Source organism: Winogradskyella costae, assembly GCF_013403865.1.
GTDB classification, from domain to species: Bacteria; Bacteroidota; Bacteroidia; order Flavobacteriales; family Flavobacteriaceae; genus Winogradskyella; species Winogradskyella costae.
Genome location: NZ_JABFDK010000002.1, coordinates 115,344 through 230,686, shown reverse-complemented (window position 1 = coordinate 230,686; position 115,343 = coordinate 115,344). Strand labels below are relative to the sequence as shown.

At 34.4% G+C, this 115,343-nt stretch carries 104 protein-coding genes and 1 tRNA gene (2 of these 105 cut by a window edge); 56 read left to right on the top strand and 49 right to left on the bottom strand.

Going from position 1 to position 115,343, the window contains the following annotated elements:
* Both HM986_RS08245 and HM986_RS08240 read left to right on the top strand, forming a co-directional pair.
* Nucleotides 1-647 carry the 3' end of a sodium:solute symporter gene (locus tag HM986_RS08245; RefSeq protein WP_179334606.1) on the top strand. It extends 1,162 nt beyond the left edge of the window, so 647 of the gene's 1,809 nt are visible here — the last part of the coding sequence; its start codon lies off the left edge, out of view; its stop codon occupies nucleotides 645-647.
* A complete protein-coding gene (locus HM986_RS08240; protein WP_179334605.1) occupies nucleotides 647-1,624 on the top strand; it encodes a Gfo/Idh/MocA family protein in 978 nt (325 codons plus the stop codon). The genes HM986_RS08245 and HM986_RS08240 overlap by 1 nt, the downstream gene beginning before the upstream one ends.
* A gap of 122 nt (nucleotides 1,625-1,746) precedes the next feature.
* On the opposite strand, the gene HM986_RS08235 is transcribed toward HM986_RS08240, so the two are convergent.
* Complete coding sequence (locus tag HM986_RS08235) at nucleotides 1,747-2,592, bottom strand: DUF2911 domain-containing protein (protein ID WP_179334604.1); 846 nt, start codon at nucleotides 2,590-2,592, stop codon at nucleotides 1,747-1,749.
* 182 nt (nucleotides 2,593-2,774) lie between these two features.
* On the opposite strand from HM986_RS08235, the gene HM986_RS08230 reads away from it, so the two are divergent.
* The 22 genes from HM986_RS08230 to HM986_RS08125 all read left to right on the top strand — a co-directional run bounded on the left by HM986_RS08230 (nucleotide 2,775) and on the right by HM986_RS08125 (nucleotide 18,702).
* The gene (locus tag HM986_RS08230) at nucleotides 2,775-3,107 is read left to right on the top strand and encodes an ArsR/SmtB family transcription factor (RefSeq protein WP_179334603.1); all 333 of its coding nucleotides are present in this window, start codon (nucleotides 2,775-2,777) and stop codon (nucleotides 3,105-3,107) included.
* Nucleotides 3,108-3,128: 21 nt separating this feature from the next.
* Nucleotides 3,129-3,599: a DUF6428 family protein gene (locus HM986_RS08225; RefSeq protein ID WP_179334602.1), complete on the top strand. Its 471-nt coding sequence runs from the start codon at nucleotides 3,129-3,131 to the stop codon at nucleotides 3,597-3,599.
* A gap of 21 nt (nucleotides 3,600-3,620) precedes the next feature.
* Nucleotides 3,621-4,235, top strand: a complete 615-nt coding sequence (locus tag HM986_RS08220) for an arsenate-mycothiol transferase ArsC (protein WP_179334601.1) — start codon at nucleotides 3,621-3,623, stop codon at nucleotides 4,233-4,235.
* 5 nt (nucleotides 4,236-4,240) lie between these two features.
* The gene (arsB, locus tag HM986_RS08215) at nucleotides 4,241-5,293 is read left to right on the top strand and encodes an ACR3 family arsenite efflux transporter (RefSeq protein WP_179334600.1); all 1,053 of its coding nucleotides are present in this window, start codon (nucleotides 4,241-4,243) and stop codon (nucleotides 5,291-5,293) included.
* A gap of 96 nt (nucleotides 5,294-5,389) precedes the next feature.
* Nucleotides 5,390-6,046: a TetR family transcriptional regulator C-terminal domain-containing protein gene (locus HM986_RS08210; RefSeq protein WP_179334599.1), complete on the top strand. Its 657-nt coding sequence runs from the start codon at nucleotides 5,390-5,392 to the stop codon at nucleotides 6,044-6,046.
* The gene (locus HM986_RS08205) at nucleotides 6,047-7,357 is read left to right on the top strand and encodes an ABC1 kinase family protein (protein ID WP_179334598.1); all 1,311 of its coding nucleotides are present in this window, start codon (nucleotides 6,047-6,049) and stop codon (nucleotides 7,355-7,357) included.
* A complete protein-coding gene (locus tag HM986_RS08200) occupies nucleotides 7,358-7,981 on the top strand; it encodes a flavin reductase family protein (RefSeq protein ID WP_179334597.1) in 624 nt (207 codons plus the stop codon).
* Nucleotides 7,982-7,995: 14 nt separating this feature from the next.
* Nucleotides 7,996-9,414, top strand: coding sequence for an SDR family oxidoreductase (locus tag HM986_RS08195; protein WP_179334596.1), 1,419 nt, complete (start codon nucleotides 7,996-7,998; stop codon nucleotides 9,412-9,414).
* Entirely contained in the window at nucleotides 9,411-9,545 is a 135-nt protein-coding gene (locus HM986_RS08190) for a DUF2256 domain-containing protein (protein ID WP_179334595.1), read from the top strand. Before HM986_RS08195 ends, HM986_RS08190 begins: the two co-directional genes overlap by 4 nt.
* Complete coding sequence (locus HM986_RS08185; RefSeq protein WP_179334594.1) at nucleotides 9,530-11,065, top strand: cryptochrome/photolyase family protein; 1,536 nt, start codon at nucleotides 9,530-9,532, stop codon at nucleotides 11,063-11,065. Before HM986_RS08190 ends, HM986_RS08185 begins: the two co-directional genes overlap by 16 nt.
* Nucleotides 11,055-12,548 carry a cryptochrome/deoxyribodipyrimidine photo-lyase family protein gene (locus HM986_RS08180; protein WP_179334593.1) on the top strand — a complete coding sequence of 498 codons (1,494 nt, stop codon included), beginning with the start codon at nucleotides 11,055-11,057 and terminating at the stop codon, nucleotides 12,546-12,548. The genes HM986_RS08185 and HM986_RS08180 overlap by 11 nt, the downstream gene beginning before the upstream one ends.
* A 99-nt stretch (nucleotides 12,549-12,647) precedes the next feature.
* Nucleotides 12,648-13,079 carry a hypothetical protein gene (locus HM986_RS08175; RefSeq protein WP_179334592.1) on the top strand — a complete coding sequence of 144 codons (432 nt, stop codon included), beginning with the start codon at nucleotides 12,648-12,650 and terminating at the stop codon, nucleotides 13,077-13,079.
* Complete coding sequence (locus tag HM986_RS08170; RefSeq protein ID WP_179334591.1) at nucleotides 13,076-13,348, top strand: TIGR03643 family protein; 273 nt, start codon at nucleotides 13,076-13,078, stop codon at nucleotides 13,346-13,348. Before HM986_RS08175 ends, HM986_RS08170 begins: the two co-directional genes overlap by 4 nt.
* A 55-nt stretch (nucleotides 13,349-13,403) precedes the next feature.
* Nucleotides 13,404-14,087: a GTP cyclohydrolase I FolE gene (gene folE / locus HM986_RS08165; protein ID WP_179334590.1), complete on the top strand. Its 684-nt coding sequence runs from the start codon at nucleotides 13,404-13,406 to the stop codon at nucleotides 14,085-14,087.
* Nucleotides 14,088-14,090: 3 nt separating this feature from the next.
* Complete coding sequence (locus HM986_RS08160; RefSeq protein ID WP_179334589.1) at nucleotides 14,091-14,321, top strand: hypothetical protein; 231 nt, start codon at nucleotides 14,091-14,093, stop codon at nucleotides 14,319-14,321.
* A 6-nt stretch (nucleotides 14,322-14,327) separates the two neighbouring features.
* The gene (locus HM986_RS08155) at nucleotides 14,328-15,014 is read left to right on the top strand and encodes an SDR family NAD(P)-dependent oxidoreductase (protein ID WP_179334588.1); all 687 of its coding nucleotides are present in this window, start codon (nucleotides 14,328-14,330) and stop codon (nucleotides 15,012-15,014) included.
* 49 nt (nucleotides 15,015-15,063) lie between these two features.
* On the top strand, nucleotides 15,064-15,552 hold the full coding sequence (locus HM986_RS08150; protein WP_179334587.1) for a glutathione peroxidase: 489 nt from the start codon (nucleotides 15,064-15,066) through the stop codon (nucleotides 15,550-15,552).
* A 6-nt stretch (nucleotides 15,553-15,558) separates the two neighbouring features.
* A complete protein-coding gene (locus HM986_RS08145) occupies nucleotides 15,559-15,723 on the top strand; it encodes a Lacal_2735 family protein (RefSeq protein ID WP_179334586.1) in 165 nt (54 codons plus the stop codon).
* 7 nt (nucleotides 15,724-15,730) lie between these two features.
* On the top strand, nucleotides 15,731-16,195 hold the full coding sequence (locus tag HM986_RS08140) for a TspO/MBR family protein (RefSeq protein WP_179334585.1): 465 nt from the start codon (nucleotides 15,731-15,733) through the stop codon (nucleotides 16,193-16,195).
* Between the two features lie 99 nt (nucleotides 16,196-16,294).
* Complete coding sequence (locus HM986_RS08135; RefSeq protein WP_179334584.1) at nucleotides 16,295-16,762, top strand: SRPBCC family protein; 468 nt, start codon at nucleotides 16,295-16,297, stop codon at nucleotides 16,760-16,762.
* Between the two features lie 49 nt (nucleotides 16,763-16,811).
* Nucleotides 16,812-18,116 (top strand): cryptochrome/photolyase family protein, encoded by a 1,305-nt coding sequence (locus HM986_RS08130; RefSeq protein WP_179334583.1) that lies wholly within the window; start codon nucleotides 16,812-16,814, stop codon nucleotides 18,114-18,116.
* Between the two features lie 232 nt (nucleotides 18,117-18,348).
* Nucleotides 18,349-18,702: a nuclear transport factor 2 family protein gene (locus HM986_RS08125; protein ID WP_179334582.1), complete on the top strand. Its 354-nt coding sequence runs from the start codon at nucleotides 18,349-18,351 to the stop codon at nucleotides 18,700-18,702.
* 123 nt (nucleotides 18,703-18,825) lie between these two features.
* Here the strand turns inward: HM986_RS08125 and murA are convergent, their stop codons facing one another.
* From murA to HM986_RS08110, 3 genes are all read right to left on the bottom strand, one after another.
* Nucleotides 18,826-20,142, bottom strand: coding sequence for a UDP-N-acetylglucosamine 1-carboxyvinyltransferase (murA, locus tag HM986_RS08120; RefSeq protein ID WP_179334581.1), 1,317 nt, complete (start codon nucleotides 20,140-20,142; stop codon nucleotides 18,826-18,828).
* 6 nt (nucleotides 20,143-20,148) lie between these two features.
* On the bottom strand, nucleotides 20,149-20,808 hold the full coding sequence (locus HM986_RS08115) for a DUF4290 domain-containing protein (protein ID WP_179334580.1): 660 nt from the start codon (nucleotides 20,806-20,808) through the stop codon (nucleotides 20,149-20,151).
* A gap of 90 nt (nucleotides 20,809-20,898) precedes the next feature.
* Nucleotides 20,899-21,192 (bottom strand): DUF493 family protein, encoded by a 294-nt coding sequence (locus HM986_RS08110; protein WP_179334579.1) that lies wholly within the window; start codon nucleotides 21,190-21,192, stop codon nucleotides 20,899-20,901.
* A gap of 78 nt (nucleotides 21,193-21,270) precedes the next feature.
* Here HM986_RS08110 and HM986_RS08105 point away from each other — a divergent pair, with 78 nt between their 5' ends.
* The 5 genes from HM986_RS08105 to HM986_RS08085 all read left to right on the top strand — a co-directional run bounded on the left by HM986_RS08105 (nucleotide 21,271) and on the right by HM986_RS08085 (nucleotide 26,250).
* The gene (locus HM986_RS08105; protein ID WP_179334578.1) at nucleotides 21,271-21,813 is read left to right on the top strand and encodes an AAA family ATPase; all 543 of its coding nucleotides are present in this window, start codon (nucleotides 21,271-21,273) and stop codon (nucleotides 21,811-21,813) included.
* Nucleotides 21,814-22,077: 264 nt separating this feature from the next.
* On the top strand, nucleotides 22,078-23,973 hold the full coding sequence (locus tag HM986_RS08100) for a RecQ family ATP-dependent DNA helicase (RefSeq protein ID WP_179334577.1): 1,896 nt from the start codon (nucleotides 22,078-22,080) through the stop codon (nucleotides 23,971-23,973).
* Nucleotides 23,970-24,929 carry a methionyl-tRNA formyltransferase gene (gene fmt, locus HM986_RS08095; RefSeq protein ID WP_179334576.1) on the top strand — a complete coding sequence of 320 codons (960 nt, stop codon included), beginning with the start codon at nucleotides 23,970-23,972 and terminating at the stop codon, nucleotides 24,927-24,929. Before HM986_RS08100 ends, fmt begins: the two co-directional genes overlap by 4 nt.
* A 196-nt stretch (nucleotides 24,930-25,125) precedes the next feature.
* Nucleotides 25,126-25,398: an HU family DNA-binding protein gene (locus HM986_RS08090; protein WP_179334575.1), complete on the top strand. Its 273-nt coding sequence runs from the start codon at nucleotides 25,126-25,128 to the stop codon at nucleotides 25,396-25,398.
* Nucleotides 25,399-25,695: 297 nt separating this feature from the next.
* A complete protein-coding gene (locus tag HM986_RS08085; protein ID WP_179334574.1) occupies nucleotides 25,696-26,250 on the top strand; it encodes a YqgE/AlgH family protein in 555 nt (184 codons plus the stop codon).
* A gap of 283 nt (nucleotides 26,251-26,533) precedes the next feature.
* Here the strand turns inward: HM986_RS08085 and HM986_RS08080 are convergent, their stop codons facing one another.
* Nucleotides 26,534-27,388 (bottom strand): aminotransferase class IV, encoded by an 855-nt coding sequence (locus HM986_RS08080; RefSeq protein ID WP_179334573.1) that lies wholly within the window; start codon nucleotides 27,386-27,388, stop codon nucleotides 26,534-26,536.
* A gap of 67 nt (nucleotides 27,389-27,455) precedes the next feature.
* A complete protein-coding gene (locus HM986_RS08075) occupies nucleotides 27,456-27,848 on the bottom strand; it encodes an START-like domain-containing protein (RefSeq protein ID WP_179334572.1) in 393 nt (130 codons plus the stop codon).
* Nucleotides 27,849-28,028: 180 nt separating this feature from the next.
* Here HM986_RS08075 and HM986_RS08070 point away from each other — a divergent pair.
* Nucleotides 28,029-28,102, top strand: a tRNA-Met gene (locus tag HM986_RS08070).
* Nucleotides 28,103-28,668: 566 nt separating this feature from the next.
* Here HM986_RS08070 and HM986_RS08065 read toward each other — a convergent pair.
* From HM986_RS08065 to HM986_RS08045, 5 genes are all read right to left on the bottom strand, one after another.
* Nucleotides 28,669-30,972 (bottom strand): T9SS type A sorting domain-containing protein, encoded by a 2,304-nt coding sequence (locus tag HM986_RS08065; protein WP_179334571.1) that lies wholly within the window; start codon nucleotides 30,970-30,972, stop codon nucleotides 28,669-28,671.
* A gap of 106 nt (nucleotides 30,973-31,078) precedes the next feature.
* The gene (locus tag HM986_RS08060) at nucleotides 31,079-32,716 is read right to left on the bottom strand and encodes a tetratricopeptide repeat protein (protein WP_179334570.1); all 1,638 of its coding nucleotides are present in this window, start codon (nucleotides 32,714-32,716) and stop codon (nucleotides 31,079-31,081) included.
* A 281-nt stretch (nucleotides 32,717-32,997) separates the two neighbouring features.
* Nucleotides 32,998-33,360: a hypothetical protein gene (locus HM986_RS08055; protein ID WP_179334569.1), complete on the bottom strand. Its 363-nt coding sequence runs from the start codon at nucleotides 33,358-33,360 to the stop codon at nucleotides 32,998-33,000.
* 185 nt (nucleotides 33,361-33,545) lie between these two features.
* A complete protein-coding gene (locus HM986_RS08050) occupies nucleotides 33,546-35,354 on the bottom strand; it encodes a cytochrome-c peroxidase (protein ID WP_246288480.1) in 1,809 nt (602 codons plus the stop codon).
* Nucleotides 35,355-35,366: 12 nt separating this feature from the next.
* A complete protein-coding gene (locus HM986_RS08045) occupies nucleotides 35,367-36,896 on the bottom strand; it encodes a PhoX family protein (RefSeq protein ID WP_246288479.1) in 1,530 nt (509 codons plus the stop codon).
* Between the two features lie 417 nt (nucleotides 36,897-37,313).
* On the opposite strand from HM986_RS08045, the gene HM986_RS08040 reads away from it, so the two are divergent.
* On the top strand, nucleotides 37,314-37,757 hold the full coding sequence (locus HM986_RS08040) for a hypothetical protein (protein WP_179334568.1): 444 nt from the start codon (nucleotides 37,314-37,316) through the stop codon (nucleotides 37,755-37,757).
* An 82-nt stretch (nucleotides 37,758-37,839) separates the two neighbouring features.
* Here the strand turns inward: HM986_RS08040 and HM986_RS08035 are convergent, their stop codons facing one another.
* The 13 genes from HM986_RS08035 to HM986_RS07975 form a co-directional block, all read right to left on the bottom strand.
* On the bottom strand, nucleotides 37,840-39,090 hold the full coding sequence (locus HM986_RS08035; protein ID WP_179334567.1) for an McrC family protein: 1,251 nt from the start codon (nucleotides 39,088-39,090) through the stop codon (nucleotides 37,840-37,842).
* A 3-nt stretch (nucleotides 39,091-39,093) separates the two neighbouring features.
* A complete protein-coding gene (locus HM986_RS17645) occupies nucleotides 39,094-41,529 on the bottom strand; it encodes an AAA family ATPase (protein WP_218841417.1) in 2,436 nt (811 codons plus the stop codon).
* Nucleotides 41,530-41,580: 51 nt separating this feature from the next.
* Nucleotides 41,581-42,498: a phospholipase D family protein gene (locus tag HM986_RS08025; RefSeq protein ID WP_179334566.1), complete on the bottom strand. Its 918-nt coding sequence runs from the start codon at nucleotides 42,496-42,498 to the stop codon at nucleotides 41,581-41,583.
* Between the two features lie 242 nt (nucleotides 42,499-42,740).
* Nucleotides 42,741-43,448 carry a hypothetical protein gene (locus tag HM986_RS08020; RefSeq protein WP_179334565.1) on the bottom strand — a complete coding sequence of 236 codons (708 nt, stop codon included), beginning with the start codon at nucleotides 43,446-43,448 and terminating at the stop codon, nucleotides 42,741-42,743.
* On the bottom strand, nucleotides 43,424-44,419 hold the full coding sequence (locus tag HM986_RS08015) for a hypothetical protein (RefSeq protein WP_179334564.1): 996 nt from the start codon (nucleotides 44,417-44,419) through the stop codon (nucleotides 43,424-43,426). The genes HM986_RS08020 and HM986_RS08015 overlap by 25 nt, the downstream gene beginning before the upstream one ends.
* A gap of 22 nt (nucleotides 44,420-44,441) precedes the next feature.
* A complete protein-coding gene (locus HM986_RS08010) occupies nucleotides 44,442-46,313 on the bottom strand; it encodes an AAA family ATPase (protein ID WP_179334563.1) in 1,872 nt (623 codons plus the stop codon).
* A 2-nt stretch (nucleotides 46,314-46,315) separates the two neighbouring features.
* Nucleotides 46,316-48,595, bottom strand: coding sequence for an N-6 DNA methylase (locus tag HM986_RS08005; RefSeq protein WP_179334562.1), 2,280 nt, complete (start codon nucleotides 48,593-48,595; stop codon nucleotides 46,316-46,318).
* Complete coding sequence (hsdR, locus tag HM986_RS08000) at nucleotides 48,595-50,961, bottom strand: EcoAI/FtnUII family type I restriction enzme subunit R (RefSeq protein WP_179334561.1); 2,367 nt, start codon at nucleotides 50,959-50,961, stop codon at nucleotides 48,595-48,597. The genes HM986_RS08005 and hsdR overlap by 1 nt, the downstream gene beginning before the upstream one ends.
* Before the next feature lie 422 nt (nucleotides 50,962-51,383).
* Nucleotides 51,384-53,135 (bottom strand): hypothetical protein, encoded by a 1,752-nt coding sequence (locus tag HM986_RS07995; protein WP_179334560.1) that lies wholly within the window; start codon nucleotides 53,133-53,135, stop codon nucleotides 51,384-51,386.
* Between the two features lie 67 nt (nucleotides 53,136-53,202).
* Nucleotides 53,203-54,258, bottom strand: a complete 1,056-nt coding sequence (locus tag HM986_RS07990) for an endonuclease/exonuclease/phosphatase family protein (RefSeq protein ID WP_179334559.1) — start codon at nucleotides 54,256-54,258, stop codon at nucleotides 53,203-53,205.
* A 360-nt stretch (nucleotides 54,259-54,618) separates the two neighbouring features.
* Nucleotides 54,619-55,419 (bottom strand): hypothetical protein, encoded by an 801-nt coding sequence (locus HM986_RS07985; protein ID WP_179334558.1) that lies wholly within the window; start codon nucleotides 55,417-55,419, stop codon nucleotides 54,619-54,621.
* An 810-nt stretch (nucleotides 55,420-56,229) separates the two neighbouring features.
* On the bottom strand, nucleotides 56,230-56,895 hold the full coding sequence (locus HM986_RS07980; protein ID WP_179334557.1) for a DNA-binding response regulator: 666 nt from the start codon (nucleotides 56,893-56,895) through the stop codon (nucleotides 56,230-56,232).
* 2 nt (nucleotides 56,896-56,897) lie between these two features.
* Nucleotides 56,898-58,553 carry a tetratricopeptide repeat-containing sensor histidine kinase gene (locus HM986_RS07975; protein WP_179334556.1) on the bottom strand — a complete coding sequence of 552 codons (1,656 nt, stop codon included), beginning with the start codon at nucleotides 58,551-58,553 and terminating at the stop codon, nucleotides 56,898-56,900.
* A 310-nt stretch (nucleotides 58,554-58,863) separates the two neighbouring features.
* On the opposite strand from HM986_RS07975, the gene HM986_RS07970 reads away from it, so the two are divergent.
* The 9 genes from HM986_RS07970 (at nucleotide 58,864) to HM986_RS07930 (ending at nucleotide 70,078) form a co-directional block, all read left to right on the top strand.
* Nucleotides 58,864-59,220 carry a hypothetical protein gene (locus HM986_RS07970; RefSeq protein WP_179334555.1) on the top strand — a complete coding sequence of 119 codons (357 nt, stop codon included), beginning with the start codon at nucleotides 58,864-58,866 and terminating at the stop codon, nucleotides 59,218-59,220.
* Between the two features lie 325 nt (nucleotides 59,221-59,545).
* Entirely contained in the window at nucleotides 59,546-60,001 is a 456-nt protein-coding gene (locus HM986_RS07965; RefSeq protein WP_179334554.1) for a ferritin-like domain-containing protein, read from the top strand.
* 116 nt (nucleotides 60,002-60,117) lie between these two features.
* Nucleotides 60,118-60,966, top strand: a complete 849-nt coding sequence (locus HM986_RS07960) for an SDR family oxidoreductase (RefSeq protein ID WP_179334553.1) — start codon at nucleotides 60,118-60,120, stop codon at nucleotides 60,964-60,966.
* Nucleotides 60,967-61,049: 83 nt separating this feature from the next.
* Nucleotides 61,050-62,852, top strand: coding sequence for an FAD/NAD(P)-binding protein (locus tag HM986_RS07955; protein ID WP_179334552.1), 1,803 nt, complete (start codon nucleotides 61,050-61,052; stop codon nucleotides 62,850-62,852).
* Between the two features lie 220 nt (nucleotides 62,853-63,072).
* Entirely contained in the window at nucleotides 63,073-63,513 is a 441-nt protein-coding gene (locus HM986_RS07950) for a response regulator (protein ID WP_179334551.1), read from the top strand.
* A complete protein-coding gene (locus HM986_RS07945; protein WP_179334550.1) occupies nucleotides 63,482-65,995 on the top strand; it encodes a PAS domain-containing sensor histidine kinase in 2,514 nt (837 codons plus the stop codon). The genes HM986_RS07950 and HM986_RS07945 overlap by 32 nt, the downstream gene beginning before the upstream one ends.
* A gap of 264 nt (nucleotides 65,996-66,259) precedes the next feature.
* Nucleotides 66,260-68,392, top strand: coding sequence for a catalase (locus tag HM986_RS07940; RefSeq protein ID WP_179334549.1), 2,133 nt, complete (start codon nucleotides 66,260-66,262; stop codon nucleotides 68,390-68,392).
* A 16-nt stretch (nucleotides 68,393-68,408) separates the two neighbouring features.
* Nucleotides 68,409-69,656, top strand: coding sequence for a cation:proton antiporter (locus HM986_RS07935; protein ID WP_179334548.1), 1,248 nt, complete (start codon nucleotides 68,409-68,411; stop codon nucleotides 69,654-69,656).
* Nucleotides 69,657-69,784: 128 nt separating this feature from the next.
* The gene (locus HM986_RS07930; RefSeq protein WP_179334547.1) at nucleotides 69,785-70,078 is read left to right on the top strand and encodes a SemiSWEET family sugar transporter; all 294 of its coding nucleotides are present in this window, start codon (nucleotides 69,785-69,787) and stop codon (nucleotides 70,076-70,078) included.
* A 2-nt stretch (nucleotides 70,079-70,080) separates the two neighbouring features.
* Here HM986_RS07930 and HM986_RS07925 read toward each other — a convergent pair whose 3' ends face one another.
* Nucleotides 70,081-70,644, bottom strand: coding sequence for a hypothetical protein (locus HM986_RS07925; protein ID WP_179334546.1), 564 nt, complete (start codon nucleotides 70,642-70,644; stop codon nucleotides 70,081-70,083).
* Nucleotides 70,637-71,155: a DUF421 domain-containing protein gene (locus tag HM986_RS07920; RefSeq protein WP_179334545.1), complete on the bottom strand. Its 519-nt coding sequence runs from the start codon at nucleotides 71,153-71,155 to the stop codon at nucleotides 70,637-70,639. Before HM986_RS07920 ends, HM986_RS07925 begins: the two co-directional genes overlap by 8 nt.
* A 214-nt stretch (nucleotides 71,156-71,369) precedes the next feature.
* On the opposite strand from HM986_RS07920, the gene gntA reads away from it, so the two are divergent.
* From gntA to HM986_RS07900, 4 genes are all read left to right on the top strand, one after another.
* Entirely contained in the window at nucleotides 71,370-72,053 is a 684-nt protein-coding gene (gene gntA, locus HM986_RS07915; protein ID WP_179334544.1) for a guanitoxin biosynthesis heme-dependent pre-guanitoxin N-hydroxylase GntA, read from the top strand.
* The gene (locus HM986_RS07910; protein WP_179334543.1) at nucleotides 72,050-72,670 is read left to right on the top strand and encodes a DUF1989 domain-containing protein; all 621 of its coding nucleotides are present in this window, start codon (nucleotides 72,050-72,052) and stop codon (nucleotides 72,668-72,670) included. Before gntA ends, HM986_RS07910 begins: the two co-directional genes overlap by 4 nt.
* 66 nt (nucleotides 72,671-72,736) lie before the next feature.
* The gene (locus HM986_RS07905) at nucleotides 72,737-72,898 is read left to right on the top strand and encodes a hypothetical protein (RefSeq protein ID WP_179334542.1); all 162 of its coding nucleotides are present in this window, start codon (nucleotides 72,737-72,739) and stop codon (nucleotides 72,896-72,898) included.
* A gap of 733 nt (nucleotides 72,899-73,631) precedes the next feature.
* Nucleotides 73,632-75,074 (top strand): SLC13 family permease, encoded by a 1,443-nt coding sequence (locus tag HM986_RS07900; protein WP_179334541.1) that lies wholly within the window; start codon nucleotides 73,632-73,634, stop codon nucleotides 75,072-75,074.
* A gap of 4 nt (nucleotides 75,075-75,078) precedes the next feature.
* On the opposite strand, the gene HM986_RS07895 is transcribed toward HM986_RS07900, so the two are convergent.
* The 5 genes from HM986_RS07895 to HM986_RS07875 form a co-directional block, all read right to left on the bottom strand.
* The gene (locus tag HM986_RS07895) at nucleotides 75,079-75,807 is read right to left on the bottom strand and encodes a LytR/AlgR family response regulator transcription factor (RefSeq protein WP_179334540.1); all 729 of its coding nucleotides are present in this window, start codon (nucleotides 75,805-75,807) and stop codon (nucleotides 75,079-75,081) included.
* Nucleotides 75,788-76,840, bottom strand: coding sequence for a sensor histidine kinase (locus tag HM986_RS07890; protein ID WP_179334539.1), 1,053 nt, complete (start codon nucleotides 76,838-76,840; stop codon nucleotides 75,788-75,790). Before HM986_RS07890 ends, HM986_RS07895 begins: the two co-directional genes overlap by 20 nt.
* 20 nt (nucleotides 76,841-76,860) lie before the next feature.
* Nucleotides 76,861-77,211: a DUF4907 domain-containing protein gene (locus HM986_RS07885; RefSeq protein ID WP_179334538.1), complete on the bottom strand. Its 351-nt coding sequence runs from the start codon at nucleotides 77,209-77,211 to the stop codon at nucleotides 76,861-76,863.
* A gap of 127 nt (nucleotides 77,212-77,338) precedes the next feature.
* On the bottom strand, nucleotides 77,339-78,337 hold the full coding sequence (locus HM986_RS07880; protein WP_246288478.1) for a Kelch repeat-containing protein: 999 nt from the start codon (nucleotides 78,335-78,337) through the stop codon (nucleotides 77,339-77,341).
* Nucleotides 78,338-78,347: 10 nt separating this feature from the next.
* Entirely contained in the window at nucleotides 78,348-79,247 is a 900-nt protein-coding gene (locus HM986_RS07875) for a hypothetical protein (RefSeq protein WP_179334536.1), read from the bottom strand.
* 214 nt (nucleotides 79,248-79,461) lie between these two features.
* Here HM986_RS07875 and HM986_RS07870 point away from each other — a divergent pair, with 214 nt between their 5' ends.
* On the top strand, nucleotides 79,462-80,760 hold the full coding sequence (locus tag HM986_RS07870) for a DUF4270 family protein (protein ID WP_179334535.1): 1,299 nt from the start codon (nucleotides 79,462-79,464) through the stop codon (nucleotides 80,758-80,760).
* A complete protein-coding gene (locus HM986_RS07865; RefSeq protein ID WP_179334534.1) occupies nucleotides 80,753-81,988 on the top strand; it encodes a hypothetical protein in 1,236 nt (411 codons plus the stop codon). Before HM986_RS07870 ends, HM986_RS07865 begins: the two co-directional genes overlap by 8 nt.
* Before the next feature lie 12 nt (nucleotides 81,989-82,000).
* Here HM986_RS07865 and HM986_RS07860 read toward each other — a convergent pair whose 3' ends face one another.
* Nucleotides 82,001-83,002 (bottom strand): PorP/SprF family type IX secretion system membrane protein, encoded by a 1,002-nt coding sequence (locus HM986_RS07860; protein WP_179334533.1) that lies wholly within the window; start codon nucleotides 83,000-83,002, stop codon nucleotides 82,001-82,003.
* Nucleotides 83,003-83,009: 7 nt separating this feature from the next.
* On the bottom strand, nucleotides 83,010-89,075 hold the full coding sequence (locus tag HM986_RS07855; protein ID WP_179334532.1) for a PKD domain-containing protein: 6,066 nt from the start codon (nucleotides 89,073-89,075) through the stop codon (nucleotides 83,010-83,012).
* Nucleotides 89,076-89,519: 444 nt separating this feature from the next.
* Between HM986_RS07855 and HM986_RS07850 the strand changes: the two genes are divergently transcribed.
* Nucleotides 89,520-92,789 (top strand): LamG-like jellyroll fold domain-containing protein, encoded by a 3,270-nt coding sequence (locus HM986_RS07850; RefSeq protein ID WP_179334531.1) that lies wholly within the window; start codon nucleotides 89,520-89,522, stop codon nucleotides 92,787-92,789.
* 48 nt (nucleotides 92,790-92,837) lie between these two features.
* Here HM986_RS07850 and hisS read toward each other — a convergent pair whose 3' ends face one another.
* Complete coding sequence (gene hisS / locus HM986_RS07845; protein ID WP_179334530.1) at nucleotides 92,838-94,220, bottom strand: histidine--tRNA ligase; 1,383 nt, start codon at nucleotides 94,218-94,220, stop codon at nucleotides 92,838-92,840.
* A 177-nt stretch (nucleotides 94,221-94,397) separates the two neighbouring features.
* On the opposite strand from hisS, the gene HM986_RS07840 reads away from it, so the two are divergent.
* Nucleotides 94,398-95,639 (top strand): ABC transporter permease, encoded by a 1,242-nt coding sequence (locus tag HM986_RS07840; RefSeq protein WP_179334529.1) that lies wholly within the window; start codon nucleotides 94,398-94,400, stop codon nucleotides 95,637-95,639.
* Nucleotides 95,640-95,855: 216 nt separating this feature from the next.
* On the opposite strand, the gene HM986_RS07835 is transcribed toward HM986_RS07840, so the two are convergent.
* From HM986_RS07835 to rpsF, 5 genes are all read right to left on the bottom strand, one after another.
* Nucleotides 95,856-96,329 carry a DUF6495 family protein gene (locus tag HM986_RS07835; RefSeq protein WP_179334528.1) on the bottom strand — a complete coding sequence of 158 codons (474 nt, stop codon included), beginning with the start codon at nucleotides 96,327-96,329 and terminating at the stop codon, nucleotides 95,856-95,858.
* A gap of 104 nt (nucleotides 96,330-96,433) precedes the next feature.
* Complete coding sequence (locus HM986_RS07830; RefSeq protein WP_179334527.1) at nucleotides 96,434-97,303, bottom strand: glycerophosphodiester phosphodiesterase family protein; 870 nt, start codon at nucleotides 97,301-97,303, stop codon at nucleotides 96,434-96,436.
* Between the two features lie 113 nt (nucleotides 97,304-97,416).
* Nucleotides 97,417-97,878, bottom strand: a complete 462-nt coding sequence (gene rplI / locus HM986_RS07825) for a 50S ribosomal protein L9 (protein ID WP_179334526.1) — start codon at nucleotides 97,876-97,878, stop codon at nucleotides 97,417-97,419.
* Nucleotides 97,879-97,892: 14 nt separating this feature from the next.
* Nucleotides 97,893-98,192, bottom strand: coding sequence for a 30S ribosomal protein S18 (gene rpsR / locus HM986_RS07820; protein ID WP_172837628.1), 300 nt, complete (start codon nucleotides 98,190-98,192; stop codon nucleotides 97,893-97,895).
* Nucleotides 98,192-98,542, bottom strand: a complete 351-nt coding sequence (rpsF, locus tag HM986_RS07815) for a 30S ribosomal protein S6 (RefSeq protein WP_178984070.1) — start codon at nucleotides 98,540-98,542, stop codon at nucleotides 98,192-98,194. Before rpsF ends, rpsR begins: the two co-directional genes overlap by 1 nt.
* 201 nt (nucleotides 98,543-98,743) lie before the next feature.
* Between rpsF and HM986_RS07810 the strand changes: the two genes are divergently transcribed.
* Nucleotides 98,744-99,439: a LytR/AlgR family response regulator transcription factor gene (locus HM986_RS07810; RefSeq protein WP_020894444.1), complete on the top strand. Its 696-nt coding sequence runs from the start codon at nucleotides 98,744-98,746 to the stop codon at nucleotides 99,437-99,439.
* 300 nt (nucleotides 99,440-99,739) lie between these two features.
* On the opposite strand, the gene priA is transcribed toward HM986_RS07810, so the two are convergent.
* The 4 genes from priA to nadC all read right to left on the bottom strand — a co-directional run bounded on the left by priA (nucleotide 99,740) and on the right by nadC (nucleotide 104,659).
* Complete coding sequence (gene priA / locus HM986_RS07805; RefSeq protein ID WP_179334525.1) at nucleotides 99,740-102,193, bottom strand: replication restart helicase PriA; 2,454 nt, start codon at nucleotides 102,191-102,193, stop codon at nucleotides 99,740-99,742.
* Entirely contained in the window at nucleotides 102,193-102,618 is a 426-nt protein-coding gene (locus HM986_RS07800; RefSeq protein WP_115809374.1) for a DUF2147 domain-containing protein, read from the bottom strand. The genes priA and HM986_RS07800 overlap by 1 nt, the downstream gene beginning before the upstream one ends.
* Before the next feature lie 127 nt (nucleotides 102,619-102,745).
* Nucleotides 102,746-103,735 (bottom strand): YihY/virulence factor BrkB family protein, encoded by a 990-nt coding sequence (locus HM986_RS07795; protein ID WP_179334524.1) that lies wholly within the window; start codon nucleotides 103,733-103,735, stop codon nucleotides 102,746-102,748.
* Nucleotides 103,736-103,801: 66 nt separating this feature from the next.
* On the bottom strand, nucleotides 103,802-104,659 hold the full coding sequence (gene nadC / locus HM986_RS07790; protein ID WP_179334523.1) for a carboxylating nicotinate-nucleotide diphosphorylase: 858 nt from the start codon (nucleotides 104,657-104,659) through the stop codon (nucleotides 103,802-103,804).
* A gap of 174 nt (nucleotides 104,660-104,833) precedes the next feature.
* Here nadC and rlmH point away from each other — a divergent pair, with 174 nt between their 5' ends.
* Nucleotides 104,834-105,307 carry a 23S rRNA (pseudouridine(1915)-N(3))-methyltransferase RlmH gene (gene rlmH, locus HM986_RS07785; RefSeq protein WP_179334522.1) on the top strand — a complete coding sequence of 158 codons (474 nt, stop codon included), beginning with the start codon at nucleotides 104,834-104,836 and terminating at the stop codon, nucleotides 105,305-105,307.
* 131 nt (nucleotides 105,308-105,438) lie between these two features.
* On the opposite strand, the gene hpf is transcribed toward rlmH, so the two are convergent.
* A complete protein-coding gene (gene hpf / locus HM986_RS07780; RefSeq protein ID WP_179334521.1) occupies nucleotides 105,439-105,738 on the bottom strand; it encodes a ribosome hibernation-promoting factor, HPF/YfiA family in 300 nt (99 codons plus the stop codon).
* 155 nt (nucleotides 105,739-105,893) lie between these two features.
* Nucleotides 105,894-106,856, bottom strand: coding sequence for a DUF4421 family protein (locus tag HM986_RS07775; RefSeq protein WP_179334520.1), 963 nt, complete (start codon nucleotides 106,854-106,856; stop codon nucleotides 105,894-105,896).
* A gap of 92 nt (nucleotides 106,857-106,948) precedes the next feature.
* Between HM986_RS07775 and HM986_RS07770 the strand changes: the two genes are divergently transcribed.
* The 3 genes from HM986_RS07770 to HM986_RS07760 all read left to right on the top strand — a co-directional run bounded on the left by HM986_RS07770 (nucleotide 106,949) and on the right by HM986_RS07760 (nucleotide 110,708).
* Nucleotides 106,949-107,521: a non-canonical purine NTP diphosphatase gene (locus tag HM986_RS07770; RefSeq protein WP_179334519.1), complete on the top strand. Its 573-nt coding sequence runs from the start codon at nucleotides 106,949-106,951 to the stop codon at nucleotides 107,519-107,521.
* A 295-nt stretch (nucleotides 107,522-107,816) separates the two neighbouring features.
* The gene (locus HM986_RS07765) at nucleotides 107,817-109,709 is read left to right on the top strand and encodes a DEAD/DEAH box helicase (RefSeq protein ID WP_179334518.1); all 1,893 of its coding nucleotides are present in this window, start codon (nucleotides 107,817-107,819) and stop codon (nucleotides 109,707-109,709) included.
* 198 nt (nucleotides 109,710-109,907) lie between these two features.
* Nucleotides 109,908-110,708 (top strand): carboxypeptidase-like regulatory domain-containing protein, encoded by an 801-nt coding sequence (locus HM986_RS07760; protein WP_394354222.1) that lies wholly within the window; start codon nucleotides 109,908-109,910, stop codon nucleotides 110,706-110,708.
* A 10-nt stretch (nucleotides 110,709-110,718) separates the two neighbouring features.
* On the opposite strand, the gene HM986_RS07755 is transcribed toward HM986_RS07760, so the two are convergent.
* The gene (locus tag HM986_RS07755; RefSeq protein ID WP_179334516.1) at nucleotides 110,719-111,081 is read right to left on the bottom strand and encodes a VOC family protein; all 363 of its coding nucleotides are present in this window, start codon (nucleotides 111,079-111,081) and stop codon (nucleotides 110,719-110,721) included.
* 34 nt (nucleotides 111,082-111,115) lie between these two features.
* A complete protein-coding gene (locus HM986_RS07750) occupies nucleotides 111,116-111,772 on the bottom strand; it encodes a TrmH family RNA methyltransferase (protein WP_179334515.1) in 657 nt (218 codons plus the stop codon).
* A gap of 92 nt (nucleotides 111,773-111,864) precedes the next feature.
* Between HM986_RS07750 and HM986_RS07745 the strand changes: the two genes are divergently transcribed.
* The 3 genes from HM986_RS07745 to HM986_RS07735 all read left to right on the top strand — a co-directional run bounded on the left by HM986_RS07745 (nucleotide 111,865) and on the right by HM986_RS07735 (nucleotide 113,689).
* Nucleotides 111,865-112,539 carry an SIR2 family NAD-dependent protein deacylase gene (locus HM986_RS07745; protein ID WP_179334514.1) on the top strand — a complete coding sequence of 225 codons (675 nt, stop codon included), beginning with the start codon at nucleotides 111,865-111,867 and terminating at the stop codon, nucleotides 112,537-112,539.
* Between the two features lie 77 nt (nucleotides 112,540-112,616).
* Nucleotides 112,617-112,802: a hypothetical protein gene (locus HM986_RS07740; RefSeq protein ID WP_179334513.1), complete on the top strand. Its 186-nt coding sequence runs from the start codon at nucleotides 112,617-112,619 to the stop codon at nucleotides 112,800-112,802.
* A gap of 92 nt (nucleotides 112,803-112,894) precedes the next feature.
* Complete coding sequence (locus tag HM986_RS07735; protein WP_317167344.1) at nucleotides 112,895-113,689, top strand: RluA family pseudouridine synthase; 795 nt, start codon at nucleotides 112,895-112,897, stop codon at nucleotides 113,687-113,689.
* 39 nt (nucleotides 113,690-113,728) lie between these two features.
* On the opposite strand, the gene HM986_RS07730 is transcribed toward HM986_RS07735, so the two are convergent.
* Both HM986_RS07730 and HM986_RS07725 read right to left on the bottom strand, forming a co-directional pair.
* Entirely contained in the window at nucleotides 113,729-114,958 is a 1,230-nt protein-coding gene (locus HM986_RS07730; RefSeq protein WP_179334512.1) for a glycosyltransferase, read from the bottom strand.
* Nucleotides 114,959-115,009: 51 nt separating this feature from the next.
* Nucleotides 115,010-115,343, bottom strand: partial view of a heme-binding domain-containing protein gene (locus HM986_RS07725; RefSeq protein ID WP_179334511.1) — the 3' portion only. 140 nt of this gene lie beyond the right edge of the window; only the last 334 of its 474 coding nucleotides appear in the window; its start codon lies beyond the right edge, outside the window — the gene reads right to left on this strand; its stop codon occupies nucleotides 115,010-115,012.

The window sequence follows — 115,343 nt, the reverse complement described above, 5'->3', positions numbered from 1 at the left end:
CATATAATACGCTTAATAATGAAGTTGAAGCCTTAAAGTCTAAACCTGAAAGTGAAGCGTATCTCACAAAATCAGCAGCACTGACCTCTCTCTATAAAGATGCCGCTAAAGACACACAAACCAATGACAGAGATTATATGTTCATTCGGTTTATTTTAAATAATCTACCGACAGGTTTAATTGGCTTATTATTGGCTGTTATTCTATCTGCAGCGATGTCATCAACAGCATCAGAAATTAATGCACTCGCAACGATTACTTCTATTGATTTATATGGAAGAAACCAAAAAGAAGATAAGGGTGAAGAACACATGGTAAAAATGACTAAATGGTTTACGTTTGGTTGGGGAATTGTGGCCATAATTATTGCTTGTTTTGCAGATCTTGCTGAAAATTTAATTCAACTCGTAAATATTATTGGTTCTATTTTTTATGGAAATGTGCTTGGCATTTTCTTACTCGCTTTCTTCTTTAAATACATTAAAGGAAATGCCGTATTTATTGGCGCCTTAATTACCCAAGCCATAGTTGTCATTGGCTGGTGGTTTGATTGGATGCCGTATTTATGGCTCAATTTATTTGGTTGTTTAGTGGTCATCTCAATTGCTAATTTATTGCAGGTCCTATTACCTAAAAAAGCAGCATAATGGATAATAAAACCATTAATTGGGGAATTATTGGTGCAGGAAAAATAGCTTCTAAATTTGCAACCGACTTAAGTACTGTACCAAATACAACACTTTATGCTATTGCATCTAGAAACCTAGAAAAATCCAAATTATTTGGACAAAAATATACGTCTACAACAGCCTACGGAAGTTATGATGAGTTGGTATTAGACCCTAATATCGATGCGATTTACATTGCCACACCTCATAGTTTTCATAAAGCACATACTATTTTATGCCTCAATCATAATAAAGCCGTTTTATGTGAGAAGCCGTTTGCCATGAATTTGGAAGAAGTTGAAGAAATGATTCAGCTTTCAAAGGAGAAAAATACGCTTTTAATGGAAGCGCTATGGACTATTTTTCTTCCACATTATCAATATACTTTAGACCTGCTAAAAAACAAGCATTTTGGAAATATTATAAAGCTTGAAGCTGATTTTGGTTTTTATCCAAAATATGATGAAACGTCTAGAGTTTTCGATAAATCTGTTGGCGGTGGAAGTTTATTGGATATAGGAATTTATCCTGTATTTGCTGCGCTTTCCATATTAGGAAAACCAAATACTATTGAGGCTAAAGCCCAATTTTTCGATTCTGGAGCAGATTCGGAATGTGATATTACTTTTCTGTATGACGAGACCAAAGCTTATTTAAAAAGTACACTACTTGAAAAAACAAATACAGAAGCCTTAATTCATTGCGAAAACGGTACTATAAAAATAAATGGTCGCTTTCATGAACCATCATCTGTTGCACTGATCGATAATGAAGGACGTTCTATTTTAAAAGAATTCAACACTAAAACAATTGGATACAGCCATGAGATTTCACATTTTAATCAACTCATCAGAGATGGTAAAACCGAAAGTGATATTATGACTTTTGAAAAAAGTAAACTATTGATTAGCACTTTAGATAAAATTAGAACCTTAATTGGTTTAGAATATTCCTAAAGGAGCAATTGAAACAAAATGAGAAACGCAACTCCTTTGATTACGTTAGGTAAACAATAGAATTGCGTTTTTTTATTTTTAATTAGCTAAGCGATAAAATCCAGTAGCCAAAAGCTAAAAAATTACTTAGCTCCCCATTCTTTTAAAGAATCTTTATTCATTTTTACATAATCAGCATTACCTGCTTGTTCCGATTTTACTAAAGATTTCTTAGCCGTTGCAATAGCATTCTTTTTATCACCTAATGCAGCATATAATAAAGACTGTTTTCTTAATTGGTAGAACATTGGATCATCAGTCATAGACATTGCTTTATCCATCCACTCCTTAGCTTGTTCTAGATCTTTTCCTTCAGATAAGTTATAAACCGCAGCAGCATAATAGTCATTAGCAGATGGTCCTGCCATTACTTTATCTATAGAAGCTACAACCGTTTTAGCTGTTGGCACTTCAAATTTGATATTAGCCATTGTATTTTCCCAAATGAAACCTAATTCTGCAGAACCACTAGTTAAGTTATCAAACGTAATTGTAAAAGTCTCTACATTCATAGGTAATGTCATCGTTTCTACTTTTACTTTCGCCGCAACTTTCTCAGCGTCAATACTTTTTGGTGTTCCCCAATTAGTAGTATCATTATATAAAATAACTTCCCAAGACGTCTCAGAAGGTGTAATGAAAATAGCATAAGATCCTGCCTTCAATTCATTCCCAGAAATAACGACATCATCACTAAACGTAATCATCGTATTTTTATTAGCGCCTACTCTCCAAACTTTTCCATAAGGCACCAAATCTCCAAAAATAGTCCTCCCATTCATGCTTGGTCGAGAATATTCTAAAGTGACATCCGTTAAACCAACAACTTGTTCAACTTTTGTAAACGGACTTGGCTGTGGTGTTTCAATTTGTGCATTTACCGAAAACATTAAAGTTAACGCAAATGTAATAAGTACTAATTTCTTCATTCTTTATGGTGTTTTAGTGTTATTTATAATAAATGTAAAATTACAACTTAACAAAAGCTGTATATGTTAAGAAATCCTTAAAATGAATTAAAAAACACTTGACAACTCAAATATAATTCGGCGAAAAATTTGTATTTCAAATATTTAATCGTAATATTGCAATATAATAATACAACAGAATAATGGGACTAACTAAAACCGAAATTTTCACATTAGAGCAAAACCAAATCTCTAGCATTGCTAAAGTTTTTGGACACCCAGCTAGAGTCGCCATTCTGCAACATTTATTTAAAATAGACTCTTGTATTTGTGGTGATTTAGTGGATGAAATTGGTTTAGCACAACCTACTATCTCTCAGCATCTAAAAGAATTAAAAAAAATAGGTCTTATAAAAGGGAACATTACGGGTACTAGCATTTGCTATTGTATCGATAAAGAGAATTGGTCTAAAATGAAAACAATCTTGACTGTTTTTTTAGATCAAGACATAATAGACTCTAATAATTGTTGTTAAACAACATTAAAGCATACACTTATGAAACTATCAGAAATTAAATCAAAATTAAAAGTATTAAATACTATTGCGTTTCAATTACCAAACGGCACTTTAGTACCAAACCACTTCCATGTTACTGAAGTTGGTAAAATATCGAAACATTTTATTGACTGTGGTGGCACCGTAAGAACTGAGAATGTGGCCAACTTTCAACTTTGGGAAGCTGATGATTACGATCACAGATTGCACCCTGAAAAACTACTTAATATCATTGAGTTGTCTGAAAAAGTCTTAGAAATTGAAGACTTAGAAATTGAAGTCGAATACCAAGGAGACACTATTGGTAAATATGGATTAGATTTTGACGGCACACATTTTTTATTGACTTCAAAATTGACCGATTGTTTAGCGAAAGACAAATGTGGTATTCCAGAAAAGAAACCAAAACTTAAGTTTTCAGATTTACAAAATGAAGGTCCATCTTGTGCTCCAGGTTCTGGATGCTGCTAAACATTAAAATTTTAATATATCATGCTGTACCAACCAATTAGCAACCAAATAGAACAACTACAAATTGAAGTTATTTCAGAAGAACGTAAAGCGATTTTACAACCACTCATTAATTACATTCAACTTAAGACAACGGAAAACAATGGTGTTAACTTAAATTTTATTTGTACGCACAATTCACGTCGTAGCCATTTGTCTCAAGTTTGGGCACAAGCCATGGCATCTTATTTTGAAATAAAAAATGTGTTTTGTTATTCAGGTGGAACAGAAGCCACAGCCTTATTTCCTGTTGTAGCTAAAACGCTCGAAAATGCAGGGTTTCAAATTGAAACACTTTCTAATGGGAACAATCCAGTATACAGCATTAAATATTCAAAAAACGCGCATCCTGTGATTGGCTTTTCAAAAACATTTGATGATGAATTCAATCCGACGTCAATATTTGCGGCCATAATGACCTGCTCTAGTGCAGATAAAGGCTGTCCTTTTATTGGGGGTGCTGAAAAACGCCTCCCAATTACTTATGAGGATCCTAAAGCCTTTGATGACACTCCACAACAATTAGATAAGTATAAGGAACGGAGTCTTCAAATTGCTACAGAACTAAAATATGTGTTTTCTAACATCACAAAATAATAACCATGTCTGCAATCAAGAAAAAATTAAGCTTTTTAGATAACTATCTTACGTTATGGATTTTTATCGCCATGGCAATTGGCGTTGGTATTGGCTTTTTTGTACCATCATTTCCAGAGCTCGTTGAATCTTATAGTAGCGGAACGACTAATATTCCAATCGCAATTGGACTCATATTAATGATGTATCCTCCGCTGGCAAAAGTTAATTATGCCTTACTCCCTAAAGTATTTAAGGATGTAAAAGTCTTATCTATTTCATTAGTTTTAAACTGGATTATTGGTCCTGTTTTAATGTTTGTTTTAGCAATTACATTTCTACGCGATTATCCCGAATACATGGTCGGCTTAATTTTAATTGGCTTGGCGCGCTGCATTGCTATGGTTTTAGTTTGGAACGACTTAGCAGAAGGTAGCAGCGAATACGGAGCTGGTTTAGTGGCTTTAAATAGTGTTTTTCAAGTCTTTGCCTATAGTTTTTATGCGTATCTATTTATTACAGTACTTCCACCCTATTTTGGTTTTGAAGGTGCCATTGTAGATATTTCTATTGCCACCATTGCAGAAAGTGTGGCGATCTATTTAGGTATTCCATTTTTATTAGGCATCCTTTCTCGTTTAATATTAGTAAAATTGAAAGGAGAAGAATGGTATGCAAAGAAATTTATACCAACAATATCTCCAATGACATTGATCGCATTATTATTCACTATCGTAGTTATGTTTTCATTAAAAGGAGAACTTATCGTAGAGATACCAATGGATGTATTAATCATTGCAGTGCCTTTATTAATCTATTTTGCTCTGATGTTTCTTATTGGCTTTTTTATGAGTAAAGCCATGGGAGCCACTTATGATAAAAACGCAGCGATTGCTTTTACGGCTGCCGGTAACAACTTTGAATTAGCTATTGCGGTAGCTATTGCGGTCTTTGGATTAAATTCAGGACAAGCATTTGCAGGAGTCGTTGGCCCGTTAGTAGAAGTACCTGCCCTAATTCTTTTGGTTCGGGTGGCATTTTGGCTACGTAAAAAATACTATTTACCGAAAAAAGCATAATTCAGTACCGTTTTTCCCTAAGTCTTGTTAAATTTTGTTTAACATTAACTTAAAATAGTTAAACATTACGTATTTTTACATTGTAAATCAATTACAATGGCAAAAAAGAAAAACATAAAACAAGACGATCTTATAACGTATTACATGGATTATGTGCTTACACATAACCATAAGCCCAATTCCGTCTATGCTTTCGCTAAAGATAATAATTTTGAAGAACAAAAATTCTATGAATTTTTCAGCTCTTTTGAAACTTTAGAACAATCTATATTTAAAATATTTTTTGATCACACTGTTGCAATCTTAGAGAAAAGCGAAGATTATCACTCTTTTGATGCGCGCAACAAACTACTCAGTTTCTACTATACCTTCTTTGAGATACTAACGGCTAATAGAAGTTATGTTGTTAATGCTTTAAATAGAGATAAAAATCATTTAAAATCCTTAAAAACATTAGCCCATTTAAAGAAGAGTTTTACAATTTACATAGATCATTTAGACATCAAAACAATTGATCTTAAAGAGGAAAAATTCGAAAAAATTAAAAATAAAGCAGTTAAAGAATCCGCTTGGTTTCAATTATTAGTTACCATTAAATTCTGGTTAGATGACACATCGTTATCATTTGAAAAAACTGATTTATTCATCGAAAAGTCTGTTCAGGCGAGCTTCGATTTAATAGACACCACTCCTTTAAAGAGTTTGATTGACTTTGGTAAATTCTTATATAAAGAAAAAATGCACTCCAATTAGATGAAAACAATAGACAGCATTCCGATTACTAAAATATCTAGAGCTTCCAAATTAGTTTCAACCGGAGCAAAAGTAGGCGTTAATTATTTGAAATATTACGGCGATAAAATGGTAAACTCTAAAGAGGATGCTAAAGAACGCCTCAATCAAAATAACGCAGAAGACATATACGATAGTCTTAAAACACTTAAAGGCAGTGCGCTTAAAGTCGCACAAATGCTGAGTATGGAAAAAAGCATATTGCCCCAGGCTTATGTTGAGAAATTTTCATTATCTCAATTTTCTGTACCACCTTTATCGCCCCCGTTAGTGATAAAAACATTCAAAAAGTACTTTGGTAAACACCCCGAAGATATCTTTGACACTTTCAATGCAACTTCAGTAAATGCTGCGAGTATAGGACAAGTCCATATTGCAGAAAAAAATGGGAAAACATTTGCTGTGAAAATCCAATACCCTGGAGTTGCGGAAAGTATTGCCTCAGATTTAGCTTTGGTAAAACCCATTGCTATTAAAATGTTTAATATTAAAGGAAAAGATTCTGATAAATATTTTAAAGAAGTTGAAAATAAACTTACGGAAGAAACCAATTATATTCTAGAAATCGCGCAAAGCAAAGAAATTGCTGAGGCTTGTAGACACATTCCAAATCTAAAATTCCCAAATTATTATGAGGAGTTTTCCTCAGAGCGTATCATAACAATGGATTATATGAAAGGTGAACATCTTTCGGAGTTTGTAGCGCATAATACTGACCAAGCCAAATCTAATAAATTGGGACAGGCTTTATGGGATTTTTATATGTATCAAATTCACAAGTTACGAAAAGTACATGCCGATCCGCATCCGGGTAATTTCTTAATTTCTGAAGTAAGCAATCTGATTGCCTTAGATTTTGGGTGTATGAAAATAATCCCTGAAGATTTCTATATTCCTTATTTTGAACTAGCAGATAAATCCTGTATTGAAAACCCAAAACGTTTTACCGAAAAACTTTATGAACTCGAAATATTAAAGAAAGAGGATTCGGAAGAAGAAATTAAATTCTTTAGCGCAATGTTTCACGAGTTGTTAAGTCTTTTTACAAAACCTTTCCATGTTGAAGAATTTGATTTCTCTAATCCTGAATTTTTCAATCAAATCTCTGATATGGGTCAACGGTATTCTAAAAGCACAGAACTCAGAAATATGAATGGCAATAGAGGATCTAAGCACTTTATTTATATAAATAGAACATTTTTTGGATTGTACAATTTAATGTTCGACCTTAAAGCTGAAAACGTACAAATCAATAATTTCAAAAACCTTTAAATGTTAGAATTTAGCAGTGAAGACATAGACCAAATGGAGCATCTCTATAGAATTAACTTAATTAATAGTTGTTCTGGTTATAAATCTGCAAATTTAATTGGTACGAAAAGTAAAGACGGCATAAGTAACGTTGCGATATTTAGTTCCGTTACACACTTAGGTTCTAATCCTGCCTTGGTAGGTTTCTTTATAAGACCAACCACCGTAATGCGTAACACGTACGCCAATATTAAAGCAACCGAGAAATATACTATTAATCATGTGTATTCTGAAATTATAGAAGACGCGCATCATACCTCTGCGAAATACGATTCTCACATTTCTGAATTTGATACCACCAACTTAATAGAAGATTACAAAGGTAATTTTCTAGCCCCATTTGTAAAAAACTCACCCGTACAAATGGCGATGCAATTTGTTGAAGAATATCCTATTGCTGCAAATGATACCATCCTTGTGATAGGAAAAATTGAAAAGCTGTTCATTGAAAACACGTTGATTGACCACGATGGATTTGTTAATCTTTCTAAAGGAAATATTGCTACAATAAATGGACTAGATGGCTATAGCGTTCCTAAATTACAAAAGCGTTTAGAATATCAGAGACCAAAATTAGAATTTTAAATAACAACTATTTAATGCGTATATTAATCTCAGGCACCACAGGCTATATCGCTAGACGATTAGCATTACAACTTCTCGAAGACAAACACGAGCTGGTGTGCTGTGTGCGTGATTTAAACCGTATCCCAGATGAAATTGAAGATAATCCTTTATGCTCATTTATAAAAGTCGATTTTCTAAATCCCGAATCTGCTGAGATTCCAAAAGATATAGATGCGGCGTATTATTTAATACATTCTATGTCTACAGATTCAGAAAATTTTGAAGATTTAGAGCGCCAATGTGCACAAAATTTTAAAAGCCTTGTAGAATTAACAAATTGTAAACAGGTAATTTACCTTAGTGGAATCGTAAACGACTCCTCGCTTTCTAAGCACTTAAAATCACGATTACAAGTAGAAAACACCTTAAAATCTAACCGTTACGCGACTACAACGTTTAGAGCCGGAATTATTGTAGGCAGCGGAAGTGCTTCCTTCGAAATTATAAGAGACATCGTAGAAAAGTTGCCATTTATGATTACACCCAAATGGCTAAACACAAAAACACAGCCTTTAGCCATACGCGATGTACTCAACTTTTTAGCCAGTGGATTAGGTAAAGAAGAATTATATAACGGCGCCTTTGATATTTTTGGACCCGAGATATTGACTTATAAAGAAATGCTCCTTCAATTTGCTGAAGTCAGAGGATTAAAACGGTATATCGTAACACTTCCTGTATTAACACCAAAACTTTCATCCTATTGGTTATACTTTGTAACCTCTACATCGTTTCAATTGGCTGCTGCTTTAGTCGACAGTATGAAAGTAGAAGTCATAGGCAGACCAAGTAAAATTAATGAAATTATAGGTATTAAACCCATGGATTACAAAACAGCTGTGGATCTCGCTTTTCAAAAAACAGAGCAAAACGCAGTGATTTCTAGTTGGAAAGATGCCGTAAGCAGCGGACGTTTTAAAGATCAATTATCTAAACACATAGAGTTACCACAATTTGGATGTTTTACAGATGAAAGACAGAAACCGGTTATAGATGAAAATTTTACTTTAGATAAAATATGGGCTATTGGAGGAAGAAACGGTTGGTATAGCTTTAATGGCCTTTGGAAAATTAGAGGCTATATGGATAAACTTTTTGGTGGTGTTGGTTTAAGACGTGGGCGTACAAACAATACTTATTTAGAAGCTGGTGATGCCCTAGATTTTTGGCGTGTTTTATACGCGAGTAAAGCAGAAAAAAGATTATTACTTTTTGCAGAAATGCGCTTACCTGGTGAGGCTTGGTTAGAATTTAAAATCGTAAAGGGGCAATTGCATCAAACTGCAGTATTTAGACCTAAAGGTATTTGGGGACGATTGTATTGGTATTCTGTTTTACCGTTTCATGCTTTTGTTTTCAATGGTATGCTAAACGCTTTGGTTAAACAATGAAAGGTGTAAAAAAAGCACATCTTCTAACAAAAATATGTCCTGCTTGTTATCGTCCTTTCTCTTGGCGTAAAAAATGGGAAAACAATTGGGATTTTGTAAAATATTGTAGTGAAAAATGCAGAAAACTTTAAGACTCATATTAGGTGATCAACTCAACGCTAACCACTCTTGGTTTAAAGAACCGAATGAGAACATCACGTATTGTCTTTTTGAAATGCGGCAAGAAACCGATTACATACCCCATCACATTCAGAAAGTAATTGGCTTTTTTGCTGCCATGCGAAGTTTCGCTCACCAACTGCAATCTCGTAGACACAATGTAATTTATTTAAAGATTAACGATAAAATTAACACACAAAATTTAGTCGATAATCTTTCACTAATAATCAAAAAACACAATATTGAATCTTTTGAATATCAATTACCTGACGAATATCGATTAGATCAGCAACTCACCGAATTTCGCAAATCATTAGACATTAAAACCAACACCTGTGATTCCGAACATTTTTATACTTCTAGATATGAATTAAAAGAATTCTTCGAAGATAAAAAGACCTATCTCATGGAAAATTTTTATCGCCACATGCGTAAGAAACATGAAATATTAATGGAAGGTAAGCAACCTGAAGGCGGCCAATGGAACTACGATAAAAGCAATAGGAAAAAGTGGAAAGGTAAACCCGCAATCCCACATTATAAGTGGTTCATTAATAATGTTTCTAATATTGTTTCAGATATAGAAAAAGCAGAAATTAAAACCATTGGTCATTTTAAAACGGAAACGTTTAGTTACCCTATAAACCGAGAACAAGCCCTTGAGCAGCTCCATTATTTCTGTGAGTATCTATTAATTCGTTTTGGCGATTACCAAGATACGATGCACACAGATCAGGTCTATTTATTTCACTCGCGTATATCGTTTGCCATGAATATAAAATTGTTGAGTCCTGCAGAAGTGGTTAACTCTGCAATAGATTATTACTATGACCACAGATCCGAAATTAATATTTCTCAAATTGAAGGTTTTGTCCGTCAAATTATTGGGTGGCGCGAATATATGAGAGGTATGTATTGGACGTTAATGCCAAATTACAAAACAGAAAATCATTTAAATAATAAAAATACACTTCCTGATTTTTTCTGGACAGGTAATACCAAAATGAATTGTCTCAAACAGAGTATTAATAATTCGCTAAACAATGCTTATGCACATCACATACAGCGCTTAATGATTACAGGAAATTATGCTTTATTAACTCAAATTCATCCAGATCAAGTTGATGCATGGTATTTGGGTATTTATGCAGATGCTATAGAATGGGTACAATTGCCCAATACTAGAGGTATGAGTCAATTTGCAGATGGAGGAAAAATTGCAACGAAACCTTATGTATCCTCAGGGAGTTATATTGATAAAATGAGTAATTATTGTGAAAATTGCCACTATAACAAGAAAGAAAAAATAACAGAGAAGGCTTGTCCTTTTAATAGTTTGTATTGGAACTTCTTAGATGACAAGCGCGAAATACTAGGGGGCAACAGACGCATGTCAATGATGTATAGTGTATTAGATAAAATGGACAAAAGCCAACGCAATAGCATCAAAGCACGCGCAACATCTATCATCGAACATCCAAATGAATACTAACAGAGAGCATATAAATGTAATTTGGCTTAAACGCGATTTAAGACTTCAGGATAACGAAGCGATTTCAAGCGCCTTATCATGTGGTAAACGCACCCTAATCCTATACGTTTTTGAGCACTTAATATTAAACAACGCGCATTACAGTGAGCGTCATTTTAATTTCATTAAAGAGTCCTTACAAGATATAAATAGACAACTTTCAGTATACCACTCTAAGGTACTAACTGTTACTAGCGACATTACAAGCACTTTTAATCTGTTACAAGAATTCTACAAAATTGATACTATTTTTTCGCATACAGAAACCGGTTTGTTAGTCACTTACAATAGAGACAAAGAGTTTACGCGGTATTGCCGAAATAATTTTATAAAATGGAAGGAATCTAAAAACAATGGTGTAGAACGCGGTTTAGTAAACCGAGATAATTGGTTTGAAAATTGGGAAGATTACATGACTCAGCCTCTCGAAGTCTTCCAACCTTCAGAACACCAATTATTGAATCTCTCTAAGATTGAAGACTTAGAAAAGATATTTTCGGTAACTAATTTAGTTACGCCAACAATTTCAAAATTTCAAAAAGGAGGTACAACTACAGGATGCAAATATGTAAATTCATTTATTGAAGGCAGACATAAAACGTATATGAGGGATATTTCAAAAACCGAAGCTTCAAGAAGTAGCTGTAGTAGAATTTCACCCTACATCGCTTGGGGAAACTTATCAATAAGGCAAGTATTTCAAAAAGCACAAGAATTAAACTCAGAAACAAACGACAAATTTCACATTGGGGCATTTATATCTCGGTTGCGCTGGCAAGCTCATTTTATTCAAAAATTTGAAATGGAACACACTATGGAAAATGCCAGCGTCAATAAAGGCTACCATAAATTAAAAAAAGGCGTATCTGAAAGTTATCGAAAAGCGTGGAGAGAAGGTCAAACCGGATTTCCATTAGTGGATGCGAGTATGCGGTGTTTGATTGAAACAGGTTACGTAAATTTTAGAATGCGTGCCATGTTGGCATCTTTTTTTACACATATACTATGGCAACCTTGGCAGGCGGCAACCACGCATTTATCACAGCAATTTTTAGATTTTGAACCTGGTATTCATTTTCCGCAATTACAGATGCAAGCCGGCGAAACAGGTATTAATAACTTAAGAATTTATAACCCAATATTAAATGGATTAAAACATGATCCTGATGCCATCTTCATAAAAAAATGGGTGCCAGAATTAGCACAACTAGATACCGCTTTTATACACGAACCTTACCTAATGACGCAAATGGAACAAGGGTTTTACAACTTTAAGCTAGGTCAAGATTACCCACTACCTATAGTAGATGTAAAGGAAAATCGCAAACGTGCTAGTGATATTCTTTGGAACATGAAAAAGGATCCAGAAGTCTTAAGTGAAAGTTATAGAACATTAAAGCGACATACTATACAAGACCGAAGGAGAATGTTAAGAAATGATTAGCACACACCCTTTTAAACTAAATTTATTGTCATAATTATCTGTTAATTTTCGTTTAACAATATACCTAAATAGTTAAACATTTTGTATATTTGAGAAGCTATGATATTAAACACTACACATTATAATACCGAACACAAAGAGATTATTACAGACTTAGTTGGCAGTTCTTTTAGTTTGGTACAGAAGTTGAAAATGAAAGGTGTAGGTTCTAAGCGTATGATTATTGATAAGGTGAGTCCGAATATGGAATCAATGATGAATGTAGTTTCAGATTATAATTATGGAAATATTGAATTGAGACCTAAAGGAATTCTAATAAGGATTAATAAACGATTGAAAAATTTTACTTGGGTTATTCCTTATTACCATCTCGTTATATATAAAATCAATGGATCTAGTATACATGCACAAGGAAAATTTGTGCACTTTAGAGCAAATAAAACTTTTAAAGAAAACAAAAAGTTTTTTGATAAGTTAATAGATGAAAAAGTAAAGTATGATATGCTTTACGCCAGGCCTCAAGGACTATGAATTTAGAACTTAAAGACATTGACAGAATTATTGAAATGGCTTGGGAAGACAGAACACCGTTTGACGCTATTACCTTTCAATTTAAATTAAAAGAACAAGAGGTTATTAATTTAATGCGAAGAGAATTAAAGCCTAGCAGTTTTAGATTGTGGAGAGCCAGAGTGCAAGGCAGAGCAACTAAACATAGTAAAAAAAGAACGTTTGACGAAGGCAGATTTAAATGCTCTAGACAAAGAACAATAACAAACAACTCTATTTCAAAACGTTAACACGTGCTTTGATTTAAGTTTGGAGTACTTAAAGACAGCACATTAAAAAGACTCTATGATTACAGAAAAAATATCCAAAACAAATGGTCATAAACTAAGCATTGATGACATAGGCGACGACCATTTATTTACAGGTTTAGACACACCCATGAAAGCAAGTGCTTTTGAAATGTCTAACACAGAAAAAAAAGAACGCATTTCAATTTTATTTTCGGAAATAATGGATGTTTTGGGTCTTGATTTAACAGATGATTCTCTTCAAGGCACACCAGATCGCGTAGCAAAGATGTATGTTGAAGAAATATTTTCAGGTTTAGATCCTGAGAATAAACCTCAAGTCGCGCTTTTTGAAAATAAATACCAATATAATCAGATGCTAGTAGAAAAAAATATTACGTTCTACTCTAATTGTGAGCATCATTTTGTGCCTATCATAGGAAAAGCACATATCGCTTATAAATCATCTGGAAAAGTTATTGGACTTTCAAAATTAAATCGAATAGTTCAATATTACGCCAAGCGCCCGCAAGTACAAGAGCGTTTAACAAACCAAATTGCAAACGAACTTAAAATGGTATTAGAAACCGATGATGTTGCTGTAATAATAGACGCTAAGCATTTATGCGTATCTTCAAGAGGTATTCAAGATGACACCTCTACTACAGTAACATCGTATTATGGAGGCGAATTTAATACCGCTTCAAAAATCGTAGAATTACAAAACTATATAAACAATTAAACTATGGAAACAGTAGAAAAAGCTATAGAATTTGAAAACAGAAAGTTTTCTTTTAAAACAACAAGTGACAGAATTATGGCAGCTAGGGAAGCTAAAGATCTTATTCTAGAAGTCAACGAAATATATAAAGAAAAGAAAGATGCTAAACTTATGGACTTAATGAAACGTCTGACAGTGATAAAGCAAAAAATAGAAAAACGCTTAAAGGGACGACCTTTAACTGCTACCTCATAATAGTTTATGAAGAGGTTAATAGTGATTGGAGGAAGCAAAGGTATTGGCAAAGCAATTGTTATAGCTTTGCTTTCTTTTTATGATGAGATTATAAACATCAGTAGAACCACACCAGAAGAATCGCATCCAAATTTAAAACATTACAGCTGCGATATTTTAACAGATGAATTACCAGATATAGAAGCTGCAGACGGCTTAGTGTATTGTCCGGGAAGCATTAACCTAAAGCCAATTAATCGCTTAACAGTAGAGGATTTTAAAGATGACTTTGAAATTAATGTTATAGGAGCTGTTAAAGCGATTCAGAAATATATACCCGCTTTAAAAAATGGGAAACACCCCTCAATTGTACTTTTTAGTACAGTTGCAGCGAAACTAGGTATGCCATACCACGCTAGTGTGGCTGCTTCAAAATCGGCAGTTGAAGGCTTAACTAAATCCTTAGGCGCAGAATTAGCACCTCTAATAAGAGTTAATGCCATAGCACCTACGGTAACTAATACAGAATTGGCTTCAAAATTATTACGTAACGAACGTATGATTGAAAACATGAATGAGCGCCATCCGCTTAAGAAGTATTTGCAACCAGAAGAAGTTGCTGGCATGGCTGCATTTTTATTGTCTGAAAAGGCAGCATCGCTATCAGGTCAAATATTTGAAATGGATTGTGGTATTGTAAGTTTCAAATTGTAGCATTAGTTTTTCTTAAGGCCATTAGATTTATCATTAACAGCTTAACAAAATGATGACGATAGCAATACAACCACTTTACGGTATAAAAATCAACAGCTTACAAGGAAATATTATAGACCTACAACAATTTCAGGGTAAAAAAATCCTAATTGTAAATGTCGCGTCCAGATGCGGATTTACATCTCAATATAGAGATTTACAAAATTTACAAGACACTTATAAAGATACATTAGTGATTATTGGTGTGCCTTGTAATCAGTTTGGTAAACAAGAACCAGGACAACCTCATGAGATACAAGCATTTTGTAAAACCAACTATAGTATCACATTTTTAATCACAGAAAAGATTGCCGTCAAGGGAGAGAATCAACATCCTCTATATGCTTGGCTAACTCAAAAATGTAAAAACGGTAAGCAGAATTCTACCGTAAAATGGAATTTTCAGAAATACTTAATAGATGAAAATGGTCAATTTTTAGATTACTACTATTCTATTACAAGTCCTATGAGTTCTAGATTACTAAAATATTTAAATTAAATCGCTATGTTCGGACTATTTAAAAAATTATCTGAGGTCGAAAAACTTCAAAAGAAATATGAAAAATTAATGGCAGATTGGCATAAGCTTTCGACAACGAACAGAGCTGAAAGTGATAAAAAATATGCTGAAGCTCAATTAATTGCTAATAAAATTGATAAATTTAAATAATTGTACGTTGAAAAAAATATACCTTTTCATACTGTTTCTTTTTATTAATTTTGGCGGGCTCGCCCTTGGAAATTGGTTTATGGGTGATGCAGTTACCGGAGAGTGGTATTCTAATTTAAACAAAGCGCCTTGGACACCGCCCGGTTGGGTTTTTGGAGCGACTTGGACCCTGATTATGATTTGTTTTTCGGCATATCTAAGTTACTTATTTACAATTCGAAACTCTAAAATTGTGATAGGCATTTACATCATGGCTTTTGTGTTGAATGTAAGTTGGAATTATTTATTTTTTAATCAGCACCTCATAAATCTAGCCTTAGTTAATATTATTTTGTTGACGCTGGTAATCATTTACTTCTTTATCACCTTTGGAGATGATAGATTAAGTCGATTAAAATATCTATTGCTTCCCTATATTATTTGGCTTTGCATCGCCACTTCTTTAAATGGCTATGTTGTTATTTACAATTAGTTAGATTTTTCAGAATTATAAAGTTTGAGTATTGCTCAATTTTTTTCGTTACATTTTATCTAATGAGTCATCGTTCATTTTGAATATACATAATACATTATGAAAATATACACCTTACACAAAAAACAAAAGCTTCCTATTTCAGTTGAACAAGCTTGGGAGTTTTTATCTAGCCCTGCGAATTTAAAAACCATTACACCAGATTATATGGGATTTAATATTCTGTCTGGTGCAGATAGACCAATGTTCCCAGGACAAATTATTCAATATATCGTCACGCCTGTTTTAGGGATAAAAACGAAATGGGTGACAGAAATTACTCATGTAAAAGATCTTGAGTATTTTGTAGATGAACAGCGCTTTGGCCCGTATGCACTTTGGCATCATAAGCATTTTATAAAAGAAATTGAAGGTGGCGTGGAAATGGAAGATATTATAGATTATAAAGTACCCATGGGAATTTTAGGGCAACTTGTTCATCCACTTATAGTAAAACCAAAATTGGAAGAAATTTTTAATTATAGAACGAAAAAATTAGAGGCCTTATTTGGAACGTATCATAAGTAATAACAAGGACACCTTCAGCAATCCATCAGCAATGAAACCCACATGTTAAATGAGTAAAAAAACAAACATATTTTGGTTTAGAAGAGACTTAAGATTAGATGATAATCTTGGTTTTTATGAAGCACTTAAAGGACACCATCGGGTGCTTCCAATTTTTATATTCGATACTGAAATATTAGAGCGTTTACCTAAAAATGATGCACGCGTCACATTTATTCATCAAACGCTTCAAAATATGAGGCAAAAATTACAAGATGAACACGAAAGTAGTATCGCTCTATTTTATGGTAAACCTGAAGCCGTTTTTAAACAGTTAATAGAAAATTACGACATTGAAACGGTTTACACCAATCACGATTATGAGCCTTATGCTACAGAACGCGATACTAACATTAAAACGCTTTTAGAAAAGCACACTATTGCATTCAAAACATTTAAAGACCAAGTTATTTTTGAAAAGAAAGAGGTCGTAAAAAAAGATGGAAAGCCGTATTTGGTTTATACACCTTATATGCGCACTTGGAAAGAAAAGTTTCAAACTTCGAAATTAGAAATTTATTATACAAACGCGTATTTAAATAATTTAATTACCCATAGTAAACTGCCTAATCTTAGTTTATCAGATATTGGTTTTAAAAAATCAAATCAAGATATTACAGATTATGAGGTTACTCCTACGCTCATTCAAGATTATGAAGCCACACGAAATTTCCCTGCAAAAGACTCCACATCGCATTTAGGTCCGCACTTACGATTTGGAACCGTTAGCATTCGTAAAATGGTAAAAAAAGCAATTGCAGAACAAAATGAAATATTTTGGCAAGAATTAATTTGGCGCGAATTTTTCATGCAAATTCTATGGCATTTCCCACAAACCACAGACCAAGCTTTTAAACCAAAATACGACAGAATTGAATGGCGTAATAACGAGGAGGAATTTAATACATGGTGCGAAGGTAAAACCGGTTACCCATTAGTAGATGCAGGTATGCGACAGTTAAATGAAACGGGATTTATGCACAATAGAGTACGCATGCTTGTTGGTAGCTTTTTATGTAAACATTTACTAATTGATTGGAGATGGGGAGAAGCCTATTTCGCAGAGAAATTACACGATTACGATATGGCCAGCAATGTTGGTAATTGGCAATGGGTCGCAGGTTGCGGGGTGGATGCCGCACCGTATTTTAGAATTTTTAATCCTACTACTCAAATTCAGAAATTTGATAAGAATCACAACTACATAAAGCAATGGGTTCCAGACTACCAAGAACTCACCTATCCACAACCAATGGTCGATCATAAAACGGCAAGGGAACGCTGTTTAGAAACCTACAAAACTGCTCTGAATTAATTTAAATTGAAAAATAATTGAGTTTAACTCAAATAAAACCAAATAATTAGCGTTGCTATATATAAGATAGTTAACGTCTTAACTGAAATAACCATTTCAATAAACAATTTTAAAAGCTCTGATTAGTCATCAGAGCTTTTTTATGTTGAACAATTAAAGATCCAAAACCTTAATTCATTAAAGACAATAAACTTTTCTTAACTTTAAAGCACTAATCAAAAATTGAAATATTATGAATACTTGGGGAGTTGCAAAAAAATGGAAAGAAATGTGTGAGAAAGGTCAAAACCTAGAATGCATTAACGAGCTTTATGCTGATAATGTCATTAGTAAAGAGATGCCAGGAACGCCCGGAGATGTTATAATTGGAAAACACAATGTTTGGCAGAAGAGTAAAACATGGATAGACAACGTAGAACACATTCATGCAAGTAGTGTTAGCAATCCTCTTGTAGCCGGAAACTTTTTTACCGCTAAAATGGATTTCGATTGCACTTTTAAAGATAAAGGCAGACAAAAAACACAAGAAGTTTGCGTTTACGAAGTGATTGATGGGAAGATTACTAGTGAGCAGTATTTTTATTAGATGAATGACAATTTTATTAAAAATAAAAAAAGCTTCAAGGTCTAACTTGAAGCTTTTAAAATATATTTAAATAAAACTTAAAACGTCTTGCCTCAAGCTTTATTAATGTAATCGATCTAGTTATTAGTTGCCTTCTACGCGTTCAATTTTAGCTCCAATAGCTCTTAAACGTTCATCAATATTTTCGTAACCTCTATCAATCTGTTCAATATTATGAATAATAGAAGTGCCTTTTGCAGACAATGCTGCAATTAATAAAGAAACTCCTGCTCTAATATCTGGAGATGTCATTGTGGTTGCTTTTAATGTCGATTTATAATCGTGACCAATTACAGTGGCTCTGTGCGGATCGCAAAGAATAATTTTAGCACCCATATCAATCAATTTGTCTACGAAGAACAAACGGCTTTCAAACATTTTTTGATGTACAATAGCACTTCCTCGGGCCTGAGTTAAAACCGTTAAAATGATACTTAATAAATCTGGAGTAAACCCTGGCCATGGCGCATCTGCAATGGTTAAAATAGAGCCATCAATAAAATTCTGTACTTCATACCCATTCGTATGTGCTGGAATATAAATATCATCACCTTGACGCTCTACTGTAATTCCTATTTTTCTAAATACATTAGGAATTTGACCTAAATCATCCCAACTTACATTGGTAATGGTCAATTCACTCTTTGTCATAGCAGCCAATCCAATCCAGCTACCAATCTCAATCATATCTGGTAACATTCTATGTTCAGTACCACCTAAAACATCAACTCCTTCAATAGTTAGCAAGTTAGACCCAACACCAGAAATCTTAGCTCCCATACGATTCAGCATCTTACAAAGCTGTTGTAAATATGGTTCGCAAGCAGCATTATAAATAGTAGTCGTACCTTCTGCTAAAACAGCTGCCATAACAATATTAGCGGTTCCGGTAACAGAAGCTTCATCTAAAAGCATATAAGCCCCTTTTAGCTTTTTGGCTTCTACTCCATAAAATAATTCTTCTTTATTATAACGGAATTTGGCTCCAAGATTAATAAAACCTTCAAAGTGTGTATCTAAACGACGACGTCCAATTTTATCACCACCTGGCTTTGGTATATAACCTTTGCCAAAACGTGCCAATAACGGACCGACAATCATAATAGAACCTCTTAATCCTTTTCCGTCTTCTTTAAATTCAGCAGATTCTAAGTACTTTAGATTAACCTCGTCCGCTTTAAACGTATATGAGCCTTTGTCTAGTTTATTGATTTTAACACCCAACTTTTTTAACAAAGCGATGAGTTTATTAACATCAATAATATCTGGTATGTTATCTATCTTAATTTCTTCTGCAGTTAAGAGCACTGCACACAAGATTTGTAAAGCTTCGTTTTTTGCGCCTTGAGGTTGAATTTTACCTTTTAATTGGTGACCTCCTTCAATTTTAAATGTACTCATACGTTTTTAGTAACGTTTTCTGTTGTTAGTATATTTTTTCTTATTAGAAGATGTATTCTTTTTATTGGAATTGCTTTTACTACCATACTTAGATTTGGTTCGCAATAAACTTGTAGAATCACTAAGATCTTCTTCTGTGTTTTTTAGATCAATTTTACCATTTGAAAGTTCGAATAAATGATTGTAAATAACATCATCTTCAACTGTGTCTTTGTTCCAGTTTAGGAAACACTTCTTCATGTGGTTAGCGATGGTATACGTTAGCGCTTCTTTTAATTCACCATCTTCCCAACCTACAGCAACATCGATCATAGTCTTTATGTTATTACCATAAAAACGATACTTTGGAAAATTCTGAGGATATTTTAGAGGTTCTGGCCTCGCTTGTATTTCTTCTTTCGATGGTTCTCCATAAGGGGCATCCACATCAATTTCAAAATTCGCCATTATAAATAGCTGATCCCATAATTTATGCTGAAAATCTGGCACATCCCTTAGATGGGGTTGTATATTTCCCATTACAGCAATTATCGCCTTCGCTAATTTATTACGTTCTTCTTTGGTTTCGCGAGACTTAGCATAATTAATCATCTTTTGAAGATGACGTCCATATTCTGGTATAATTAAATGCTCGCGCTCTGTGTTGTATTCTAAATCGTCAATCAAAATTGTAAAATGTGTGTAGTATATAGTTTTAACCTGAAGTCTCTAGGTTTTGTTGCAAAGTACAAAAAAATACGAAGTTTAAAAGCATTTTTATAAGGAAATTACACCTTCTACATTTTCAGCTACATCCTTATATTTTGCTATAACTGCTTCAGGATTTTTCATGTTCACATTAATAGAAACACTAGTGTATTTTCCGTTCTTAGATTCTGTAGTAGTAATAACTGCACCTAGGTTATCAAAAAGCGCCTCAATATGATGCACTCCTGAACCTTCAGAAAGCACAATAAATTTATACAAGTACTCCGATGGCCAAAGGGCTGTATCGTATAGTTGTGATTTTAATTTTTCGTAAAATTCGTCTGTTTTTTTAGAATTATCCATAATGAAATTTTTCAGTTGTAAAGATACGTTTAACTTTACATTTTTATCTGTTATTTTTACATCAAAAATTTTGCCAATTTGAATCCAAAAAAAGTCGTTATCGCAGGTGGACCAGGAACTGGAAAAACCACAATAATCAACAAACTAAGAGAACGTGAGTTTTTATGCTATGATGAAATCTCTAGACAAATTACATTACAAGCTAGAGAAGATGGTATAGAACAGCTCTTTTTAACGGAACCACTTTTATTTAGTGAAAAACTGTTAGAAGGAAGAGTTAAACAATTTACCGATGCAGAAAATGAATTAGAAAACGTCGTTTTTTTAGACAGAGGTTTACCAGATGTTATCGCTTATATGGATTATATTGGTGATACGTACCCAAAGCATTTTGTGGAGACCTGTGAAAACCACAACTACAACGCCATCTATATTTTAGCTCCGTGGCAAGAGATTTTTACAAGCGATAGCGAACGGTATGAAAATTTTGAAGAGGCCATTGAAATTCACAATCATTTATTAGAAACCTATAAGCGTTTTGGGTATCATTTAATTGACGTACCTTTTGGAAGTGTAGACTCTAGAGTTGATTTTATCCTAGAGTCCTTAAATTTGCAGTAATGCCAATTTAACTGTGTAATGTCGTATTTTTAATTTGAATTATTTTTAGTTCAGATGAAATAGAAATCAAGGATTCACGAACTCATTTTTTTTTAATGGAATAGTGTTGTGAGCTAAAAACAAAGCATAGCAGTAGTCACGGTCTTATTTTATATTTATATATGAGCAAAAAAGAATTGAGAAGCACATCACGAACACCAACTCATAAAATTGAAAAAAGTGAGTAAACAAAGTAAAGCGATTTTAGATAGTTAAATTGGCATAATGCATCCTATAGAAGTTTTAGAACGGTATTGGCATCATACGTCATTTAGACCGTTGCAAGAAGAGATTATCACTTCGGTTTTAAACCGAGAGGATACATTTGCGCTCTTACCAACGGGTGGAGGTAAATCAGTTTGTTTCCAAATCCCGGCATTAATACAAGAAGGTATTTGTATTGTTGTATCCCCGTTAATCGCGTTGATGAAGGATCAAGTAAATACCTTAAAAGCTAAAGGTATCAAAGCCATTGCCCTAACTTCTGGCATGTCTTATAAAGACCTAGACACTCAATTAGACAATTGTATCTATGGCAATTATAAGTTTTTATACCTCTCACCAGAACGTTTACAACAGACCTTAGTGCAAGAGCGCATTCAGCAAATGCGCGTAAATCTAATAGCAGTAGATGAAGCACATTGTATCAGTCAATGGGGAAATGATTTTAGACCTGCATATCAAAATATTGCGGTCTTAAGACAAATGCATCCTCACGTTAATTGTATAGCATTAACCGCAACAGCCAAACATAACGTAGTTAATGATATTGTAGACAATCTCGATTTTATTAACCCCCAAATATTCACGGCGTCTTTTACAAGACCTAATATTGCCTATGATGTCATTCATACTGATGATAAGTTATTTCAGTTAGAGCATTTGTTAAAAAAGTACGCCGGTTCATCAATTATATATGTAAGAAATCGCAGAGCGACTTCTGATATTCACAATTTTATTACAGCTAAAGGCTTATCCTCTACATTTTATCATGGAGGTATTACCAACAAAGAGAAGCAAGAACGTTTATACCAATGGACCAATGGTCAGAAGCAAATCATGGTCGCGACCACAGCTTTTGGAATGGGCATTGACAAAGCCAACGTTAAAACTGTTATTCATATTAATTTACCAGAAAGTTTAGAAAGCTACTATCAAGAAGCCGGACGAGCAGGACGAAATGGTGAATTAGCACATGCTATTATTTTAAAGCAACATGTAGATGAAGATCATCTTCGCAACCAGTTTTTAAGTACCTTACCTTCTGTGGCTTTTGTTAAGACCGTTTATAACAGGTTGTGTAACTATTTTCAAATCTCTTATGGTGAAGGTGAAAATACAATGCATCAATTCGATTTTAAATCCTTTTGTAGCCATTATAAATTAAATGCTAGTATCACTTATAATGCTTTGCTTTTGTTAGATCGTAATGCCATTATAACGCTGACGCAGCATTTTAACTTTAGGACTAAAATTCAATTTATAACTACTAATGCGGTTTTGTTTCAATACTTAGAAACGCATTTAGATTTAAATATTTTAGTTAAAGTACTCTTACGAACTTATGGTGGTATTTTTGATTATGAGACCAAAGTAAATTTAAGCTTAGTGGTCGATAAAGTAGGGCTTCCAGAGAAGCAAGTGATTGCCCAATTGCAACGTTTAGAAAAAGATGAAGTCATTAGCTTACAAATGGCCAATACGGATTCTGAAATCACCTTTCTAAAACCGCGTGAAGATGACATTACCATTAACCCAATTGCAAGAACAATTAAACAGCAGCACACCCTAAAACATCAACAAATTGAATCTGTTTTACATTATATTAAAAACGATTCGGTTTGCAGAAGTCAACAGCTTCTACTTTATTTTGGTGAAAAGACAACTAAAAATTGTGGTATTTGCTCGGTATGCATGGCTAAGGCTAAAAAAGCAAATACGGATACAAATGATGTTATTACACATCAGATATTAAAAGCATTGCAGCAAGAAGCCTTATCTTCGCGACAATTATTACAGCATATTAAATGTTCTGAACACGCGCTATTAAAAAGTCTTTCAGAATTAATAGAACTTAATAAAATAAAATTAACACACGCTAATACTTACATACTTGTATGACAAATAAACGTGATTTACGCATTGTATTTATGGGCACACCCGATTTTGCGGTGGCCACACTAAAAGCACTTATTGATAACGATTATAAGGTTGTTGGGGTGCTTACTGCTCCTGATAGACCTGCAGGACGCGGTCAAAAACTAAGAGCTTCTGCGGTAAAGGAATTTGCTTTAGAACACAAGTTAAATATTTTGCAACCCACAAATTTAAAATCAGAAACCTTTTTAGAAGAACTGAAAGCTTTAAAGGCCAATCTACAGATTATAGTAGCTTTCAGAATGTTACCGAAAGTTGTTTGGCAAATGCCAGAATACGGAACATTTAACCTGCATGCATCATTACTTCCACAATACAGAGGAGCAGCTCCTATTCATTGGGCTATAATTAATGGAGAAACTAAAACTGGTGTTACCACATTTTTTATCGACGAGAAAATAGACACCGGAGCTATCATTAAAAGTGCAGATACAGAAATAGGACCGGCAACAACCGTTGGTGACTTACACGATGAATTAATGGCTATAGGAAGTGAACTGGTGATTACTACAGTAAAGCAAATTGAAACAAATGCAATTACAACAACGATTCAGCCTCAAACAGACGGTTTAAAAACCGCTTACAAACTTAATCGAGACAACTGTAAAATAGATTGGACGCAACCTATAGATACTATTTACAACAAAATTAGAGGCTTAAACCCTTTTCCAACGGCTTGGTGTTATTTAGATAATGACGAAAAGAAACCTGTATCTGTAAAATTATATGGTGTAGAAAAACAAATTGAGAATCACAAACATGCTAACGGAATTATAATAACCACTAAAGACGAACTAAGAGTCGCATGTCAAGGAGGTTACATTAATATTTTGGAAATTCAACTTCCTGGAAAGCGAAAAATGGAAGTCAAATCCTTACTAAATGGGTTTAATTTTTCTGAATCGGCAAAACTGCTCTAAACCCTTATAACCATTGGTTTTACAAAATATCCGATGAAATACATTACGTTTATTAACAAATGCCCTAAGTTATTAACAAAAAGCCGCATTTCCCTTGCTATTACTTGTGTAGCTTAATATTCCTAATAATTTTGTGTACGGATTTTAAAGAATTCTCATTTTAGAATCAAAATTTTAACAATTTAAATTAAATATTATGAACAAAACAGATTTAATCAATGGAATGGCAGAGAATGCTGGAATTACTAAGGCAGCTGCTAAAAAAGCATTAGACTCTTTATTAGTTGACATCGAAGGATCTTTACAAAAAGGTAATAGAGTATCTTTAGTAGGGTTTGGTTCTTGGTCAGTTTCAAAAAGAGCTGCAAGAGATGGAAGAAATCCACAGACAGGAAAAACGATAAAGATCAAAGCTAAAAATGTAGTGAAATTTAAGGCAGGTTCTGACTTAAGTAACGCTGTAAACTAAGACATTTTTTGTTTTATATACAGAAACCTGCTCATAGAGCAGGTTTTTTTATGTTTCAATTTAAAATTTATTAATTATTAAAGTCCACAGGGAGCTTTAACAAATACGGCTAATTTTATTTCGTATATCCCTCTATTTGATTCACATAAGAGCATGCTTTAAAAAACGACAACTCCAAAACAAAAGCAGTAATTAAGTTCATTTAAATAAAATATACTGTAATATTTTACGTATTAGTTGTTTTTTTAACAAAAAAAACATAGATTTAATACTATTAAATTAATAAAAAAACCAAAAATGAACAAACCCGAAAAAGGCAATTTACTAATTGCTGAGCCATCTATTATCGGTGATATTTCATTTAATCGGGCTGTGATTCTTTTAGCAGATCACAACCCTCTCGGTTCAGTTGGTTTTATTTTAAATAAACCTTTAAATTACAACCTTAAAGACCTTATAGAGGGTACAGAATCGGAATTCCCGGTGTATAACGGAGGACCAGTAGAACAAGACAACCTTTATTTTATTCACAAATCACCAGAACTCATACCTAATAGTATTGAAATCTCTAATGGTATTTTTTGGGGAGGCGATTTTAGTATCGTACTCAACTTAATTAATAAAGGTGAAATCTCTAGCAACGATATTCGTTTCTTTTTAGGCTATTCTGGTTGGGATGAACAGCAATTAGACAATGAACTAAAGTCGAATGCTTGGCTAATTTCAGAAAACATCTACAGTAAAGAAATCATTTCCAAATCCTGTAATACGTTTTGGCGCGAAAAAATGTTAGAACTTGGTGGCGATTATAGCATCTGGTCTAATGCTCCCGAAAATCCCAGTTACAATTAAAGTTGAACTCACTTCCAAATAATATCTTTCATTGGTAGGTACTATTCACCAAAACGCAATCATTAAAGACAGTAAATTATCAATATGATACTCCAAGGGGTGAGGTTCCAATGAGTTTTAAACCTAATGCAAACTCATAAGGTGGAGATACCAATATAAGAACATCAAGAATATACAACACCTCCAATGCCCATAAAGTCGGAAACCGCGATCCTCAATTATTTAGCGGAGAACAACTGTGAAACGAAGGAAAGAGAAAAAATCGATAGTAAATTTAATAGCGTTACGATAACAAACGCAACTTAGCATTAAGCTTATTCACTAAACCCTGCGCAAAGTCACTACTATAGGACTTTTTACGGTAATTTGTAACAGGAATAATTCCTTTAATAACATTAGTAATAAATAACTCATCAGCTTTTTGAAGTTCAAACGGGCTAATAGACGCTTCCTCTACCACAACATTAACATCTTTAGCTAATAATTCTAATATTTGCTTTCTCATAACACCTTTAAGACACCCTTCTTCTAGGGGAGGTGTTTTAATTTTGCCATCTTTCACCAAGAATAAATTTCCATTTAAAGCTTCAATAACGCTTTTATCGGTATTTAAGATTAAACAATTATCTAAATCATTTTCTTTAGCATAAATACTACCAATAACCTGAATGGCTTTATTATTAGATTTCAATCCTGATAATAACCCAGGAGCCACAAAGTAATCTTTATATAAATCTATAACGCAATTGGCATTAGAGTCAATAGTGTAAAATGGATTATGGTGCGGTTCTGCAATCATATTAAAATGCACTTGAGCCAAATTAGAAGGTAAATACTTCCCCCCTTCACCTCTGTCTACATTTATCCTAACACGTGCTGAAGCATGCAATAAGTCATTCGCTTCTAAAGTTTTAAGTATTTCAGACTCTAAGAATTCCATAGTAAAATTCATAGGTATATCCATTCTAAGAATACGCATAGATGACATTAGCCTAAAATAATGATCTTCCCAGAAGAAGATTTTACCATTAACCACTTTTAGAGTTTCAAAAAGAGCATCACCATATTTGTAACCTCTATTTTCAATGTTAAGTTTAGAATCTGTTTGCGAGCGCAGTGTACCGTTAAAGTTTATCATAAAAAAAGTCCCGATTTAGTTTTAAATTAAATCGAGACAAAGATATGATAGATTATTTTCTTATCGCTTACGCCGAACCTAAAACTTGTTTCAGGCTAGAGATTTGATTCGTCCAAAGCATTTTGCCTTCTTCAATTTCATCGTCTTCAGCAAAATCTGTAATCATTAAAGAGACATCTTTTGTGATCTCATCGACCTGTATACGGATTTCAAAATACGAAGCAGAGCCGTCTTCATCGTCGTGTAACCAGCGAAACTTTACACGCTCGCCACTTTTCTTACTTAATAATTTAGCCTGTTCCTCTGAGCCATCCCAGATAAAAGTAAACAATTCTCCTCTAGAATTGACGTTATCGGCAAACCATTCTGATAAGCCCGAAGGTGTTGATATATAAGTATATATTAGGGCTGGTGATGCTTGAATCACAAACTCCATTTCGTATTTTTCTTTATCGTCCATATTGCATTGTATTATGTGCTCAATATATACAAATATCCTTGAGTTTTAAACTTTAAATTAAATTTTATTTTTTTAGTTTTTATTGTTTGCTATCGACAAATTTGTTTTTATATTTGCAGCCGCAATTATAAGGATGTTTTTTTATCTTAAATTAGAAAAGCATTAAGAAGTAATTGAAATGGCGAGGTAGCTCAGTTGGTTAGAGCGTTGGATTCATAACCCAGAGGTCACGAGTTCAAATCTCGTTCTCGCTACAACAGTAAAAGTCTAGCACGGAAGTGCTGGACTTTTTTTATGCTTTTGCGCTGAAGCTAGCTTCAAAGCGCAAAAGCATAAAAAAAGTCCAAAGCAATGCGCTAGCATTGTAGACTTTTACTAGTGTACAGCTCACCTGCGAAGATTCTATAAATCTCAAAAAACAACCAATTCTTAAAAAAAAAGCCCAAAACAATGCACCAGCATTGTGGACTTTTACTAGTGTACAGCTCACCCGTGAGGATTCTATAAATCTAAATAAAACAACTAAGACTTACCTAAAAGCCCAAAGCAATGCGCTAGCATTGTAGACTTTTACTAGTGTACAGCTTACCTCGCGAAGATTCTATAAATCTAAATAAAACAACTAAGACTTACCTAAAAGCCCAAAACAATACGCCAGCATCGCAGACTTTTACTAATGTACAACTCAACTCATGAAATACTATACAAGCCACTTTCCAATTAATCAATAATACCTCTTTGCTAGTCTAAAAAAAACCCTCATAAAAGAATAATGAGGGCTCTTGTAGCGCAATTAATAATAAGGGAATACAATTAATAATTACTGCTTTACAATACGCTTAAAACCGATTACATTGTTAGAATCTTGTATACGTAAAATGTAGATTCCTGATGCGAGATTAGAAAGATCAAGTGTTTCGGTGCCTTTAAAAGTCATCACTTTTGCTCCAGACAAGTTATATACCGCAGTCTGAGTAACTGCCGCATCTTTTAAATCTACATGAAGCACTCCTGACGTCGGATTAGGATAAATCGCAATCGTATTATCATCTTCTATAAAGTCAGGTGTCCCTAACACCTCAAGATCTATACTATATTCCATAAGTCCTATATCAAACGTACCAACATATACCGTAACAGCAGCATCCTCGAACCTGTACGATGCAGAAGACGACCTGATACTTAACAATTGTTCATTGTAAATTATATCCCAAGTCTCCCCATAATCTGTAGAAGAAAACAATTCAAACACCGTGAAGTCGCTAGTATACTTAGTAGCAACCATAGCTCCTACTGTTTCTGTTGAAAAGGCTATTTTATTAACTAGTTCGGTTGATTTTTGAGTCCAGGTCACCCCAGAGTCCTCAGACATAAAGATACCTTTTGATGACGCTATAGCAAATGTTCCTGGTGTTAACGGATCCTCTTCTAGATCGAAAATCACATCATAAGCATCAAATACCTCTAAACCTGTAGTTGAGGCCTCCCAAGTACTACCATCATCTGTAGAACGGTAAACCACAGTTCCTATAGGTAAAGTGATAGTACCACTAGCATCGATTACAATACTGTTAATAAAATCTACCGAAGGCATAACAATATCTGTAACTGCAACGGCATTTATATCGCTAAAATCAATCTTTTTTAATTGGGTTTCACCTGGATCATAACCTGCAAAAGCCACAATTATCGCATCGGTATTAGAAGGATAGGTTGCTAAAGCCGACACTCTATTGGTAAATACACTTAATAATTGCGTACTGGTTGCCCCATTATCTGTACTTATATTAAAACTACTTCCTATAAAACTAGACGTAAAACTATAGATGCGATTAGCGACATAGTTATCAATAAAATAGGTTGTACCACCTGTAGAATACGAATTTAAAGGCATCAAATTGTAAGGTGTATCTACTCCTGTGGTTAGGTCTCTATGTACCCAACCTTGTTGTACTCCGTAGTATAAACTAGACGTATTAACATCTGAAAAAATAGCATTAGTACCTGTACTTACAAAGTAAGGATTAGCAATAGCACTGAGCGTCTCACCGCCATCGTTGGAGAACAATGGAATATAGTTAGAACTGATTACAATCTCTTCGGATTTCTGTGGGTTATAGCTGGCATTTAAACCGTAATAATAACTATCGGTATTATCATATGGATAAACATAGTTGACAAAGGTAGCACCTCCGTCTTCAGAAATCACGATTTCATTTTCTTCTAAAACAATGATTTGCAACGGATTATTCTCGTTAAATTTAATAGCTATAATATCTTCTAATATACCTGTTGTCCAAGCAATTGGCACTACACTAAACGTTGCGCCTCCATCTGTAGATTTAAATAAATTTTCTGGTGTCGCTCCAAAACTAATACCTGTACCGACGTAGATCGTTTGATTATCTGAAGGATCAAAAGCTAAAGTACTTAAAACATTACCTGACAAGGCTTCTGTAAACGTTGTACCAGCATCTGCAGAGACAAATAAACCCCCATCAATTTCGGTACTACCATTACCTCTGACTAAATATACAGTATCAGGGTCTGAAGGACTTATAGCGACGTCATTTAAAAAAACCGTATCGTAATCGTTGGTATAATAAATCATATCCCATGTTACTCCACCGTCAGCAGTATAAAACACTTTAGATTCCCTATCCCATCCTACAGGAAAATTAGTATCCATAATAAGCACATCCATATTGTCATCATAAAAATCGTAAGAGGATACATGTGCGAATTCGTCTTCATTAGGTACCTGAATAGTTCTAACAACCTCATCTAAAGCTAAATCATAAACCAAAACCGCATTTTGGGTCGTATTTTGTGCATAGAGCGTAAACGTTAAGGCCGTTCCATCTGCAGATAGTTTTAATTGATCAATTTTTGCATTAACCACTAAATCTAGCGTATAAAAAAGAGACCAAGTGGCACCGTTATCTTCCGAAACTACAATATGGTTCCCTAAAGTAATGCCGTACATCTTATTGGGTATATTAACATCATATGTAAGGTCGAATATTCTACCGTAGTCTGTAGACCCTGTAATTTCAACTTGAGCAAAAGTGCACTGCACTGCAAAGACGAGTACCAATAAAAATCGTGTAATTGTTTTAGTCATAATGAATTGTTTTAGTGAACTTCAATATTCTCCAATACTAATTACAATTACTAAATTTTTCAAACAATTAGTGCGACAGTAAAAATAAAAAGTGTGACATCTACACCTAAATATCTGATAAATAACGATATAAGTCCGAACTCTCTGAGAGTCCCATTTTCTGACTTATTCGTTCTTTCCGCTTTCTAGAGGCGACAGCGGTGATGTTAAAGAGCGACGAAATCTCTTTATTTGTAAGATCCATATACAAATAACTGATGTAACGAATGTCATTTGCTGTTAATTCTGGGTGGCGTCGTTTAAGTTCTGAAATAAAATTTTGGTTGACTTCTTCAAAATGTTTTAAGAAGCTTTCCCATTCATTATCATTTTTTAGTAAACTTTTTAGCTCTTTTATTTTGCGTGTAAGAAAGACGTTTTTAGAAATTTCAGTTTGACTAGACAAGGAATTGATCACATCCTTTAGCAATTCATTTCTACTAGAAACCTGTAAGGCTTTGGCTGCCAACTTTTGGTTTTGCGTTTCAATTTCGTTTTTAAGCTTTTCTTGTTCTAACAATAAAAAGGCTTCTTTAGCGTGCAATTGCTTTTCTAACACCAAATTATCACTCTTTTCTTTTTCGAGTTCTAAGGCTATAATTTCTTGACTTCTGTCATGTAGTATTTTGCGTTGTTTGTTCTTTATAAAACTATTCCGTAAGGCCCAAGATATTAACATAATAACCAAAGCACAAAAGCCCAACAAGGTATAAAGTCGTGCGCGTTCTTCACGCTGCTCGGCACTACTTTGCTGTAATTCTCGGCGGTAATTGGCAATTTCAAATTTTACTTTATTGGCTTCAAAAAAACGGCCGTTCTTAATGGTTGATAAGGTGTCATTCAACGCTATGATAGAATCTTTAGCAACGAGCGCTGCATCCATTAAGCCATGGGCTCTATACAATTTAGCCAACTGTTCATACGTTGAGATTTTAAGATCTAGATTTGTCGCTACTTCAAGCGCCTCTTCAGCATAGGTAATGGAGGTAGAAAGCTCTCCCTTTTCCTGATACACATTAGATAATACGGTGAGTGTAGAAATTTTTTCTTCTGTAAATTCTATAGCACTTAAACTCGGCAATACTGTTTTGGCTATGGTTTCGGCTGTCTCTAAATCTCCACGCTTATAATAGTTTTCAGCCAATGCAATATCGACCATAAGTATTAAATTCGCACGACCTTTAAGGTGTTCTTTCGCCTCTTCTAAATACACTAAGGCTTCATCTGGCTTATTGAGCTCATTTGCTGAGAGCCCTAAATTAACAGCGTAAAGTCCTGTTTTAATCGTATCGTCGTGTTCTTTTGCCATAAGATACGCCTTATAAAAATAGGCTTCAGCTTTCTCAGGCTCTCCTTCTTTATTGTAAAGAATAGCGATATTGTTCAATACCGTCATTTCCTCATTTTCATCGAGGTGTTTTAAGGCAATGGTGTAGGCTTCTAAATAATAGTCTAGCGCTTCTCCGTAATCTAACATGGAATAGTAATTGGCTCCAATATTATTTAAAGCTAAAAACTGCTGCTTGTACCAATGGTTGTCTTCGGCAACGGTACGTACTTCGGTTAATAGCTCTAAAGAGGTCGCGTAATCCTTATTGCTTCGAGCGGTAATGCCCGCAATTAATAAGCTGTCTAAGCGTTCGGTTTGTTGTGCACTTAAAATCACACTAAAAAGAATAACGATGCCCCCTAAAATACGCTTCATACTTTGTTTACCTGTGAATCCTTAGATTATAGCCAAAACGTTAAATATAGTTTTTTTTTAGTTCAAGGAAAAACGCGACTGTACCCTCAGTTCCTTTTTCTATAGGGTGACATAACGTTATACACGTAATGTAAGTTATAATAGTCGTACATCTATACCCCAATTGCAGCATAGCTGTGAATCTCTTTCGTAAAACGAATTAGGGTTTCTAACTTTCGCGTTAACACCGCTAACTTCATAAGTGTACTAAGCGGCTACACATAGCAGAAAAAAATAAAGTTTCAATTCACCAACTCAAGCTGTTCAGACCCTACCCTATAACAACGTTCTTCTCCAAGAAACAGCGGATTGCCATGCTTCTCAGACCAAAAACCATCTAACAAATCTTTAGTAATGCATTTGTAAACTACAACACCTTTATATATATGAGCATCATCTCCCTTATAATTAAAATTAATAACTAAGATATTATCCTTAAAAAAACCAGTACCTAATTGGGCTTGGCTATCATTAATCAACCACGTCGCCTCTATTCTATTGTTTTGATTTAAGGCTAATTCTAATAGTCCTTTATAAGCGATACCGTCTTCATCTTGGTTGCTTCCTATAATAGTATAAGTGCCTGGTAATTCGTGTATGGTCATATGGTATGTAAGCTATATTCTTTTGGTATTAAGTCCTTCTATTTAGCGCTAGTCAAAAGTAATTCATATATAGAGTTCTACCAACCTCAAAACCTCAACAATCTTAAAAACAAATCGCTTCATAGTACTTATTTAAAGTCCTATGAAGCGATACCGCATTCTTATTCAAGCTTAACAACTACATTTTATTTTTCTATAAAATCAGCATCGGTTAAGGTTTTCATAAATGCCACTATGCTTTCTTGCTCCGCTAGGGTTAGATTTAATTCATCAAAAGGTAAGGTTTGAAATTCTTCATGAATTCCAATACCTTTTCCTCCACCACGATTATAGAAATCAACTACGTCTTCCAAGGTTTTATAAACACCATTATGCATATAAGGACCTGTGACATTACTATTTCTAACGGTAGGGGTTTTAAAAAAGTGCTTCCTCTGATCGGTACCAAATACGTTATAACGTCCTAAATCATCACTAATAACAGCATTAATAGTATCATTTGTTTCCGGCACGCCAAGTAATTCTACTTCAGTATCATTATAATGAGGTGGAACCGTACCATTAAATAATGGCGGGAAATGGCAAGTGGCACAAGCAGCTTTCCCCATAAACAGATTAAACCCTTGCTTTTCTTGGGCTGTTAATGAGGATGCGATGCCCTCTATATTCTTATCAAATTTAGAATCAAAATCATTTAAACTACGCACATAACTCGCAATGGCATGTCTGATGTTAAAATCAATACGCTTGCTACCATACAAACTATCTATAGCCACTTGGTATGTCGGATTTTGTAAGACACGACGCACTATAGAATCCATTGGTAAATTAAATTCATCATGATTTTCGGCGACACCTACAACCTGCCCTTCTAAACTTCCTGCACGGCCATCCATAAAAAACGATTGTTGGTAAGCACTGTAGGTAAGTGTTGGTGAGTTTCTTACTTGTCGGGCATCAAAGGTCTTCTTACCATCAGTAAACGCCTTATCTTTAATATGACAACTAGCACAAGCCATATCATTATTTCTAGAGAGTACCTGGTCATTAAAAAGGGCCTTACCAAAGTCCTCCTTTTGTTTTAAGTGAAGCGTATCACTCTTATAATCTGAAAAATATAACACATTCACCGTATTAGCACCAAAAAAGGATGATGTGTTATTGGAAATAGCCATTTCAAATGGAAACGAAACGTTCCAGTCTTCCTGAGTTTTCAATATTAATTTTAATTGGGGATCAGTGTAATTCTTTATAAACCCAAAGCGATCAAACGTATCAAAATCTGAATCAAGCGCAGCAATCCCTTCTTTAAAAGACGCTCTCAAGTCGTCATAAATTTCTTTAGAACTAAACTTATTTTTACAAATATCTATCAACGTTATAAGCGTCTGGGTGGTATACTGACTTTCAGTTAAGGCTTGCCCTAAAACGGGGGAATCAAATCCTGTGATACCTGTAGCTGCGGTTCTCATAATCTGATCTCTAAGCAACCATATGAGATGATAATCTTTTAATTTGATATGTGTATTGCGCTGTAACAACTTCAAGCGATCAGACGTAATTGTTAAGGCATTGTGTAATGATGCAGTATCTCCATCCTCCTCGTGTAACAACTCTTCTATCACCTGAAAACCGAACGGGTTTCTAATCTTCACATCGGTTAAATCCTCTTCCTGAACTTGTAAAATATTTGGAGCATTTAGAGATTTATAGTTGTTTTTATCTATAGAGGCCAAAACAGGCTCCATCGCTTTAAAATGCTGACGTGCTTTTTTATAATAAGCAATACGGTCTTCTGCCTTTTTGGACACAGAAATGGAATCTAAATAGGTGATGCAACGCTCTAGTTCTGAATTATACAACAAGGCTATGTTCTGATCCGTAGCGTCTATGTCTACGGTTTCTGTCTGCTTTTTACACGACACTGTAATTAAAAGCAAAAGACATATACAAAATGTATATGTCTTAGCTTTCATAAATATATTATGATTCATGCTGTTATTTTATTATCTATCTAAACCTTTAATAACGAAAAGCATTGAACCTTCTTTAGCATTAGATAAGTTAGGATTTGCTAATGGATCTGTAAAAGAGGTGCCATCTGCAGGATTCCAACCATGATTTTGTGTCATTACTAAAAACGTGTTTTCGCCATTATTTACAACATCAGTAACATCAATCATACCTGTAATTTCCCAAGTACTAGAAGTTGATCCATATCCTAAACTTTCAGCTCTGGCTTGGTCTGCTTCTAAAACGGTTTTTACCTCACCTGTATTTAGGTTGTACTGGTACAGCTTAGCATACCCGTTGATTGACGTATCTAAGTAACCGTTAGGATCTTCTTGAATGTAAGCGTAGTTTTCAGTTACTAAAATATTATCTGGTGAATGGAATCCGTCTGCAGCTCCACCGGCAATATCACCATCTAATACACATGTAATTGTTGCAGGACCTGTTGGGTCTGTTTCATTCAATGTCACTTTATACACACGACCTAAAGCCGATCCTTTTCCTGTTAAACTCGCAGAGATACGCCCTGTAACACAAAAATATATTTCTCTCTGGTTCGCTGCAGAACCTCGTCTCCAATCAATATCTTCTAATCTAGAGAATCCCATAACACCTTTCGTTTTTGCCTCAGCATCAAGAGCATCAATTTCGGTTTCATCTAATTGTACAAATTCAGCACTATAAGAAGTACCTTCTACCATATCCATTTCAAAATCAACACCTGCAGCAGTCACTTTTAATCCGTATAATTGACCACCATATAAATCTCCACGGTTACCAACATACATTCCTAATTGACCAGAAGGTACTGAGTTATCTGCATGATCATCTCCAATAAACACCACCGTTTTATCTGGGTAAGCATCTTTTCCGATAGGCACTGCATTCTCTGTAGACCACTGGCCTAACGCAGCTAAAGTTTCCCCTACACTAGCATCCTCAGCACTTTTAGTAGGATCTACTGCAAAGACTCCTTTTGAAGCTCCACCCCATTCACCTCCAGAAAGGTATAATGGTCCAAAGCCATGTTCTTCTGGCGTCACTAAAGTACCAGAGCACATTGCTGTTTCTGCCGTTGCAGTTGCATTTAATATATACTCACCATTATATGGTCTTAAGTTTTCGTTTAATAAAATTCTAGCGATAGAATAGTCAGCTTCAATATTATTAATTAACGTAAAGGTATTATCACCATTATTAATTAACCCAGCACCATCTGCCATAGACCCATAAATAAAGTTAGGAGTATTTGGAATGATATCTTCTGAAGTTAAAAGCGTAGAAATTCTTAGGTTGATAAACTGGTCCGTAACCTTTAATAAGGTAGGAGTCTTAGAAGCCGTTAAATATACAGATGCATCACTACCATCTTCTCCATCCAAGCCGTCTGAACCATCTGATCCATCTGATCCGTCAACACCATCGATGCCGTCCTTTCCATCTTCAACCTCGCAACTCACTGCCAGTGCGCCCGATGCTGTAATAATAAATGCTAATAAAAATAGTTTAATAATCTTGTTCATAATTAAAGGTTGTTAGTGGTTATAATGTGTCCACAAAGCTACTTTTAGCCTTCTACAACCCTGTTAATTAATAAAAACCGTTTTATTAAGTTACCGCTACCTAAGCGTTAACAGTATTACGATACCATTACGAACACCTTCCATTGCAATCCCTAATGTTATCTTAAAATTAAGGACACACGCTTCACCCTATAGTATGCTCAACGCACCTAAACACTCTACCATACCTTCGTTATGCCTTGCTGGCTTTGGCGCGATTCCTTTTGACAACGCCTGGTCTCGCCATGAGGGGCAGCGTAATGTCGTTGATAAAAACGATGTGCATACCAAAGCTAAATAGCTAATATTTAAATGGTTTGAGTTAAAACTATCAGCCCCTTCCCATTATCTTTAGATTGAATTATAAATTATAATCTTATGAAAACCACATACAAAATTATAGCCTTAGCGCTACTGACCGTTTCTTTCTCGTGTAAAAACGAGACCTCAAAAGATAGTACGGATACTAGAAACCCAATGAACGAAGAACTTACCGATACCCGGAATTATGAACAAGATGGGAATTTTGAAGAGGACACGTATTCCTATGAGGAAAAGACAGGTGACATTAACCCAAACTGGAATCTTAATGATCCAGAACGCCAAATGCGTCTCTACGCGCAATTTGAACTTAGTGAAGCACAACAACAGCGGTATGAAACCGAGCTCTCTAATTGGATGAATTCTAATACCGAGAACCCGTATGAAAGTCTATCTGCTAACGATCGTATAGATGCTGAAGCCAAGATCTTAGAGGATATTCTAGATGATGGGCAGTTTGAGCGTTATAAGGAATGGGCTAATGCTAATGATAAGCGTTAATAAGGTACTGGCGTGGATGAAGGACGAAGTAACCTGACAATTATTTTAAAAGAATGCGTTAGCCTAACACATAGGAATTATATTATAAATATAATTCTAAAAGGTTTAAAATCTGTTTGGCAATATCGGTATTTAGCGTATTAGCATCATTTAAAACAGAGATAAACCCCATCTTACATTGATGATCAATCCGACTATGCTGATCTTCTCGGTCCTTTAAATAATCATCAGTTAAATAGGGCTTGAATTCATTTTCAGACGCATCACCAGGATATAGTAACATGGCTTTTTCGGCATTCCAAAAACGACAATAGCTATACATTTGTCGTAGATCACTTACCGAAGCTGAACTTCTTAGTGGGCGTTTCCATTTCGTGTCTATGATAAAAGTCTTTTGTCCTTGCCGCAATACAATATCTGGTCGCAAACTATTATTACCCCAGAATGATTTTGATTCTTGCCCCGAAACTTCAATATCAGAGCCTTCACAAGCCTTCTGGACTTGTTTTAAGATATAAGTCTCCCATAAATCATTCATATCAAATAATAGGGATAACATCTTTTCGTTACCACTTGAAATGTCTGGGGAATAGTTTAAAATAATCAGTCGTGCCAACTCTAAAGCCTCAGTATAGCTGTTGGACTTCCTGTTTAATTTAATAGTCTTGAGTTGCTGTGCTGTTATTGTTTTCTTATCTACTGCAGGAAAATTCAATAGCACTCTACTGCTTAAATCACAAAGCCGTGTACCTTTAGTAAATTGATCAACAATGGTTAAGGCTTTATACAATACCTGATGCAACACGTGATTAGTATCGTAAACCTGATGCGTCGTATAAAAACGTTCTTTATGAACTGCATTATGCCTTATATGCCCCGCAAATTCTAACTTCCCTTTTAATGCTTTAGTATTTTGAGTTTGCTTTCGATACTGTTTAATAACTCCTTTTCGAATGAGAGCCTCTACCTCGTGCAGGTACAACTCAAAATAAACTTCTAACAAGTTGAGATTCTGTCGCTTTACATGTGCTGCACCAGAGGACTCTGCCTTTAGTTTTCCACACGCTTTAAGCATTTGAAGCAACACTCCTTTCCATTTATTATCGTCATCATCCTTATCTGCTTTCGGGTGAATCTCTATGGTTAAGCCATCCACTTGGATCACGCCAACATATTGGTTGAATTTAACACCTTTAGCAATAGGCTCAAAGTAATTACCATCGTGGTAGTCGTTGAGTTTTAGAAGTGCGTCTAAATGCAATTGCTTAAAACCTAACGCACCAACGTATAAGCGTTCATGCTCAAAAACAGATATAGTATTATGCTTTGTCAATTATTACGCTTGTTGAACTTCTTTTTTACCTAATAACAGATGTACCGCATCTAGTATAGCATCGGCATCCACTTGCTTTAAAATAAAAGTTGCAGTTTTAAAATCATTAGCATTTTCATAATCAAAACTGGCAAATTCTATCTTATCGTTTTTTACTTTGTCAACAAACCCATTGCCAAGTACCAAACCTATTTTACCATAATCACCATAGAAGTATTCTTGTAGTAACGGCACAATCTTATTATTAAACGCATGGGCTAATGAGAGTTCTGTATGCACACCTACAAAATACGAATGCCCAATAGTATGATCTCTATCTATTAGCAATTCTATACGTCCATTAATAGTTTTTAAAACCTCTGAAAGCAAAACACCAGCAACCGCCTCACCTTCAATAACGGAGTAATCAGGCATCATTTCTTTAAACTCAAAACGACGACGTAAAGCAGTATCTAAGGCCTCTACAGAACGGTCAGCTGTATTCATGGTGCCATAAATATCTAGATTAGACGGTACACTAAATTCCTTTTTAGAGTACGGCAGTTTAATACGCAATTCATTTTTAGCCCCTGTACGTTTATCAACTTCAATCAACGTAATGAGCTCCCCAAAGATGGCGGACACATTACCACGGTTAATTTCATCAATAAAAATAGCATATCTATTATCAGGATCATTCTTAGCTTTAGTACATAACAATTTAAAGACACCATCTTCAATAGTATAGCCTAAGTCTTTAGCGTCTTCAGCTTCATTCTCTGGTAATACAGGTTTAATACCTTCTATAAAATCTTCATAGGCAAAAGACTGATGGAAGGTTACAAAGCTGTAATTTTTAATCACTTTATCAGGACTAGCCTCAAAATTATTAACCTTATCAAGCAAATCATACAATTCAGGTACCTGCTCTTTTAACTCCCCTTCTAATAAAGACCAAGATTTATCTTCATTTTTATCAAAAATAAAAGGAGCTTGCCGTTGCGTATAAGCCACGTTTTTAGACTCTATAATAGTGTGCATCTGCAACGTTCCCCAAAGTGTTGCTCTTATATTTTTAGATTCTGAAAGACTCGCTTTCTTTGCCACCCATCTGTTTTCTAAAATAGCGTTCACTCTAGCCGTACCAATTTCTAATAAGGCTAAAGCAATAACTTGCCACCATGTCAAATCCGATACAGATTCTTCAAAAAACTTATCATGCGAAATTGAGGTCTCTTCTAAAGTATAGTTATCAAATAGTCGATCTTTTAAATAAAAGGTTTTACCAGTACCTGGTGGGCCATAAAGTATCTGGTTCACAGCAACCTTATCACTAATAGCTAAGGTGGGCGTATCAAGATCACCTTTCATTATACCCATTAGATTTTCATAATAAAAGTTGTACTCAGCACTTTTAGAGTTATACTGTGTAACATCTGTAAGCGTTTTTAAAACGAGACTAAAAGTTGTCTGCCAATTCCCCTTTAATTTCCAATCTACGGTTCTACAACTCTTATAACCCGCTCTAGCAGTATTAAAAAAGTAATCTGAAGTTACCACACCATAGCCGAGTAACTCACCGCGTCCTCTTTTTACCACAACGATATCTCCAATCTGCATTTCGTTGCATATTTCATAATTAGCCGCAACATCGTTTCTTTTATCTCCTTCACCACCATAATTTTCCTTTAAAGCGTCAAACACATCTTCCTTACTCTCGTATTGCGACAAATCCCCTAATTTATCCCAACCAATAGCGACAATCCCTTCCTCGTAAAACGCATCCCAATGCTCGGCATTCCTGCCAGGTGCATAAAGCCAATACTTCCGACTTTCCTTAGCGCTATTCAAGGAATGACTTTTATGTTTCTCAAATCGTCTACTCAACTTATCCTGCATAGCATTAAATTCGTCTAACGTAATTAAATGTGCAGTAACTTCTAGGTTATTCTTTTTCTCTTCTACTATAGCTTTATTCACAATTGGAATAATGAGTTCCAAATCCTTTTCAATATCCAAAAGCATAGTAGTTAAATCTGTATAATTTTCAGAGCGCTGTTTGGTTACAAAATAAAATATCTTTTTATCGTAAGTGCCTTTCTTTTTTAATCCAAATAGGTCTTCAATTGGCCCCTCAGAAGCTTCAACAATATTTAAAACCGATTGATTCTGGTCATCATGAGGCGCATTAACTTGGGAAAACTCAAACTTATAATTATAGTGATCTCCTTTAGATGTAAAAATTAAACTAATACAATCTGCAGACGAGCCAGGGTAAGACACTGGCAATGTCCAAAATGTCGTGGCAAAATAATTTGATTTCTCTGTCCCAATAAAGTAATCAAGCTCTGTGCCTTTAGACGCATTTTGTCTTACCGAAAATGTAAAATCCTTAGTAGCGTCATGCTTTTGAAGCAACCAATTATACACTTGTTTTTCGTAGTCTCTATAATTAATCATTTTACTTTTTAGTTTTAGTAATCACAAACATTGAGATAATCTTTTTCACTTTTAAGCTTGTAATATAGGTTGAGTCATACACGTTTTACCATGAGAAGGCGTACCTGTTTTGTGACAATAATTCTCTGGATAGTCATAGTTTTTATAATACGCCCAAGATCTAAATGCATTATATGAATAAGGGCGTTCTGGATCAAAAGGAATTTCTTCACCTGATCTTATACAATAACCTATTGTTTGATTATTTTCTTCACTTTTAAAGTCTTCCTTTTTAATAACAAAATCGACCAATTCTGTATCACCCTTAAATTCAGCTCTTTCTCTTTCAGGTTTATCACTATACTTTTTCTCTAAAGATGTTTCTGTTTCTAAATCAAAATCCTCTAACTTTTTAGACGTATAGTTGTTACCACTAAACACATCTTCCGATATATCCATTAGAATTTTAGACTGCTGATAAACCTTCTGCAAACCAAATAGTTTTTTAGAGTATTGGGGCTTTTTAAGAAACACAATGTCACTTTGATTATATACTAAATCCTTAGTAAAGCCAAAGGTTTCTTCAAAAAGTTTATCAATAGGATTTAGCATAGTTTTTTGAAAATAAACACCATACTCTATATTATTAAGCATAGAATAACCATACAAATTAAGAGAAGTTATTAATCCTTCGCTTTCATTACAATAATGCTTCGCATGTAAATCTTTATTATATAAAATAGTGATGTTTTTAAAGCCTTTAAAAAACGTTAAATCATTTTCGTTAAAACTTCTATACTTAAACTCTTCATTTTTGCCAAACACAATATAGACTGCTATTTGGTGGGTGTCTTTTACTTTTTCTAACACGTCTTTAATGTGATCGTCTAATTTTATAAACGGTGAGATTAAAACTATATACTTTTTAGCATTCCATATAATGTCGGTCAGCTTACATTCTAAGTCGTCACCAGTTAAAAATGTACTCATAATAGGTTAATAATTTAATTGTTTTTATTACGCATGCCCTAAGCACTCCAATTGCTATACTCACCTTCGGCTTATTGCATAATCTCTTCTAAGATCTCATTGAGCTTCGATAAACTTACTTTTTTCCATAATTCTTTCATTACGGATAACCGTATTGTGACCTAGCTAATTCCACTTATCTAAAACTAATTAGAGCACCTTCTGACAAGAGTATTCGCTCAGCTCACTCTCTAATCATTTTACTACCCAATAACTTTAGGTGTTTTATTAATGTCAAATTGTTCTACTTCTTTAATATTATATAATTTATGGTGGTTTTTATTTGTTTTAAATGCAAAACCATTTGTTAATATACAATTGCCATTAATATCAATATCATTAATAAACTCATTGAATTTAATCGACTTACTTAATGGTATTTCACAGTCAAGATTTTTTATCATATAGGAAACCTTCGCAAATTCGGAATCTGCAACCTTCTTAGAATCAGTATGTTTAAACTTAGCATCATGAATCATAAAAACATCATTGAAATCTGGTGTTTTATCAGCGTTTTTATTTAAAAAAGAAATATCAGGCGCACTATCTTCATCAGCCCTTCCTTTAATTTTTATTCCATTACATAATTGGAATTTTTCTTTCCCACTTTTTTTACTTTTAATTGAAAAATATGGATAATTCTTTTTTAATCCAGGCGCTTTTGGAAAAAGAACACCATGCTTTTCCCCTGGAACTAATTCTAAATCATAATTAGCTTTTAAATCTTTCAAAATCCTTAGATAACAATAGAATTCATAAATATACTCTCGCTTGGTCTCTTCGTTATTAGAAGTTTGAATATGTGCTATTGTTTCATTAGAGTTACTCCATCTCGAAGCTTTTCTTAATGCAATAGCATAATCTTTAATCTCTTTTAGACGATCGTCTATATCTTTATATTTATTGGCCATCTTCTATTTTCAAAAAGTTTATTGAATCTAATTTCAGAACTTGTTCTCTGATGGTTCTCAAGTATATCTTTTATAGTACTTTGAGTTATTTCAGAATAAGCTAAAACCTCTTCAAATAATTCTGCTTGCTGTATAATAGTATCTCCTGAATTTATTTCACTCATCTTCAAACTTTCTTCGAAAACATCAAGTTTATCAGTTAAACCAGTCCTATCTCTAAAACCATCATTATCAAAACCAATTGAAGATGAATCAATAACATCTAATAAATCATTTTCTAATATTGCTTTTGAAGCAATTAGGAATTTCCCTAATTCCAAAATATGATTGTTTAAATAATTATTCAAAAATCGAAGACCTATAGAACACGTAATATCCTTCAATTCTGGTGTGTTAAATTTTTCCATCGCAATTAAAATAAACTCTAATCGATTCTCTTGTGGCAAGGCGTGAATCAATCTTCCCAAAACAGTTCTAGAGGCATATATTCTCTCCTTGTACAGTGTTTCGAAGTCATTTTTATTTAACGCAGTTATTTTATTCGCAAAATGGCGTTGTGGATCTTTGTAATTTTCTATGCCAAGCAAGCTATAGGTATAATCTTCTAAATAAGGAGTCTCTTCAAACTCTCCTTTATTTATTAAATTAATTTTATGATTGTAAAAGATTAAACTCTCACCCTTTTTTAAAGCTTTCTCTTTTTCATCTCGTTCTCTTTGATTTAAATCAGAAGATTTTGCATATTCAGCAGGTGATACACTTTCAACTTTCGCTTTGTATTTTAAAACAAAATTATCTGCTTTAACATTAGAATGTTTATTATTCTGATAACCAAGCAGAATTATTTCATCATCTTTTTCGGGCCTAATAGTTTTGTTTTTGCTGACAACCTCAACTACACCAGCTTTAGATAACTTGAACTGTTCATCATTAAACATTCTGTTAGTATGGTAGTTTGTTGTATTTAACATGTAATGTCCAACCATTTGCAATTTATATTTTAGTTTGAATAAAATCAAACATCGGTTTCAGTACTTCAAAGCTTACATCATCTAATTCTGGCACAATTTCTTGAGCAAACCTCATTTTAGATGAATCACTTATCTCTAATATTTGAGAACCGCCAACTCCGCTTTTTAAATTAAAGTTTCCTTTGGTTTCATCTGAGTAAAAAAGATGTTCCATTTCTACCTTAGCTTCATGTTTAAAAGTAGTTTTTGTTGCCTCGTCTTTAATAGATTGCTTTTTGATAATATCTATGTCTGGAATTGGAATTAAAAAAGCAAAACAGTTTTTATCTTCAACTTTTTTACAAATACCCTTGAAAGGATCTGCTTCTAGCAATTCTCCTTCAATTTTTAAAGAATTCCACTGATTATAGGCTTCATCAAAATCAAATAAACCAAAAATAGGTTTTCCTCCCATTTCTGTTTGAAATTTATGGCTATTAAGTATTTTCCTAAGATAATCGCATCCAAAACCAAAACAAATATCAAATGGAATTTCAAAATCATACAACCTATTCCATGCTTCATATAAAATAATAGGATCTGTATCTCCTTCAGTAAATAAGATTGGCTTTCCTTGACTATGCGTATGCATAATACTTAGTAATTGTTTATCGTAATTAACTTTAAACAATTGACTCGATAATTGATTAACAGCAAAATTCTTACCTACTTTATGACATTTTAATTCGTTTTCATGAAACCTGAATAGATTTACTCTCTTTTCTAAATCACCTACCAAGGTTACAGCACTATGACTGCTCATTAAAACATGATTAGTTTTAGCAGAAGCATCACTAATTTCATTTACTTGAATCAAAAACTTGTGTTGCCATTCTGGGTGTAGAAAAGAGTCTGGTTCGTCTAAAAGTGTGATACAATTCTTGTCTTTAAATAGCTCTGTTAATGCGTAGATGTATATGGATTGAAACTGACCATCACTAAATTGGTCTATTTGTATTTTTTTACCTGAAGTTAGCGTTACGCCTAATTTTATATCCTCTAAATATCCAATAGTCTTTAAATTATCAAAGGCTATAAATAGCTCTAATGGACTATAATCCTGAAATGATTCTTTAAAATGATTGAAACCTTTAAAAAGTATATATGCATCATCATTTATCTTTCCTTCGTTTCTAATACCAAACAATGGAGCATTATTCTCCACTAACCAAATTTGATTTAATAGAATTTTAAAATAACCTGCTGGAGACCAAAATCGTTTTCCTTCATCAAACTCATCAAATTCAAACTTAGCTTTGTCTTTAGCATAGTCTGGCCTTTTAAAATCTAATCTTATTTCATTACCAATAGCTGTAATTCCTAGCTTTTCTTTTATGAAAACTTTCGCTTTATTAGTGTCTTCTTGTAATAATATAACACTTAACAATAAAGATTTGTAATGATTATCTATACCTGTAAAGCACCTAGTGACTTCACTTAACAAGTTTTCATTTTTTCTATTCTTATCTAAAAGTTTTTTATGATTTTCGTTGGTAGACTTTAAAAGACTACCAATAGTTTTATTATGACCAGAATAGTATACTAATATATTTGCAGGTAATTTTGATTTATCTGGAATAATAACTTGTGCTTCCTGATCAATCCATTTTACATCTTGCCATTCTAAAAAAACAGATTCGTTATCTATTTCATAGCTTATCGTATAATTGAAAGAGATTGGATAATCTTCTTCAGATAAATGCTTAAAAATTTCTAAAATAGCTTCAAAGAAATTAGATTTACCTGTTCCATTTTTACCAACAAATACTTCTAAAAAATTATCTCCTTCAAACGTAACTTTAAAGTCTTGTAAATTTTTATAAGTTCCTTTTATGTGTATTTCCTTTAACCTCATAATTAAACCATATTATTAGGTTCAAAAACCTCCCTCAAACAACTCTGCATTAACTGCTCACTATGTTCTTTGCTTTGTTGTACTTCTTGCTCTAACCTATCACATAAATCCATTAAAGTATTCACTTTTTGAACTATTGCTTTTTGTTCTTCTAGTGGCGGAAGAGCAAAAGCTTGATTTCTTATTTTTACTCTAGATATATTTGGTTGCGCTCCACCTTCACCTTGATTAATAAAAGTATCTCTTAATGCTTTAAGAAGTATATGAAGATAAGAACTACTGATACAAGAAAAAGGAGTACACGCACAAACAGCTTGGTTTGTTGTTCCTTTAACATTTAATATAGCTGTTTTACCTATTGTTGCTCCATACATGGCTATCAGTACATCTCCTGGTTTATTTAATCTTACAGATGACTTTTGTATTGCTAAGTCTGTTATTTTTTCTTTTGATTCAAAATCAATTATTCCATTATTTAATTCACCAGATTTAAACCAATTTATTTCTCCATCATAAAATGATGAATTTGAGCGTAAAGGTGTTGAACCCGCTCCCCAATCCCCAATTTCTCCTAACCTTACCATCTCCCATTTCTTTGGCAAATTAATCAGTTCTTCTTTTTTAATTTTAGAAAGTGGTTTTTCTCTTCTAATCTTCTTTTCTTTAATTAAGTTGTCTTTTTCTCCTTTTAATTGTTCTAAATATTTTGAAGCAGATTGAATTTCAGAGTTTTCAACTCTCCAGTTAGTTGTTAATTCACCTTTAACTGCTAACTTTAAAAATAGCCCCTTTAATTCTCTTGCATTTTCTGATATAATAGTAAGTTCTTTAAAATGTTTTAGTAACTGCTTATTTTTTAAAGATTCGGATAATACATTTATAAACTTGTCTTGTATAGAAGAAATCTTTTTTTCAGTAATTCTATTTTTTTTAAACAAAACTTCTGGACTCTCCAAAGTATCTGTCTCTTGGTGTGGGTTTTTAATATCCAAATTGTAGCCTCGTTTTTTAATCTCCTCAATAGAGACCTTCCAAGCTTGTGTATTTTCTTCACGATTATTCCACCATGCTTTTTCTGCATTAAATTCTTCAATATTGATAGGTTTTCCTTTGTTATAGCTTTTTACACCTTCGGGATAAGGATGCTCAAAATACCAAACCTCTTTTGTTGGCGTACCTTTTTCAAAAAACAACAAATTGGTTTTAATACCTGTATATGGATTAAATACACCATTTGGCAAACGTACAATGGTATGTAAGTTACATTTGTCTAGCAACTCTTCTTTTAGACGCGTTTTCATACCTTCGCCAAATAAGGTGCCGTCTGGTAAAACAATAGCGCAACGTCCTTTGTCTTTTAATAGCTTAATGATTAGGGCTAAGAATAAATCGGCTGTTTCTTTGGTTCTAAACTTTTTAGGAAAATTGGTTTCGGTACCATCTTCTTCTACACCACCAAAAGGTGGGTTAGAGAGGATAATATCTAGTTTATCTTTGGCTCCCCAATCGGCATAAGGTTTGCTTAGTAAGTTGTCTCTTCGTACTACAGGTAAATCGAAACCATGTAACATTAAATTGGTGGTACATAGTAAATGTGGTAAAGGTTTTTTCTCAATACCACGTATCGATTTTTGTAAGATGTCTCTGTCTTTTGGTGTTTTTACTTGATTACGAACGCCATCAATAGTACAGGTTAAAAATCCACCTGTTCCGCATGCAGGATCTAATACGCTTTCTCCTAATTGCGGATTAATCATATCTACCATAAACTGCGTTACAGCTCTTGGTGTGTAATATTCACCCGAAGAACCTGCAGATTGTAAGTCTTTTAAAATGGTTTCGTAAATATCATTAAATACATGTCGTTCATTTGTGCTATTAAAATCGATCTCATTAATCACGTTAATTACTTGACGGAAGAGTGTTCCGTTTTTCATAAAGTTATAGGTATCGTCAAATACCGAACGAATAATTTTTGCTTGCGGACTTATAGTAATATCCAACTCTTTCAACGCAGGAAACAACTCGGTTTCTATAAAATCCATTAAAGCATCACCTGTTAAGCCTTCATCATCTGCAGCCCAGTTTTGCCATTTTAAGTGCTCAGGAATTGGGCTTTCGTAATTATCTATAGTGATTTCCCATTCTTCTTCTTTATCTGCAAATATTTTCATAAACAGCATCCAGACCATTTGAGAAATACGTTGCGCATCTCCATCTACTCCTGTGTCTTTACGCATAATATCGCGTATGCCTTTTATGTTGGTTGTTATGTTACTCATTAAGCTATGTTATATATTTCGTTTTCTAATTCTTTTATGGCTTGGTCAAAATCTTTTTTCTTGCCAAAGGCTCTTACCAATTCAACGGCAGAACCCATTTGGCTTAAAGGTTGTACTTTTAATACAGAACCTTGCTCTATGGACACAATGCCTTCTTTTTCGTATTTATCTAATAAACTATTTAAAACCTTTTGTGCGGTTTCGCTATATTTAGTAAAGTAGTTGCGTTTACGGACGTTGTTAGCACGCTCTTGTCGTGTTAAAGCTGGTTGATCGAAGGCGATGTGGCAGATTAAATCGAAATCGTCTAAATCTTGCCCTACATCCTCACGTAATGCTTCTAGCAACACACCGTGTTCTGCTAGTTCTCGTATTAATTCTTCTTTCTTCTCAGATGCGTTCCATTTTTGGATAAAATCATCTAACGATGAAAACTCTTTTTCTATATTTTTCTTAGAGTAATCTTTTAATGATTCTGTAATGAGCTTTCCGTCTTTACCATAATACTGTACACGCTCATTAACAACAGAGACAGGTATTTGATTCACATAATATTTACGTACCTCTTCATCTTCTCCTATACCAATATCAGGACGCGTTGGTTGAAATTCTTCTAGGTCATTAGGTTCACCATTATCAGATTCTGTTGGATCAATACTATCTGGTGGCACCACTGGTTCATCAGGTTCTGGTTCGTAAATTTGTACAGGATCACCATCAAAATCTGGTCTAGCAAATATATTGGTGGCTTTTCTAAAATCCATAATTGTAAAATAGACTTTACCTTCTGCTTCCCTGATTCTCGTTCCTCTACCAATAATTTGTTTAAACTCGGTTACCGATTGTATGTTGGATTCTAAAACTATAAACTTTACCATCTTGGTATCAATACCAGTCGTCAACATTTTAGAAGTGGTTGCAATGACAGGAAAACGTTCTTCAACATCTGTAAAATTATCCAACTCTTGTTTTCCAACCTCATCATCGCCTGTTATTTTCACACAATAGTTCCAATGTTGGGCTACTAAGTCGGCATTCTCATTTATTAAGGCTTGTCGCATTCTATTCGCATGGTCAATATCGGTACAAAACACGATGGTTTTCGCGTAACGATCAGTCGCTTTTAAATACTCTGTAATTTTCTTTGCGACCACTTCTGTACGTTCGTCTATAGCTAAGGTTCTATCGTAATCTTTTAAATTGTAAATACGGTCTTCTACTTCATTTCCGTATTTATCTAGTAAACCAGCAGTTGGTCTCCATCCGTCATCAACACTTGTTGTAATTCTCACCACTTTATATGGTGCTAAAAAGCCATCGTCAATACCTTGTTTTAAAGAATAGGTATAAACAGGTTCGCCAAAATATTCCATATTAGAAACATCTTTGGTTTCTTTAGGTGTTGCGGTTAAACCAATTTGTGTCGCTGAAGAAAAGTAAGTTAATACATCACGCCAAGCCGAAGCTTCAGAAGCAGAACCTCTATGACACTCGTCAATAACGATTAAGTCGAAAAAATCTGGGCTAAATTCTTTGTAGGCATTTTTATCGTCGTCCGTACTTGTTAACCCTTGATATAGGGCAAAGTATATTTGATAAGATTTATCAATCTTTCTGTTTTTAATAATGTGCATGATATCGTTACCAAAAGGTGAAAAGTCACCATTTTTGGTTTGCGTTAATAAAGCATTTCTATCGGCAAGAAATAAAATACGTTTCTTAACTCCAGTTTTCCATAAGCGCCAAATAATATTAAATGCCGTATAGGTTTTTCCTGTACCTGTAGCCATAACTAAGATAATCCTATCCTGGCCTTTTGCTACAGCTTCAATAGTTCTATTCACTGCATTTTGCTGATAATATCGTGGTGTCATACCACTATCATCTGCATAATAGTCTTTCTCTACAATTTCTTGCGCTTGCGGTGTTTCAATATTAGTGTACGCTAAATACTTTTTCCATAAGGTTTCCGGTGATGGAAAATGATCTAAAGTTAACTCTTGTTCTAATGCTCCCGATGTATTGGTTTTATCATGAAACACAAAAGAATCTCCATTAGATGTAAACACAAATGGTAGTTGCAGAATTTCAGAATACTCTAAGGCTTGCTGCATACCATGTCCTACAGCTTTCTTATTGTCTTTAGCTTCAATAATAGCTATCGGAATGTTGGATTTATAATAAAGAATATAATCGGCACGTTTATTTCTTCCTCTAGTATATAAATTGCCTTGCACTATGATTCTGCCATCAGTAAAAGACACTTCTTCTCTAACTTGAGTTCTCATATTCCATCCTGCTTTCTGAATCGCTGGATTAATAAACTTACTGCAAATATCCCTTTCTGAGAGTTCTTTTTTATTCATATATAAGCATTAGTTATTATACGGCTAAATAACCGCAAAACTATCTGTCAGTTAAAATTGAATTGTAGGGGAGTTAAAGATAGCAAAACCCTCAAGGTTTCAAAATGTAACTTATAATATTTTCATATAATAATCGAAAAGCAAACCACTTTAAAAACTATAGAAAAATTGTGCATATGGTATGTCGATTCCTACAGGCTAACAAACATAATTCAAAGCAAATTATAGACCTTACGGTATACCGTAAAAAAGAATTGAAACGTTAAGCGAAGCTTGTTTTATAAATCCTAAGTCATATATAATAAAACTGTGCCTATAATTTTTATTAGTTTTTATAAGGCTTGTATAATATAATTGGTTTTTAACATTGATTAATGTTAATTCATTGCCTGTGCAACTGAAAGCACATAAAATCCCAAACATTAATTATCACTAGTTTTCTTAGATAAGGCTCCTATATATTCTATTATGGGGATATCTAAACCAACATTAACAAACCCGTTATCTAGTTTTTTATCTACTAATGGGCTTGCATAACCAATATTTACAGCTAACCCATTGAAAAAAGTTAGCCCAATACCCGCGCCAAATATGGCGTAATCAAAACCATCCTCAGATTTTAAATCCACCAAATTATAAAGTAAACCTGAACCATAAGCCATTATATATAAATCACTTATCAATGGTTCTTGTTGTGGTCTGCGCCAAATTTGTTTTCTATACCCATAGTAATTGAAGGATTCACCAGCTTCAAAGCTATGGGTGTATTTCCAGTTCCATAATTTCCATTTAATTCCTAATTTTTCAGATGCAAAATACAAATCGTTTATGTCTTGCGTATTACCATTTGCGTCTAACCCTAAATTATTACCGCCATCGAATGATGCATAGTTAGTACCTATACTAAAAAAGGGACTCACATAATTCAGTATACCTTTGCGTTTTATTGACCCTAAATTAGCATCAATGGCTGTAATTAAAGATGCAATATCTACATACAAATAACCTCTTTGTTCGGCAACATTTGGTTTCACTTCATCTTCTCTAATTAACGTCCCATTTTCATCTGCGTATTCTACAATGGTGTAATCTAATAAAAACTCTAAGACATTAGATATCACGTCATTATTAGTATACTGATTTTTTGCTACATCAATAAACTCAAATAAAATATATTTCATAGCATTGTATTGCGCTTTGGTCATTGTAAACTCTTTAAATTTTGATTTTTCTAGACCCTTATAAAAATTAAATAGTTGAACAAAAACCTCTGAATTATCATTGAGATAAGTTTTAACACCGATAATGTCTTCCTTTAATTTAGCATCCATAGTATAACCAAAAGTATTTTCTAAATTACTAAGCTCTTTGCTAAGCTCAGCAGCCGAAGATGTATAGATGGAGTTTAGCAATGTATCTAACTCCTCTCTTAAAGCGTAAGGATTAGAAGTGGCTGTCGTCACAGTATTTCCTATATCTTTAAGTTGACTTGCCAAATCTAAAAATGCTGTTATCTTCGCTTCTAATAAAACTCTTTCTGATACCCAATGTGCTTCATCAACACCATTATTTGCCTTTATAGCCTTAAGGTAAGCATTGTCGTTCTTGTACCAAGATTTATAGTACTCATTATCTAAAGATTCTTTAAACTTGAAGGACTTTAAGAGTTCATCGTTACTATTAAGCAGAATATCTAAACACATATCCATTCTAATATTAAAAATTTTCACTTCATCGGTACGAATTTTTGTACCTCCATCGCCTTCTAGTTTAACTTTTGTTAAATCGTTTTGACTTTTGTCTGCATATAACGTTAATCCATAAACAAAGGCAAACTCTGCAGAACGTTCCACAATTTTTTTAGTCATTATCGTTTTATTCTTTCCGCTTGTGAGTTCGTCCATTAGGTTGTAGAGGTAATTATATGTCGCAAAATTATTGAGGCGTTTTTTATAATTAGAATTATTAAATTGACGAACAATGGTATTGCGAAACACACGCTGTTTAATTTCTATTTGTTTTTGCTGTATGAGGGCAGTTAAAATCTCAGTATCGATGTTTCCTTTTTGAACGAAGGAGTCATTACCTGTTAATTGAAGTTTTGGTCCGTCTTGGGCGTATGTCATTAAGACTGTGATGCACATAAGCATAGTACCTAGAAGTTTTGTTCTCATAATATGGTTGGTTTTAATTAATAATTCAAACTAAAAGCGTTGAGTAAAGCACACCTAAATAAGCAGCTTAAACAATGACCGTATCCTCCAGCACCACAGACACAGGCCTATGATCGCTAGAAATAGTCTTACTGTTAGAATCGGCATTCACCCGCTCAAAAATCTCATGCTCCACTTGCCCTGCCTTAGCATTCACTTTTAACGGAAAACGACCATTGCACAAAGGTTGACTCACTAAAATATGATCAATAAGCAAAGGGTTTTTACTGGCTGGAATTTTGAGAATAGGATCTCTATAGCGTGCAGTCCATCTAAGATCTTTAGCCACATCAAACAACACGTGGTTAAAATACTTTTCGGCTAAAAGAACTTCGCCTTGCAGATTCTGTATCAAGTCAAAAAACAAATAATTAGACTCAAAATAATCTTGTCCAGGCCCATCATTACAATCTCCTAAAATCACTAAAGCAGGGGCTTCTAACTGTCTAAACTTCGCATCAACATAATGCCGAATATTACGGGCTTCAGTAGCGAGCTTTACGCGAGCTTTTAAAGCAGTGTTCACATAAGCTCCAGTGAGGTTCTGCTCAGCATCATAAGTAATGGGTTCTTTATTAATCTTAGATTTAAGATGCACACCAATGCATTCAATTTCTTTACCGTTAGCCAATTTATAAATCAACACTTGCGGCTGACGGTAATGCTCATGGTTATCGCGTTCAAACTGGCCCCAATAATTGACCTGCCAATTTTCACCACCAATAAAAGAATGCCAAACTGTAGCGGCTTGTATACGGCATTGCGATAATACTGAAGGCTTTACCAAATACCACACCCATTGCGTACCACGCATATCGTAACCATAATCCCGATCCCGATCTCCCACCTCATCATCTGAACCTTTTAAAAGCACAGGCACCCAAGTATTATTTAAGACCTTATCGCAAAAGTCAATAATCTTAGCTTCCCCTTTTGGACCTTCAACAACCAATAGTATGTCGGCATTAATTAGAGTAATAATGGCTTTAACACGCCCAATCCGTTCTAAGACATCTGCAGAGGGATGGTCTTCAATAAGTTGCTGACTGTGCTTGACATTCCAAGTTGAAATTTTTAGTGACATAATGCGCTGATATGATGTTAACTAGTGATAAAAATAATTATTATATATACAGCAAACCATACCTAGTACTGGGTAAACTTGCTGGCGTTTGTCAACAACGAATGATATAAATTCATACGGCTAAGGATACCATATCTAAGGGATGTAATAAAACTACAAATAATAGTTAATCCTCTGACAACAAAAAAGATAAAACACCATATTCATCTTTATAATGCATTTTTCACATCTAAAGAGGAAAGATATTCCCATCATCTAATCCCTAATCCGCCCAAAACCAACCAACAAAAAATCCCGCAAAGGAAACCAATGCGGGATTCAATCAAAACCTAAAAGCTAAAGGCTAACAAAAGCCAAAAGCTAAAGCCCAACAGCAATCTTCATACTGTGACCTTGCGAAAGCTCATAAAGCTCACCGTTCACCATCTGAAAAAAGACAATAGCCGTAGCACCAAGAAGAACGGTCGTTACTGGGACTGGAGCAAACGCCGTTAGATCCGTCGTTAAACTCGTAGCAGCTCCAACCATACCACCAATGGCAATAGCATTGCTGTAGGTCACAACACCGATACCATTAGGTGTATCCGCTACAGGAACATAGCCTTTGGTAGCAACATCCCACTCATAATTGCTCATATAACCAGACGCTAAAGCAAGTTTAAAATGCGTAGCACCTGCTGGAATATTAACGTAAGTATCAGTGTTAAAATCAGGAATATCCCAAGTAACACTATCTCTACTCGCATTAATCACAGGTCCGTCGGATGGAGCATTAAAATTGGCATCAAATGGTTTAGAAATATTAAAATCCAAACCAATAAATTGCGTCACGTTGTCAACTACATTATACAAGCGTTGACCACGCAAGCCTACTCCATTGCCTACAATACCCCTAAACTTTCCCGTAACACGAGAACTGATATAAGAGTCAGCAACCAAACGCGAAATAGAAGCAAATGCAGATCTAAAAGCTTTACCACACTTGGCAGCTCCTCCAAATTCTTGCATGTTCTCACGGGTTCTAATGTACTCAGGATCGTTCATTATACGATTCCTGCTAACACGGTTTTTAGTCTTTACAAAAGACTCACCGTTCTTTCTGTAAAAGGTTAACCCATCTAAGGTACCTTCTAATCTGATAAAAGAATTATTCTTGGCCATAATATTAAGATTTATGATAGGTAGAACTTTATGGCATCAAGCCCAACCAATCTGGTTAACGTTGTTCAAACCATTTGAACATACGATAGATGAGGGATTACAGTTGCAAACAATACCGGTAATTATTAGTAAGCGAATTCACAATCCACTAACCAACTGTTTACCAAACATATATAAAATATTTTAAATCGTAACCAACTCATTTTCAAGTATTTTCAATAAAACTTAAGATTTTCAGAAAATTTTCTATTTCAATAGCCTGTTTTGAAACCTTTTTTGAAAAATTATCACCCAAACCCGAATAACCTTTGAGAATTTCATAAAAATGCATACCAGCCGCTCAACAAAACCACAAAGCACTAAATAACAACAACTTAAACACCCCTAACACGGCACTCATCAAGCATCAAGCTTCACACTACCACTTCAAACCCCACACTCTACACTTCACTCTTCACTTTGCATTTTGCACTTTGCGCGTTGCACTTCAAACCATCACCAAAAAACCACAAGCGCATCATAAGCGCATCATAAGCGCATCATAAGCGGGTCATAAGCGGGTCATAAGCGGGTTAGCTATAGTTTTTTCCTACAAGTCAAAAATGGTGTCATAAATTAAGCAGGTAGAATATTCTAATCTAGGTTCTATAGATAAAAAGAAAACAGGCCAAGAAGCCCCAGAAAATATGAAAAACACAAAAAGGCAATTATTTCTAATTGCCTTTTATCACCACATGCACTTACGATTATAGTATTCCCTAAAATATTTAATTACGATAAGTGCAGGGCTGTACTGTATATAGTGTTGTATTATATAACTCCTAAATCTTTGGTTATCGCTACCAAATGTATAGCATTATTAGCTTTAAACTGCTCGCGCAATTTATTTAATCGTTTTTCAATAGTGCTTAAGCTATTAGGTGTAATACCATATAACTTAAGATTACTGCTAATGTCATCTTGAGACTGACCTTGCGATATCATTTTTAATAACCTAATATCATAATCGTCTATTTCTAATTGCGACTTAGGGCTCAGCGCCTTTGCTACTTGTGGTGAGACATAAATTGCATTATCAGCCACCGCTTCTATTGCCGCTGCCAGTTCAATACTACCTTTTCGATCTTTACAAACATAGCCATTAATATGATAGGTATTAAGCAAGCTTCTAATCTTTTGAAGCTGATCTTTCATAGAATACACTATAATGGGCAAATCTGGAAATTCTTCGCGTAACTTCTCTATAAGCATCTCACCCGATACAAGGGTTGTATCTCTATGATCTTGCTTAAAGGAGAGGTCTGTAATGAGTAAATCGAAAGGGTGAGCATCTAAAACTCCTTTTTTTAGTTTTAAATACGCTTCATCACAGTATTGCGATTTCTCAATCGATTCCACGTGCAATTCACCTAATATCTTAGTGATATTAGCAAGAACAGCATCATGGTCTTCATTAATTAAAACGTTCTTAAACATTGTTACAGCGTTATTTTGGCTTTAAACCCTTTATCTAGATTGGTTTCAAAAGTAATACTTCCGTTTATAGATTGAATACGGTTTTCCGTATTCTGCAGTCCATTTCGTTTTTTTAACGTCGTTCCTACTCCATTATCACTGTAATTAACCTGAATGCCTTTATTGTCTTTTATAAACATTATAACCACAATAGACGCACCACTATGTTTTTTCATATTGATTAATAACTCTTGTAAAACGCGGTATAGTGTAAGCTGTTTTAACTGCGGAATGGTATCCCAAGCGATGCCGGAAAGTCCCTTAATGATCACATTGGTCTGCATATCATTATAGCTTTCTAATAATTCTTCTAAGTACTCTACAAACGGATAGTCGGCATTTAAAACACTATGCTTTTTAGAAATATCTCTTGTTTTGTGGTATAAATTGTGTAGCTCATTTTTAAGAACCTTATGTTTTAAAGCTTTATTTTCTAGCCTAGTCATGACCTGAAAAACATCGCTGGCAATCTCATCGTGAATCTCTTTAGAGATGCGCGATTCTGTAAGAAACACTTGTTGTAATTTTTCTTTTCTATGCCGTGCTCTTAATATAAAATACAAAAACACCGAGACTAAGGCTATAAAGGATGCTATTAAAAGGGCGTAGATGGTTTTAGACTCTTGCTTTTCTTTTTCAAGTTGACTTTCTAAAGCTGCTCTTTTGTATTCGGAATTATCATATTTAAGGAACGCAAATTGATTTAAACTTTCTTGTGTCGCAGCATAAAGACTATCGTTTAACTGTTTATAAGCTCTGGCTAAAGGATCATCACTTAGCTTTACTAACAAGCTTAACGCCTTGTTTTTATAAGAGGCTGAATTGAGAGATTTGGCAAGTTGAAGGGATTTTAACGCGTATAATTTAGAAGTATCTGTGTTATGTATGCGGTAATAATACGCTGCTAAATGCGAATAACTGGTGTAGATGGTAGAACTGTCTTTTTGGGACTGTCTTAATTCTAAGGCTTTAGTCATTAGAGTCAACCCATTGGCATGATTTAAACGCGATGCGATAACGCCATAATTATCTAAAATAAGTGCCTGTGTAATGGTATCGGGTATGCGTGGTAACAAGTGATAGGCTTTTAGTATGTCTGTTTCGGCACTGGTTAAATCATTAAAATTTAGATGTACAAGGGATAAATTATTATAAATCTTAGCACTGTCGGATGCAGACTCAGCCATCTTAAAAGCGTTGTTATATAACTCTATAGCTTTGGGCTTATTCTGTTGCTCTGCATACATTAAGCCCAACAGATTATAGAAACTTTTTCTGGTAGCCTCAGTATAGGCTGAACGCGTCATTGTATCTAACAGACCTAAGGCTTTTACTGCGGTTTCTTCACTTTTTATGTACTCTCCCTCTTTGTAGGCGATACTCGCTAAATAGTATAAATAATTTGTGGCGTCACCGCTATCTCCTTGCTTTACCGCGCTGTGATAAAGGGTATTAAAATAGTTTTGAGACTTAAATAAATCTGAAGCATTCTGTGGCCGTAAGGCTAAGGCTCTATAGTAGTTTAAGCTATCTTTTTGTGATTGTGCAAATGCCTTGTGAGTGCATACTACTAACAGCAGAATGTAAATAAATAGAAATGACCTAAAGATTGGTTTCATGGCTCTAAAATAACAACAAAATATTACTTAGTGTTAATTATGAAGGTGGGTAATGGGGATTCATTTTGCATCCTCGTCATACCGTTTATGTTAAGGCTTCATATTAAATGGAATACGCCACCCACACCTGCTTTAAAGGAAGTGAAAAGATAATGGAAACTGACCCTATGCACACAACTACGCTATCATTATCCAAATCATCAGAGTCTAACTAGAAATAGGTATTGCGTTAGTATTTCTATCAAATGAGAAAAGCCATCTGTCTTATAAGACTTATTTTCGAAGGTATAATACTAAAAATCAAATTATTATGAAACATCTAGAATATAGTGACCCGAACGCAAAGCATGAGTTAGACTTTTTGAAGGCCTACCAGAAAAAAGGCTACAACCATAACTTTAGAGTAGAAGACCAAAAGCTAATCGCCTCAGGTGAAGACACCACTTATAGTCCTGAAGAGGTTTTTATTGTTGCTGAACACCGTTACGAAGGTATGAGCGATCCCTCTGATCAATCTATCCTCTATGTGATGACTACCAAAAATGATAAAAAAGGAACCATCCTTAATGCTTACGGCCCTGCTGCCGATTTAGATATCCATGAATTTATTGAGGCCATTCCTGAAAAGAATAAGAGCCATGATGATAGTATTTTAAATATGGACTAATCCTATGTTTGGCAACTTAGTGTATCTAATTACACTATAGCTGAACAGCTTCTGAGGTCATTGGTATTATAAACGATACCCTCTAAGTTAGCTTAGATATTCTAACAGAGAAAGACACCTAGATAAACGCGCGTCTATATCTTCTTTTAGAGACACTTAGAAAACATATTGCTTTGATATTTAGTTTATTTAAAACTAATCAATTGAGCAAAAAAATTGTGTAATTCGATTAATAAGCATGAATTGTTATAATTAATTTTAGACTATAAAATAACACTTACAGTGGTGTACCAACAGTATAACACTGTACTAAAACCTTATAATTATGGCACTATTTGATAAGAAAACAGAAGAAAAATTGAATGACCTCATCGAGAAAGCTTACGATGCTGAAAAAGGATTTAAAAAAGTAGCAGAACATACTGATAATCCAAGATTAAAAACGTTTTTCCTGAATAAGGCACGTGTACGAAGTCGTTACGTCAATGAATTAACCACCACGCTTCGAGAAAGCGGTATGGAGATCACACAACGCGATGGCAGTTGGTCTGGTTCATTGCATAGAACTTGGATAGATACCAAAGCATTCTTTTCTATGGATAACGATGAATCAATGCTAGAAGAAGTACGGAATGGCGAAAAACAAGCCATTGAAGATTATGATGATATTCTAAACAATTACGAGTTAAACCCCACGGTGCGCGGTTTATTGTTAACTCAAAAAGCTGAGGTACAGGCGAGTTATAATAAAGTCGATTACCTAGAAGGCATTCAGTACTAGCCGTATGTCGTTAAAAATAATTTAAAGGGTTTGGTGTGCACTAGCTGTGCATCAGCCCTTTTTCTACATTATACCAATTGATAATCCGTACATAACACCGCATTAAACCTATTATTATGACTACACCTAAGACATTTCCAAATCAAGACCAAGAATTACCTGGAAAACAACATAAGATGACTCCAGAACCAGAAGTGATCCGTGAGGATTACAAAGGCAGTGATAAATTAAAAGACAGCGTTGCGCTTATTACTGGTGGAGATAGCGGTATTGGCAGAAGTATTGCTGTGCACTTTGCACGCGAAGGTGCCGATGTTGCTATTATTTATCTTTCTGAGACCGAAGATGCGCAAGAAACGCAGCGTTTGGTAGAACGTGAAGGGCAAACTTGCCTCATATTAAAGGCAGATTTACAACATACGGATGCTTGCCAAAAGGCTGTTGAAGCCTGCCTCAGTAAATTTGGAAAACTTAATATACTGGTCAATAATGCTGCTGTGCAGTTTCCTAAAGATACGATTACAGATATTTCAATGGAAGATTTTGACACCACTTTTAAGACCAATATATACCCTTATTTTTATTTGTCTAAAATAGCTTTAGAACATTTAAAAGAAAACGATTGTATTATTAATACCAGTTCTGTTACCGCCTATAGAGGCAGCAATCATTTAGTGGATTATGCCAGTACAAAAGGCGCCATTGTGAGTTTTACGAGATCCTTATCTAAGCAATTGGCAGACGCTAAAATTAGAGTGAATGGCGTTGCGCCTGGTCCTATCTGGACACCTTTAATTCCGGCCTCATTTGATGATGTTAGTGATTTCGGAAAAGACACTCCATTAGGACGCGCAGGCCAGCCTAGTGAAGTCGCACCAGCCTATGTGTTTTTGGCCTCTAAAGACGCCAGTTATATCACAGGACAATTTATACATATTAATGGAGGTGAAATTATAGGCAGCTAAGCTCGCCCCCTTACTACAACGTATAAACGGCCAAATCATATGTTCGCATTAGAACATTTAACCACACATAAGACTTTTGTATTATGAACACTTCCACATTAGCAATCATAGGTTCGGGTCCTACCGCCATATATACACTGCAGCATATTCTCAACAATTCTGAGGCCGTCCGTAACGCATTTCATCTGATTTCAATATTTGAAAAACAGTCTAAAATGGGTTATGGCATGCCTTTTAATCCTGAGTTTACCGATAAATATAATTTATCTAATATTTCATCTGAAGAGATTCCTGAATTACCTCAAACACTAGCTAATTGGTTAAGTGCACAAGATCGTGACTATTTAAAGGATTTGAATGTTGTTGAATTTCCAATCAAAGCTACTGAAGTGTATAGTCGTATTGCACTAGGAGCTTATTTTAGAGCTCAGCTAAAACTTTTGATTCAAAGCTTAAGGCGTAAAGGGTTTACCATTGCAACCTATCGCAACCACAACGTTATTGATATTAAAACGAGTAGTCATACCACAGTTGAAGTTATCACCGAATCGCATCGTTTTAAATGTAACAAGTTAATTATTGCAACCGGGCACCATTGGGAAAACAAAGACCATTCAGAATCTGGATATTACGACTCCCCTTGGCCCATCTCTAAACTACTTAATAAGTCTAACAATTATTATAATTTTAATATTGGGGTTTTAGGAGCTTCCCTTAGCGCCTTTGATGTGGTGACATCCTTAGCGCATCGTCACGGTACATTTAATCGTAAAAATAATACGCTTACTTATAAATTAAACCCTGAAGCCGCTGGTTTTAAAATTACACTACATGATGCTAACGGTTGGTTGCCGCATTTACAATACGAGCAAGAACGGCCTCTTAGAGAAATGTATAGGCATACGACACGCGAAACCTTATTACATCTTAAGGGTGAAACGGATGCGCTTTTTATACCTACTTACTTTGATAAGATCTGTAGACCTGCCTTACTAAACGCTTTAAAGAAAGACAATTTAAAAGATGTTATACCACTGTTGACATCTAAAAGTTTCGATTTTAAACAGTTAATAGATACTATGGCAAAAAAGCACGAGTACCTCGATTCTTTTGATGGTATGCGCAAAGAATTAGAATTATCTGATACCTTGTTAAAACGCGATCAACCTATTCATTGGATGGAAACATTAGATGATTTAATGTATAGTCTAAATTTTCATACTGATTTGTTTACAGCGGAAGATCATCTTTTTTTCAATACTGAAATTAAGCCCTTTTTAATGAATGTAATCGCTGCACTGCCTTTACAATCAGCCGAAATTCTACTGGCACTTTATGAGTCTAACTGCATAGAACTTATTAAAGGAAAAGTTACTATTACAACTAAAAATGCTGCAGGAACTGAAATTACGATCAAGGATACTAATGGCACTATAAGTACAAAAAACTACCCCTTATTTATTAACTCCTCTGGTAACGATTCGATTAGCTTTGATGATTTCCCTTTTGAATCCTTAAGGAAAGCAGGGGTTATTTCGAGGGCAAAAGCCAAGTTTATTACCTCTACCCATAAAACGGAGCTACCCCCTTCAATTCCCAACGCGTCTACCCTATCTGAGAAGGGAGAATTGTATCTTAAGTTAGGAGGTATAGCGATAGATGGTGCGTACCGATGCCTCAATGCCGATGGCACAGCTTCAAAGCTTATTCAAGATTTAGCATTTAATCACATTTATGGACTGAGACCTTATTCTTATGGATTGCAAGCCTGTAGTGCAACAAGTCTTATTGCCGTTAAGGCTTTAATAAATTCAAAGTTGCAGAACGTTAAACCCGTGGCTATGGAAACGATTACCCAAACTTATAAGACCGAAGATAAGCTCTAAATACGAACAATAAATTGAACGTTTAGTTATTTTAATACTTAACGAGCCTACCACAATGTATACTCAAAACAGCTTTTACAATCTAATTCTAAGATAGTGAAGCATATAAATAAAAACTGCAAATTACCTTAGCTCTAAACCAAAATATCTTGATGCATTTAATTTGTAATATATTATTTATTTGTATATTGGATACCTGTTAATCCTAACCAAATATATGATGACTAGTATTCTATTAGTTGATGATGATGAAGACGATAGATTGTTCTTTGAAGAAGCCATAGAAGAACTCAACGAGGACATCAGTTTTAAAAGTTTAAACAATGGGTTAGAAGCTCTAAATTATTTAGAGACTTGTACGACACTGCCTCATGCTCTGTTTTTAGATATAAATATGCCCATTATAGATGGTCCTAAATGTTTAGAGCGATTGAGATCTAATACTAATTACGATGCACTTGTCATCTTTATGTACTCTACCTCTAATATTCCAGACACTATTAGTCAGTTGCAAGCAGCTGGTGCAGATTTCTATATTAGAAAACCTATTAGCTTTAATGACTTAAAGCAACTTATTAAAAAGGCCTTAGACCTATTGCCACAACTTGCTATAGGAAACAAGGAAGAAAATGATTTTTTTATTACGAATGACAACACCTAATAAAAGCTTATTATTTTTAAATGATGGTGGTGAAATGGGTCACATTATGCGCCAAAAAGACTGGTCTAAAAGCCCGGTTGGGCCACCTGAAAATTGGCCATCAAGTCTAAAGACCACACTGAGCTTTATGCTCAATTCAAAGTTCCCGATGTTTCTTTTTTGGGGAGCAGATCATATTTGTTTTTATAATGATGCCTACAGACCCAGCTTAGGCAATGAAGGGAAACACCCTGAACTATTAGGGCAAAAAGCAGAAATTTATTGGGCAGAAATCTGGGATATTATAAGTCCTGAAATTTTCTCAGTTCTTAATGGAGGCCCTTCCACTTGGCACGAAAATCAACTTGTACCCTTTTACAGGAATGGACAAATGGAAGATATCTACTGGACGTACAGTTATAGTCCGGTAACGAATGCACTAGGACAAGTAGAAGGCGTATTTACCACCTGTACCGAAACCACTAGTAGCGTACTTAATCTCGCCAAAATCGAAGCGAGCAAGGATGAATTAGAATTCGCCGTTGACGCAGCCGATTTAGGCACCTGGGACTATAATCCTATTACCCATGTATTTAAAGGAAATAACCGTCTAAAAGATTGGTTTGGACTCCCTCCTAACGGTGAGATTTTTTTAGATGATGCCACAGCTGCCATAGTAGCCGCTGATAGAAAACGGGTACGTCAGCAAATTGAAATCTCATTAGGTGATTACGAATCTGGTGGAAAATATGATGTGACTTATATAATAAAAAACAAACTCACGGCACGCGAACGTATTGTGCGCGCCATAGGGAGGGCGTGGTTTAATGAAGATAAAGTTGCCTATAGATTTAATGGTATTCTGCAAGACATTACTCAACGTGAAAAAGCATCGATTGAGCTGAAGGCGAGTGAAGAACGCTTTCGTAAATTGGTAAAAACAGCCCCTATTGGCATTACAGTTTTAGATGGTGATGATTTTGTAGTAAAGATGGCCAATGATATGGCACTATCAATTTGGCAACGCAGCTATAAAGAAGCCGTAGGTAAACCACTTTTTGAGGTTTTAAAGGAAATCAAAGACAGTATTCTTCCCATTTTTGAAGCGGTTAAGCGCACTAAAAAAGCAAAGTTTGGCACTGAATATCCATTTACCTTAGAACGCGATGGAGTGGCACAAATAGAATATTTCAATTTTATTTTTCAGCCCTTGCTTAAAGATGATGAGGTTGTAGAAATGATTTTAGTTGCCTATGAGGTTTCCGATATGGTAAAAGCGCGATTTGAGCTTCAGGAATCCCAAAAGCAATTTAAGAATTTTGTAAATCAATCTCCCATTGCTATGAGTATTGTGAGAGGAGATAACTTAAATATAGAAATGGCCAACAATGCGCTATTAGAGACCTTTTGGCGTAAAAAGAAAGATGAGGTGTTGGGGAAAGATTTATTAGATATATTTCCTGATTTGGAAGGCTCCAAATACCCTGAAACACTTAAGGAAATTATAAGAACGGGCATTGGAGTATCAGAAAATGAATCTTATGTCGTCTTGGAAAGTGATGATGGTGTTAAAGAGTTTTACTCCGACTATGATTATCAACCTTTGTACGACTTAGACGGTTTGGTTTCTGGTGTTATGGTGACCGGTTCTGATGTTACGGACCGTGTTTTAGCACGAAAGAAATTGGAACAGTTTTCTAATGACTTAGAACAAGAAGTTGAAGAACGCACCAATGCCCTGAATGCTGCTAATCAGCAATTATATCAGTCCTTGCTAAACCTTCAAAAAACTAATGAAGAGCTTGAAGCTTTTGCTTATGTTTCTAGTCATGATTTGCAAGAGCCTCTCCGAAAAATTCAAATGTTTACAAATCGCTTATTAGAACGTGAAAGTAATAAGCTCTCGGAAAAAGGAGTTCAGGATGTCTCCAAAATATTAGCCTCTGCCCAACGCATGCGTAATTTAATAGAAGATCTTTTAGAATACTCAAGAAGCAAAGACACAGACGTCAACTTTAAGTCCGCTGATTTAAAGGTTTTATTGAGTCAGGTGATAGAGAATCTAACTTCAAAAATTGAAGCTACTGATGCACTAATTACGTACGACGAACTCTGTACAGCAACGGTTATTCCGTTTCAAATAAAACAAGTCTTTCAAAATCTTATAGAAAATTCTATAAAATTTGCACAGCCGAATCTTCAGCCAACTATTGAAATAACTACAGAAACGATTACTGGCGAAGACACCGATATCCCCACGTTAATGCCCCATCAAATGTATTATAAGATTTCATTTAAAGATAATGGCATTGGCTTTCAACCCGAACATTCCGATCAGATTTTTGAGCTTTTTAAAAGACTACATGGTAAGTTTGAATATCAAGGCACAGGTATTGGATTAGCCATAGTGAAGAGGATATGTGAGAACCATAATGGTGCCATTACAGCGTCATCACAACCGCTTAAAGGAGCTCAGTTTTCGCTATTCCTCCCTGTTTTATAACTCATTATAACGTCAGCTCTTTTAACGTCAGACTGTCTTGCTCTCCCTAGACAGTTATATGCTTAACGTATCTACACCTCTAAGATGCTTACGATACTAGTGCATTCCTTTATAACTCCTTTCAGTTCAAAACAATGACATACTCTAATGATGGTCGTATTTCCCGATGAATAGGGTTACAGTTTTACGCGGATGAGTCAATGAATCTTATAGCGTTCATTAATTTTAGACGGCAATAGTATTTACTCATTTAAACCTTATACCATGGCAAAGCAACAGACCACCAAAACTGAAAAAACTGAAAATTTAGAGCCATTTGAAACAGATGCAAAAGGTAAAGTTATGACAACTAACCAAGGCTTAAAAGTTAACGACACCAATAATTCTCTTAAAGCTGGAGAACGCGGCTCTACACTTTTAGAAGATTTTTTACTACGTGAAAAAATTACGCATTTTGACCATGAGCGCATACCAGAACGTATTGTTCATGCCAGAGGCAGTGCTGCACATGGTTATTTTGAGCTCTATGAGAGTATTGAAAACTACAGTAAAGCTGGAATTTTCACAGATACAAAACGTATTACACCTGTGTTTGCTCGCTTTTCTACTGTGGCAGGCTCAAAAGGCTCAGCCGATTTGGCACGAGATGTTCGCGGCTTTGCTGTTAAATTTTATACTCAAGAAGGTACATGGGATTTGGTAGGTAATAATATGCCCATATTTTTTATTCAGGATGCGATGAAGTTTCCAGATTTAATTCATTCTGTAAAACCTGAACCAAATAAAGAGATTCCACAAGCCGCATCTGCTCATGACACCTTTTATGATTTTATTTCGCGCTCAACGGAAACTTTACACAATCATATATGGGCTATGAGTGATCGAGCTATTCCAAGGAGTTTACGTATGATGGAAGGTTTTGGGATACACACCTTTCGATTAATCAATAAAGACGGAGAATCGCACTTTGTAAAATTCCATTGGAAACCGCTTTTAGGAGTACATTCTGTAACTTGGGATGAAGCTGTAAAAATTAATGGTGCGGATGCCGATTTTCACAGACGCGATTTATGGGACGCTATTGAGTCTGGACAATATCCGGAATGGGAATTAGGAATTCAAGTAGTCGCTGAAGCCGATGAGCACAAGTTTGAATTTGACTTACTAGATCCTACAAAACTGATTCCCGAGGAATTAGTACCTGTTGAAATTATCGGAAAAATGACGTTAAATAGAAATCCAGAAAATTTCTTTGCTGAAACGGAACAAGTTGCGTTCTTACCAGGCCATATTGTTCCTGGTATTGATTTTACCAATGATCCCTTATTACAGGGTCGGTTATTCTCTTATCGCGATACACAGTTGTCGCGGTTAGGTAGTCCTAATTTTCATCAAATTCCAATAAACAGGCCTATTGGAGAGGTGCATAATAATCAGCGTGATGGCCATATGCAGATGGATATACCTAAAGGACAAACAGCATATTTCCCTAATTCTTTAGGAGGTGGCTGTCCACATTTAGCTAAGATGAGCGAAGGTGCATTTACATCTTACGAAGAACGTGTAGATGCCAAGAAAATAAGAACACGTAGTGAAAGTTTTAATGATCATTTTTCACAACCAGCACTATTTTACAGAAGTTTAGCCGATTGGGAGAAACAACATGTTTCTGATGCTTATACCTTTGAGCTCGGAAAATGTACACAGAAGCCTATTAAGGAACGAATGCTATGGCTTATTGCTCAAATCGATAAGGATTTATCGCAACAAGTAGCCGAAGGTTTAGGCCTTAAAATTCCTGATACTATTGAGCATCCCATTAATCAGGCTATTGGTGCTGATGCAGAGGTTAAAAAACATCAGCCACTAACAAAGAAAAACTATTTAGATAAAGACAAGGCGTTAAGTCAGGCAAACACAAAGTTTAACAGTATAGCCACAAGACAAATTGCGGTATTAGTTAGCGACGGTTTTTCTATGAAAGCTTATAGCACTATGAAAAAAGCATTAGAAAAAGAGAATGCTATGGTAAAATTAGTAGCACCTCACGGTGGAACGGTAGTATGTGACAATAATATGGAACACCAAGTTGATGCGGCTATAATGACTACAGAAAGCGTATTGTTCGACGCCGTTTATATTCCTGGAGGTAAAAAATCTATTGACAAATTATTAAAAGAAGCCAAATTTAAGAAGTTTGTAAACGAGGCATTTAAGCATTGTAAAGCTATCGCTGCAGATAACGAAGGAGAGCATTTACTAGATAAAACTTTCGTTACAGATCATAAAGACGATAAGGCTGTGTTTATTAATGAGGCACCCAAAGCATTTATCGACGCCATTTCAAAACACCGAAATTGGGAGAGAATGGAAATTGCAGCTCAGGTACCTGCTTAACTAAGAACAGTCAATGATGAATGGTTATTTTATTGTTTTACTCATTATAGGTGTAACGACACTATTGGCAAGTTTTCTGCCTATAGTGTTGAAACGCTTTAAGATTAGTTTTACAATACCTGTACTTATTTTAGGTGCTCTATTTTATTATGTGAGTGTGCCCCTACCTTGGCCGGATCCGACCTGGGAAATCGATTTAACTTTGCGTTTTTCTGAGATGGTTGTTATTATTAGTTTGATGGTGGCAGGACTTAAGATTGGACTAAATTATTCTTGGAGAGAATGGCTCAATCCAATGCGTTTGTTAGGCATAACAATGCCCCTATTTATGGCTTTTGTTTTTGTCGTTTCTTATTATCTTTTAGACTTTTCTGGTGCACTTTCTCTGTTATTGGCTGCCGTGTTAGCTCCTACAGATCCTGCCTTAGCTTCCGAAATTCAATTGAATAAAAAACAATCGTTATCCTCTAAAAATTTAGGGGCACAATACAACCTCACTGCAGAAGCAGGATTAAATGATGGGTTAGCGTTTCCGTTTGTATACTTGGCTATTCTTTGGTCAAAAAGCGAGACATTAAATTCTGATCTCTGGTTAGAATGGCTCTCTTTCTATGTGCTTTTTAAGACTATAGTGGGCGTTATTGTAGGTATAGCTGTTGGCTTTCTTTATAGTTATTTTACTACAAAACTTTCCAAAGGCAACACACATAGAATTCATTTGGCATTTGTGGCGCTGTCACTTACCCTAATCTCATACGGTCTGGCAGAAGTTTTAAATTCTTATGGTTTCTTAAGTGTCTTTTTTGCAGGTTTATTTGCGCATTATCACCAACATAAAAAGCGTGAGGAGAATCCGGGGCATCCTAGTTTGAGTTTTATTTCGAACATAGAGAAATTCCTAATTGTATTTTGGATGTTGTTTTTTGGAGGTTCACTGATGGCAGGTATCATGAATTTTATTACAGTAGAAATTGTAATATTTAGTATCTGTTTAGTCTTAATTATAAGGCCTATTTTAGGTTACATTTCCCTTTACGGCTCTAAATTAAATAAAAGACATAAGATGGCGATTTCCTTTTTTGGAATTAAAGGCATAGGTTCTGTATTTTATTTAACCTATGCGATAAAAAACGGCGAGTTTACCAATACAGATCAATTATTCTCCATTGTTGCTTTAGTCATTTTAGTATCCGTTTTAATGCATGGCTTAACCGCCAAACGCTCTATGGCCGCTATAGAAGATGATGAGACTTCAATAGAGTGATGACGCTACACGCTCTTAAATCTTAGCATAGCCCATGTATAAAAATAGATATATAAAAACTCGTTTTAATCTCACGGCTCATTTCATAAGTGTGATTTTTAGAGGTGCCGTATAAAATAATATGAGGTATGAATTTTGAAGAATTAATAGGAATTTCAGCTGGGGTATTTACAACGATTGCTGTATTGCCACAAATTCACAAAGCTATGACCACAAAGAAAATAGATGATGTCAGTCCAGCTATGTTTGTAATTTTATGTCTTGGAGTAGGCCTTTGGACTGTTTACGGCATATTAAAGATGGATTGGCCTATTATTATTACCAATAGTATATCATTCATCTTAAATGGTATTATGCTAAAAATAGTATGGTTTCAGGACAGAAATAAATCGACTTGTATCGGTGATCACAAATCGAATTAAAGTTAAGCATTTAAATCTTCCTTTTCATTCTCTATCTCTTCACTGACGTTCTCTTTTGATAGCATTGGGTGATCTCTTCCTAATCCTATAATTGCGATAAGATTAGTAACTGCGCGGTATAACATTAGAATAACAGTAATCATCATACCACTGATTATAGAAGTAGATCCTAAGGTTACCCAGTAGATTACAGAATACCAATTTGTAGGGACATTGTCTGATTCTACAATAGGAATATTAAAAAATTGAAATAAAATAAGAGCCGCAATAAATAGTATGACATCAAATCTAGCAATACTAAGCACTTGCTTGTAATGAATTTCTTTTAACGATAGCTCAGAACCGAAACTCACACTCAATAATGTAAGCAACAAGGCTAAAATGGTTGCTGATGCTAAAACAATAGTGTTACACAGCATATTGAGTCCGCTTAATGATTCTTTGAGTAGGTGCTTTGCTTCATACCCAGACACATTTCCTAATAAAAATATACCAACACCTGTAAAGAGCGTTGCAATTAATCCGCCATAAATGGCATTTTTATTTTCCTCTAAAATATCAAACATATAAATCTTGGGTATCAACGTCTTGTAATAGTCTTGGCTCAACGTCCTTATCAGTACTGTTATGAATGACGGACACATCACCAGTACTTTCAAAAATAACAGCCTTTACTTCATTAAAATCGTGCACATTCGCTTCTCTTAATTTGGCGATTAGGTCACTTTCCCCTACGTTACACGCCTTGAGCCGGTTGTGCAAAATTTTACCATTCCACATAATAATTTGTGGCTTATTGGTAAACCATCGTTTAAAAAATGAATTCTTACGTACTAAATACGAAAACAAGGTTTGGAAGCCAATAATAGCGGTTAATACAACGCCGCCTTTTAAGAGCGAGTAATCTGAATTAAGAATAATGGAGGCCAATACAGATCCGACAGCAATGGTAGATGCGAAATCAAAGCTAGACATTTTAGCAAATGTTCGCAGTCCAAATACTCGAGTAATAAGAATGATAATAGCAAATATGCCTAATACGGAGGCTACTAGCCATATAAAGTCTTGAAAAGTCATAATAAAATAGTTTGGTTAGGATATAAAATTACAATCTCACCTAAACTTCCATTAATTCAATTGCTAATAAGACTAACTGAAATCATTTCTATTCTATAATCCCCATCAACCAAAAAACTTAATGTATTGAGGCAATGATATTTTGAATAGAGGAAACCAAACTATAGGCAGTCCATTAATTTTGATAAGACGCTATTACTAATACCATGTAATTATGACATCTATCACAAAAAACTTTCCATTATATAAAACTATAAATGACGCTTACAATGATTTTATCCTGACTCAAAAACATCCTTGCGTGATGGCTAAAACTTTATTTATGACAGATAATTATCATCTAAATGTCTACAAATCATCAAAGCATACAGAAGATTTAAATACCTTATTAACGGACATAGAAGCGTTCATTAGCCAATACGATTTTGAATCTAATACATTTGAATCATTTTTAGCTGTGTTTCCTTTTGAACATTATGAGTCTGAATTAGATTTTGAAACCAGCTTATGGCAAACGTTACAGCAGTTGCATGAGTTAGACGACTGCGAGTGGGATGCTTCGGTCAGTGATAACCCGGAAGATCCAAATTTTAGTTTTAGTTTAAAAGGGCACGCGTTTTATATTGTAGGGCTTCATCCCAACAGTTCGCGGCTAGCACGTCAAAGCCCCTATCCTACTATTGTATTTAATCTGCATGCTCAATTTGAACAATTGCGAGCCATGGGCAGTTACAAAAAAGTAAAAAAACGTATTAGAAAACGAGATAAAAAATTACAAGGTCATATTAATCCTGTGTTAAAAGATTTCGGAACAGATTCTGAAACCAAACAATATAGCGGCAGAGCCGTAGATAGCACTTGGAAATGTCCTTTTCATAACACCTCTAAATTTATATGAAACCACTAATTAATATTATACAAGAACAATCTGGAGTAGCTTTTACACTTAAAAAAGATGATATCCTTACAGTCATTGACCCCATGGGAGGGCAAGTGAGTGATATGGTTTTATTTAATGCTAAAGATTACAAAGAAAAATTGTCTTCAGGGAAATCCTTAGATTTTGAAGAATGCATGTTGTTAACCAAGGGTCATAATCTATGGTCTAATCGGTCACAGAAGATGATGCATATTTTAGAGGATACCAATGGACGGAACGATTTCCTATTGGCTCCTTGTAGTCCTGAAACATTTAAAATAATGTACGACTATAAAGGAGAGCATCCCAGTTGTTTAGGCAATTTTCAACAACACTTAAAACCGTACGGCATAGGGGTTGATGATATCCCCACAGCTTTTAATTTATTTATGAATGTGCAGTTTGATACGCGTGGAAAACTATCTGTTAATCCACCCACATCTAAAGCAGGAGATTACATTCGTTTACAAGCGCAAATGGATCTTTTGGTTGGGCTCACCGCCTGTTCTGCAGAAGATAGCAATGGTGGCTCTTTTAAACCCATACACTATTACATTGAAACTGAACCACAACATGCAAAGCGAAAACTATCTTGATGTAAAATTGCACAGACTCTCAATATCGTTTAAAGAAAAAAATTAATTATTTAAATACCTCGTATTATGAAAAATGACAAAAAAGAAAAACCAAAAACAGAACACGAAAAACGATTGCATCAAAATGCAACCGATGACAAAGGGCCGTTAAAAGACGACCATTATAACCAATATGGTAAGCAAAATGAAACACGCAGAGAACGTGCTGAAAGATTAAAAGATGATTAGAGACTATATTCCTTTTGTAACACGTTTTAAAAAAAAGTCCAACCTTATGAGATTGGACTTTTTCAATTTTATAAATTCATTTACGCTTATAGAATAAATCCGTTCTAAGACCTTCTTATTTAAGCCCCTATTATCTCTCTGTTTTAACGACAAAAAATGAAGATAGCTAACCAACAGTCCTATGCTCGGTCTGTTAAGTTATATATCATCTAGTCAATTAAAATTACTTAAGCTAATGCGATAATGCGACCCTAGTTTATCACCAAACTCATCTGTTTATTTAGATAAACATAAACGTATCCTCGTCCTTTGTAAAGGTTCTTTCTATCATCGTTCTAGGTTTCGTTTCATTAAACGATTTGTTGACATTAGTCTGCAAAGTTTTCTTTCTAAGAAATTGTCTTTTAAATACTTTTAGTAGTCTCATAGCACATATAATTTGGTGTTTATAAAGATACGACGTAAAATATAATTTTGGATCTCCGGTAGAGACATAAATCACCCAAAACTAAAGATTTAGCACTACCTTAACATTGTCTTAGACTTCTGCTAATATTATTATTCACTCCTCACTAAGCAGCAAACGCCAGCAATTAACTATCCTATCTTTTTTTGAATATTCTTTGCTGTTTTTTTCTGAGAATACGATACCTTTCAAAAAGAATTTGAACATAACAGTAATTATAACCGTATACGACCATGCGGCTTAAACCCATTTAGGTTTTATAAGACAATGAAAACAACAAAACAGAAAATAGGTCTTTTGTTAGGCCCATTATTATTTATACTTATCAAGCTTTTTTGTCACCCTGAAGGCTTAGGAGAGTCCGCAAATGCTATTTTAGCCTCTACCTCTTGGGTTGCTGTTTGGTGGATCACCGAGGCGATTTCTATACCTGTTACCGCTTTATTGCCTATTGTATTATTTCCATTGTCGGGCGGTTTATCACTAAGTGGCACCACAGCCGCCTATGGCCATAAATACATATTTCTATTCCTCGGAGGTTTTATATTGGCTATTGCTATTGAAAAATGGAATTTACACAAACGGATTGCCCTTAACATTATTAAAATTGTTGGCACTAACGTCAGCCGTATCATTCTTGGTTTTATGGTGGCCACCGCCTTATTATCTATGTGGATTTCTAATACCGCCACGGCAGTAATGATTTTACCAGTGGGTATTGCTATTGTTTTACAGCTTCAAGATAACCCCAAAACTAAGGCTAATGAGAATTTAATATTTGGAAAAGCCTTAATGCTAGCTATCGCTTATAGTGCTTCTATAGGAGGTATGGCCACACTTATTGGTACACCTCCGAATTTAGTCTTAGCTGGTGTGGTTGAAAGCACTTATAATACTGAAATTACATTTTCGCAATGGTTTATGTTTGGTTTTCCTATAAGTGTTATTTTACTAATTATCTGCTGGTTTTACCTAACCCGATTTGCCTTCAAATTTGAACAAAAAGAGTTTCCTGGAGGTCGAAAAGAAATTGAAAATCAGTTGAATGCCTTAGGAAAAACGTCTTATGAGGAAAAAGTGATTCTTGTAGTCTTTGGCATTACTGCCATAGCATGGATTAGTAGGTCGTTTTTATTAACACAATGGTTACCCGCAATTGATGATACTATTATTGCTATGATAGCCTCTGTAATTTTATTTTTAATTCCTAATAAAAAAGGTAATGAGGCTTTAATCTCTTGGGACGACGCTGTAAAATTACCTTGGGGTATTCTGATACTTTTTGGAGGTGGTATGGCTTTAGCAAATGGTTTTGAATCTAGTGGTTTAGCCATTTGGATTGGTAATCAGCTAACGTCTTTAATTGGGGTATCTCTATTTATCCTCTTACTAATACTAATTGCTTCGGTTAATTTTTTAACAGAAATCACATCTAATATGGCAACTACAGCTATGCTATTACCTGTATTAGTATCCTTGGCTGCCGTTATTAATGTGCATCCTTATATCTTATTGGTAAGTGCGACTTTAGCCGCCTCGTGCGCTTTTATGCTTCCTGTTGCAACGCCTCCAAATGCTGTGGTTTTTGGCTCGGGATATTTAAAAATAGAAGATATGGTTAAAAAGGGTATTTGGATGAATGTGATTTCAATTTTACTGATCACATTGATTGTGTATTTTGTATTACCGCTAATTTGGGACTTGAATTAAATCTTTAAATACTTAAACGACTATATACCATAGATTTGTAGCTCTCTCCGATAGGAATACGCTCCTCTTTTATGATAATTCTATTTTTCTGAATAGAGGTAATTTTATTAACATTAACCAAATACGAGCGATGGACTCTAATAAACATTGCTTCTGGTAACTTAGATTGCATTTCTTTAAAACTCATTAAAGTTAAAATAGGTTTCGTATTTTCTGAATGAATCTTTAAGTAATCCTTTAATCCCTGGATATGCTTAATCCCATTGATGTCTATTTTTACATTTTCGTATTCTGATTTGACAAAAATGAAATCATCTTCATGTGCAGCAGCTTCTCCACCTGCCGAAGACATATTAACGGATGTGCTGACTCCATTCAGTTTTATCATCTCTTTAACCCGGTTCACCGCTTTTAGAAACCTAGGAAAAGGAATCGGTTTCATTAAGTAGTCTACAGCATTAAGGTCAAAGCCTTCTAGTGCATATTCTGGATAGGCAGTTGTGAATATAAAATAAGGAACTTTTCCTTCTAAGGATCGTATCAGTTCGATACCCGATATGTTTGGCATTTCAATATCAGAAAACACCAAATCGATACGGTTATTGTTTATAAAATCTAAAGCTTCAATGGCATTTGTAAACGTGCTAATCACTTCTACTGCTCCCAAAGCCTGACAATAGGACTCAATGACATCTATTGCCAATGGCTCATCATCAATTATTATGCACTTCATTGTCATTTAAATTTAGGGTTAAACGGACTCTGTAATATGATTTGTCTTCTTCTATGGTCAACTCATGGTTATTCTTATACAAATAATTAAGCTGATTTTTTATGTTCTCTAATCCGACTCCAGAGTTTTTATCGTCGCGTTTATATAAGCCTATTATATTTTCTACGTTTAAACTTAAGGTATTGTTATCCACAACTATCTTTATATCGATATGAGTATTTCCTTTATAATCTGTTCCGTACTTAAAAGCGTTTTCAATAAAAGAAATTAATAACAAAGAATAGATTTTTAAATTTCTTGTCTCACCTTTTATGTTAAGTTTAACAGCCTCCGTATTTTTAAGTCGCAACCGTTGTAAGGCGATATAATTCTTAATATAATTTATTTCTTTTTCTAATGTGACTTGCTCATTTCCTGCTTCATAGAGCATATAGCGCATTAATTCTGATAATGTTATTACAGCTTCCGGTGCATCATCTGACTTACTTCTCACTAAAGCATAGATACTGTTTAATGAATTGAATAAAAAATGTGGATTTAGTTGGTTTCTTAAAAACTGTAGCTTAATCTCTTTTTGTTCATTTTCTAATTCTTTAGATAGGCGATCGCGTTTATAGAAATCTACCACCAAACTAAAAATACCTCCTAAAAGAAAAATTGTTAGTGAAAACACGACAGGAATGGCGTGTCGTATACCAAAAGGTCCTCCTGGCCTATTAGGACGCATCTCCATGTTTCTAAATTCATTTCTTATTGGGTTTGTAATTAGCACTTCGCTCACATAATTATAGAGTGCCAAAAATAAAATGGACGCTACAATGTAGAAAAACAGTTTGCGTTTTAGTAAAATATATGGTACAAAAACTAAGTAATTAACATAAAACAAGATGGGATTCATTAATTGCTTTAAAAACACCTCATAAGGAATTTTACCTAAATTTAGATAAGCCGTAAGTAAAGGAAATATACTAATACAAAGCCAAACAAGGATATGTACTATGTATTCTTTATATGATATTTTTTTAATTAACATGTATTTCTTAATAAAGTCTACTAAATTTTCTTAAAATCTATTGCATTAGCATCTAAATCTTTAATACTAACCGCAGGCATTTTGTTTTCTATAAGCTTACGCATTACAAGGTTCCCGATTTTTTCGGCATCGGCTTTAGATGTAAAACCTTGTTGCCCTTTTATTGCAGGAATGAATTCTTGACGAATTACCAATTGATTATCATTATACACCTCATAAATCCAAAAGCTATCTTGCGCTTTGACCTGTAATGCGAATGACGTTTCATTTAAAGCATCCTTTTTAACATCTCTGGTTAGAAGATAAAAGAATGCTACACCTAAAATTGTAATTCCTAAAAGTACAGCTTTACTGTTATAATTGTTTTTCATTTCATTTATTATTAAAAAAAGAGTCAGAATTAATGAAGGATATCTACATTATCCTGACTCTAAACTGGCTATTACCCTCAATCACTAAAGTAAAAGCCCATCAATCAATCTAATCAATCTTTATATTTTAATTATCGTCGTCGTCTTGTTCTGCATTAGGGAAGAACTCCATATTATCATCTAAATACAATGTTCCGTTTCTACCTAAAGCTACAAACGCTCGGGCACCGTCGCTAAATGCTACAGCATCTCGTCTTGCATATAACTCAAAAGGTGTTTTTTCTACCCAACTTTCACTCGATGGCGTGTATTCATAAACCGTACTTAAACTTCCTGAGTATTCACCACAGGCAACATATCCTTTACCATTCATTGTAAAAGCAACTGCATTAGACCGGTACACGTAATCATCGTCATCGTCATCAACATCTGTAAGTTGTGTCCAGACATCAGTATCTAAGTTAAACGACCAAAAATCTGTCTCGTAAACTCCATTACTTACCCCTGTTGCTAAATAGACCTCGTTACCAATTGTAAAGGTGACACCATCCTTTCTTTTATCTCCACCAAAACCAAACACTTCTTCCCATGAATTGGAAATTGGATTGTATTTCCAGAAGTCTTTTTTATCACTTCCATCGTTTCCTGTCCCGACATAACCATACGAATCGGATCCAAACCCAACCGCTCCGTATCTTGCTGAACCTCCGAAATCGGCAATGGTTGTCCAGCTATTAGTGTCTACATTATATTTGTAAAAATCAGATAGTTCATCATTAGTATCTCCATTATAACCTGTACCCACGTAACCGTCACTACCAATAACAAACGCTGTCGCCGAGCTTCTTTCTACCCCAGGAAAATCTGATAATTGCTGCCAAGAATTGGTGTCCATATTATAAGCCCAAAAATCTTTATAATAATCGCTACCATCATAACCTGTGCCCATATAGCCAATATTACCGATGGTAAATGCCGCAGAACTACTTCTAGACTCTTCATTAAAGGTCGATTTTTTTACCCAATTTCCTAAAGTGTCATCATCGTCGTCATCACTATTACAACTAGAAAACAACGCCAATACGGCACTGAAATAAAGTAATCTTATGGCTGATTTGTTATTCATTTTTCTCATTTTACTTCTTATTTATATTAAAACTAATTCCTATGTTTAAGGATAATGATTCCTTAGAATCAAAATCGTATATGGTATGATCGTTTTCACTTAACGTCAGTTCACTCGCTAATAGATAGCCCATATTAAAATGGGTTGACCAATTATCATCAAAACGAAATTGATATCCCACCCCTAATTTCAGTGCTTTAAATTCTAACTCAGAATTATAGACAACGGTATTATTTACCAAACTAAAACTTGAGGCGTTATTTGCATAAATAGATTCGGGTTCTGCTCTAAGATCAAAACTACTCTGCTCGTTTAGTTTAAAAAATACACCTGTGAGAGGTATTCCTATTTCGTATCTTAATTTCTCATTGACATTATTGGAGTACGATATTAATGGGTAAAAATTTGGCTTACCAAATAACGAACCATAGCCTGCTCCCAATTTTAGAGTTGATTTAAGTCCGTCGTTATCCCATGTCTTCGTAAAACTTGTAGCATAACTCAATATAAAATCATCAGTGGAAACGGATTCATTAAATGTTGAAGACAAATACGGTGCAACGGTGATATTTACATTCCAATTGTTACGTAATGCTTTATTATATCTAGCAAACAGTTCTACAGTGTGTAATTCTTCAAATGCGCTATAATCATGAGACCAGTCATACTCATCAAAATCTAGGCTATGATTAGTATAGCTCATACCAAACCCTACGGTCGGCTTATCTAGTACAGTTGTAAAATCTATAATCATCGATTTGGCATCTAATTGAACAGCATTCAAATCAGAATAACTGTTATACTCCAATACCATTACATCTCCTGCATCTGTAGTAGTGAACATTTTTTGTCCATACGACATCATAGAGACTAAGCTAAAGGTTAAATAATGTAATGTCTTTTTTCTCATCGGGTGCTAACTTACTACCACAATCTTTTACCACAATTACAAAATATACCTACACTCTTTTTTTATAGACAAACCCCAATTTTTAATCTACAAATCCAATTATGAATTTTAATCGTATAAATCCCGCTTTCTGTAGATACATATATACCATAAGTATATTAGACTTTTTATTAGCTCAATTGGTTAGTTGATTTGTAGAAATTATACAAAACAAATGTTGAAATCATTTCTAAAATTACTGACAATCATCCTCACTTTAATGGTGGTTATATCGTGTTCTGCAGATGCTGAAGATGAAAGCTTAGTTGCAGGTGAAGACTTTACGGGCACTAACATAAGGGTACTATCTATTGATACGTTTTCTGTGAAATTATCTACAATGAAATTTGATTCTATTACAACCTCAACAAGTGAGCGTCTCTTAGTGGGAAAATACAAAGATGATGATATGGGAGAGACAAGTACCTCTACCTATATTCAACTTAGCCCCTATTCTTATTATTTAGATAATGATGCTATTTTAGATAGTGTTGGTTTAGTTCTTGGCTATGATACTTACTACTATAATGACACCACGCAAGTGGCTAATCTAAATATTCATAAACTCACCGATAAAATGAGTTCGGATGATACATATTTCTATAACACCACTGAAACATCATATGAAACTACTCCTTTAGCGCACAAGACGTATTATCCTACTCCAAATAAAGATTCAATTTTTGTGACGCTACCTTACAGTTTTGGAGTTAATCTATTTAATGATATTAGAGATAATAATATTACAGATCAGGAATCCTTATACCAACAATTAAAAGGATTAACCATACAGTCTGGTACCGACGATGATGCCTCTATAATTGGCTTTTCTACAGGTAGCGGCGAAAGTTATCTTCGGTTTTATTATACCATTCCAGATGAATTAGAAACGGACGAATACACCTATGACATGACGATTAACACATATTATAATCATATAGAAAGTGATGTTACCGGTTTAGCTTTGGAAGCTATTGATAGCCAAGAATACAATTTAACATCCTCTGAAAGTGGAAATATCAGTTACAACCAGGCGGGCATAGGATATGTGACTCGAATCGAATTTCCAACAATTAAAGACTTGTATAATTTAGGAGGTGAAGGTACTATATTAGATGCCACACTTTACATAGAACCTAATTCCGCATCACATTCTGATATTCAACCCCTAAGCGAAACACTATTACTTTATACTATAGATCAGAACAATGATTTAGCCAGCCAAATTAGTAATAGTATTGATGTGGTCTCGGCAACCACTACAAATGTAAATTCAGAATTTAATCAAATCGCCTTTACAGTACCTGTTATAGATTTTATTGATCAGAAATTAAATGAGAGTCCAGTAACTAAAGACGCTCTTATTTTAATTCCAACAGATTATAATTCTACTGTAAATAAAATAATTTTTAATGATAGTCAGCGATCTAGCTTCAATACCAAATTAGTTATAACCTATGCACAATATGAATAAATATCCATCTCTAATTCTTTTTGCACTACTGTTTGGATTACAAGGTTACTCTCAGTCTAGCAATCTTACAGGTTCACCGTACTCACTTTTTGGTTTGGGTGTAGAAAGTAATTCTGGCACAGGTAGAAATTCTGGACTAGGTAATACTGGTATTTCCTTAGATGCTAGTTATGGTATTAACCTATATAATCCGGCTGCGTTTGCGACCTTAAAAGAAAATGAAATCACTTTTGATTTTGGTGGTTCTGCCGAATTTAACAACCTCACTGGCGACGACATCAGTGAGCAAAGTACAACTTATAATTTCACTAATATTTCAATAGCGTTTAATCATAATAACGATTACGGTATTGGTTTAACTCTAAAGCCATCCTCTACTGTTGGGTACTCTTTAATTGGTTTAGAGAATAATATTGAAGGGAGTGCAGAGCAATTTACAACTAACATCGGTGGTACTGGCGGTATCAGTGAATTACGCTTAGATTATGCCAGAACAGTCTTCGAAAATTTGAATGTTGGCCTAAAGGCATCATACTTATTTGGAAAAATAGAAGAAATTGAATCTATTGTTACGTCAAACAGTTATTTAGAAATTAACGAAACTAATTATTATAGTGGTGCACAATTAGGCTTAGGGTTGCAATACAATTTGTTAAATAAACACAATTTTGGATTTACTATAGATTTCCCTACGTTATTAAAAGGCACAAAAGATGTCGTTGTAGGAAAGTATTCAAATGCGGCGTATACCACATTGGAAGAAACAGAAGACGAATCCGTCGATAGCTTTTATCTCCCTTTAAAATTAGGGTTTGGCTATAGCACTAAATTTAAGAATCTACTCTTAACTGCTGATTATAAGAAAAATTTCTGGAGTGCTACAAATCAGTCAGATGCCATAGGTGATTATACGGATCAAAATATTTTTGGCTTTGGAGCATCTTTTGCTGTAGATCCTACAAGTTATAAATACTGGAAACGTGTCGATTTTAGAATGGGGTTAAACTACAATTCTGGCTACCTTAAAGTCGATGACATGAATGTAGATACGTATTCTGCATCGGTTGGTATTGGCTTGCCAATTGGTAAACGATCACTATTAAACGTATCTTATACACTAGGTAAAAAAGGAACAACAGAAAGTATTCTCATTGAAGAATCTGTAAACACCTTAAACATTAATATATCTTTATCTGATTTATGGTTCCAAAAGCGAAAGTTTAATTAATATACAAGGGTATTAACGTTTTCGACTGCGATCTGTTTTACATCGTCTACAAGGAGATAAATAGGTTACTGAAACCTCATAGACACCATTAGTTCTTCCTATTTTAGAGGTATTCATATCGTAAGACAACCCGAATCTAAACTCTGTAAATTCTAATCCAAAGAAGCCATTGACAGACGTTAACATATGGCTGTTATTATCATTTTTCGCAGGATTGGTAGCCGCTGTAAGACCAATAAGAAATTGATTTACCATAAATAATGATCCAATATCTAAACGATTATACTCACCTTGTTGCATATAATTGGCAGTCAGCATAATGCTATAATTATTCCTAAATGGAAATCTAAAATTACCATGTAGAGAATAAAAAATATCTAAGGGTAATTCTTCTCCATCTACAAATGAAATATTGGGGCGATTCAAATGCTTTGCTGAAGCCCCAAACCAATAAGTTACGCCATTAAATTCTTCTCTCTCAAACACAAAACCAGCAGAAACATCTCCGAAAAATACATTGTCTACTGTATTACTTAATGGATCTACAGACACAGGATTCACTACGCCAGAATTTATATTTATTTGATCTGCTAAGGTAAGATTGCTAAATCCAACATCTTTAAAACCCAACCCAACTTCTAAAGCGGGCCTAAAGTACCAACCACCATCTAAATTAACACGGTGTGCGTAATTAACATTAAGTTGATAATAATTGTAATTGCTAAATGCTTCGTGTTGTCTTAGGAAATTTACTCCCAATCCAAAACCCAAACTTGGTCCATAATCAAATGATTTATTGAGGTAGGCGTATTGTGTATCTACTCTTAAATCTAAATTTGGCCATTGCGTTCTGCTTAGTACTCCGGCTGCAATTCTATCGCTATCTTCAAAACCTGAGAATCCAGGATTTATTGTTTCTTGTATATAGTTAGATTGCGTAAAAATCGGATCCTGAGCTTGCGCTTCTAACCCCACTAAAACCGCTATAATACTTATAATTTTTTTCAATGTCATTTCGGTTTTATTTGATAAATACAAAAGCTCCTTGTTTCTTAATTTCATCTCCGTAAAAAGTCTTGGCGGTAAATGTGTAATAGTAATTTCCATTTTCGGCTTCTTCATCTTTCACTTTACCATCCCATCCTCGTATAGAATCCCCCGACTCTTTGTAGATAAGACTCCCCCAAGTATCAAATACTGTAATTTCTAAACCGCTCAACCCTATAAAAACAGGTCCAAAAAAATCATTTATACCATCTTCGTTTGGAGTAAACGCATTTGGTATAATTAATTTATAACCTTCTTCTATAATTAGGGTAATTGTTTTTTCGTATACACAACCATAAGGATACGTTACGGTTTGTTTTACCACATAGCTACCAGGAGTGAAATAGGTATGAATGGGATTTTCTTCTCCCGAAAAACTACCATCCCCAAAGTCCCACAGTATGGTTTCGTAATGCCCTGTGGCTTCGTTTATAAATTCAATAGGATCTTGAATGGCGTAAATGCCATAATTTAAATATCCATAGGATGTGGTAACAAAATCAGCATCTCCCAATGTGGTTAGCTCCACATTAAATGTGTAATTAATTGAACACCCAAAACTATCTGTAACATCTAAAATCACTAAGCCATTTTCGTCCGTCGTCATAAATTCATTGTTGGCACCACTAACTGTTCCACTAGACCAGCTATATTGAAATGGTGGTACTCCTCCACTTGTTATAGCTATAAACGTTTGATCTATAGTTCTGGCCTCACAATTCACATCAACTTGTTCTTCAACATTTAAAACCAATGGTTCAAACCTGGTAACTTCCCAACTACCTTCAATAGTACAACCATTAGCATCTGTAACTGTAGCGACATACGTGTTTGGTGGCACATTACTTAAATCTTCCGTGATTGTTCCATTAGACCAAACCACATTAAAAGGTGGCGTTCCTCCTTGTATAAGTAAATTAATGGCTCCGCTATTAGCATCCTCACATTCTAAAGCATTAGTAATTGTTGTAGATAAGACTAATGGTAAAATATTATGAATAGTAAAACTCTCTTGAATCACGCAAGGCACACCATCTGTAATCGTCACCGTATAGGTTCCTGGCGCTAAGTTATTTCGCTCTGTACCAGCAGCGGCATCATCATCCCAAACAAGGGTGACGGGATCAATGCCACCTACAAAATTTAAGGTAATACTGGCATCGTTCTCACCAGCACAAGTCATTTGTCTGACTTCCGGATCAATTAAAAAGACCGGAGGTTCATCAATAACCACAGGAAACTGACGTTCACAATTTTCAGCATCCGTTATGGTAATTGTATATGTGCCTCCAGATAAATCGGTTTGACTATAACCTGAACCTAAATTGCTCCACGCAATGGTATACGGTGCTACACCTCCAGAAATTGAATTAATAAGTATTGATCCATCATTGTCACCATAACAGACAATTTGTGATACACTCAAATCGATGTCAATTTGATCATTTTGAATAATCTCAACCTCTAAAGTATCGCTACAACCAGAATCATCTGTAACTGTAAGATTATAAATTCCTGCGATTAATGTGTCTATATTTTGATTTGTACTTGAAAAACCATTAGGTCCAGACCAAGCATACGTGTAATCCGTTCGACCTCCAATGACATTTACAGAAATAATTCCCGTAGCATCTCCAAAACATAAAACATCCGTTTTAGAATCTAGTGTTACTTGTAATTCATCGGGTTCTTCCACATTAAAATCTAATTCTATTGGTCCGCATGAATTAGTATCCGTCACTGAAATCGTATAATCTCCTGGTGCAAGATTGGACAAGTCTTCATCTGTAGAAAATGGTGCTCCATTCAATGTCCACGTATATTCATAAGGAGGTGTTCCACCTGAAATATCAATGCCAATCTCTCCATCATTGGCACCAAAACATGAAATCGTTTCAACATCAAAATCTACGTCACTAAAGATTAACTCATCGGGTTCTGATATGGTTATGATTTCAGAATACGGACAACCACCATCGTCTTCAATAGCTAAAGTGTAGTCTCCAGCTTCAAGATTAGAAATATTTTGGTCTGTGCTTGAAAATCCATTTGGGCCTGTCCAAGTGATGTTATAGGCGCTTCCTGTTGAAAAAGGAATCCCTCCCACAATTGTAATATCTATAGTTGCGGTATTCACCTGATAACACAAATTATTCGTTACGGTTGAAGCTACCGAAATTGAAGGATTAACCGTAACTACAACGTCAAAATCCAAACCAGGACAGTTCCCTGAAACAGGAGTGACTGTATATGTTACAGTGGCTGAATTTGTCGTTGTGTTTTCTAAAAACTGTGATACTGTTGCAATTGGTGTTAACTGCTCCGTGGCTCCTGTTATGCTTCCTGCCGGACTCACAACTGGTGTTGTCCATGTGTATAATGTATTTAGTGGTACAATATCACCTGTGTTACTGGTGTCTGGTACAAATGTGAATGTATTCCCACTACAAATTAATACATCAGCATCATCAATAATAGGAGTTTCATTGACGATAATTTCTGCTGTGGTTGATATGATTTCAGTACAACCACCGGAGCTAAATGTGATAATAGCGTAATAATATAATGTTCCGACAGTATCAACTTCAGGACTATAGGTATCAGATGTGGCTCCTGGAATAGCACTTCCTGTAGTAGTGTCATCTACAGAATTTAAATACCATTGGTATGTCGCTATGCCTGTGCCATTAGTATAAGCCACTGTTAATGCTGAAGTGGTTTCCCCTAAACATAATTCATCTGAAATAGGTAGTGCACTAAACTGCGCTCCTGCACTAATTTCGATCTCTGCTAAATTGCTTATAACTTCACAACCTGAAACATCTTGAGTTATGACACAGTAATAATACAATGTTCCTACAGTAGTTGCTGGAGGTGTATATATACTTGAAATTGCTCCTGCTATTAGTGTTCCTGAAGTGGTATTGTTTACAGTATTGACATACCATTGGTAAGATATCGTCCCTAAACCGCCTGAAACCGATACTTCCAAATCCTGAACCGCAGAATTCTGACATAAACTTTGAAAATCCAGCGGTTGAGTTGTTATCACAGGATCGGCAACCACCTCTATTTCTGAAACGTCGCTTATAAGCATTGAACAGCCATTAGAGACAAAAGAAATTTCTGCATAATAATAAAATGTCCCAACCGTATTAAATACAGGAGGTGTATACGTAGACGCTGTTGCACCAGAAATTAATGTGCCACCTGAGTTACTATTAGTGGTATTACTAAACCATTGGTAATTTGCATTTCCTGCTCCTCCAGAAATAAGGACTGATAATTCCTCTGAACTACCACCAACACATATAGATTGTGTGTCTATGGGTTGTGTGTCGATTTGTGGAGCATTAGCAACTTCAATTTCTGCTGTATCTGATATTATTTCATTACAACCACCAGAAGAAAACGTAATAACAACGTAATAAAAGGTAATGCCAACGGTATCTGTTGGTGGAGAAAATGTGGCTGAGGTTGCTCCTACAATCGCAGTTCCAGAAGTGGTATTATTTATTGTATTTTCATACCATTGGTACACCGGAGTTCCTGTACCTTGATAAGCAACGGACAAATCATCTGTTGTACCATTTTGGCAGACACCATTTGAAATAGGTTGCGTTGTAATTAATGGAGCAGGCTCTACAATAATTTCAAAATCAACTGACAATCCTTCACAACCATCAATTTCTGGTGTTACCGTGTATATTAAAGTAACTGGAGATGTCGTAGAATTAATTATGGTTTGTACCGGAATGGTATTAGACGTTCCACTTGGCGTATAACCTGTAAGTCCTGCTGGATTATTAGACACCCAACTGAACGTTGTACTCGGATCGTCTGATGTTAATATAATCGCAGTCGTTGAAGCTCCTGAACAAATGGTTTGCAAAACATCTGTATTGGTAATTGTAGGAGAATCGTTAATAGAAAATGTTTCGGTTTCAGTCGTTGTTCCACAACCATTTGTGATACTAAAGGTAATTGTATAATCACCAACCGTTGTATAATTTATTGTTCCTGGATCTAATTGATCTGATGTTGCCGGTGAACCTCCAGGAAATAACCAGCTATACGTTATCGTATCTGAAGCAGGTGCACAAGTATCAACCGTCGCTATAGGATTAAAAGTTAAGGCACCACAAGCATCATCAACAGGATCTAATACTGCTGTTGGTGGTTGTTTAACCTCGATAAATTGAGAGGTTGAAACATCACCACAAGAATTTGTAGCCGTCATGATGATTTCATAAGTTCCTGCAGTATCAAATTGAAACGAAGGATTTTCAGAATTTTCATCTGTACCATTTGTAAAACTCCAGGATTCTGAAATCCCACAAAACGCTGAGGTGTAGATGACTTCCCATAAGTATGTATCCGAACCACAAGACTGAGAAAGATCTATTGTATTTGTAACATTAACATCAAAAGGAATACAACCTGTGTTGCTACTGACATCAAAACTAGCGACCAACTCTGGTTCAATACAAATCGTTTTACTTACTGGTGCAGTAGCACCACAAAAATTCTCTTCACTCAATGTTACGGTATATGTTCCTGGAGAGGTATACGTATGACTTGGACTTTCTAAATCTGAGGTCGTACCATCACCAAAATCCCATACATGATTAGCTTCTTCTGTACAATTTGGACCGTAACCATTTTCAGTTGTATTAGTAAATTGTATCTCAGTATTAAGACAGCCGGGTGCATCAAATTCAAAATCAACTTCTGGTAACGACAATAAGGTAATAGGACCTGCAGTAGAGATCGTATTTCCACATGATGTGGATATATTTAAAGATATTATATATCCAGAATTAGGACAACTCGATTCTGTATAAATGTGATCTAAAGGAAATGGACTTGCAGCAGAAGGATTTGCTGGATCATAATCTGAAGATGCCGCAATTAAATTTCCTTGGGTAAACGTTTCCTGAGTACCATCTCCATAATCTACAGAATACGTAGTGTCTTGAGGATTTTCTCCCCAATCTGCTATCGTAAAACCTAAATCGTTTACAGGTAAACATAAATTAGTTGTATTACCAGGGTTTGAGACATTACCGCCCGGGTTACTTGAGTTTTTCACAAGATACGTGTCATTGGTAATACAACCATTAACTCCATAACCCGTAATCACCATATCAAAAGAACCTAACACATTATACGTATGGGTTATCGGAAATGAAATATTGGTTTGAGAAGCACCATCACCCCAATTTATATCATAAGATGTTACACAGCTATCAGAAGGTGATATATTCCCTACATTAATCGTATAAGATGGATCTACCGTATTATTACCACAATTATCAAATGGAAGAAATTGTGCATCTAAATCTTCAAAACTAAGGTTAGGACGTTGCTTGACGCTTATCGTTTTTGTGCTACTTGCTGTACAACCATTACTATCTGTAACCGTTAAATTTGCTGAAAAATTTGAAACACCACAGCCAAATGCATTATAGCTATGTGAAGGGTTGGCATTCGTAGAACTACTCGAGTCACCAAAAGTCCAATCATAAGTAAAAGGTCCATCTCCCGTTACCGTAGAAGAAAAACTAACAGGTGTCCCAGAACAAGCATCATCGTTAAAAGAAAAATTTACCGTTGGAGGAGCTGCAACTGTTATGGTAGCTGTTCCGTTTGCCGTCGATGTTGTATTAGAGCCATCACGAACGGATACTAATTGATACACAAAACTACCAACCATACTTGTATTCACATTAATTGAAACTGAAGTGTCAGCGCCACCTGTTGTTACGGTTTGATTAGCGCCTCCATTAATAGTATATGTAAATGTATATGGAGTAGAACCTGCAGATCCTGTAAATGTTATTTCTGGCTGTGGACTTTCATTACGGCAGACCGTTGTAGTACCAGATATATTGGCATTAGGCACCAAACCAAATGATTTTACCTTACTTAATTCTAGTTTATCGTGGTTGGTAACAACACTATTAGAAATATTAACTGCTCCAATAATACCAAAAGCCAAACCGATAACCGTCAGTAGGCTATATTTTATTTTCCCCATAAATATGTAATAGCTAATTACTTAAAGGTTTCCAATGTAGATAAATTCTTGTTAAGTCATTATTAAAATTTAACATTTTCGACAAGAACATTGAAATCCCCATGAACAACACTTTTAGCAACATAATTGCGTGTAAAATATAACCTTTCATGAATATTTGAAATACACGATAATGGGTATTTTTAGACTAAAATCGTATTAATTCTTTATAAATTCTTTTGATATAAGTACTTACAAAATTTCAGACTTTAGTTAAAATGATGGATTTTTTTCTTCACAATCAAGTGGTCGCACTCATAAAATTAAAGCAAGGTGCCCATGCTAATTATAAGCTTTAAATGCTAACAAAAACGCATTTCATCGGATTTATTTGCTTTTTATGGATGAAAATTCAAAAATAATAGTATATTCGCCCCATAATTATTTCATTCATCCCCAAACCTAATGAAAAAAATTACATTATTTTTTCACCTTTTACTACTCTTTGTCTGCTCTAGTTATGCCCAGCAATTAGAGGGAATAAAAAGAGTTAATTATTATAACATTGATGAAAGAAGTTTATCACAATTGGAGGGTTATGATTATAATATCTCGACAATACGAAATTGCGAATCTTCAAACGTATACTCTTCATCTGCTACAAGAGCGTCTCATGAATCTAATTATCCTGATATTCTTATCATTAGTCTAGCCGAAGATTTTACTGCACACAATTCAAACTTTAATATTTCAGCGAGCAACACTCAGAATTCTTTTGTATGGGGAAACAATGGTGCCGTTTTAAACAGTACATCATTACCTGTAACCGTTAATCTTAGTTCTGAAATACCATTAGAACTTACTACCAATGTTTCATACACGGCCATGCAACGCATTTGGAAGATTGTTAAAAATGGTGAAATCATTCCAAAGCTAAATCTTAAACTACCACAAGACGCTATTACGGCTACCGCTACCGAAGGCAACTATTACATGCTGGTTTCCGATTCAAATACCTTCGATGCTCATGTCGATTATAGAATACTGAATTTAGATGCCGATGGATATTTAGAAACGGATTACAACTTTAGTGACACATCTTATATCACTTTTGGTTTTTCAGCTCAAATTACAGAAGAACGTGCTATCTATTTTAACGGTTCTGACAGTTATATAGATATGCACAACACTTTAGATTTAAATCCTTCTGGTTTTTCAATTTCTGCATGGATAAATCATGATTCACCCCAAACCGCGGATACTTCTATACTTTCTAAAAGAGATCTCGCATTTACTGAAGGTTATGATTTAACATTGACTGATGCAAATAAAATTAACATTAAGTGGATAAATGACGGTAGTCAATCACTTACATCTCACACCGTAATTCCAAGTAACAAATGGCATCATATTGCGGTTACTTACAACGGCTCGGAAGTTTCCATATATATTGACGGTGTACTAGATAGTGTTGCTGAACAATCCGCTCCTAAAGTTACTGATAAATCATTTCACGTTGCAGCTGCCGGAAAAAGATTAACAATACAACACTTTAAAGGTCATATCGATGAGGTTCGTATTTGGAATACGTTTTTAACAGAAGACCAATTGCGCTTTATCATGAATCAGGAAATTGCTGATGACTTTGGTAAAGTAATAGGAAAGGCATTACCAATTTCGGTTACAAAAAATGAAATTAATGCAATTCCTTGGTCAAATTTAGCGGCGTATTATCCGATGTCTAATTTCACGTATAAAAATACTATTGATGCTTCGGAAAACAATAATAACGGTTATTTAAAACACCTGTTAACTGTTGATAAAGAAACGGCACCATTACCTTATATTTCAAATCAAGATGGGGATTGGACGACTAACACCTCTTGGCTAAATGGAAATCTACAAAATATACCTGGATCTACATCTATTGTTAATCCCACAGAAACCATAGATTGGAATATCGTTAGAACTTCCCATCGATTAACCATGAACAACGTCCATTTACCAATATTAAAGAACAATACGAGAACGCTCCTTGGTTTATTCGTTGACTCCAATGAATTAATAGTAACAGGAGACACAGAAACCTATGCTGGAAATGGCTTAGCCATAACACATCTTTTAAGCCTTACAGGAACCATCGATTTAAATGGAGAATCACAATTAATTCAAACGTTAGAAAGTGACTTAGAAGTAATAGCTAATGGTAAAATTGAGCGCGATCAACAAGGTACTGCAGACACCTATACTTATAATTATTGGTCCTCTCCTGTAAGACGTGTAAATTCTGAAGTTGAAAACTTTAGAGTGATGGATGTTTTAAAAGATGGAACCGATCCGAGTACCCCTGAAGATATCCAATTTTTATCCTCAGGCTATAACGGAGCCGCCACCCACCCTATTAAAATAGCCGATTACTGGATTTGGAAGTACACCAATCTACCGAGTAATAACTATTCTGCATGGCAGCACATTAGACGTACCGGTAATATATTACCCGGAGAAGGATTTACCATGAAAGGTCCAGGGACAGGTCCGATTTCAGCGCCTCAAAACTATGTATTCTCAGGAAAACCAAATAATGGAGATATTAATCTTCCTTTACTTTCTAACAGTGATTACTTAATAGGCAATCCTTATCCTTCTGCTATAAATGCCTTACAATTTATTAAAGATAATGGACCTGATGCCACACCTAATGGACTCCCATTAATTAGTGGAACATTATATTTCTGGAATCATTGGGGCGGAGGTACACACGCAATACAAGACTATGCTGGTGGCTATGCTACTTTTAATTTTTCTGGCTCTGTTGCTGCTGCATATAAAGGAAGTAACCTTTCCGCCTTAGAATTCGATGGGGAACCGACGAAAGCTCCAGAACGTTATATTCCGGTTGGACAAGGTTTTTTTGTAATTGGACAAAACACAGGAACAATCAACTTTAATAACGGACAACGTACGTTTAAAAAAGAAGGAAATACTTCTGTGTTTATGAGGAATTCTAATTCTGGTACTACTGAAAACGAAGCGTATGTTGAAACTGAAGACCAACGCATGAAATTTAGAATAGGTTTTAACTCTGTTAATACAATTCGTCGTCAGTTATTATTAACCATAGATGAAAATTCGACATCTGGAGTAGACTGGGCTTATGATGGAGAAATTAACGAAACACAAATTGATGATATGTTTTGGCTTATTAATGATGAGGCTTACATTATTCAAGCTAGTAATGAATCTGATAGTTCCGCAATCTATCCACTAGGCTTAAGAACACAAACAGATGGTATTAATTCAATATTCATTGATGCTTTAGAACATGTCCCTATTAGTATGAATGTGTATTTACACGATAATGAATTAGGTATTTATCATGATTTAAGAACAGGTAGTTACGATATATTCTTAACAAAGGGAGATTATTTCGATCGTTTTGAAATTACGTTCGGTACGCAAAATAATGTGTTGGGGATTGAGGACCACATTACAAATCCATTAGGTGTACTGTACTCTAATGCTATTAAAAAAATTGTCGTTGTAAACCCTAACCAAATTGATCTAAAATCGATAATTGTTTTTAATATGCTAGGGCAATCTGTCTGCAACATTAATACGGTTGAGCAACATAAGTATTCGGAATACAATATAAAAAACTTAAATACAGGAACCTATATCGTTAAATTACAAACAAATGCAGGCCTGATCGTAACAAAAAAAATTATAGTTGATTAGTTTAGTTAGTGATTAGAAAGTCTCAGTTTGTAAAAACTGAGGCTTTCTTTATTTTAACAGGTTAAAAAGCGCCTCAAAATCTACCTTATGTTGCTCGCCTGAAGCCATATTTTTTAAGGTGAATACTTCGGATTTTAATTCTTCCTCACCCATGATAACCACAAATGGAATATTACGACGGTTCGCATAATTCATTTGTTTTTTCATTTGCTTACCAGAAAACGCAGCATCAGGAAACAATTCTGCTTTTACATTGGCTTGTCTCAATTTAGTAACGGCTCCCAAACTAAACATAGCCTCTTTGTCACCAAAATTAATGAAAAGTACTTTTGTAGATTCCGCTATGGTTGATGGAAATAAATCCAATTCCTCTAAGACCAAATAAATACGATCTAAACCAAAGCTAATCCCTACTCCACTCATATCTTTAAGACCAAAGATTCCGGTTAGATCATCGTAACGACCACCTCCACCAATGGATCCCATTTTTACACCTTCGGGTGCTGACACTTCAAAAATGGCACCTGTGTAATAATTTAGACCTCTTGCTAAAGTCACATCTAATTGTAACGTTGCTGTTTTTAGTTTTAAGTTTGAAATGGCTGTGTTTATAAATTTGAGTTCTTCAATTCCTTTTAGTCCAATTTCAGAAGTACTTAAAATAGATTTTAAACTTTCAATCTGGTTACCGAAATCCCCTTTTAAGGTGAATAAAGGCTGAAGTTTAGAAATCCCTTCTTCAGAAATCCCTTTACCTCGCATTTCTTCTTTTACCTTCTCTTCACCGATTTTATCTAATTTATCTAAAGCGACTGTAAAATCAATGAGTTTATCTTGTGCACCAATCACTTCTGCAATCCCAGATAAGATCTTACGATTATTGATTTTTATGGTTACTCCTTCTAATTTTAAAGCTGAAAATACCGCATCGTACAACTGTACAAATTCTACTTCTTGAAACAACGATTTAGAACCTACCACATCAGCATCACATTGAAAAAACTCTCTAAAACGTCCTTTTTGTGGACGGTCTGCACGCCAAACGGGTTGAATCTGGTAGCGCTTAAATGGGAACTCGATTTCGTTTTGATGTTGTACGACGTAACGTGCAAAAGGCACCGTGAGGTCGTAGCGCAATGCTTTCTCAGAGATTTTAGGAGTAATTAAACTTTCAGATTTAGAATTATAATCATCTTCTGAAATTTTCTTTAAATATTCTCCACTATTCAAAATTTTAAAAATTAAGCGGTCTCCTTCATCACCATATTTCCCCATTAAGGTCTCTGAATTCTCAAAACTTGGAGTTTCAATAGGTTGAAATCCGAAAATTTGAAACTGCTCTTTTATCGTTTCCATGATATAAGAACGTTTTGCGACTTCCTCTGCGTTAAAATCTCTTGTACCTTTTGGGATGCTTGGTTTTTGTGCCATGTTTACTTTCCACGAAAGTGGAAATCTTATTTAGTGAAACTTAATTTAAACTCTATAGTAATCACAAAAATATTATATTTTTTAGAGGTCTTGTAAAGATATCTTCATTTTATAGTAACTTTATGCTGTTTAAGTCGTCTTATACTTAAAACAACCCAACTAACGCGACAAAAAACTATGTTTTCATTAGCCAAAGAGAATATTAGAATTGCTTTCGATTCTATAAAAAGTCAATTGCTACGAACCATTTTAACGGTTTTAATTATCGCAATTGGTATCATGGCATTGGTCGGAATTTTAAGCGGAGTATCTGCGTTAGAGAACACCATTGCTAGTAATTTCTCTTCTATGGGTTCTAATACTTTTAATTTTCAACGCTACGAATTTACAGCGCAACGTCAAAGCAGTAGAGAACGTCAGAAAATAAATCCAATTATCGATTATAGAGATGTAAAGGATTTTGAAGACAATTATAATTTTCCATTTACTAAAGTGGCCGTATCCTTTTATGGTACTTCTGCGGCTGAAGTAAAATACGATAACAAAAAAACAGATCCGGAAGTAGCCGTGTTGGGCGCAAACGAATTTTATCTTGAAAATTCTGGTTTAGAGGTTGAAAACGGGCGTTCGCTCAATGTATTTGATGTTGATAATAGTAATGCGGTTTGCGTTATTGGTAGCGATTTACAAAAAGCATTATTTCCTGTTGAAAATCCTATTGGAAAAACTATAAGCATTAGAGGTTCTAAATTTAAGGTGGTTGGTGTTTTAAAAGAGAAAGGAGCTACGTTTGGTAATAATCAAGATTTGCGCGTATTTATGCCGCTTCAAAGAGCGCGTTCTATTTTTACAAATCCAAATATTAATTACAGTCTTAGTGTTAAAGTAGATAAAACGGATATGTTAGAAGCTGCTCAAGATGATGCCATATTAACATTTCGTAATATTAGAGGACTAAATCCAATAGAAAAGAACGATTTTGGCATTGAACGTAGTGAAGATCTATTGAACCAAGTGGCACAAAATACAGCGGCGCTTTATGTTGCAGCCTGGATTATTAGTATCATCACCATTTTTGGATCTACCATTGCCCTGATGAACATTATGCTAGTTTCGGTAAGCGAGCGCACACGAGAAATTGGTGTAAGAAAAGCGCTTGGAGCTAAAAGCAAAACGATTGCCTTTCAGTTTTTTATGGAAACCATAATAATTGGTCAGCTCGGTGGTCTTTTAGGAACTATTCTTGGAATTTTAATTGGTTTAGCTGTTGCCAAAGGCTTTGATCTTGAATTCTCAACACCATGGGTGGCGATGATATGGGCAACAAGTATCGCTTTTATAGTCGCTGTAATTTCGGGTTTATATCCTGCGACCAAAGCGGCAAAATTAGATCCTATTGAATCTTTACGTTATGAGTAATATATTCCTGCGAAGGCAGGAATCTCAAACAACATCAGTAATTTAATTTCTATTTATAATTGGATGTCAGTTCGCGTGACATTGCTTTTCTCACAATGTTGTATCGAGAACCTTAAAAATAGCATTATCTAACAAAAGCTTCTCGATGCAATTTACGTGTACCTCACAAACCACTCGAAGTGACGAATTAAGATTATTATTTTTTGTAATAGGGATTTATCCTTTTACTAGATTAGAAAAATAATTAAATAATTCTCCTTTTGTAATACTCGCACCAGATTGAATCATTTTAAATATATCTAAATGTTTATCGTCTGAATAGTCTTTTTTAGCATTAAAAAATTCTACAGAATCTGACAGCAAATTATCTCTTAACCAATTAAAACCTTCTTTGGTTGTAAAATCTACATATTCATTTTCAATTCTTAAAGCAATTAAACGCATGCTCTTTTCATTGCATTCAAACAGGTGAATTTGATTAGGCGAAATATGCTCTAAATATTTTACTTTAGTTAAAACACCAAGCCAAACTAAATCGCTAAAAACATCTAATTCTTGTTCAGCAGTTTCTGGTTTATTCTTTTTAATAGCTTCCCATTCATCACCTGTAATAGATTGTGTTGCTAAGAAGTTGATGAACTCTTCGCGTAATTCTTCAAATTGTTCTTTGGTTAATCTTGAATATTTCATGTGTTTAAATAATTACTGTTATTTATCGTGAAGTATATTTGAGCTGTCTCTCAATTCATAAATTGATAAGACGTAATTTTATAGTTAGTGAATTTTTTATAAAATTAATTTATAGCCTTAAAAGCCTCAAAAGGTCTGTCCGTTGCCATAATATTTGCCCCTTTTTCTTTCCAGCGGTTATATAATTCGTCTCCTTTGGCTTCCGCACTTTTATCTAAGTTACCTAAGGTACCCAACATGCAAACAATGTTATTATCGTGTAATCTCTTAAAAAACGATTCTTCTGATAAGCGTGTTCCGGTAAAAGCCAACATGTTTTCTGTTGGTATTTTAGCGTCTAATAAACGTTCAAATTCTTCATTATTTCGTGCAGAAACAGATAGTAATAATTGTGGTGCTAATTGGTATGCAGAGATAGCCTGTTCTATATTGTAAGTTATAATAATACTATGATCTTCTGCATTGGCCTTTTTAATAGCGTCTATAACAACTTTTTGACTCACCGTTTTTTTAATATCGACGGTAAGAATAACATTCTGCTTTACACACCAATCTAATACGTCTGAAAACAATGGGATTTTAAAAGTGGTTTCATTACCATGATCGTCCACTAAATTAAAGTGTTTCAATTCAGCAAATGTTAATTCATCGACCTTTCCAGTTCCTGTTGTGGTTCTATCAATAGTGTTATCATGAAGCAAAATCAATTGCCCATCTTTAGTTTGCGCAACATCAACTTCATAAACAGCAACAATACTATCATTGACATATTTTAAAGTCTCTAAACCATTTTCTGGATAGTTAAATAATCCTTTACCACCGCGATGTACACTAATATTTGGATACCCGGAATTAGAAGCTTTAAAAAGCGCTATAAGCTTAGAAGGCTGTGTTTCAGAACTTTTTATTATTTCTGTAGATTGCTTACAACTAAAAAGAGCGCAAATAGTAAAAATTAATAGAAAATATTTCATGTTAAAACCGTTTAAAAAACTAGTTGACTAATGACCTGATTGCACTGTTAAAAAAAAACTATAAAAAAACCGCTTAGTAAACTAAACGGCTTTTTAAAATTGTAATAAAATGATTATGCGTCAGCAATAACTTCGAAAGTTAAATCTACTGTTACTGATCTGTGTAATCTAATTGCAGCTTCGTACTGACCTAAACGCTTAATGTTACCACCATTGATAGAAATAAATTTCTTATCAACATCGTGACCAGCAGTTTTAAATGCAGCAGCTAAATCCATAGTGGTAATAGAACCAAATAATTTATCTCCAGCAGTTGCACCAGTTCCAGCTTTAGCTGTAATTTTAATATCTAAACCTCTTATAGCATCAGCAGTTTTTTCAGCTTCAGCAATAATAGTTTTCTCTTTGTAAGCTCTTTGCTTTAAAGTTTCTGCTAATACTTTCTTAGCAGAAGAAGTAGCCATAATAGCTTGTCCTTGAGGAATTAAAAAATTTCTACCATAACCGTTCTTAACAGATACAATATCGTCTTTAAATCCTAAATTTTCAACGTCTTGTTTTAATATAAGTTCCATCGTGTTATGATATTTTATTTTAATAAATCAGCAACATATGGCATTAAGGCTAAATGTCTAGCTCTTTTTACTGCCACAGATACTTTTCTTTGATATTTTAAAGACGTTCCTGTTAAACGCCTTGGTAATAATTTACCTTGTTCGTTTACAAAACCTAGTAACCAATCTGCATCTTTATAATCTACATACTTGATTCCAGACTTCTTGAAACGACAATATTTCTTTGTCTTAGACGTCTCAATATTTAACGGAGTTAAATATCTAATTTCGCCGTCTTTTTTTCCTTTTGCTTGTTGTTCTATTGATGACATAATTACGCTTTTGCTTTTGCTTTAACTTTCATTTTTTCTCTTCTTCTCTCAGCCCATGAAATAGCATGCTTGTCTAATTTCACAGTTAAGTAACGCATAAAACGTTCATCACGTCTAAATTCTACCTCTAAAGGCTCAATTGCTTCTCCAGCAACAGTGTACTCAAATAAATGGTAAAAACCACTTTTTTTGTTTTGAATTGGGTAGGCTAATTTTTTTAGTCCCCAATCTTCTTTTGATACCATCTTAGCTCCTTTAGAAACGAGGAAATCCTCGTATTTCTTTACTGTCTCCTTTATCTGGTCTTCAGATAAAACGGGATTTAAGATGAAAACAGTTTCATAATGATTCATAATAAATAATTTTGTTTATTGTTAAAACGGCTGCAAAAATACATATTATTTCTATATTTGACAATGTTTTTTGAATGTAAAATAAGAAAGGTTTTCACGGCATAAACACAATGTTAAATACTACGGTTTGTCGGTATTATTTGTTTTTTAACCGAATTTATCGTACTATTGTCGATATCTTAACCTAAAATTAATAATGTTATGACTTTAAACTGTGTAGTTGTTGATGATTCTGCGATTCAGCGCCTCTCTATAGTAAAGTTAATCGAGAATCACTCTTCGCTTAACCTTATTGCAGAATACAGCAGTGCGTTAGAAACAAAAAACGGTCTTAATACCCATAAAGTAGATCTTATCTTCTTAGATATAGAGATGCCGGTATTAAACGGTTTTGAATTACTCGATGTACTCAACAACAAACCCCAAATTATTTTTGTTACCGGTAAAACCGAATATGCCTTTAAAGCATTTAATTACGATGCCACCGATTATCTTCAGAAACCAATCACAAAAGAGCGTTTTAATGTTGCCGTAGAAAAAGCTATTGAGCAGCATAAATTGAAACTAGACTTTAATGAAACTGATGGTGAGCATATTTTCGTAAAAAGTAATCTTAAAAAACGTAAAGTTTATATTAAGGATATTAAATGGATTGAAGCCCTTGGAGATTACGTTAAAGTAGTAACAGAAGAAAACAGCCTAGTTGTTTTATCAACAATGAAAGCGTTTGAAAGTGAATTGCCCGAAGGTAAGTTTTTAAGAATTCACAAATCTTATATTGTGAATCTCGATAAAATTGACCGTTTTAACAGTAAAAATGTTGAAGTCGGCGCGTATGAGATTCCTTTGAGTCGAAATAAAAAGACCCAATTAGTAGATGCTTTAAATAATATGTAGAATCTTACATTTACATATAAAGCATTACATTATAATTTTGAAAAATCCTGAGCAACTGCTTAGGATTTTTTGGTTCTACCTCAAAAAAAAAAATTCCCCTAAAGAGGACAATACTGATAAAGAATACTCATGTTTCTTTAGCGTGATTTCTTTTATTAAAAAACCTCAATTATGTTTAAAAAAGTAATCATAGAAATTGTATCTCAAAAGTAACAGTACTTCCTAAGGGCCATCAAAACCGTAATGAAATTGATTAGTTACAATTTGTAGGTCTACCAGGTTTTTAAAACCTGCTAGGTCTTAATAATTATCCACATTAATCACCACACGAACTGGTCTAAAATCTTTTACAGCATTGAAACTATTATCTATTTTCCTAATGGCTTCTTTCGTTTTTCCTAAAGATTGTTTCGCTGGAATTTTAACTAAGATGTTTTTATGAAATAAATTTCGGATTCTTGATACAGGTGGAAATTCTGGACCTAAAACATTAGCTTTAAATAGTTGCTTTAGAGATTTAGCATACCAATCTGCAGCGAGATTAACTCTATCATAATCTTTATGTTTAAACGTAATTTTAATTAACCTGTAAATTGGTGGATATTTAAAATTGTAACGCTCGTTCATTTGCTCAGTAAACATCTCTTTATAAGCATTTGTAGAGACTTGTTGTAAAATATTATGATGCGGGTTGTATGTCTGAATCAATACTTTACCTCGTAAATCGGTACGACCTGCTCTACCAGACACCTGAGCCATTAATTGATAACTACGCTCATGTGCTCTAAAATCTGGAAAATTGAGTAAATTATCAGCATTCATAATACCTACTAACTTTACAAATCTAAAATCTAAACCTTTGGTTAACATTTGTGTGCCGACCAAAATATCAACTTCACGCTGCTCAAAACTGTTTATAATTTTCTCAAAACCATATTTTCCGCGCGTGGTATCTAAATCCATACGTGCCACTTTCTTATCAGGAAATAACACTTTTACCTCTTGTTCTATTTGCTCTGTACCAAATCCCTTAGTATCTAAAGTCGCATTTCCACAAGCTCGACAGCTCTTTAGCATTACAGAATTATAACCACAATAATGACAACGTAATTGATCGCGATATTGATGATAAGTTAAACTCACATCGCAATTAGGACACTGAGGAGATGTACCACAACTAGTACATTCTATAATAGGAGAAAAACCACGTCTGTTTTGAAATAAAATAATTTGAAACCCCTCTTCTAAAGTTTCTGTCATTTCTTGGATTAATCTATCGCTAAAATGACCTTTCATGCGCTTCCGCTTGTATTTATCTGCTAAGTCTACCAACTCAATATCTGGCATTAACACATTGTTGTAGCGTGTATTTAATTCTACTAAACCATATTTTCCTTGGCTCGCGTTAAAATAAGATTCTAAACTTGGTGTTGCTGATCCTAAAAGTGTTTTAGCTTTAAATATATTCGCCAATACGATTGCTGCATCTCTAGCATGATAACGTGGAGCTGGATCGAATTGCTTATAGGACGACTCATGTTCTTCATCTACAATTATAAGACCTAAATTACGAAATGGTAATAATAATGAGGAACGCGCACCAATAATAACTTGGGCTTTCTCAGAATTAGCTAACATATTTTGCCAAACCTCTACCCTTTCATTTCCTGAATACCTAGAATGAAAAACAGCTACTTTGTCTCCAAAATAATCTTGAAGTCGATTAACCAATTGCGTTGTTAATGCAATCTCTGGCAATAAATACAGTACTTGCTTCCCTAGGTCTAATTGATTTTGAATAAGCTGTACATATATTTCGGTTTTACCAGAAGACGTCACACCATGCAATAAAGCGACTGATTTATCTTTAAAGATTGCCTCCACTTCATTATAAGCCTCTTGCTGCGCTTCACTCAGTCGTTTAGTGTCTGAATCTCCATCTCCATCAAACTGGACACGATCGACTTGAATGTGATATTCTTCTAAAATATGTTTATCAATTAAGGTTTTGACTATCGAATTTGATGTACCGCTGCGCTCTGTTAAATCTGAAACTTTAATAGGTTGTTTTAGCGAAGCTTCCATTGTAAATAATGTCAGCACAACTTCGCGCTGCTTTGGCGCACGACTCAATTCATCGAGTAGTATCTGTAATTTTTCTTGAGATTTATGATTCTGATGTAACTTAACATACCGCACTAATTTTGGCGTGTACTTTTCGTACATTTCTTCTTGCAAATTCAATACCCCTTTCTCAACCAAACTGTTAATAATAGGTAATACACGCTTTTTATCTAATATAGAAACTACATCGTTTATCTTTAAAGACGATTGGTGCTGTAATGCTTCGTAAATTAAGTATTCTTCATCTTTTAATTCAGACGTGTCAATATTAATTTTTTCATTTCTAGAAATAACCGTTTCACTTTCTAATAAAAATGCATTTGGCATTGCTGCTCGCATTACTTCACCTAAGCTACACATGTAATAACCCGAAATCCATTCCCAATGCTGTAGTTGCGTTTCTGTTATAACAGGCGCATCATCCATAATCTGATGAATTGTTTTAGCGTCGTAAGCTGTGGGGGGATTTTTATGAATGCTATACACTAAAGCCGTGTAAATTTTACTCTTACCAAAAGGTACAGAGACACGCATTCCTGGTGATAAAAACTCAGATTCTGCTTCTGTAATATGATACGTAAACGCTTTTTGTAGCGGTATCGGCAATATGACGTCTATAAAATGTAACATTATTTTACACGTTTCCAATATTGCGTCCTGTAGAAAAAGGCCAGATAACCTCTTACCTGAAGGGTGTCTGGATCATCTTCAAGCTTAAGACGGCATCTATAAGTGGTACCATTTTCAGGATTGAGTATGGTGCCTCCGTCATAAACCTTTCCGTTTTTAGTTAAACCTTCTATAAAAACCAACCCAACGATTGGTTGATCTTTGTGAGCACCGCTACAGTCATTACAAGTTCTAGATTCTACATCTGGATTAGTTACAGCTATGATTTTACCATATATTTTACCGTCTTCTTCATAAATTTCAACTATAGATTTCGCATCACCTGTATTATCATCTATGGTTTTCCACTTCCCTAAAATATTCTGAGCTGGCAAATTAAAAAACACCGTGAACAAAATAAAAAATGCTAAAGTGTTTTTAATCATAGTTTGTTTTTTTAGAGATTTATTTCTCAAATGTAATAGGTTTAATTTAAAAAACCATCGCGATTAGAGATGGTTTTTAAAAACATATAAATTATAGCGCGACCTAACGATGAGATTTTAAAGCGTTTTACTTTAATAATTTTTCTATATCTTTCTGTTTAATCTCCTTACGTGCTCTTGGATTTTTCCTCAAAAACTGAAGTGATGCGTTGAGCTCATAACCCAACAGTATAATATTAGAGTTAAGCCACAAATAAAGTAGTAGAATTAATAATGCTCCGATAGACCCATAAAGCTCATTGTATTGCGAAAAATTTTCAATATAAATCCCAAATAGAAAAGACGTTAACATAATGAGTAATGTTGTTAATAACGCACCAACCGAAAAGAACTTAGACTCCTTTCCCTCTTTAGTTCCGAAATAATACAAAGTTGCTGTGGCCAAATAAACCATAATAACAAAGAATAAATACTTAGCAAAGATAATCCACCCCAAGCCGCTATCATCGTCTGTAATAGCGTGTCCGCTAAATCCTTCATACAAGGGTTGAATTATATAAATTTGAAAGTATCCGAATACAGCTACCGTTAATAACAAAAGAAAAACTAGAATTAAGGCTACACCAAGTGCAAACATATACTGCTTAAAAACATTGCGATAAAGCTGTTTATGATATGAGGTTTCAAAACCAGAAAACACAGCATTAACTCCATTTGCCATTAAAAACATAGACAGCAAAAACACAGAAGAAATTAAACCTCCACTGGTATTACTACTCATATCTTTAAAAATACTGTCTATTAAAAATTCTGACGTCTGGGGTGGTAAAATAGAATTTAAGAAATCTAAAAAATCAGCTCTAAAACCCACTATTGGTATATAAGGAATTACAATAATCACAAACAACAAAAACGGGAAAATAGCCGTAAAGAAACTGAATGCAATAGCACTAGCTCTTGTGGTCAATGCTCCATTGACGATGCCCATGATATAAAGTTCCAAAAGGTCGTACACCGACAAACCTTCAAATCCTGGTAACTTAATTTGCTTAAAAAAGCGCACAAGTAAATTGACAACCGGTATCTTATTTAATTTATCTTCTATGGGTTTAGTCATTACTTAGCTATTGGCGTTTAGATTCTAACAAATCTACATTATATATAACGTAAAAGGTATCTAAAATTATACAGCTTTAAGGCTTAAATCTTTATTATAAATAGAGTGTGTTAAGGCACCAGACGAAATATAATCGACTCCACATTCCGCATATTTTCTAACAGTGTTTTCATTGATACCACCTGAAGACTCCGTTAAGCACTGGTCACCTATCAGTTTTACTGCTTTTCGCGTATCATCATAATTAAAGTTATCGATTAAGATTCGGTAAACTCCTCCACAATCTAAAATTTCTTTAATCTCTTCAAGGTTTCTCGCTTCAACAATAATTTTTAAATCTCGGTTGGTATCTTTTAAATACTGCTTCGTTAGATTAATAGCTTTAACAACTCCACCTGCAAAATCGATGTGGTTATCTTTTAGCATAATCATATCATACAGTGCAAATCTATGATTCTCTCCGCCTCCAATTTTAACTGCCCATTTTTCAAGTGCTCTAATACCAGGAGTGGTTTTGCGCGTGTCTAAAATTTTAGTTCCTGTACCTTCTAATAAATCCACAAATTCTCGAGTCTTCGTTGCAATTGCACTCATACGTTGCATAGCGTTTAAAACTAAACGTTCTGCTTTAAGAATGGATTGCGACGCCCCTTCAACATAAAAAACAATATCTCCATGCTTTACCTTTTGCCCATCTTCGATTAAGATTTCCACTTTCATATCCGCATCTACATAGGCAAAAACTTGCTTTGCAAACTCCACCCCAGCAATTGTACCTTTATCTTTTACCAATAACTTTGCTCTTCCTTGAGCAGATACAGGAATACACGCCAACGAGCTGTGATCACCGTCTCCAACGTCTTCTCTAATTGCATTGGCTATAATACCTTCTATTTCTTTATCGAATTGTGCTTTTGAAATCATCTGAATACATATTTGATGTAAAAATAGGAATTGAAATTTGAAAATTTGAATAAATCTATCGTCAGTTCGAGTGAATTTATGAGTAAATCGAATAAATTTGTATCAGAACAGTCTAAAATCGATTCCTCAATACCACTTGGAAAAAATAACCCGAATCACTCAAAGCATCAAAACATGAATATAAAACTCATAGCCATTGGTAAAACCGACAATAAAAACTTAATTGCGTTAATTACAGATTACTCCAAACGCCTTGGTTTTTATATTAAGTTTGACTTTGAAATCATTCCCGATTTAAAAAAGGTAAAAAATTTGTCGGAAGCCCAACAAAAAGAAAAAGAAGGTGAACTCATATTGGCAAAAACGCAAACATCTGATATACTCATTCTACTCGATGAAAATGGCAAACAATTAGACTCTGTTGCATTTTCTAGCTATTTACAGAAACACATGAATTCTGGTATTAAAACTTTAGTCTTTGTTATTGGTGGTCCTTATGGTTTTTCAGATGCCGTTTACGCGAGAGCCAATGGAAAGTTAGGGTTGTCTAAAATGACCTTTTCACATCAAATGGTCCGTTTATTCTTTATAGAACAATTATACAGAGGATTTACAATTCTTAGAAATGAACCTTATCATCATAAATAAAAACACAGACATTATACTTACTGAACAAAAAAAATCTCAGATTAATAATAAACCTGAGATTTTTTCTGTTATACTTTTAGTTTTAGAGAATCTTCATAATTTACTGTATGAAAACTGCGACTAAAAACTTACTAATGTGTCTTATAAACTTCTTTTCGCTTTTTAAGCTGTTTTGTTAAATCGTTAATAGTTTCATTCATAGCCATTTCATAATTTTTCTCATTAGACGTCGCAAAAATACGTGGTCCAGGCAAGCTTAATTCTATATTACAAATTTTACCTGCTTCATGATCTTTTTCATCATGTTTAAAATATACTTGAGCCGAAATAAGAAACTCGAATTTATTAGCTAATTTTTCTAATTTTTCCTCTGTTAATTCTGAAAGTGTATCACTTACATCAATGTTTACATATTGAAAATTTACCGTCATAATCTATCTTGTTTTAATGAATTATTCTTTTCACTAAGATACAAGATTTAGTCAGTCCAATCACTGATAAATATCATAATTAATTGATAAAATTTCAAATTTAAGATATAAATAGACCTTTTAAAAAGTCTGATAAAATTAAAAGAGCAATAGAATTATTTACCCTTTTTATTAAATTTATAACCAATAGCTAATTTTGCTTTTGTAAGATTTAAAAGATAGTTATTACCATAATCCAAATCGGTACTATACAGACTATTATTATAGCTTAAACTGACATAAAACTGTTTTAAATTATAATTTAAACCAATGAGAAAATCTAACTTATAGAGCATTGGATTACCTGGTTTGTAGCCTCCATCTTGTAAGGTCACTTTTTTATCTACCAAACCTATTCCTGGCATAACGTTAACCGTTGCTGTGATATTTTCTGGCAGTTGAAAGTAAGAGATGACGCCAGCTAAAACACCGAAAGACAAGCCTTGGTATCTTTTAATATCGCCTTCCTCATTAAAATAAGGACTCGTGGTTTCAGATAGTATACTAGGCTTTGCAGAAAAATAATCAAAACTACCGAAGACACCAACACCTCCTGTTATAAATATATTATCAGAATTCTTATTAGACAAGCCCGCCTTTAATTGGGAATAGGAAAACTCTATATTATCTAAAGTGTACATATAATTTAGCCCAACACTTACAGATCTAATATCGTCTCTAAATACGGTAGGTTCATCAAAGTTATTTTTAGCATTAAACCCCCTATACACTTGCGTAAAAATTTTTACATAATTTTTATCCTTTAAGATAGTTGTGGCTTGTAAATCGAACCTAGATGTTTTCTCTTTATTTGGATTTTTAATATTTACAGCAATATCTAAGATGATTTTTTTAGTAGCAAAACCTAGTCCAAGACCATATCTATTATTAGGTACAAACTTAGCTTTAGAATCACTATCTGAAATATTAAATTTATTCACCTTAAAATTAGAAAATATACGTAGTGAATAATTTTCAATATCTCTATCTACCAATAGCGAATCTAAATCATCCAAATCTTGAGCACTAAGACTTAAACAACTAAAACAAAAAACGAAAAGTATAAAAGGTTTCAGCATTGTTATTAGATTAAAATGTTTGTTTTGATAAATGATACTAAAATAGATTGCTATTTTTACAAAAGCAAAATTAAACTAAATAAGCTCAAAATATGCAACTTGTTTTCGCAACTAATAACTTAAATAAACTGAAAGAAGTACAATCGATGTTACCAGAACATATTAAACTTTTAAGTTTAAAAGATATTGCTTGCAACGAAGACATCCCTGAAACCCAACCTACCATTGAAGGTAATGCGATACAGAAAGCAGAATACTTAAAAAAGCATTATGGTTACGATTGTTTTGCTGATGATACCGGTTTAGAAGTTGAAGCTTTAAACGGTGAGCCCGGAGTCTTTTCCGCACGTTACGCAGGTCCTCAACGTAATGCTGATGACAATACCAATAAATTACTGACAGAACTCAGAAACAAACACAACCGAAATGCGCAATTTAAAACTGTGATTGCATTACACATTAATGGTGAGTTAAAAACATTTACAGGGATTTGCAAAGGCACAATTACTAGTGAAGAACATGGTGAAGGTGGTTTTGGCTACGACCCTGTCTTTAAAGCTGAAGGTCATAATAAAACATTTGCTGAAATTTCTCTTGAAGAGAAAAACAAGATTGGACATCGAGGGAAAGCAGTTTTTAAACTGATTGAATTTTTAAAGAATTAATGTAAATTGCCATTAAAGCTAAAATATTTTTAATGTACGCCCTATCATTTTTGTGCGTTATCCCTCTTCACTAATTACCATAAACATCTGAAATATTGCAAACTACCAAAGGAAAAACAACATTAATTGATTATCCAATTAATTGTTATACATTTGCACCTTGCAAAAAATTCCTATTAGGATTTTGTAAATTCCTCAGAGTGAGGATGTGTTACCTAGAAGTTTAAGTGTTTAGTATGTCGATTCGCTTCTTTTGTAACACCAACAGAACATAATCGAATACATATACTCAAAAATGAGCACATTTCAAGAACTCGGTCTTAATGAAGACCTTTTACGCGCTATTACGGATTTAGGATTTGAAAAACCTAGTGAAGTACAAGCAAAAGCAATTCCACTTTTATTAGAAGAAGACAAAGACTTAGTTGCTTTGGCGCAAACTGGAACAGGAAAAACAGCAGCTTTCGGATTTCCGATGTTGCAAAAAATAGATATTGATAGCAGAACTACACAAGGTCTTATCTTATCTCCTACTCGCGAACTATGTTTACAGATCACCAACGAACTTAAACTTTATGGTAAATACTGTAAAGGATTAAATGTTGTAGCCATTTATGGTGGATCTAGTATTTCTGATCAAGCAAGAGAAGTAAAACGTGGTGCACAAATTATTGTAGCAACTCCTGGACGTATGAAAGATATGATTAGCCGTAGAATGGTTGACATCTCTAAAATACAATACAGCGTTTTAGATGAAGCAGATGAAATGCTAAACATGGGCTTTAAGGAAGATATCACAGATATTCTTTCTCATACGCCAGAAGAAAAAAACACATGGTTATTCTCTGCGACAATGCCTAAAGAAGTAGCAACTATTGCTAAGAAATTTATGGCTAATCCTACAGAAATAACCGTAGGAAATAAAAATGAAAGCACTAACAACGTTTCTCACGAATACTATTTAGTTAACGCCAGAGATCGTTACCAAGCATTAAAACGTTTAGCAGATGCTAATCCAGATATCTTTTCTGTGATTTTCTGTCGTACTAAACGCGATACACAAAAAGTAGCCGAAAACTTAATTGAAGATGGGTATTCAGCAGGAGCTTTACACGGAGATTTAAGTCAGAACCAACGTGATTTGGTGATGAAATCTTTCAGAAACCAGCAAATACAAATGTTGGTAGCCACTGATGTCGCGGCTCGTGGTATTGATGTTGATGATATTACACACGTAATTAATTATCAATTACCTGATGAGGCTGAAATTTACACACACCGATCTGGTAGAACAGGACGTGCTGGTAAAACAGGAATCTCAATGGTTATTGTTTCTAAAAGCGAAGTTAGAAAGATTAAAAGCATTGAACGTATCATCAAAAAACAATTCGAGCAAAAAGAAATCCCTTCAGGTGGTGATATTGTTGAAGTACAGTTAATGTCTTTAGCAAACAAAATCCATACAACGGAGACAAATCACGAAATTGATAAACATATTGATAGTATCAATACGTTATTTGCAGATACTAATAAGGAAGACTTAATTAAAAAATTCTTCTCAGTAGAATTCAATCGTTTCTTTAATTACTATCAAAAATCGAAAGATTTAGGTAGCGTTCAAGTCAGAGATTCTGATAGAGATGGTGGACGCGATTACGATAAACAATCTAACGATTCTCGTTATTTTATTAACGTTGGTAGTAAAGATGGTTTTGATTGGATGAAATTGAAAGATTTCTTAAAAGAACAGTTAGAGTTAGGACGTGACGATGTTTTTAAAGTTGACGTTAAAGAAAGTTTTTCATTCTTTAATACGGAAAAAGGTTTACAAGAAAAAGTACTTGCCTTTTTTACAGACTTTAAACATGATGGACGTTTTGTAAACGTTGAAGTAAGCGCTGACAAAGGTGGTAGAAGTCGTGGTGGTAGAAGTGGCGGAAGAAACCGCGGTGGAAACGAAAGACGCTCTGGTGGCGGTGGCGGAAGTCGCAGACGCGATGATAACCCAAGAGGAGAAAGACGTTCTGGAGGCAGACGTTCTGATGATGGAGGATCTGGAAACAGAGGTGATAGACGCTCTAGCGATAGAGGCGATAGAAAATTCAACGACTCTAGAGGTGATAGACGCCCTTCAGAATCTAGTAGCGCGGGTTCAGAAAGGCCAAGACGTTCTAGAAGACGTGACTAAATTAATAATATACCGTATATTCTAAAAAATATATTAATCTAAAATCCAAAATTTGAAGTTTCACTTTCAAGTTTTGGATTTTTTTATAGAGCCTAATTGTTTAATTTAATATTCAAAAAAGTTAATTTTAAGTCAAATCTAAGCATGCAAACTGTTAAATCCGTTTTCTTTATTACCTTTACCTCGTAACACATGTGCATGCGATATCTATTTATTTTATTTTTTTGTTTCATTACAGTCAATGGTTTTAGCCAAGACAGTACAGCAACTAAAACACCGACTAAAGTTAAAGGAACAATAGTTAGTGCTTCGACGAGTTTACCTCTAACTGAAGCTAATATTGTAAATATTAATCAGGTTATAGGTACGGCAACGGACGATGATGGTGTCTTTGAAATAAAAGCTAACGTCAATGACACCTTACATTTATCGTATTTAGGTTTTAAATCTATAAGAGTGAGAGTAACTAATGACTGGTTAAAATTTGGAAGCACAAAAATTGAAATGACCGAACTCGCCTTAGCATTAGAAGAAGTTACAGTAAAACAACTTGAGTTAACAGGGTATTTAAAAGTTGACATGAATCAGGTTCCTGTAACATCTAATAATCGTTATCGTATTTCGGGCTTACCAGGCCAAGGTTATGAAGCTGGCAAACCTAACATTGCAACTAAAGTACTTGGTGCCATATTTAATCCTGCAGATTTCTTATATAATATGTTTGGTCGAAAGCCTAACGAAATGCACCGATTAAAGAAAATGAAAGAAGATGATGAGATTAGAAGTCAGTTATCTAAGCGTTTTGATAGAGAAATGTTATTAGTGCTTTTACAAGTAACTAAATTTGACTTAGACGAAATAGTTAACCAATGTAACTATTCTAAAGATTTCATTAACACTGCTAATGATCTTCAAATTTTAGATGCGATAAGCGAATGCTACGAAGAATATAAAGTGATTAAAAGAAGTAAAGAGCGAAAAAGTAATAAAAAAGATTAGAACTCAACGTCTATGCGTCAGAGTGTAAAGCGATTCTATTACCTTCCGTGTCAATAAACATTCCCATAAAACCATTTTCATCAGAAATTTTGGTTTTCTCTAACCCTATTTTTCCACCAGCAGCTTCTACTCTATCGAGCTCTATTTGCACATTTTTTGATATAAAATAAATCAATGTGCCTTCCTTACTAGGGATATAAGAATTTTGCTTAATCAGAGTTCCGGTTGCCCCGTATTCTCCATTATTACCAGGAAACCAGCCCATTTTCAAGCCATTAAATTCTACATCTTTAATTTCAACTTTAAAAACCGTCTCATAAAACGATTTAGCACGATTCATATCGTTTACAGGAATTTCAAACCAACCTACCATAATATATCCTTTTAGTCCCTTAAAATTACAACAATTATCCTTTCAATTTATAACGCTCTACAATCGCATCATAATCTTTTAAAGTTTTATTTATCCAATCAAAACGTTTTTCAATAATTTCGTCCTCAGTTAATTGCCAAGTAATTGACGATTTTCTTAATTGGGCTGTAACATGCTGAAGAATGATGGCTGCAGAAACCGATATATTCAAACTTTCTGTAAAACCAACCATTGGGATTTTCAAGAAGCAATCGGCATTATCAATCACTTGCTGCGATAAGCCTTCTGTTTCTCTACCGAAGAAAAAGCATGATTTTTTAGTGATGTCAAAATCTATTAATTCACAATCATCTACATGTGGAGTTGTCGCTACGATTTGGTAATCTTTCTCTTTTAAATTGGCTATACAATCTTTAACTGAGTTATAGCGATTCAAATCCACCCATTTTTGAGCTCCCATCGCAATTTCTCTATCGATACTTTTTGAATTTACTTCTTCGACAATATTCAATTCTTGTATACCAAATACATCACAAGATCGCATCACAGCACTCGTGTTATGCAACTGATAGACATCTTCTGTGGCAACGGTAAAATGTTTTGTCCTATTGGGTAAAACACTATTAAAGCGCTCAATACGGCTTTCGGTAAGAAATGTTTCTAAGTATTCTAGAAGTTTAAGGTCTTGCATGACCCAAAAATAGTAATTTTATAATATGAAACGAATATGTTCAAAGCGTAAACATTCAAGTAAATGATTATAATTAACATTAAATAAAACTCATGAAACATATAGTTGTATTAACAGGAGCTGGCATGAGCGCCGAAAGTGGTATCAAAACATTTAGAGATGCAGATGGACTATGGGAAGGACACGATGTTATGGCTGTGGCTACTCCCGAAGGTTTTCAACGTAATCCTGAATTAGTCTTAAATTTCTATAATGAGAGGAGAAAACAACTAAAAGAAGTTCAACCTAACCAAGCACATAAAGATCTCGCACTCTTAGAAATCAATTATAAAGTCAGTATTATTACCCAAAACGTAGATGACTTACATGAGCGTGCAGGTAGTAGTAACGTTATTCATTTACATGGTGAACTGCGTAAAATACGAAGCACCAAAAATGAAAATGACATCAAGGTATGGACCGAAGACATTCATTTAGGCGATAATTGTGAAAGCGGCTATCAACTCCGACCACATATCGTATGGTTTGGCGAAGCTGTTCCTATGATTGATAAAGCCGTAGAAATTTGCCAGCAAGCTGATATTTTAGTGATTATTGGCACGAGCATGCAAGTTTACCCAGCTGCAGGATTACTAGATTTTGCTCCAGTTGAGACGCCAATTTATTATATTGACCCAAAACCTGCCATGGATAAAAACGGTAAAATTCATGTTATTGCCAAATCCGCAACAGAAGGTGTTAAAACATTATTACAGATTTTAGATTAAAAAAATTATCTTATTTTTAGACTAAAACGTGTAACAATAATTATAAACAAGGGACTCATATATCAAATGCTAAAAAGATGAAAACAATAACAAAAAAGAAAACATTACTTCTAATATCTACTGGAATCTTTATAGTTGCCATATCTCAAATATTTGCTCGATTTACAGAATTACCTGATGTAGCAAGAGGTTCATTCATAGGTATAGGTATCGGACTCCTATTAACTGGTCTAATTTTTGATAAATTAAAAACAGCTAAATAGCATTCTTTAAAACCACCAAAATCAAACAAAACGAAACTCATATTGTACCTAAGCGTTCTACTGCTATCCGACTTCAAGAATATGGTGTTGGAGTGTTTGATGCGTTTCCTACAAAATCAGCTTTTAAGAAAGCCTTAAAAAAAGATTATATTACTGTAGATGATGCTATTGCCACTTCAGCAACCTATATACATGGTGGAGAATCTATTACTTTATCTGTTCCTAAAAATTTAAGTCCGAAGAAAAGATTAATCTTTAAACTCAAAGTACTGTTTGAAGACGATTACTTAGCTGTGATCCATAAACCTGGTGGAATTTTAGTAAGTGGCAATCATTTTAAAACGATTGCCAACGCTTTAGTTCAGAATCTAAAACGAAGTCCATTAGATGATACAACTCAACCGCAGCCTGTTCATCGTTTAGATTTTGCTACCACCGGTATTTTATTAGTTGGAAAAACAAGTAGTAGCATTCGTGCTTTAAACAAACTTTTCGAAGACAGAGCCGTTAAGAAAACTTACTATGCCGTTACTATCGGTGATATGAAAACCGAAGGCTGCATCACCACAGAAATTGATAAAAAACCTTGTCAATCTAATTACAAAGTCCATCAATCAGTTAGCTCTGAAAGATTCGGACAATTAAATCTCGTAGAATTAGAACCTTTAACAGGTCGGCGCCACCAATTACGTAAACATTTATCTAGTATAGGAAACCCTATCTTGGGAGATAAGGATTACGGAAAAGAATCGCTTATTTTAAATGGAAAAGGACTGTATCTGCACGCGTATTCTTTAAAATTTACACATCCATTTACAAAAAAAGTCCTTTATATAAAAGATGAATTTCCACTTAACTTCAAAAAAATATTTGATATTTTGCTATAGTTGAACGAACTATGGTGATAAGATTTACATACTACAATATTACGCATTCTTAGCTTCAATCCATTTACTCATATATTTAGAACTCTGCATAGTTTGATGCCTAAATAATTGTCCTATAAAATTGCGTTCTCGATGTGCACTTAGATGGGTAGACAATTCTAAGATCTTAGATGTAAGACCTTTTTCAAAATTAGTTTTATTAAAACGCTGGCTCAAAATATTGAATCCATTTTGTTGCTTTTCTTGCCATAATTCGGGTTGTATATAAAGTTCTATGGCTTTCTTTGCGAAAGCATTTGGCTCATCTGATATAAATCCATTTTCATCCAAACTACCAAACATTCCTTCTGCGGCGACACATGTCATAACACACGGGGTTCCATTTTGCATGGCATCTACTAATTTTCCTTTTAAGCCAGCCCCAAAACGTAAAGAAGCAAAACAGACCTTAGCATTTTGCATAACGTCATTAACATCTTCTGCAAAGCCTTTTATTATAAATCCTTCTTTACTATTATTGAGTTGCGTTACTTTTTGCGATTCATAAGCACCATAAATATGCAATTCTGCTTTTGGTAATTGCTGTCTCACTAATGGCCAAATACTTTGTTTTAAATACAAAACTGCATCATAGTTTGGTGCGTGTAAAAAATTACCAATAGTTACAAAATGGTGTCTGTTTTCAAAAGTTGGCAAATATTTAATATCAATTTCAGAAATGGGCTCTAATAGAAATGGTAAATAATGAAGTAAGTTTTTATCGATTTGAAATTGGTCGGTTAATATATCTATTTCAGCTTCAGATATTATTAAACTTAGGTCACAACGATAAATACTAGCAATTTCGCGTTTGGTAGTATCATTTTGCAAATGAGATACGTTAACGGTTTCATTTTGTTTTAGAGCTACTTCCCTAGCTTTACGCAAACCATGAAAATCTTCAGTATCTAAAACATGAATTGCATTAGGACATTGCTCCGCAACTCTCCAACCATACTGTTCTTCGGACATAAACCGATCAAACAACACAACATCTGGGTTTAAGTCTTTTACAAATACATCAAAAGATGAATCATTTAAAAGAATTGGCTTCATTTCAACATTTATAATATTTAAATCGAAGGTATTGTAAGATGTTTTAGCTGCAGAAGAAAACGTCACTTCAAACCCTTGATTTTGAAATTGTAATATCAACTGAATGATACGTGTTCCTGCAGCAGAACTTTTAGGTTCTGGCCAAACAAAACCGATAACTAATAATTTTTTCATGAATTAATTCTAAGATTCCAATTCAGGATTGTTTTCTAAATAAGTATTTATTTACTGAGGTTCTTTTAGAAACACATACTTTAAACGGACTGCATTTGCCCAAGTTACAAGAGATTCAATTTGCGCCGCTGATAATTTGGCTTCATTATGTACCCAAGTATAGCTGTCTAATGGCATTTCTTTGGTTTTAACCATTTCAATCAATTCATTGAGTTTATGATCCTTCCTTTTGTCATCATAATCATTCCATTTAGAAAGATTCAAATGCTTTTTTCCATCTGTTACATGACCTGCCAACCAATAATTTACAGGAGTAATTTTATTATACCAAGGATATTCTGTACTATCACTATGACAATCTAAACATGCATATTTAAGATTTTTT

Excerpts from the sequence above, each read along its gene's own strand:
- HM986_RS07875 (WP_179334536.1), bottom strand. The coding sequence starts at position 79,247 with ATGAGAAAAAAGACATTACATTATTTAACCTTTAGCTTAGTCTCTATG.
- HM986_RS08200 (WP_179334597.1), top strand. The coding sequence starts at position 7,358 with ATGTTAGAATTTAGCAGTGAAGACATAGACCAAATGGAGCATCTCTAT.
- HM986_RS08180 (WP_179334593.1), top strand. The coding sequence starts at position 11,055 with ATGAATACTAACAGAGAGCATATAAATGTAATTTGGCTTAAACGCGAT.
- murA (WP_179334581.1), bottom strand. The coding sequence starts at position 20,142 with ATGAGTACATTTAAAATTGAAGGAGGTCACCAATTAAAAGGTAAAATT.
- HM986_RS07870 (WP_179334535.1), top strand. The coding sequence starts at position 79,462 with ATGTTGAAATCATTTCTAAAATTACTGACAATCATCCTCACTTTAATG.
- HM986_RS07980 (WP_179334557.1), bottom strand. The coding sequence starts at position 56,895 with ATGTTTAAGAACGTTTTAATTAATGAAGACCATGATGCTGTTCTTGCT.
- HM986_RS07910 (WP_179334543.1), top strand. The coding sequence starts at position 72,050 with ATGAAACCACTAATTAATATTATACAAGAACAATCTGGAGTAGCTTTT.
- HM986_RS07955 (WP_179334552.1), top strand. The coding sequence starts at position 61,050 with ATGAACACTTCCACATTAGCAATCATAGGTTCGGGTCCTACCGCCATA.
- HM986_RS08050 (WP_246288480.1), bottom strand. The coding sequence starts at position 35,354 with ATGAATCATAATATATTTATGAAAGCTAAGACATATACATTTTGTATA.
- HM986_RS08170 (WP_179334591.1), top strand. The coding sequence starts at position 13,076 with ATGAATTTAGAACTTAAAGACATTGACAGAATTATTGAAATGGCTTGG.
- HM986_RS07775 (WP_179334520.1), bottom strand. The coding sequence starts at position 106,856 with ATGCTGAAACCTTTTATACTTTTCGTTTTTTGTTTTAGTTGTTTAAGT.
- HM986_RS08230 (WP_179334603.1), top strand. The coding sequence starts at position 2,775 with ATGGGACTAACTAAAACCGAAATTTTCACATTAGAGCAAAACCAAATC.
- HM986_RS07935 (WP_179334548.1), top strand. The coding sequence starts at position 68,409 with ATGAATGGTTATTTTATTGTTTTACTCATTATAGGTGTAACGACACTA.
- HM986_RS07985 (WP_179334558.1), bottom strand. The coding sequence starts at position 55,419 with ATGGCCAAGAATAATTCTTTTATCAGATTAGAAGGTACCTTAGATGGG.
- HM986_RS07765 (WP_179334518.1), top strand. The coding sequence starts at position 107,817 with ATGAGCACATTTCAAGAACTCGGTCTTAATGAAGACCTTTTACGCGCT.
- HM986_RS08060 (WP_179334570.1), bottom strand. The coding sequence starts at position 32,716 with ATGAAGCGTATTTTAGGGGGCATCGTTATTCTTTTTAGTGTGATTTTA.
- HM986_RS08020 (WP_179334565.1), bottom strand. The coding sequence starts at position 43,448 with ATGGCCAATAAATATAAAGATATAGACGATCGTCTAAAAGAGATTAAA.
- HM986_RS07990 (WP_179334559.1), bottom strand. The coding sequence starts at position 54,258 with ATGTCACTAAAAATTTCAACTTGGAATGTCAAGCACAGTCAGCAACTT.
- HM986_RS08055 (WP_179334569.1), bottom strand. The coding sequence starts at position 33,360 with ATGACCATACACGAATTACCAGGCACTTATACTATTATAGGAAGCAAC.
- HM986_RS08130 (WP_179334583.1), top strand. The coding sequence starts at position 16,812 with ATGAGTAAAAAAACAAACATATTTTGGTTTAGAAGAGACTTAAGATTA.
- HM986_RS07835 (WP_179334528.1), bottom strand. The coding sequence starts at position 96,329 with ATGAAATATTCAAGATTAACCAAAGAACAATTTGAAGAATTACGCGAA.
- HM986_RS08005 (WP_179334562.1), bottom strand. The coding sequence starts at position 48,595 with ATGAGTAACATAACAACCAACATAAAAGGCATACGCGATATTATGCGT.
- gntA (WP_179334544.1), top strand. The coding sequence starts at position 71,370 with ATGACATCTATCACAAAAAACTTTCCATTATATAAAACTATAAATGAC.
- HM986_RS07730 (WP_179334512.1), bottom strand. The coding sequence starts at position 114,958 with ATGAAAAAATTATTAGTTATCGGTTTTGTTTGGCCAGAACCTAAAAGT.
- HM986_RS08090 (WP_179334575.1), top strand. The coding sequence starts at position 25,126 with ATGAACAAAACAGATTTAATCAATGGAATGGCAGAGAATGCTGGAATT.
- HM986_RS08220 (WP_179334601.1), top strand. The coding sequence starts at position 3,621 with ATGCTGTACCAACCAATTAGCAACCAAATAGAACAACTACAAATTGAA.
- HM986_RS08045 (WP_246288479.1), bottom strand. The coding sequence starts at position 36,896 with ATGAACAAGATTATTAAACTATTTTTATTAGCATTTATTATTACAGCA.
- HM986_RS07810 (WP_020894444.1), top strand. The coding sequence starts at position 98,744 with ATGACTTTAAACTGTGTAGTTGTTGATGATTCTGCGATTCAGCGCCTC.
- HM986_RS07965 (WP_179334554.1), top strand. The coding sequence starts at position 59,546 with ATGGCACTATTTGATAAGAAAACAGAAGAAAAATTGAATGACCTCATC.
- HM986_RS08205 (WP_179334598.1), top strand. The coding sequence starts at position 6,047 with ATGAAAACAATAGACAGCATTCCGATTACTAAAATATCTAGAGCTTCC.
- rplI (WP_179334526.1), bottom strand. The coding sequence starts at position 97,878 with ATGGAACTTATATTAAAACAAGACGTTGAAAATTTAGGATTTAAAGAC.
- HM986_RS07830 (WP_179334527.1), bottom strand. The coding sequence starts at position 97,303 with ATGAAATATTTTCTATTAATTTTTACTATTTGCGCTCTTTTTAGTTGT.
- HM986_RS07925 (WP_179334546.1), bottom strand. The coding sequence starts at position 70,644 with ATGTTTGATATTTTAGAGGAAAATAAAAATGCCATTTATGGCGGATTA.
- HM986_RS08210 (WP_179334599.1), top strand. The coding sequence starts at position 5,390 with ATGGCAAAAAAGAAAAACATAAAACAAGACGATCTTATAACGTATTAC.
- HM986_RS08080 (WP_179334573.1), bottom strand. The coding sequence starts at position 27,388 with ATGATAAACTTTAACGGTACACTGCGCTCGCAAACAGATTCTAAACTT.
- HM986_RS07880 (WP_246288478.1), bottom strand. The coding sequence starts at position 78,337 with ATGAATAACAAATCAGCCATAAGATTACTTTATTTCAGTGCCGTATTG.
- HM986_RS08085 (WP_179334574.1), top strand. The coding sequence starts at position 25,696 with ATGAACAAACCCGAAAAAGGCAATTTACTAATTGCTGAGCCATCTATT.
- hsdR (WP_179334561.1), bottom strand. The coding sequence starts at position 50,961 with ATGAATAAAAAAGAACTCTCAGAAAGGGATATTTGCAGTAAGTTTATT.
- HM986_RS07960 (WP_179334553.1), top strand. The coding sequence starts at position 60,118 with ATGACTACACCTAAGACATTTCCAAATCAAGACCAAGAATTACCTGGA.
- HM986_RS07840 (WP_179334529.1), top strand. The coding sequence starts at position 94,398 with ATGTTTTCATTAGCCAAAGAGAATATTAGAATTGCTTTCGATTCTATA.
- HM986_RS07895 (WP_179334540.1), bottom strand. The coding sequence starts at position 75,807 with ATGAAGTGCATAATAATTGATGATGAGCCATTGGCAATAGATGTCATT.
- arsB (WP_179334600.1), top strand. The coding sequence starts at position 4,241 with ATGTCTGCAATCAAGAAAAAATTAAGCTTTTTAGATAACTATCTTACG.
- HM986_RS07975 (WP_179334556.1), bottom strand. The coding sequence starts at position 58,553 with ATGAAACCAATCTTTAGGTCATTTCTATTTATTTACATTCTGCTGTTA.
- HM986_RS08025 (WP_179334566.1), bottom strand. The coding sequence starts at position 42,498 with ATGAGTACATTTTTAACTGGTGACGACTTAGAATGTAAGCTGACCGAC.
- folE (WP_179334590.1), top strand. The coding sequence starts at position 13,404 with ATGATTACAGAAAAAATATCCAAAACAAATGGTCATAAACTAAGCATT.
- HM986_RS08235 (WP_179334604.1), bottom strand. The coding sequence starts at position 2,592 with ATGAAGAAATTAGTACTTATTACATTTGCGTTAACTTTAATGTTTTCG.
- rpsF (WP_178984070.1), bottom strand. The coding sequence starts at position 98,542 with ATGAATCATTATGAAACTGTTTTCATCTTAAATCCCGTTTTATCTGAA.
- HM986_RS08160 (WP_179334589.1), top strand. The coding sequence starts at position 14,091 with ATGGAAACAGTAGAAAAAGCTATAGAATTTGAAAACAGAAAGTTTTCT.
- HM986_RS08175 (WP_179334592.1), top strand. The coding sequence starts at position 12,648 with ATGATATTAAACACTACACATTATAATACCGAACACAAAGAGATTATT.
- HM986_RS08010 (WP_179334563.1), bottom strand. The coding sequence starts at position 46,313 with ATGAGGTTAAAGGAAATACACATAAAAGGAACTTATAAAAATTTACAA.
- HM986_RS17645 (WP_218841417.1), bottom strand. The coding sequence starts at position 41,529 with ATGATTAATTATAGAGACTACGAAAAACAAGTGTATAATTGGTTGCTT.
- HM986_RS07740 (WP_179334513.1), top strand. The coding sequence starts at position 112,617 with ATGAAAACAATAACAAAAAAGAAAACATTACTTCTAATATCTACTGGA.
- HM986_RS08015 (WP_179334564.1), bottom strand. The coding sequence starts at position 44,419 with ATGTTAAATACAACAAACTACCATACTAACAGAATGTTTAATGATGAA.
- HM986_RS07970 (WP_179334555.1), top strand. The coding sequence starts at position 58,864 with ATGAAACATCTAGAATATAGTGACCCGAACGCAAAGCATGAGTTAGAC.
- HM986_RS08190 (WP_179334595.1), top strand. The coding sequence starts at position 9,411 with ATGAAAGGTGTAAAAAAAGCACATCTTCTAACAAAAATATGTCCTGCT.
- HM986_RS07860 (WP_179334533.1), bottom strand. The coding sequence starts at position 83,002 with ATGACATTGAAAAAAATTATAAGTATTATAGCGGTTTTAGTGGGGTTA.
- HM986_RS08110 (WP_179334579.1), bottom strand. The coding sequence starts at position 21,192 with ATGGATAATTCTAAAAAAACAGACGAATTTTACGAAAAATTAAAATCA.
- HM986_RS08155 (WP_179334588.1), top strand. The coding sequence starts at position 14,328 with ATGAAGAGGTTAATAGTGATTGGAGGAAGCAAAGGTATTGGCAAAGCA.
- rlmH (WP_179334522.1), top strand. The coding sequence starts at position 104,834 with ATGAATATAAAACTCATAGCCATTGGTAAAACCGACAATAAAAACTTA.
- HM986_RS07905 (WP_179334542.1), top strand. The coding sequence starts at position 72,737 with ATGAAAAATGACAAAAAAGAAAAACCAAAAACAGAACACGAAAAACGA.
- HM986_RS07950 (WP_179334551.1), top strand. The coding sequence starts at position 63,073 with ATGACTAGTATTCTATTAGTTGATGATGATGAAGACGATAGATTGTTC.
- HM986_RS08100 (WP_179334577.1), top strand. The coding sequence starts at position 22,078 with ATGCATCCTATAGAAGTTTTAGAACGGTATTGGCATCATACGTCATTT.
- HM986_RS07855 (WP_179334532.1), bottom strand. The coding sequence starts at position 89,075 with ATGGGGAAAATAAAATATAGCCTACTGACGGTTATCGGTTTGGCTTTT.
- nadC (WP_179334523.1), bottom strand. The coding sequence starts at position 104,659 with ATGATTTCAAAAGCACAATTCGATAAAGAAATAGAAGGTATTATAGCC.
- HM986_RS07850 (WP_179334531.1), top strand. The coding sequence starts at position 89,520 with ATGAAAAAAATTACATTATTTTTTCACCTTTTACTACTCTTTGTCTGC.
- HM986_RS08240 (WP_179334605.1), top strand. The coding sequence starts at position 647 with ATGGATAATAAAACCATTAATTGGGGAATTATTGGTGCAGGAAAAATA.
- HM986_RS08065 (WP_179334571.1), bottom strand. The coding sequence starts at position 30,972 with ATGACTAAAACAATTACACGATTTTTATTGGTACTCGTCTTTGCAGTG.
- HM986_RS08195 (WP_179334596.1), top strand. The coding sequence starts at position 7,996 with ATGCGTATATTAATCTCAGGCACCACAGGCTATATCGCTAGACGATTA.
- HM986_RS08075 (WP_179334572.1), bottom strand. The coding sequence starts at position 27,848 with ATGGACGATAAAGAAAAATACGAAATGGAGTTTGTGATTCAAGCATCA.
- HM986_RS08040 (WP_179334568.1), top strand. The coding sequence starts at position 37,314 with ATGAAAACCACATACAAAATTATAGCCTTAGCGCTACTGACCGTTTCT.
- HM986_RS07945 (WP_179334550.1), top strand. The coding sequence starts at position 63,482 with ATGATTTTTTTATTACGAATGACAACACCTAATAAAAGCTTATTATTT.
- HM986_RS08185 (WP_179334594.1), top strand. The coding sequence starts at position 9,530 with ATGCAGAAAACTTTAAGACTCATATTAGGTGATCAACTCAACGCTAAC.
- HM986_RS08150 (WP_179334587.1), top strand. The coding sequence starts at position 15,064 with ATGATGACGATAGCAATACAACCACTTTACGGTATAAAAATCAACAGC.
- HM986_RS07920 (WP_179334545.1), bottom strand. The coding sequence starts at position 71,155 with ATGACTTTTCAAGACTTTATATGGCTAGTAGCCTCCGTATTAGGCATA.
- HM986_RS07755 (WP_179334516.1), bottom strand. The coding sequence starts at position 111,081 with ATGGTAGGTTGGTTTGAAATTCCTGTAAACGATATGAATCGTGCTAAA.
- HM986_RS07760 (WP_394354222.1), top strand. The coding sequence starts at position 109,908 with ATGCGATATCTATTTATTTTATTTTTTTGTTTCATTACAGTCAATGGT.
- HM986_RS07745 (WP_179334514.1), top strand. The coding sequence starts at position 111,865 with ATGAAACATATAGTTGTATTAACAGGAGCTGGCATGAGCGCCGAAAGT.
- HM986_RS07995 (WP_179334560.1), bottom strand. The coding sequence starts at position 53,135 with ATGAGAACAAAACTTCTAGGTACTATGCTTATGTGCATCACAGTCTTA.
- priA (WP_179334525.1), bottom strand. The coding sequence starts at position 102,193 with ATGTTACATTTTATAGACGTCATATTGCCGATACCGCTACAAAAAGCG.
- HM986_RS08135 (WP_179334584.1), top strand. The coding sequence starts at position 16,295 with ATGAAAATATACACCTTACACAAAAAACAAAAGCTTCCTATTTCAGTT.
- HM986_RS07940 (WP_179334549.1), top strand. The coding sequence starts at position 66,260 with ATGGCAAAGCAACAGACCACCAAAACTGAAAAAACTGAAAATTTAGAG.
- HM986_RS08125 (WP_179334582.1), top strand. The coding sequence starts at position 18,349 with ATGAATACTTGGGGAGTTGCAAAAAAATGGAAAGAAATGTGTGAGAAA.
- HM986_RS08145 (WP_179334586.1), top strand. The coding sequence starts at position 15,559 with ATGTTCGGACTATTTAAAAAATTATCTGAGGTCGAAAAACTTCAAAAG.
- HM986_RS07800 (WP_115809374.1), bottom strand. The coding sequence starts at position 102,618 with ATGATTAAAAACACTTTAGCATTTTTTATTTTGTTCACGGTGTTTTTT.
- hisS (WP_179334530.1), bottom strand. The coding sequence starts at position 94,220 with ATGGCACAAAAACCAAGCATCCCAAAAGGTACAAGAGATTTTAACGCA.
- hpf (WP_179334521.1), bottom strand. The coding sequence starts at position 105,738 with ATGACGGTAAATTTTCAATATGTAAACATTGATGTAAGTGATACACTT.
- HM986_RS07865 (WP_179334534.1), top strand. The coding sequence starts at position 80,753 with ATGAATAAATATCCATCTCTAATTCTTTTTGCACTACTGTTTGGATTA.
- HM986_RS07885 (WP_179334538.1), bottom strand. The coding sequence starts at position 77,211 with ATGAAAAACAATTATAACAGTAAAGCTGTACTTTTAGGAATTACAATT.
- HM986_RS07930 (WP_179334547.1), top strand. The coding sequence starts at position 69,785 with ATGAATTTTGAAGAATTAATAGGAATTTCAGCTGGGGTATTTACAACG.
- HM986_RS07750 (WP_179334515.1), bottom strand. The coding sequence starts at position 111,772 with ATGCAAGACCTTAAACTTCTAGAATACTTAGAAACATTTCTTACCGAA.
- HM986_RS07890 (WP_179334539.1), bottom strand. The coding sequence starts at position 76,840 with ATGTTAATTAAAAAAATATCATATAAAGAATACATAGTACATATCCTT.
- fmt (WP_179334576.1), top strand. The coding sequence starts at position 23,970 with ATGACAAATAAACGTGATTTACGCATTGTATTTATGGGCACACCCGAT.
- HM986_RS08225 (WP_179334602.1), top strand. The coding sequence starts at position 3,129 with ATGAAACTATCAGAAATTAAATCAAAATTAAAAGTATTAAATACTATT.
- HM986_RS07900 (WP_179334541.1), top strand. The coding sequence starts at position 73,632 with ATGAAAACAACAAAACAGAAAATAGGTCTTTTGTTAGGCCCATTATTA.
- HM986_RS07770 (WP_179334519.1), top strand. The coding sequence starts at position 106,949 with ATGCAACTTGTTTTCGCAACTAATAACTTAAATAAACTGAAAGAAGTA.
- HM986_RS07795 (WP_179334524.1), bottom strand. The coding sequence starts at position 103,735 with ATGACTAAACCCATAGAAGATAAATTAAATAAGATACCGGTTGTCAAT.